This is a genomic window from Enterobacter sp. Ag1 (assembly GCA_000277545.1).
Lineage (GTDB): Bacteria > Pseudomonadota > Gammaproteobacteria > Enterobacterales > Enterobacteriaceae > Cedecea.
In genome coordinates, this window is record AKXM01000040.1 from 1 (window position 1) to 114,250 (window position 114,250).

Below are 114,250 nucleotides of genomic sequence, written 5' to 3' on the forward strand. Positions count from 1 at the left end.
AAGCGCTCAACCAACATTGCTCATTTTCTTCTCTGGAAGAACAGCAACAATGGTTTGACAGATGGCGAAAGGAATTCAACGAGATAAGGCCGCATAAAGCGCTTCAGGGTAAAACGCCGGCCTCGGTCTGGAAACCTTCGGAAAGACAGTTTGCGGGGCCACGAACAGAAATGCCTGTCCCGGATAATGCCAGAATGTTGAGAGTCGCGCAGAGAGGAGATTTATGGTTCAACAGTACCCGAATATTTCTGAGTGAAGCGCTACGAAATGAGTGGGTCTGGATGAAACCGTTGAATGAGCAATGCGACGAAATAGGATTTGGTGAACTGATACTGGCGCATTACGACAGAATCAATCACCGTATCCTGAGGTTAGATTGAGAGAAAGGTGTAACCCATGTGACCGGTCAGTTCTGTAACCCATGTGACCGGTTCATACAGCGTAATGCCCCCTGACACGTTCACTATTTATGGAAGTGGCAGAAATAAATGATGCTACGGTGAACGGAAAAACTGCGAACTAAAATATTCCTTCTCGTTTCAACACCCATACAAAAACACACCTAACGCCACGCGACAACGCTCACAGAACGGCATATGATTGTCGGCTCCCTTACCGCCTTGTGGAGACCGTATGTCGTTACGTATCGAAGTCATCAAAGATAAAGTCCTGTCTGATAACTACTTCATCCTGCGCAATATTACCTATGACCTGTCTCGTAACGGGGCCGAAAGCGTGCGTCATAAGCGCGAAGTTTATGACCGGGGCAACGGGGCGACCATTCTGCTTTATAACCGCGAAAAGAAAAGTGTGGTGCTAACACGCCAGTTCCGCGTCGCGACCTGGGTTAACGGGAATGAAGACGGCATGCTGATAGAAGCCTGTGCCGGGCTGCTGGATGCCGACGAGCCAGAAGTCTGCGCCCGCAAAGAGGCGATGGAAGAAACGGGCTTTCAGGTAGGAGAGGTTGAGAAAGTCTTTGAGTTGTATATGTCTCCCGGCGGCGTGACCGAAATCGTCTATTTCTATCTGGCAGAATACAGTGATTCTCAGCGAGAAGGCGCCGGCGGCGGCGTGGAAGATGAAGATATCGACGTGCTGGAAATCCCGTTTAGCCAGGCAATGGCGATGGTGAAGAATGGGGAAATTCGCGACGGGAAGACAGTGATACTGCTTCAACAGCTACAGTTGCGCAATATTATGGGGTAAAACTCCATAAAATCATGTTATTGCGATTTTTAATATTGATATAAAGCTATCCGACAAATCCGATTGAGCAGGCTGTCTCGTGGGCCGAAGATACGTCGCACCATCGTACGTTTTTCACGCTTCGCTTTTTAGGGCTGCCTTCAATGTTCTATCGGACATCCTCCTTGCTTATGCTTGCATTGCTGGTAGCCAATGCTGCATTTGCCGCGCCAGCGCAAAAGCAGTTTTCCGACTGGCAGGTGACCTGCAATAACCAGAACTTTTGCAGCACCCGTAATACCGGACTGCATCAGGGGTTGGTGATGACGATTACCCGGGGTGCCGGGGCTCGCACTGACGCCAGTTTGCGCATCGACCTGGGGAATATGGAGAGTGCGGACGTTAAAGTCTCGCCTGTAGCACCGAGGCTGCGGTTTGACGACGCGCCGCTTGCTATCCAGCCCAGCGAGTGGAAAGTGTCGCCTCATCATTTGATGACCAATAATCCGGAGGCGATTAACGGTCTGCTAGACGCTGTTATGAACGGCGATAAAATTACCCTTGCCGACGGCAGGGGCATCATTTCACTCAGCGGGCTCAAAGCGGCGCTGCTCTTTATCGACAGCCAGCAAAAGCGTATCGGCAGCGAAACCGCATGGATTAAAAAAGGCGACGGACCTCCGCTCAGCGTGCCTCCGGCTCCACCGCTCAAAGAAGTGGCTGCAGCTACGGCACCAACAACGCCACTTTCACACGATGAACTGAACGACCTGTTGGATTACGGCACATGGCGGATGAATAACAGCCAGTGTTCGCTCGATCCGCAGCGCCGGGAAGTGCGCGTTTTCCCTCTGACTGACGATAAAGCCTTGATGCTTACCAGCTGTGAAGCAGGCGCCTATAACGTGGTTTATCTGGCCTGGGTCATCTCCCGGCAAAAGCCGTTTGTCGCCAGGACGATTCACCTGCGATTACCCTTTATACCGGACGGCGGCAGCGCTGAGCTGGAACTAATGAACGCGGGATTTGATGAGCACGATAAAGTGTTAACCACCCTGGCGAAAGGGCGTGGGCCTGGCGACTGCGGCGTGGCCACGCGCTGGCGCTATGACGGACAGCGCTTCCGGCTTGTGCGTTATGCCGCTGAATCTGCCTGTGATAGCTGGCATAAAGCGGGCGGCTGGCCGACGCTGTGGGTCACCAAATAGGGTGGATTCATGGAATAAGAAGAACCCTCTCCCCATGAGGAGAGGGCTGGCAGTGTAGGCTATTTCTTGCCGAGTGATTTTTTCGCTACGGCTACGATGTTTTCTACCGTAAAGCCAAAGAATGGGAACAGCTTCCCGGCAGGGGCGGATTCGCCGAAGGTTGTCATACCCACAATCCCGCCTTTGAGACCGACGTATTTGTACCAGTAGTCGGCTATACCGGCCTCTACCGCCACTCGAGCCCGTACGGCATAAGGCAGGACGGACTCCTGATACGCCTCATCCTGAGCATCAAACACGTCGGTGGACGGCATAGACACGACGCGAACCTTATGCCCTTCTTTGCTCAATGCTGCCGCGGCCTCGACGGTGATTTCAATCTCAGAGCCCGTGGCAATCAGGATGAGGTCTGGTTTGCCGTCGCTGTCCTTCAGAATATAACCCCCTCGGCCGATCGCTTTCAGTTGCTCGGGCGTACGGTCCATCTGGGCCAGATTCTGGCGAGACAGGATCAGCGCAGTTGGGCCGGTCTGGCGCTCAAGTGCGGATTTCCAGGCCACGGCGGCCTCAACCTGATCGCAAGGCCGCCAGGTGCTGAAGTTGGGCGTCAGGCGCAGGCTGGCTAACTGCTCGACGGCCTGGTGTGTCGGGCCATCTTCCCCAAGGCCGATGGAATCATGGGTATAAACCATGATCTGCCGCGCTTTCATCAGCGCCGCCATACGTGCCGCGTTACGGGCGTACTCCACAAACATCAGGAAAGTGGCGGTGTAAGGGATAAAGCCGCCGTGCAGGGCGATGCCGTTGGCAATGGCGGTCATACCGAATTCGCGTACGCCGTAGTGGATATAATTCCCGGCGGTGTCCTCTTTAATCGATCTCGAGCCTTTCCAGATGGTCAGGTTACTCGGGGCCAGGTCGGCGGAGCCGCCAAGCAGTTCCGGCAGCGACGGACCAAAGGCGTTAAGGGTATTCTGCGAAGCTTTGCGGGTGGCGATTTTGTCCGGGTTCGCCTGCAGTTGTTCAATGTAGCTTTGGGCTGTTTTCTGCCAGTTATCCGGCAGTTTACCTTCGGTACGGCGTTTAAATTCGGCGCTCAGGGTAGGGTGAGCTTTTGCGTAAGCGGCAAACTTCTCTTTCCAGGCGGCCTCCGCTTTTTCGCCTGCCTCTTTGGCGTCCCAGGCGTGATAGACCTCTTTTGGGATCTCAAACGGCGGGTATTTCCAGCCGAGCTGCTTGCGCGCCAGGGCGACTTCTTCTTCACCCAGCGGTGCGCCGTGAGCCTCTTCTTTGCCCGCTTTGTTTGGCGAACCAAAACCGATCACGGTGCGGCAGATAATGAGGGACGGTTTGTCCTTCACGCTCTGGGCTTCTTTGATGGCTTTTTTCAGCGCAGCCGGGTCGTGACCGTCAATCTCATGGATCACGTGCCAGTGATAGGCCTCGAAGCGTTTGGCCGTGTCGTCGGTAAACCAGCCATCGGTTTCCCCGTCGATGGAAATCCCGTTATGGTCATAGAAGCCGATCAGCTTGCCTAAACCCAGCGTTCCGGCAAGGGAAGATACCTCATGGGAAATGCCCTCCATCAGGCAGCCGTCCCCCATGAACACATAGGTGTAGTGGTCAACGATGTCATGGCCCGGCTGGTTAAACTGCGCGGCCAGCGTGCGCTCGGCAATCGCCATCCCCACGGCGTTGGCTAACCCCTGGCCCAGCGGGCCGGTGGTGGTTTCCACGCCGGGGGTATAGCCCACTTCCGGGTGACCGGGCGTTTTGGAGTGAAGCTGGCGGAAGTTTTTCAACTCGTCCAGCGGCAGGTCATAGCCGCTCAGGTGCAGCAGGCTGTAAAGCAGCATCGACGCATGGCCGTTCGACAGCACGAAGCGGTCGCGGTTGGCCCAGTGCGGGTTAGACGGGTTATGGCTGAGGAAATCATTCCACAGCACCTCGGCGATATCGGCCATGCCCATGGGCGCTCCGGGGTGGCCGGAATTGGCTTTCTGGACCGCATCCATACTGAGGGCGCGAATGGCGTTGGCAAGCTCTTTACGTGATGACATGTTTCACTCCAGGTCTTGTTAAAGTTTGGCGGCGAGCAGGTCTTCCAGTTTGCGTTGATCTATGGCGAACAGGCGGATCCCTTCGGCCAGTTTTTCCACGGCCATAGCATCCTGGCTATGTTCCCAACGGAATTCCGCTTCGCTCATGGGGGCCGGACGGCGGAAGCCCTGTGAGAATGGGATCAGTTTACGGATAACTTCTTCTTCACTGTCCTGCAGCTGCTGCAGCAGGTTAGGGGCGATGGTCAGCCGGTCGCAGCCCGCCAGGGCGAGGATTTGTTCCTTACGACGGAAGCTGGCGCCCATGACGATGGTTTCATAGTTATGTTGCTTGAAGTAGTCGTAGATATTGCGCACGGATTTCACGCCCGGATCTTCTTCAACGATATACGGATCCATCGGTTTACGCGCCTGATACCAGTCGTAAATACGGCCCACGAACGGGGAAATCAGGAAAACGCCCGCTTCCGCACAGGCACGCGCCTGAGCAAAAGAGAACAGCAGTGTCAGGTTGCAGTTGATGCCTTCTTTTTGCAGCTCTTCCGCCGCGCGGATGCCTTCCCAGGTTGACGCCAGCTTGATGAGAATGCGGGATTTATCGATCCCCTGTTCGGCGTACAGATCCACCAGGCGACGAGCCTTGCTGATGCTCTTTTCTTTGTCGTAGGAGAGACGGGCATCCACTTCGGTAGACACGCGACCTGGAATGCTTTTCAGAATTTCCGCACCGACATTGACCGCCAGTTTGTCACTGGCTTCGGCCACAATGTGTTCCCTGCTGCCGCCGCGCTGTTTGCCGTAGGCCAGCGCGTCATCAATCAGCGGCTGATATTGCTCAAGCCCCGCGGCTTTTAACAACAATGAAGGGTTGGTGGTGGCGTCTTCAGGCTGGTAGTGGCGAATAGAGTCGATATCACCGCTGTCTGCAACCACGGTGGTGTACTGTTTAATGCTGTCTAACTGATTCATTACTATCTCCTTGAAAAAGCAACGTCTTACCTGAGCGTTCCGTGTCGCTCGCCGTGAAAACTTACGCTTTGCATAACCCAAAAGCATAGCAGATGGGGGCGATGACGGGGCAGCCGCTAACATTGGTTCTATAGTTAGCTAACAATAATCACGCCTAATCTTAATAGTATGGCTACCTTCAAAGTTTGCGAAACGTGCCCGCGTGATACTAGGCGGCTGACGTAACAATAAAGAAGACCCAAAAAGGAACGATGCAATGGATGAACAACTGAAGCAAAGTGCCCTCGATTTCCATGAGTTTCCAATTCCGGGGAAAATCCAGGTTTCTCCGACCAAACCCCTTGCTACCCAGCGTGACCTGGCGCTGGCGTATTCACCGGGCGTAGCGGCACCTTGCCTTGAAATTGAAAAGGACCCGCTCGCCGCCTACAAATACACCGCGCGTGGCAACCTTGTGGGCGTGGTTTCTAACGGTACCGCGGTGCTCGGGCTAGGCAATATCGGCGCGCTTGCAGGCAAGCCAGTTATGGAAGGTAAGGGCGTCCTGTTTAAAAAATTTGCCGGTATAGACGTTTTCGATATCGAAATTGATGAGATGGATCCGGACAAGCTTATCGACGTGGTGGCCGCGCTGGAACCCACTTTCGGCGGCATTAACCTGGAAGATATCAAGGCACCGGAGTGTTTCTACATAGAGCAGAAGCTGCGCGAGCGCATGAACATTCCGGTGTTCCACGACGACCAGCACGGCACCGCGATTATTTGTACCGCCGCGGTGCTGAACGGCCTGCGCGTGGTTGAAAAGAACATTACCGATGTACGGCTGGTGGTTTCCGGCGCGGGGGCTTCGGCAATCGCCTGTATGAACCTGCTGGTCGCGCTGGGAATGCAAAAACACAACATCGTGGTTTGCGACTCGAAGGGCGTTATTTATAAAGGCCGCGAAGAGAACATGGCCGAAACCAAAGCCGCCTATGCCGTTGAAGACAGCGGCAAGCGGACGCTGGACGACGTGATTGAAGGCGCGGACATTTTCCTCGGCTGCTCCGGTCCGAAAGTGCTGACTCAGGAGATGGTGAAGAAGATGGGCAAAGCGCCGCTGATTCTGGCGCTGGCTAACCCTGAGCCTGAAATTCTGCCGCCGCTGGCGAAAGAGGTGCGTCCGGAAGCCATTATCTGTACCGGCCGTTCGGACTACCCGAACCAGGTGAACAACGTGCTGTGCTTCCCGTTCATCTTCCGTGGCGCGCTGGACGTGGGTGCCACGGCAATTAACGAAGAGATGAAGCTGGCTGCGGTACATGCGATAGCCGAGCTGGCTCACGCTGAACAAAGCGACGTGGTGGCCTCCGCCTACGGCGAGCAGGAACTGACGTTCGGCCCGGAATACATCATTCCTAAGCCATTTGACCCGCGCCTGATCGTGAAAATTGCCCCGGCGGTAGCCAAAGCAGCGATGGACTCCGGCGTGGCCACGCGCCCGATTCAGGATTTCAATGCTTACAGCGAGAAGCTGGAAGAGTTTGTCTACAAAACCAACCTGTTTATGAAGCCGATCTTCTCCCAGGCGCGCAAAGAGCCGAAGCGCGTGGTGTTAAGTGAAGGGGAAGAAGCGCGCGTGCTGCATGCCACACAGGAGCTGATCACTTTGGGGCTGGCGAAGCCTATCCTGATTGGTCGTCCAAGCGTTATCGAAATGCGTATCAAAAAGCTGGGCCTGCAAATTCAGCCGGGCAAAGATTTTGAGATCGTGAATAACGAATCCGATCCGCGTTTCAAAGAGTACTGGCACGAGTACTACAACATCATGAAGCGCCGTGGGATCACTCAGGAGCAGGCGCAGCGGGCGGTGATCAGCAACACGACTGTGATCGGGGCGATCATGGTGCATCGTGGTGAAGCAGATGCGCTGATATGCGGGACAATCGGCGAATATCACGAGCACTTTGACGTGGTAGAGAAGCTGTTTGGCTACCGCGAAGGCGTGAAGGCTGCCGGGGCGATGAACGCGCTGCTGCTGCCGAGCGGCAACACCTTTATCGCGGATACCTATGTGAACGATGACCCTACGCCGGAAGAACTGACGGAAATCACGCTGCTGGCGGCGGAAACGGTGCGCCGCTTCGGCATTGAGCCGAAAGTTGCGCTGCTTTCCCACTCCAACTACGGTTCTTCCAACAGCAAAGCCGCCTGCAAAATGCGCAAAACGCTGGATCTGGTGCGTGAGCGTGCGCCTGACCTGGAAATTGACGGGGAGATGCACGGAGACGCCGCGCTGGTTGAAAGTATTCGCCATGAGCGTATGCCGGACAGCCCGCTGAAAGGCTCTGCTAATATCCTGATCATGCCGAACGTTGAGGCGGCGCGTATTAGCTACAACCTGCTGCGCGTGTCGAGTTCTGAAGGGGTGACCGTTGGACCGGTCCTGATGGGCGTGGCGAAGCCGGTTCACGTGTTGACGCCGATTGCTTCGGTGCGCCGCATTGTGAATATGGTGGCGCTGGCGGTTGTGGAGGCGCAAACCGCACCGCTGTGATTGAACTCCCTCTCTCCCCGGAGGGGCGAGGGGGAAAACCGAGTAAAGCGGATAATAGAGTCATCTTTCCCCAAAGGGATATGGGGTACAGCGAGCACTAAAAATCCCCTCTCCCTTTTAGGGAGAGGGTTAGGGTGAGGGTAAAAACGCGAAAGCTACACCCACTCCTTCACTGGCAGGAAATCACGATACAGCGCAGCCTCCGGGCTGCCTTCTTCAGGCTGATAGTCATACTCCCAGCGCACCAGCGGCGGCATCGACATTAAAATCGATTCGGTGCGCCCGCCGGTTTGCAGGCCAAACAGCGTGCCGCGATCCCACACCAGGTTGAACTCAACGTAGCGCCCACGACGATACAGCTGGAAGTCACGCTCGCGCTCGCCGAAGGGATGATCCTTGCGGCGTTCAACAATCGGCAGATAAGCGTCCAGGAATCCCTGTCCGACGGCCTGAATAAAGCGGAAGCCGTAGTCAAAGTCTGGCTTGTTCAGATCGTCGAAGAACAGCCCGCCGATACCGCGCTGCTCGTTGCGGTGTCTGATAAAGAAGTAGTCATCGCACCACTTTTTATAACGCGGGAAAACGTCGTCACCAAACGGCTGACACAGGTCACGCGCCGTGCGGTGCCAGTGCACCGCATCTTCTTCGAAGCCGTAGTAAGGCGTTAAGTCGAAGCCGCCGCCAAACCACCAGACCGGATCGGCGCCAGGTTTTTCGGCAATAAAGAAACGCACGTTGGCGTGGCTGGTCGGCACATAAGGGTTGTTCGGGTGTACCACCAGCGAAACGCCCATGGCCTGAAAGCTTCTGCCCGCCAGTTCCGGGCGGTGGGCCGTGGCAGACGCCGGCATGGCGTCGCCGTGAACGTGAGAAAAGTTCACGCCAGCCTGTTCGAACACCGCGCCGCCGCGCAAAACTCGACTGCGCCCGCCGCCGCCGCCTTCTCGCTGCCAGTTGTCTTCCTGGAAGACGGCGCCATCAAGGGCGGAAAGCTGCTGGCATATCGTATCCTGCAGGGAGAGCAGGAACTGTTTTACGGCGTGGATATCGGGCTCAGTCATAAAAATTAACGCTTCTTACCGTGGACTTTATGGTTATCAAACCAGTTGAAATAGCTCATCACGCCGGAGGCGATGGCGGTGGCAATCTTCTGGCGGAAGGCGGTGGTGCCGAGCAACTTTTCTTCGCCCGGGTTAGTGATGAACGACGTTTCAACCAGCACGGACGGAATGGACGGCGACTTCAGAACGACGAAGGCTGCCTGTTCCGTGTTGCGGCTGTGCAACTTATGCACCGGCTTTATCTGTTTCAGAATATGCGAGCCGAGCGTCAGGCTGTTTTTAATCGTGTCGGTCTGCACCAGGTCAAACAGCACCTGCTGCAGGTAGTGATCTTTGTCTTTCACTTTGCTGCCCGCTACGTCATCCGCGGCGTTCTCTCTGTCTGAAAGATATTTCGCCATGGCGCTACTTGCGCCTCGGTTAGACAGGGCGAATACGGAGGCACCTGCGGCGGTGGGACTGGTGAAGCCATCAGCGTGGATCGACATAAACAGATCTGCGCCGTGCTGGTGGGCGATTTCAACGCGATCGTACAGCGGAATAAATTCGTCCGTGGTGCGAGTCAGCCTGGCATCGATCCCGTTGCTGCGCAGGATGCTGCGCACGTTTTTGGCAATGGCCAGCACCACGTGTTTTTCTTTCGATCCGTTGTGGCCGATGGCGCCGGTATCAATCCCACCGTGGCCCGGGTCGAGCATAACAATGCGTTTTGCCCCGGATTTTTTGGCCACTTTACTGTGGGAATTGGTGGTTTTCAGCGATTTGGCTTCTTCCTTTGCCAGCGCTTGGTTCATACCGGTTAGCGTCAACGCTGCTAAACCTGTGAGCAGGACCTGGCGGCGCGTCGTAAGTTGCGTTAGCGATTTAATTTTGCTCATGCGGATGAATTATTTATCTTATGGAGTCCAGATGGGAAGTTATAACGTATCGGCTTCATGCAAACGACACTCTGGCGTCAGAAATGTATATCCATTCGTTTCATTTCATGACTGGTCGGAGATTATGCCATTTTTTTCGCGCTTTTGCGGCAGTTATTGGCTTAACGGACGGTTAACGCCATAATCAACCTTTTACGGCTTAAGGTGGCTAATACCATGGAAATTCGCGTTTTTCGCCAGGAAGATTTCGAAGAGGTCATTACCCTTTGGGAGCGCTGCGATTTACTGCGCCCATGGAATGACCCGGAAATGGACATTGAACGTAAGCTGCATCACGATGCGGACCTATTTTTAGTCGCTGAGGTGGGCGGCGAGATCGTCGGTTCGTTGATGGGCGGGTATGACGGCCATCGGGGGTCAGCCTATTACCTGGGCGTGCACCCGGAGTTTCGGGGCCGCGGCATTGCTAACGCCTTGCTGAACCGGCTGGAAAAGAAGCTGATTGCCCGCGGTTGCCCGAAGATCCACATCATGGTGCGCGAAGAGAACGATCTGGTTATCGGCCTTTATGAAAAGCTCGATTACGAGCATCAGGACACCATTTTGCTCGGCAAACGGCTGATAGAAGATCAGGAATATTAATTTTCAAATGTGTTCATGCCATGTATTTGCCTGCTGATTATGATTCACAGGGCAACTTAAAAGCACCGCTGCTGTTCTGGGCGGTGTTGTTGTTACAGGCCCGCACCTGGGTTTTGCTGGTGCTGGCGGGGGCTTCTCGTCAGCAGGGCGATGCGCTGCTGGGCCTGTTTTATCCCGATCGCGATAACTTCTGGCTGGGGCTGATCCCCGGTATTCCGGCTGCGCTGGCCTTTTTGTTCAGCGGACGTCGCCACCTTTGGCCCCGGTTCTGGCGGGCATTTCGCTGGATATTGATTGCCGCCCAGGTTGGGCTGCTGGCGTGGCAACTGGCGCTGCTGGCCGGGGATGAAACGCTGACCGGTACCACCGTTGTTCTGCTGATTATCGATCTGTTCGCGCTTTGGTGGCTGCTGACTAACCGCCGGCTGCGGGATTACTTTGCCCTGAAAAACGAGTTAAGCGGCACTTTTTGACGTCCCCGTACTCCAAAGGCCGTTACCATTTTTTGAAAAGGAATGATCAATGAAATCTCTGCGCCTGATGATGCTAAGCCTGCCGCTGGTTCTGAGCGGGTGTTCCACGCTATCCTCCGTTAACTGGTCTGCGGCTTATCCGTGGAACTGGTTTGGCTCTTCCGTTGAGGTGAGCGAGCAGGGCGTGGGGAAACTGACTTCAGCCACCGCGATGGATGAGAAGGCCGTGAGCGAGGGGTTGAATGACAATTATCGTCTGCGCAGCGGCATGAAAACTGAAAACGGCAACATCGTGCGCTACTTTGAGGCGATGAAAGACAAAGACGTTAAGCTGGTGGTGAACGGCGAAAAAGGCACCGTGAGTCGCGTAGATGTGATGGATGCTGACATCAAAACCGCCAGCGGCGTGAAAATCGGCACGCCTTTCAGCGATCTGTATCAGAAAGCGTTTGGGGTCTGCGAAAAAGCGACCGGCGACGATGCGGCAGGCGTTCTCTGCCAGGCGCCGAACAGCCAGCACATCAGCTATCTGTTTACAGGCGAGTGGCACGGGCCGGAAGGATTGATGCCGTCGGATGATACGCTGAAGAAATGGACGCTTAACAAAATTATCTGGCGTCGATAAAATTTGCGCCGGGTTTGCGCCGTCGCAAGTCGGCGTGAATAAATCAGGTTAGAATAGCCCGATAAATGCCTCCGTTCGGAGTCATCATAGTTATGTGCCACCTTTGGTGGCATTTTTTTCAGGAGGAATCATGTCTCGGGTTCAAAGCGGCATTCTGCCGGAACATTGTCGTGCCGCCGTTTGGCTGGAAGCTTCTGTCCAGGGCGACTTCAGCGCGCTGAGCGCAGGGTGCAAAACCTTTATTGAAGCGTTGAATGCTTTCCAGGAACAATTCCCTGACGCGATGCTGGGGGCGACCGTTGGCTTCGGGCACGACCTGTGGCGCGACCTCAGCAAAGGCGAAGGTGCCGCAGAGCTGAAAAACTTTACGCCACTAGGCAAAGGCCTGGCGCCCGCGACCCAGCACGATGTGATGATCCACATTCTTTCTCTGCGCCATGACGTGAACTTCTCCGTGGCTCAGGCCGCGCTGGCCGCGTTTGGCGATGCGCTGAAAATTGAAGAAGAGATTCACGGTTTCCGCTGGGTAGAAGAGCGCGATCTCAGCGGCTTCGTTGACGGGACCGAAAATCCACAGGGCGAAGAAAATCGTCGCCAGGTGGCGGTGATCAACGAAGGCGTGGATGCCGGGGGCAGCTACGTGCTGGTTCAGCGCTGGGAACACAACCTCAGGCAGCTTAACCGCCTGAGCGTGCACGACCAGGAGATGATCTTCGGCCGTACCAAACAGGAAAACGAAGAAATTGACGGCGACGCGCGGCCAGCCACTTCTCACCTGAGCCGGGTCGATCTGAAAGAAGACGGCAAGGGGCTGAAAATTGTGCGTCAGAGCCTGCCTTACGGCACCGCCAGCGGCGTGCACGGTCTCTATTTCATCGCCTATTGCGCGCGTTTGCATAACATTGAACAGCAGCTGTTGAGCATGTTTGGCGACGCTGACGGGAAGCGTGACGGTATGCTGCGCTTCACTAAGCCGGTCACCGGCGGTTACTACTTTGCGCCGTCGCTCGATAAATTACTGAGCCTGTAATCCCCTCCGGCGTAGCGTTTGCTACGCCGCTTTCTTATATCCCTTTCTTCTTGTAAATCGCCAAACGGTATATAAAAGCGTTACAGCTTTATCGCTCGTTATAAATACACTGACTGTCATGACTTTATGGCATTCATCACATTTATAAGGGCGAAGCATGGCAATCAGGTCAGTTAAAAAAGTATGGAACGCGCTCGCTGTCTCTTTGCTGCTGGCAGGCTCTGCCCATGCAACCGAGCTGCTGAATAGCTCTTATGATGTGTCCCGCGAGCTGTTTGCCGCGCTTAACCCGCCGTTTGAAAAGCAGTGGGCGCAGGAGAATAACGGCGACAAGCTGACGATAAAACAATCTCATGCCGGGTCATCAAAACAGGCGCTGGCCATTTTGCAGGGCTTAAAAGCTGACGTTGTAACTTATAACCAGGTGACCGATGTGCAGATCCTGCACGACAAAGGCAACCTGATCCCGGCGGACTGGCAGAGCCGTCTGGGCAACAACAGCTCGCCTTTCTACTCCACCATGGCTTTCCTGGTGCGCAAAGGCAACCCAAAGAACATCCACGACTGGAGCGATCTTGTGCGCCCGGACGTGAAGCTCATTTTCCCGAATCCGAAAACTTCTGGTAACGCTCGTTATACCTATCTGGCAGCCTGGGGTGCGGCAGACAAAGCTGACGGCGGCGATAAAGCCAAAACCGAGCAGTTCATGACGCAATTCCTGAAAAACGTCGAAGTGTTTGATACCGGCGGCCGCGGGGCGACAACCTCCTTTGTCGAGCGTGGGCTGGGCGACGTGCTGATCTCTTTTGAATCAGAAGTGAACAATATCCGCAACCAGTACGCCAAAGACGGTTATGAAGTCGTAGTGCCGAAGGTCAACATTCTGGCCGAGTTCCCGGTTGCCTGGGTGGATAAAAACGTGAAGGCCAACGGCACGGAAAAAGCGGCCAAAGCCTACCTGAACTATCTCTATAGCCCTCAGGCGCAGACCATCATTACCGATTACTACTACCGCGTGAATAACCCGCAGGTAATGGATAAGCTGAAAGATAAATTCCCACAGACCGAGCTGTTCCGCGTGGAAGATGCGTTCGGCGGCTGGCCGGAAGTGATGAAAACGCATTTTGCTACCGGCGGGGAGCTGGACAAGCTGTTAGCGACGGGGCGTAGTTAATGTTTGCCAGCCGTTCAAAACGCGTATTGCCGGGGTTTACGCTTAGCCTCGGCACCAGCCTGCTGTTTGTTTGCCTGATCCTGCTGCTGCCGCTGAGCGCGCTGGTGATGCAGCTGGCGCAAATGTCGTTCTCCCAGTACTGGGACGTGATTACCAACCCGCAGGTGGTGGCCGCCTATAAAGTCACGCTGCTTTCCGCCGCGCTGGCTTCCGTGTTTAACGGCGTGTTCGGCCTGTTAATGGCGTGGATCCTGACGCGTTATCAGTTTCCGGGGCGCAGCCTGCTAGATGCGCTGATGGATTTACCCTTTGCGCTGCCCACCGCGGTGGCGGGTTTAACCCTCGCCGGGCTGTTTTCTGTCAACGGCTGGTACGGCGAGTGGCTGGCGCAGTTTGGCATTAAGGTGACTTACACCTGGCTGGGTATTGCCGTCGCGATGGCGTTTACCAGCATTCCGTTTGTGGTGCGCACCGTTCAGCCCGTGCTGGAAGAATTGGGGCCAGAATACGAAGAGGCTGCTGAAACGCTCGGCGCGACTCGCTGGCAGAGTTTCCGCCGCGTAGTGCTGCCGGAGCTTTCTCCGGCACTGATGGCGGGCGTAGCGCTTTCCTTCACCCGCAGCCTGGGGGAGTTTGGCGCGGTTATCTTTATCGCCGGAAACATCGCCTGGAAGACGGAAGTCACCTCGCTGATGATCTTCGTGCGCCTGCAGGAGTTTGATTACCCGGCGGCCAGCGCCATTGCGTCAGTGATTCTGGCGGCGTCGCTGCTGCTGCTGTTCACCATTAACACGTTGCAGAGTCGCTTTGGTCGACGCGTGGTAGGTCACTGATGACGGACGTCACTGCTTTGAAAAACTATACCCGCTCCCGCATTAACTGGGGAAAATGGGCGCTGATCGCCATCGGTGTGCTCGTCTCTTTCCTGATTCTGGTGGTGCCGGTCGCGTCTATTTTTGTAGAAGCCTTTTCCAAGGGGCTGATGCCCGCGCTGCAAAATATCGCTAACCCGGACATGCTGCACGCCATCTGGCTGACGGTGATGATTGCCCTGATTACCGTGCCGGTAAACCTGGTGTTCGGCACGCTGCTGGCCTGGCTGGTGACGCGTTTTAACTTCCCTGGCCGCCAATTGTTGCTGACGCTGCTGGATATCCCATTTGCCGTTTCCCCGGTGGTTGCGGGCCTGGTTTATCTGCTGTTTTATGGCTCTAACGGCCCGCTGGCGGGGTTCCTCGATGCCCACAACCTGCAAATCATGTTTGCCTGGCCGGGCATGGTGCTGGTGACTATCTTCGTCACCTGCCCGTTTGTGGTGCGTGAGCTGGTGCCGGTGATGCTAAGCCAGGGCAGCCAGGAAGATGAAGCCGCGATTTTACTGGGCGCTTCCGGCTGGCAGATGTTCCGCCGCGTGACGCTGCCCAATATTCGCTGGGCCCTGCTTTATGGCGTGGTGCTGACCAACGCCCGCGCCATCGGTGAATTTGGCGCGGTGTCGGTGGTGTCCGGTTCGATTCGCGGCGAGACGTTCTCGTTGCCGTTACAGATTGAGTTACTGCAGCAGGATTACAACACCGTTGGTTCGTTTACCGCCGCGGCGTTGTTGACCCTGATGGCAGTCCTGACCTTGTTCTTAAAGAGTGCGGTGCAGTGGCGTCTGAATAATCAGGAAAAACGCCTGAAGCAGGAGGAAAATCATGAGCATTGATATTGCCAATATTAAGAAGTCATTTGGACGCACCCAGGTGCTGAACGATATCTCGCTGGATATCCCTTCTGGTCAGATGGTGGCGCTGCTTGGTCCGTCCGGCTCTGGTAAAACTACGCTGCTGCGTATTATTGCCGGGCTGGAGCACCAGAACAGCGGTCGCATCAGCTTCCACGGCACCGACGTCAGCCGGATGCATGCCCGCGATCGCAAAGTCGGCTTTGTGTTTCAGCACTATGCGCTGTTCCGCCATATGTCGGTATTCGACAATATCGCCTTTGGCTTAACGGTGCTGCCGCGTCGCGAACGGCCTTCCGCCTCTGCGATCAAACAGAAAGTGACGAAACTGCTGGAAATGGTGCAGCTTTCCCATCTGGCCGACCGCTACCCGGCGCAGTTGTCCGGCGGGCAGAAGCAGCGTGTTGCCCTGGCGCGTGCGCTGGCGGTGGAGCCGCAAATCCTGCTGCTGGATGAACCGTTTGGCGCTCTGGACGCACAGGTTCGTAAAGAGCTGCGCCGCTGGCTGCGCGAGCTGCACGAAGAGTTAAAGTTCACCAGCGTGTTTGTGACGCACGATCAGGAAGAAGCGATGGAAGTTGCCGACCGCGTGGTGGTGATGAGCCAGGGCAATATCGAGCAGGTCGATACGCCTGAGCAGGTCTGGCGTGAGCCCGCGACCCGCTTCGTGCTGGAGTTCCTCGGCGAGGTTAACCGCCTGAAAGGCGTGATTCGTGGGAGCCAGTTCCACGTCGGCGCGCATCGTTGGCCGCTGGGGTTCACGCCGGCCCATCAGGGGGATGTTGATTTGTTCCTGCGTCCGTGGGAAGTGGACGTCAGCCGCCGCACGAATCTTGATTCACCTCTGCCGGTGCAGGTGCTGGAAGTCAGTCCGCGCGGGCATTACATGCAGCTGGTTGTGCAGCCGCTGGGCTGGTATGACGAACCGCTGACGGTGGTTCTGAAGGAACAGCAAATTCCGCAGCGCGGTGAGCGTCTGTTTGTGGGATTACAAAACGCGCGCCTGTATGAAGGTGCCAACCGTATTCAGGGTGTAGACCTGGCGCAGTCCGCCTGATAATTTACCCCGACAGGACACGCACTAGCGGCCCACCGAGGCCGCTTTTTCATTTATTGCGGGCAGGCAAGTGATCACTTTAGAAAGCACTATTGGCAATACTCCTCTGGTCCGGCTGCAGCGCAGCGGGCTGACGAACGGCAGCGAGATTTGGGTCAAACTCGAAGGAAATAACCCGGCAGGTTCGGTTAAAGATCGCGCGGCGCTGTCGATGATTGTTCAGGCGGAAAAACGAGGGGAAATACAACCCGGCGATACGCTGATTGAGGCAACCAGCGGCAATACCGGCATTGCGCTGGCGATGATCTCTGCGCTCAAAGGCTACCGTATTAAGCTGCTGATGCCGGACAACATGAGCATGGAGCGCAAGGCGGCGATGCAGGCTTACGGCGCCGAGCTGATTCTGGTCAGCAAAGCTCAGGGCATGGAAGGCGCGCGTGAGCTGGCTCAGCAAATGGCCGACCGTGGCGAAGGCAAGATCCTCGATCAGTTTAATAACCCGGATAACCCGCTGGCGCATTACACGACGACCGGGCCGGAGATCTGGCGGCAGACCGAAGGGCGAATCACGCATTTTGTCTCCAGCATGGGCACGACGGGCACGATAACCGGCGTGAGTCGTTTTATGCGCGAGCAAAGCAAGCCAGTGAGAATTGTCGGGCTGCAGCCGGAAGAGGGCAGCAGCATCCCGGGGATCCGCCGTTGGCCAGAAGAGTGGTTGCCGAAAATTTTCAACCCGACACTGGTGGATGAAGTCATCGACATGGCGCAGACCGAAGCCGAGCAGACGATGCGCCGCCTGGCGATGGAAGAGGGGATTTTCTGCGGCGTAAGTTCCGGCGGGGCAGTGGCGGGTGCGTTGCGCGTAGCCAAAGCAAATCCGGGGGCCATAGTGGTCGCTATTATTTGCGACAGAGGCGATCGCTATCTTTCTACCGGCGTGTTCGGGGAAGAGAGCTACGTTCAGGGCGCTGGCATCTGACGCTGTAAGCCAGGAAAAGGTCGCCTGAGGCGATCTTTTCCTGAGAGCAGGCTTACTTCACAACCGGGTTTTTATGCAGGCTCAACGCCTTCATAAAGGTATCATCAAGCTGTAAATGCTGTTTCACCAGCTCAGGCGGCGTGCTGGCCAGCCACTGGTTAAGCGAAATATCCGCGTAATAGTCGCTTTTAAACAGTTCCAGGAAACGCAGGGTTGTGGTGCCGGTATTCTCGATATAATGCCCCATCGCAAAGGGAACGTAGCCGACATCCCCGGCGCGGTAATCAAAGGTTCTGGCCTGGCCCGAAGAGGCGAAAACGCCCATTCTGCCTTCCCCTTCAAGATAGTACTGCCATTCATCGTTATTTGGGTGCCAGTGAAGTTCTCTCAGCCCGCCGGGCTCTATTTCCACCAGGGCTGCCGCAATAGTCTTCGACACCGGGAAATTAGATGAATCCGTTATTCTGACGGTGCCGCCAGGGGCTTTGATCGGATCCTGAGCCAGCATATGGTGGGTGAAATTAATCTCTGATTTAGCTGCGCCATTAATACTGTCTGAGGCAAGGCTGCCGGGTACTGTACCCGCGAAAATATATTCATCAGCAGGTGAAGGCAGTTTAGAAAATGTAGACACGGGCACCTGGAAGTTTTTTGCTAATATCTCCGGAGGGATATGTTTAAACCAGTCGGATAACAGGAACGTACTGTCTTCATCAAATCCGCCGTCGTCGAAGGCCAAAAGAAACTCACAGCCGTCAGGCCCGATACCCTGAATGGAGTGAGGAATGCCCGGCGGGAAATACCATAAATCACCGACGCCGATATCATCCACAAACCAGCCTCCTTTTGCATCGAAGGCCGTTACCCGCGCATTGCCGTAGGTCATGTAGGCCCATTCACCCTCTTTGTGCCAGTGAAGTTCGCGGATGCCTCCGGCATTCAGGCGCATGTCTACCCCGGCGATGGTGGTTGAAATCCCCAGCTCCCGCTTGGTGACTTGTCGGGTCCAGCCGCCGGTGCCTTTTCTGACATGGGCATCGCTGAAGGAGTAGCGCAGGTTCGGCAACGTGCCGCTGTCGGTAGCGGGCGGGTTAACAATGTCAGGGTTTTCAGCTTCCCGGATGGGGTCGTGAGGGCCCGGATCGCGCACGCTTGCCGGATAGGATTTTACTTTGTCATCGTGGGCATGGGCCTGCCCGGCCGCTAATACGACGGTACCGCCTGCGGCAAAGGCCATGAAGCTTCTTCTGGATATATCTTTCATATAATAGCTTCCTTATATTCATGCAGAGTGAGGTTTATTCTCCGGAGGGAACTTTTGTTATAGGTGAACTTATGGAGTTTGACCTTGTGGAATTGTAAGGCAGGCATGAGTCGACAATGTAAACAGAGGATGGTGAAGATATATCCTCATAATGTAATGGATATTTCGTTGATGCAATGTTTAAGTGGTGGTTATTAATTTCCAGGTATCCAGCACTAATCGGTAATAATGTTTTCTTCATCATTCAGGTGATACATCTTCAAGGTGTAACGGCTGAAAGAAAATATTACTTTTATCGTTCATTCGATAAATCTGAAGGATGGTAGCTGTATCTCTGCTATTGCCGGAATAAAGAGGGCGCTCTGAGCATGGTTGTACCGCCCGGGTCTGGCTATAATGGCCGCTTCGCAATTCAGACCTTAGCTGTCTGGCGGGCAAGGGGAAAATATGAGTCAGGATAACGATATACAGTCTGTACTGTTTCACGATGCAGGCCGGGCGCTGCAGGCCGATATTGTGGCAGTGCAATCTCAGGTCGTTTACGGCAGCGTCGGGAACAGTATCGCGGTTCCGGCGATTCAGCAGCATGGCTGGCGGGTGATGGCGGTGCCAACGGTGTTATTCAGCAACACGCCGCATTACGATACGTTTTATGGCGGCGTGATCCCGGCGGACTGGTTTAGCGGCTATCTGCGAGCGCTCGAAGAACGGGATGCGTTGCGCGAACTGAAGGCCGTGACGACGGGTTACATGGGCAGTGCGGAGCAAATCCATCTGCTGGCGGATTGGCTGCGTCAAAGACGCAAAAGCCATCCTGAGCTGTTGATACTTGTCGACCCGGTAATGGGGGACACCGACAGCGGTGTTTACGTCAAGGCGGGTATTCCTGAAGCTTATCGCACGGCGCTGCTGCCTCATGCACAGGGGATCACGCCTAATCTCTTTGAACTGCATATTCTGACCGGAATGCCCTGCGATACGCTGGAGCAGGCGGTGATGGCGGCCAGAAGTCTTCTCTCTGAAACGCTGCGCTGGGTGGTAATAACCAGTGCGCCGGGGAACTGCGCGGATACTATTTCCGTGGTGACGGTGACCGCTGATGAAGCCGATGTGACCAGCCACGCTCGCGTGGTGACCGACCTGAAAGGCACCGGGGATTTGTTCTGCGCCGAGCTGGTAAGCCGAATACTTGCAGGCAAGCAGGTGGCGGTTGCCGCAGGAGAAGCTGCGCATCGGGTGTTTGAAGTGATGACCTGGACTCAGGGGCAGCGCTCAGATGAACTGATTCTTCCTCGCTGAATCGCAGCCAATAAAAAAGGCACCCCAGGGTGCCTTTTTCTCTGCATGAATCTTACTTCTTGATGCGGATAACCGGGGTTTCGCCCACGGTCACGCTACCTGTCAGTTTGATCAGCTCTTTGATTTCGTCCATGTTGGAGATAACAACCGGTGTCAGGGTAGACTTGGCTTTCTCTTCCAGCAGCGGCAGGTCGAACTCAATAACCACGTCGCCTTTCTTCACGCGCTGGCCTTCTTCAGCGATGCGCTTAAAGCCTTCGCCTTTCAGCTCAACGGTGTCGATACCAAAGTGAACAAACAGCTCAATGCCGCTATCGGATTCGATAGAGAAGGCATGGTTGGTTTCAAAGATTTTACCGATGGTGCCGTCAACCGGAGCAACCATTTTGTTGCCGGTTGGTTTGATAGCGATCCCATCACCAACGATTTTTTCAGCAAACACGACGTCCGGCACGTCTTCAATGTTAACGATTTCGCCAGACAGTGGAGCAACGATCTCAATGGTTCCGGTGTCGCTATTGCCTTTGTCACCGAACAGTTTACTAAATAACCCCATTAGCCTTCTCTCCTAAGCAGTAATTTGGGCAGCATCTCGTGAATTAGCAGATTGTTTTTTCTTCAATGAACTTGTTAACCAGCGTCATTAACTCGTCCGTTGTCGGTTGAGCAAGAGCCTGCTCTGCTAACACTTTCGCATCTTCGAAGTTCGTGTTACGAATAATCTTCTTGATACGTGGGATAGAAATGGCGCTCATACTGAATTCGTCCAGGCCCATCCCAAGCAACAGAAGTGTAGCACGTTCGTCGCCCGCAAGCTCACCACACATACCGGTCCATTTACCTTCTGCATGAGAAGCATCAATAACTTGCTTAATCAGAGTCAGTACGGACGGTGACATCGGCTGGTAAAGATGTGAAATCATATCATTACCGCGGTCAACTGCCAGGGTGTACTGAGTTAAATCGTTGGTGCCGATGCTGAAGAAGTCGACTTCTTTGGCCAGATGATGAGCAATCGTCGCAGCCGCAGGGGTTTCGACCATTACGCCGATTTCGATAGATTCATCGAATGCTTTGCCTTCGTCACGCAGTTCCTGCTTGAAGATCTCAATCTCTTTTCTCAGGGCACGCACTTCTTCAACAGAGATGATCATCGGGAACATAATGCGCAGCTTGCCAAAAGCAGAGGCGCGCAGGATAGCGCGAACCTGGTCACGCAGGATCTCTTTGCGATCCATGGCGATACGAATGGCACGCCAGCCCAGGAACGGGTTCTCTTCTTTAGGGAAGTTCATGTACGGCAGCTCTTTGTCGCCGCCGATGTCCATGGTACGGACGATAACCGCCTGAGAGCCACAGGCTTCAGCCACGGCTTTGTACGCGGCAAACTGCTCTTCTTCGGTTGGCAGTGAGTCACGGTCCATGAACAGGAATTCGGTACGATACAGACCCACACCTTCAGCGCCGTTACGCTCAGCACCGTCGATGTCACGCACGGTACCAATGTTGGCACACACTTCGACCTGGTGGCCGTCGAGGGTGATGGCTGGCAGGTCTTTCAGCTTAGCCAGCTCTGCTTTTTCAGAGGCAACCTGCTGTTGAACGGCGCGCAGCTCTTCGATCTGCTCGTTGGTTGGGTTAACGTAAACTTTGTTGTTAACCGCGTCGAGGATCAGATAGTCGTCGTTTTTCACGTCGGAGGTGACGCTACCGGTGCCCACAATCGCTGGCAGCTCAAGGGAGCGCGCCATGATGGAAGTGTGGGAGGTACGGCCGCCGATGTCGGTGATGAAACCCAGCACCTTTTTCAGGTTCAGCTGTGCGGTTTCAGACGGGGTCAGATCTTTGGCAACCAGGATAACTTCATCCTTAATTGCGCTTAAATCGATAATGTTCAGGCCGAGAATGTTCTGCAGAAGACGCTTACCGATGTCACGTACGTCAGCCGCACGTTCTTTCAGGTATTCGTCATCCAGCTCTTCCAGAGCCGTTGCCTGGCCTTCAATCACTTCGTATGCCGCAGCGTCCGCCGTGACCAGCTTGTCTTTGATAAGGGCTATGATTTCCTGCTCGAGCTCTTCGTCTTCCAGCAACATAATGTGGCCTTCGAAGATAGCTTCCTTTTCTTCACCGAAGGTCTCGCCAGCTTTAATTTTGATCGCTTCTAACTGCTCGGATGCTTTGGCGCGCCCGCTGAGGAAACGTTCAACTTCCTGCTCAACTTTGTCGGCAGAAATTTTCTTCCGGTCGATGACAATTTCATCTTCTTTCAGCAAAAGTGCTTTGCCGAAAGCGATACCCGGGGATGCTAAAATGCCTGAAATCATAACCCTACCTTACTTGTGACTGATATTTACGAAGAACCCAGAACTTACTCGAGTTCAGCCATCAGTTTTACTAAATGCTCAACGGCTTTCTGCTCATCTTCACCTTCGGCGGAGAGCGTCACTACGGTACCCTGAGTCAGGCCCAGAGTTTGCAGTTTGAACAGGCTCTTAGCGCTGGCGCTTTTGCCGTTGGAAGTCACAGTGATTTCGGAAGTGAAGCCTTTAGCTTCTTTAACAAACTGAGCAGCAGGGCGGGTATGCAGACCGTTCGGAGCGGTAATAGTTACTTCTTGCTGGAACATTGTATTTCCCCAACTTATAGGTTTAGTGTTGTGGAACTAAAGTCTAGCCTGGCGGCCACACTTTAGCCTGTATCGTTAGCGCCATCGTCAAAGGAACGGGGCACTGGATGCATGGGAATCGTGAAAAAAACGCCAACAGCGTGTTTCACAGATTCTTCATCATTATGCCGTGAAAACCAGATAGGCACCAAATCGTTAAATCGATTCAGCAGGCGCATCTCACAGCTTGATTAATTTCGCGCATCAAAATAATTGCTGGTTAAATACCAGACCTGCGGGGGTAAGCGCAATGCCGATGAGGGTGAAAGTTTGATGCAGGCCACAAAAAAGCACCCTCACGGGTGCTTTTTTAAGCATATATCAAATACTGGCATTACTGTTGCAGTTCTTTCTCAGTGAACAGATCGGCAAACAAAGCAGTACTCAAATAGCGCTCCCCGGAGGACGGAAGGATAACCACAATATTCTTATTGGTAAAGGCTTCGTCTTCCTGAAGTTTCAGCGCGGCGGCCACGGCGGCACCGGAAGAGATACCCGCGAGAATACCTTCCTCATCCATCAGGCGGCGAGCGGTCGCAATGGCGTCGTCGTTGCTGATAGTGACCACTTTGTCGATAAGCTTCAGATCGAGGTTACCAGGGATAAATCCGGCCCCGATACCCTGAATTTTATGCGGACCAGGCTTCAGTTCTTCACCCGCCAGCGCTTGAGTAATTACCGGAGAATCCGTTGGTTCTACCGCCACGCTAATGAGCGAGGTTTTGCCTTTGGTATTTTTGATGTAGCGGCTGACGCCCGTCAGCGTACCGCCGGTACCGACGCCGGCGATAAACACATCCACTTCACCATCGGTATCTTCCCAGATTTCCGGGCCGGTGGTTTTTTCGTGAATTTCCGGGTTTGCCGGGTTGCTGAACTGCTGAAGCAGTAAGTATTTAGCCGGGTCGCTGGCGACGATTTCCTCGGCTTTCTGGATGGCACCTTTCATGCCTTTAGCGCCTTCGGTCAGCACCAGGTTTGCACCCAGCGCTTTTAACAGCTTACGGCGTTCGATGCTCATGGTTTCCGGCATGGTCAGCGTCAGCTTGTAGCCGCGCGCTGCCGCGACATAGGCCAGAGCGATACCGGTGTTGCCACTGGTAGGTTCGACTAACTCCACGCCAGGCTTCAGCACGCCGCGTTTTTCGGCATCCCAAATCATGTTGGCACCAATACGGCATTTGACGCTAAAGCTTGGGTTACGGGACTCCACCTTAGCCAGAATGCGTCCGTTGCCGATACGGTTCAGGCGAACCAGCGGCGTGTGGCCGATTGTCAGGGAGTTGTCTTCATAAATTTTGCTCATGGCTCGTCCTTAACTGTCTGAATTTTGGGATACCGGTCCAGCATACCCGCTCAGGAAATATGCGGAAGTAAGGAAATAGCATATCTATATGTGGAAGGGAAATAAGCCAATGCAACATGGAATAAGCCATAGCATAAGCCGCTTCCCTTCCTGAGAGCATTATTTCCACATGGCGTGTTTTGCCCGATAGCAGTCCACCCACATGGCCGTCGCGCCGCAGACGGCAACCGGCATGATAAACAGGTTCAGAACCGGGATCAGCGTGAACAGGCTCACCAGCGCGCCAAACTGCATGTTGACGATCTTTTGCTCGCGAAGCGCCACTCGCATCTGTTTGAACGGCACTTTATGGTTATCAAAAGGGTAGTCGCAGTATTGAATCGCCAACATCCATGCGCTGAATAAGAACCACAAGACCGGGGCGACGGTTTGGCCAATGCCGGGAATAAAGTAGAGCAGAAGCAGGACTAGCGCGCGCGGCAGATACCAGGCTAGCTTTTGCCACTCACGCTTCATGATGCGTGGCAGATCTTTCATTATATCGAGCACGCCCGTATCCGGCGGCGTTGCGCCCGTAAGGCGAGCTTCAAGCTGCTCTGCCAGCAGGCCGCTAAACGGCGCGGCAATCAAGTTTGCGATTGTCGAAAAGAAGTAACCAAACACCAATAACACCGAGAGCGTTACCAGTGGCCAGAGTACGTAACTCAGCCATTGTAGCCAGTCTGGCACGTGGCTCATCATCGACGGGATCCAGACATCAAGACGCGTGAATAACCACCAAAAAGCGCCACCAAGCAAGATGATATTGACCAACAGCGGCAGCACGACGAAACGCTTGATGCCGGGTTCGCGGACCAGTTTCCAGCCCTGGGAAAAATAATACACGCCACTGCGCGGCGGGGTTCCGGAAGATGAAACCATAATCTGAGCAGACTCCTTATCAGGTCAATGCAGTTAGCTGCTTCGCTATCATAACTGACTGCATTCAGAAAAACTTGCCAGGAATTGGTCGAAAAATCAGCTAAAAGGTGCGCTTACGCTATCTTTATGGTGAGAAAACCGTGCTCGCACTTGCACTTGAGCAGATGGGCAAATACTCTTAGTGAGTAAATGTTTGCCGCGGTGGCAAGGTGTTAGAACAACAGAGAATATAATGATGCAGGATTTGCGTCTGATATTAATCATTGTTGGCGCAATCGCCATAATAGCCTTACTGGTTCACGGTCTGTGGACCAGTCGTAAGGAACGCTCGTCCGTGTTCCGCGATCGCCCTTTGAAACGTATGAAGTCGAAGCGTGACGAATACGAAGAAGAGGATGATGAGGAAGAAGAAGGCGTCGGTGAAGTGCGCGTGCGTCGTACTGCGCCCGTGCCGGAATCTGCCTCTCGTGAAGCGAATGCGCCACGTCAACCTCAGGCACCTCAGCACAACTATGAGCCGCCGTATGCGTCAGCAGAACCTCGTCCTGCCCCGCAATCGCGCCAGCCTGAGCCGGTTACCCCGCACCACTTTGAGCCCGCGCCTCAGCATGTGGAACCAGTGCGTCCTGTCGCACCTCCTGCGCCAGCTCCGGCGGCAGTGCCTGAGCCACAGCCGGTCGCTCCCGTTCAGCCTGCACCACAGTTCACTGTGGAACCAACGCCAGAGCCTGTGGCTGCTGAACCAGTGCCGCAGCCTGCACCAGTGAAAAAAGAGACGGTGATCGTGATGAACGTCGCTGCCCACGCGGGCACGATGTTAAACGGCGAGTTGCTGTTGAACAGCATTCAGCAGGCCGGTTTCAAGTTTGGTGAAATGAATATTTTCCACCGCCATCTTAGCCCTGATGGCAGCGGTCCAGTTCTGTTTAGCCTGGCGAATATGGTTAAACCTGGGTCTTTCGACCCAGAGAACATGGCGGATTTCGCCACGCCAGGCGTGACCATCTTTATGCAGGTGCCGTCCTACGGCAATGCAGCGCAAAACTTTAAGCTGATGCTGCAGTCTGCGCAGCACATCGCCGATGAAGTCGGTGGCGTGGTGCTCGACGATCAGCGTCGCATGATGACTCCGCAAAAGCTGCGCGAGTACCAGGACAGGATCCGCGAGGTTGTTGAAGCCAACGCCTGAATCCCGGCCTGAATCTTCCCCCTAAACCCCCGCCTGTCGGGGGTTTTTTATCATTGATGGTGCGATATGGACTCAATCGAACAACAACTTAACCACCTGCGAACCACGCTTCGCCATCATGAATATCTGTACCATGTGCAGGATAATCCCGAAATTCCCGATGCGGAATACGACAGGCTGATGCGCGAACTCCGTGCGCTTGAAGAAGCGCATCCGGAATTGATTACCCAGGATTCACCGACCCAGCGAGTCGGTGCTGCGCCGCTGAGCGAGTTCACCCAGGTACGCCATGAAGTGCCGATGCTGTCCCTCGATAACGTTTTCGATGAAGCAAGCTACCTGGCGTTCAACAAACGCGTGCTGGACAGGCTCAAAAGCAGCGATGCTCTGACGTTTTGCTGTGAACTAAAACTGGATGGTCTGGCGGTAAGCCTGCTGTATGAAGATGGGGTGCTTGTGCGGGCTGCAACGCGCGGTGACGGCACAACCGGTGAAAATATCACGTCTAACGTCCGAACCATTCGCGCGATACCGCTTAAACTCCACGGAGACAATATTCCTCGTCGCCTTGAGGTGCGTGGAGAAGTTTTCTTGCCGCAGGCAGGATTCGAAAAAATCAACGAAGAAGCTCGCCGTACTGGCGGGAAAGTGTTTGCCAACCCTCGCAATGCGGCGGCAGGCTCGCTGCGCCAGTTAGATCCGCGCATTACCGCTAAACGCCCGCTGACCTTCTTCTGCTACGGTGTTGGGCTGCTCGAAGGCGGTGAGCTGCCAGGCAGCCACATGGCGCGTTTGCAACAGTTTAAGGCCTGGGGATTACCGGTCAGCGACCGCATCCGTCTGTGCAGCACACCGGAAGAAGTGCTGGCGTTTTACCATCAGGTAGAGGCCGATCGTCCAACGCTGGGCTTTGATATTGATGGCGTGGTTATCAAAGTTGACTCGCTTGCGCTGCAGGAAACGCTGGGCTTTGTGGCGAGAGCGCCGCGCTGGGCCGTTGCGTTTAAGTTTCCGGCGCAGGAACAGATGACCACCGTGCGAGACGTGGAGTTCCAGGTAGGGCGTACCGGCGCAATTACGCCCGTTGCTCGTCTGGAGCCGGTGCAGGTTGCTGGGGTACTGGTAAGCAACGCGACGTTGCACAATGCCGATGAAATAGAGCGTCTTGGCCTGCGCATTGGTGACAGAGTTGTGATCCGTCGCGCCGGGGATGTTATCCCGCAGGTTGTTGGCGTGGTGGAGTCTGAACGCCCGGAAGACACTCAGGCAATCGTCTTCCCAACGCAGTGCCCGGTTTGCGGTTCAGACGTTGAGCGTGTGGAAGGCGAAGCCGTTGCCCGCTGTACCGGGGGCCTGATTTGTGGTGCCCAACGCAAAGAGGCGCTGAAACACTTTGTGTCCCGCCGTGCGATGGACGTTGACGGCATGGGCGACAAAATCATCGATCAACTGGTGGAGAAAGAGTACGTTCACACGCCAGCCGATCTGTTCAAGCTGACGGCGGGTAAGCTTACCGGGCTGGATCGCATGGGGCCTAAATCGGCACAAAACGTTGTGGATGCGCTGGAAAAAGCCAAAGAGACAACTTTTGCTCGCTTCCTGTATGCCTTAGGTATTCGTGAAGTCGGAGAAGCCACCGCCGCAGGGCTGGCCGCGCACTTCGGCACGCTGGATGCGCTTATCTCGGCCAGCATTGAGGAGCTGCAAAAAGTGCCGGATGTCGGCATTGTTGTGGCGACGCATACCTTTAACTTCTTTGCCGAAGAGAGCAACCGGGATGTTATCCGTCAGCTCACCGAAGAGGCCGGGGTCCATTGGCCTGCGCCTGTGGTCGTCAAAGCGGAAGAGATCGACAGCCCGTTTGCCGGGAAAACCGTGGTGCTCACCGGCTCGCTGAGCATTCTTTCCCGTGACGAAGCCAAAGACCGGCTGACCGCGCTCGGTGCAAAAGTGGCCGGAAGCGTGTCGAAAAAAACCGATCTGGTCATAGCCGGGGAAGCGGCCGGCTCCAAGCTTGTCAAGGCGCAGGAGCTGGGCATTCAGGTTATTGACGAAGCGGAAATGATTCGTTTGCTGGGTGACTAAATGGACAAAGAACAGCTCATTGAGATAGCCAACACGGCCATGCCCTTTGGTAAATACAAAGGCCGGATGCTGATTGATTTACCGGAAGAGTATTTGCTGTGGTTTTCCCGCAAAGGGGAGTTCCCCGTGGGCCATCTCGGTGAGCTGATGGCCCTGACGCTGCTGATTAAAGTGGAAGGGCTGGACAACCTGGTCCGGCCCCTCAAGCGGCACTAGGTTCTGATGGCTGCGGCCTGTTTTTCACCGGCTGCAGCCGATTTCCTTTGGTAACGCCGGGCCATACCGGCGCAGATCATCAGCTGGACCTGGTGGAAGATCATCAGCGGCAGCACCATCATTCCCACGGCAGCAACCGGAAATAGAATATTAGCCATCGGGATCCCGTTGGCCAGGCTCTTTTTCGATCCGCAGAAAACAATCGTAACTTCATCCGCTTTGCTAAAGCCAAAGCGCCGCGCCACAAAGATATTTACCGCTATCACAATGGCCAGCAGCACGAGGCTGGAAGCTACGATAAACAGCAGCGAACCCGCGCCAACCTTATGCCAGATGCCGTGCGTCACGGCTTCACTAAAGGCGGAATAGACCACCAGAAGAATCGAAGTCTGGTCAGTTTTGCCGATCCATTTCTTGTTTTTTGCCACCCAGGCACCAATCCAGGGCCGCATCAGATGCCCGGCCACGAACGGCACCAGGAGTTGTAGCATAATGCTGCCCACCTGATGCAGGCTGCCGCTTGCACCCTGAACGTGCATCACCAGGCCAACCAGCAATGGCGAAAGAAAAATGCCCAGCAGGCTTGATGCCGAGGCTGAACAAATAGCCGCCGCGACGTTGCCCCCGGCAATAGAGGTAAAAGCGATGGCCGATTGTACCGTGGCGGGCAAAATACAAAGATAAAGGAACCCGCTGTAAAGTTCGGGGCTGACATTGACCGGTTTCCACCAGCTAAACAACACGCCAAGCACCGGGAACAGGACGAATGTGCTGCACATCACCCACAGATGAAGCCGCCAGTGGCCGCCGCCGGAGATCACCGCCTCGCGAGACAGTTTGGCGCCATGCATAAAGAACAATAAGGCGATGGCGGCGGTGGTCAGCCCCTCGAAGAAACCGACAAAACTGCCTTGTGCCGGGAAGAAAGAGGCCAGCAGGACGGTACAAACCAGCGTTAACGTAAAGGGGTCGACAATGCGGAGCAATTTCATAGCCATTCCTCAAAGGTGAAGGGCGCTATTGTGTTTCTGCTAATTTCAGAAATAAAATTGATTTATTAAATACATTGATGAAGAAAATAGATGAACTATTCCCTGCGTCAGCTTCGCGTATTCGTGGCCGTAGCCCATGCCGGCAGTTTCAGTCGGGCAGGGGAGAGTATTGGTCTTAGCCAGTCAGCCGTAAGCCACAGCCTGAAGGAGCTGGAAGCCGAGCTGGGCGTGAAGCTGCTTGACCGTACTACCAGGGAAGTGGTGCTTACGCCTGCGGGAGAGTTGCTGGCTCCTCGCCTTGAGCGGCTGCTGGAAGAGCTGACCACAACGTTGCTGGATGCTCGCGTGGTTGGGCATCAGCTTAGCGGCACGGTTCGCGTGGCCGCCAGCCAGACGCTATCCGCGCACCTGATGCCGCAATCTATCGCTGCCAGTGCGGAGGCTTATCCGAATATTCGATTTATGCTGCATGATGCTTCCCAGCAGTGGGTTTTGCAGAGTATCCGCCAGGGCGAAGTTGATTTTGGCGTAGTTATCGATCCGGTTCAGGCTAGCGATCTGGAGTGTGAAACGGTGTTGTCTGAGCCTTTTCTGCTGCTGTGCCGCAGCGATCATCCGTTTGCTGAGAGGGAGCAGATTGACTGGCAGGCGCTGCAGGGGCAAAAGCTGGTGCTGCAAGATTATGCCTCGGGCAGCCGCCCGTTGATTGATGAGGCTTTTGTCCGGCAGGGGATCGAGGTGAACGTTGTTCAGCAGATTGGGCACCCCGCAACGCTGTACCCGATGGTAGAAGCTGGGATTGGTTTAAGTGTGTTGCCCGCGTTGGCGCTGCCTTTGCCACAAGGGAGACCGCTGGTGGTGAAGCGGTTAACGCCGGTCATAAACCGACAGCTGATGCTGGTCAGGCGAAAGAACCGATCGCTTTCCCGTGCGGCGGAAGCTATCTGGCAGGAGGTGCGGGAACAGGCCAGGCTGTTAACCCTGGCCCGGATTGGCGACCCGCTATTTATGGACGACTAGATATAAATATCAATCTGGTGATCGTCGGAAGGTTTGTTCACGCCGGTGGCCTTGATCTGCTGCTGTTCCTGCTTCTGCTGGGCTTCCTCAGCCTGCTTGCGCTGAAGCTGCGCCAACTGGGCCTGCAGCATTTTAATCTCGGTCTGAAGTAACTCGACCTGTTTCTTTTTCTCTTCAGCTGGACGATCCGGCGTGCTGGAGACTTCTCTCAGTTTCTCCGTCAACTGGGTAATTTTTTTGCTGATTTGGGCAATCTGCGAGGCTGTGCTGTTATCAGTGCCGCCGGAGGCAGAAGAGGACCCGGTAGCTGTGCCGGTGGTCAGCTGAGAGCCCTGAAGAGCATTACTGGATATTGTAGTCATCATAACTCCTTTGATGGAATGGTAAGGGAGTTATCGGCCTGGCGGCGAGGAAGTTGATAATTTTTTGACGATGGGATTCTCAGATACTGCAGATAGCAAAAAGGCGCCTTTAGGGCGCCTTTCTACATTGGTGGGTCGTGCAGGATGGTATTGCCCTTCGGGCTCGTCGCAAGCGACGCGCAAAATCAAAAGCGATTTTGTCGAACCTGCTGCAGGCTCGAACCCTGCCCGAATCGCAGATAGCAAAAAGGCGCCTTTAGGGCGCCTTTCCACATTGGTGGGTCGTGCAGGATTCGAACCTGCGACCAATTGATTAAAAGTCAACTGCTCTACCAACTGAGCTAACGACCCGATGGTGGGTGATGACGGGCTCGAACCGCCGACCCCCTCCGTGTAAAGGAGGTGCTCTACCAACTGAGCTAATCACCCAAACTTCGGTACTGCTAATTTCATAAGAGGAGATGGTGGGTGATGACGGGCTCGAACCGCCGACCCCCTCCGTGTAAAGGAGATGCTCTACCAACTGAGCTAATCACCCATCTCTAAATCTCTTACTTCACATTCCGGGTCACTCTAAAGAGTGGTGGGTGATGACGGGCTCGAACCGCCGACCCCCTCCGTGTAAAGGAGATGCTCTACCAACTGAGCTAATCACCCCCGGTTTGTGGAGTCGCATTATAGGGACAGTTGAAAATGAGTCAACGCATTTTCTAAAGTTTTTATTCGTTCGTCTTAAAATTAAACGATGCGATCAAGAAACAGGCATTGGCGTTTGATTTATCATCAAATTCTCTGCTTTACCGCTATCTACAGGCATCAACATTGAGGAATTAGCGCACAGTGATAGAATGTTGCCTGTTAATTTTCCCTGGCAATTGCCGCTTTGCCGGCAAATATGTGTAACTAAGGCCGTTTAATGAAAATCAAAACTCGCTTTGCGCCAAGCCCAACAGGCTATCTGCACGTTGGCGGTGCCCGTACTGCTCTCTACTCCTGGCTGTTTGCTCGTCATAACAAAGGCGAGTTCGTGCTGCGTATAGAAGACACCGACCTCGAGCGTTCAACCCCGGAAGCCATCGAAGCGATTATGGACGGGATGAACTGGCTGAGCCTGCAGTGGGATGAGGGCCCGTACTATCAGACCAAGCGTTTTGATCGTTACAACCAGGCCATCGACGAAATGCTTGCTGCGGGCACGGCGTATAAGTGCTATTGCTCTAAAGAGCGCCTTGAGGCATTGCGTGAAGAGCAAATGGCCAATAACGAGAAACCTCGTTATGACGGTCGCTGCCGCCATAGCCATGAGCATCATGCTGATGACGAACCGTGCGTTGTGCGTTTCGCCAACCCGCAGGAAGGTTCCGTCATCTTTGATGATCAGATCCGTGGCCCGATCGAATTCAGTAACCAGGAACTGGACGACCTGATCATTCGCCGTACCGATGGTTCCCCAACTTACAACTTCTGCGTAGTGGTGGACGACTGGGATATGGAGATCACCCACGTGATCCGTGGTGAAGACCATATCAACAACACGCCGCGCCAGATCAACATCCTGAAGGCGCTGAACGCGCCGGTTCCGCTTTATGCCCACGTTTCTATGATCAACGGCGACGACGGTAAAAAACTGTCTAAGCGTCACGGGGCGGTGAGTGTGATGCAGTACCGTGACGACGGCTATCTGCCGGAAGCGCTGCTCAATTATCTGGTGCGTCTGGGCTGGTCCCACGGTGACCAGGAAATCTTCTCTCGCGAAGAGATGATTGAGATGTTCAGCCTGAACGCGGTAAGCAAGTCTGCCAGCGCCTTCAATACTGAAAAGCTGCAGTGGCTGAACCACCATTACATCAATACGCTGGAGCCAGAGTACGTGGCAACGCACCTGCAATGGCACATCGAGCAGGAAAATATTGATACCCGTAACGGCCCGCAGCTGTCTGAGCTGGTGAAACTGCTGGGCGAACGCTGTAAAACCCTGAAAGAGATGGCGCAGACCTGCCGCTACTTCTACGAAGATTTCAGCGAGTTTGATGCCGATGCGGCGAAGAAACACCTGCGTCCGGTAGCGCGTCAGCCGCTGGAAGTGGTGCGAGACAAGCTGGCAGCGCTGAGCGACTGGACTGCAGAAAACGTTCATCACGCTATACAGGCAACTGCTGATGAACTGGAAGTTGGGATGGGGAAAGTGGGGATGCCGCTGCGTGTCGCCGTGACCGGGGCTGGTCAGTCTCCTGGACTTGATGTCACCGTGCATGCCATTGGCAAACAGCGCTCCGTGGCGCGCATTAATAAAGCGCTCGATTTCATCAGCGAGCGTGAAGCTCAGCAGTAAACATCGCAAATGTAGATGCAAAAAGCCGGTGCTCAGTCACCGGCTTTTTTATTTACTTATTCTTTTGAATTCCGAGTCGCTTGAGCAAACCTTCGCTGCCTTCACTCTCAAGGATCTCGGTCATTTTATGCTGTTCTTCTTCGGATAAGGTACGCAGGGTGTTTAGCATCAGCTGTTCCAGCGGCGTTCGAAGGACGCTATAAGATGCCACTCTCTCACTCATTTTGCTGGTGTTGGAGAGAAACGTTTTCACCGGCTCGGAGATATAAACAAATCTTGCTTTACCACCCGGTACGCCTCGTTTTTTACTGGTTTCCCAGTTATGTTTTAGTACCCATTTATTAATTGTCTGGCGGGTGTAACCCGTCATCTCCGCCAGTTCATCGGCGGTCATTTTTTCCTTGAACATCAGTAATCCTTTATTTTTCCTGACGCCAACAAGACAATAGCCGGGCAATTATTCGTTATCGCTGATCCCCAACCGCGCAAGTAAACCGGCAATCCCGTCCCGCAGCAGCATGGCAGACATCTTTTTCTGTTCGCTGTCGGACATTTGCTGCACTGAGTTGAGCAGTAGATTTTCCAGGGAGGCGTCCGTTGTGCTGTAGCGGGCTGTATTTTCCGTCACTCGTCGGGTGCTATTGATAAATTCCCTGACCTGCTCATCTATATGGATAAGCCTCGCTTTTCCTCCCTGAACGCCGGGTTTAGGTGAGGTCTCCCAATTTTCTTTACGCACCCACTTATTGATGGTCTGGCGGCTGTAGCCGGTGATCACGGCCAGTTCTTCTGGTGTCATTCTTTCCTTGAGCACAGTGATTCCTTTTCATTGCGACCGAAACGGCTTTATTAGTGGTTCATTTTATTGAACTGACTAACGCGAAACTGTGACAGAATTAACTACAACGGGATGATATGCAACCGAGAATTGCCGAAGGCGATGGCTTTTTAGGCGATTGATCGCGGAAGAACAAATTGCCGTTGACACGCTATGTGGGGTTTCATATTATGCCGCCCGTCAACACGACAAGGTCTTTACGGTTTGGGGCTATAGCTCAGCTGGGAGAGCGCTTGCATGGCATGCAAGAGGTCAGCGGTTCGATCCCGCTTAGCTCCACCAAATCTTCACCAGCAGATTTGGTACCGTAAAATCAGCACCTGTCAGTGGGGCTATAGCTCAGCTGGGAGAGCGCTTGCATGGCATGCAAGAGGTCAGCGGTTCGATCCCGCTTAGCTCCACCAAAATTTGAACCCTCGCTTCGGCGGGGGTTTTTGCTTTTCAGACTCCAACACACCTGCTTTTGGCTACCCTCGGTAAAAAAACCTCAACTTATGTCCGCTTGTTCTATTATTTCTGCTGTAGGGTAAGTTCTGCTTTTGTGCAGGCCTGAAACTTGATTCGCTCAATAAATAAACGTAACCTTGCCAGCGAAAAACCCTTTTTAAGCAATCACATAAAATTAACACCAGGGCCTATGATTATTTACAAGATGATAAAAAAAATAGCGGTTGCCCTGGCGCTGTGTTTACTTCTCATTCCCTTTTCTCGTTATATTTCACCGACAACCGTTGTTGATGGACATAAAACCTACCTCGCCTATCTGCCGCTCAGCTTTATAATGGCAATGATTATTATTTATGGCCGGTCTGCGATTATTCCGCTCACGCTAGGGTCGCTGGTTGTTTACAGCTGGCTGCTTGATTTAGCCGTTGTGCCGCTGGTTGCTTTTATTTTCTGTCTGCTATTCCCCTTATTGATTGCCAGTTTAATTACCCGCCACTACGTGGGCCGTCGCTGGCGTTTTGGGCTGCCCAATAAAGGCATGGGGCAGCGTATTTTTTGGCTTGGTTTTGTCGCCCCGTTTACCATCAAACTGCTGATGTACCTCACAGGCAATGTGATTGAGTACCCACCAGAACTGGCGCCATTCTTTGGTGGCGGTTCCGTTATCTACATGATTGTTGATGTGCTGAATCTTGTCGTGGCCTCGCTCATCTTTACAACGCTTTTCTATTACCCGCTGCGTATGCTGTTGAACCCGCATTTTGCGGTCGGTTTCTGGCGGCGCTGTGTCTGGCACTACAGGCAGGATAAAAACCGTTTCTATACGCCGATTTGGCTGGTTGTCTGGATGGTGTATTTGCTGCTGATGTGTTCGCCGTGGCATAGTGAACTGATTGCCGGCTATCTGGTTCCGCTGGTCTTTGTGCTGCTTACCCTGGGGATCCGTCGCCTTGGTGCGAGGCCTGTTTCTCTGTTGTGGGGGATTTCGGCATGGGTATTATTGACTTACAACACGGGTTTTTTGCAGGGCGTAAATACGCAATATGCTCTTTCCTTTATTCTGTCAGTCTTTATCTCCTTTACCGTATGTCTGTTGTATATGGCCACTTCATACCATAAAAATGAATGGATGAAGCGTGTTTATCATCTCCAGGCGCAGACAGATCCATTAACGCAATTACCTAATTTACGCGCGCTTGAAGAACATATTCAGACCTTTCAAACCGGTGCACTTTGCTGCCTGAGAATGGCGAACTTTGAGTTTCTTAGCCGACATTACGGCATGATGATGCGTGTTTACTGCAAGAAAACCATTGCCAGAGAATTACAACCCTGGCTGCTGGAAGGGGAAAAAATATTTCAGCTGCCGGGCAGTGAGCTGCTTCTGTTTTTACGGGAAGGCGAAACAGAAGCCCGGCTTACCTATTTTGTTGAACACCTGAATAATAAGAAAATCCCCTGGCACAATGTTACCCTTGAAATTGAATATGGGGCTTCCTGGGGCATTGTGGATTCACCGAAAGAGCTGCAGCGCATGCTCGGGCAATTAAGCTATCTGGCTGAAAAAGCCAGCGACACGCAGCGCGTACTTGGCCTTGATGCCAGGCTGCAGGCGGTCTCCGGGCAAACAACCGAGCGGGTGCTGCTGCTGCAAAAGATTAAGCAGGCAATAGACGAAGAAGCCTTTCAGCTCTACGCGCAGCCCATTGTCGACTGCGAAGGGAAGGGCTATCACGAAATCCTCAGCCGTCTGGTGATTGATGGGCAGCACATCACCCCGGATAAATTTATTCCGATTGTTGCCGAATTTAACCTCAGCACCCGTTTTGACATGATGGTGATGAAGATGCTGCTGACCTGGCTTGCAAAGCACCCAGGCAACGTGCAGCAGACGCGCTTTTCGGTCAATCTGATGCCGCTCACGCTAATGCAAAAAGAGATTGCCCAGCAGATTATTGCCCAGTTTGACGTTTACAAGGTGCCGACCAGCGCGGTCGTCATTGAAGTGACGGAAGAGCAGGCATTTTCAAACTCAGAAACCTCTAACCAAAATATTGCCCTGCTGCGTGAGAAAGGTTTTAAGATTGCTATTGATGACTTTGGAACAGGCTACGCTAACTATGAGCGCCTGAAGAAGCTGCAGGCGGATATCATTAAGATAGATGGTTGCTTTGTCCGCGATATCACCGGCGATGTGATGGATAAGCTTATCGTGAAGTCCATTTGCGAACTGGCGGCGGCCAGAGAGCTCAGCGTCGTCGCAGAGTATGTCGAAACGGAAGAGCAGCGCGACATCCTGCTGCAGCTTGGCGTCCAATACCTGCAGGGGTATCTGGTGGGGAGACCCAAGCCTTTGCAGCAGCTTAAGCACTGACGCTCTCCTTTGCACCCTAAAAAGGAATCACCGTGAGCACGTCGCTGATTAGCCATATTCGTCTGCCGATGGTAAAAACACTGCGCATCACCCATGTGTGCTTTCTGTCGCTCTTTTTGCTGATCACCTTTCTTTTCTGGCAGCAGGGGGAGCTGTTCAACCACGGCTATCGCACCAGCCAGCTTAGCCATCTCGAAAGCGTGATCGCCAGGCTTGAAAGCAAATCTGAATATCAGATGGACAACCTGCGCTATCTCCGCCGCATGTTCATTGAAACGCTGAATGAGCCGCAGTTCACGCCGATCTCGCAGCTGGCTTCCCGGGCCAGCAATAAAGAGACGCTGTCGCCGCTGCATATCCAGAGCCTGCCGATCCCCGATAGCGTGCAACCTTTTAAAAACAAGCCGAAAGAAGAAAGGGAAAAACTCACGCAGCGGGAATATCAGGCCCTGCGCGACATTCAGGATCTCTTTCCGCTGGCAGGCGGGAGCAACCGTCTCTCTTCGAACATTTATTACATGTCGCGCTCCGGGGCATTTATTGCGTCGCTCTCCCCCGATGTGAACAAACTGCTTATCGAAAGTGCTAACCCGCTGGCGATGCAGGGATCGTTTGTGCTTGGCTCTCCGCTGTTGAACCCGCGCCGCGATCCTTTCTGGACCCGGCAAAATATTGCAGATACCGGCAAAACGCTGATTAATGGCTCTCTTCCGGTGGACTTTGACGACCGGTGGATTGGGCTGTTTGGTATCGCGGTCACCACCGAAACGCTTCGGCTGTTTCTCTCCAGCGCTTTGCCAGAGGACACGCAAAGCGCCTATCTGCTTTTTGATGAGCAGATGAACCCGCTGACTCGCCCCGTTGGCTCGCAGAATGGCTATCGCCTCAGCGAGAAGCAGCGACAGGCAATTCTTGAAAAGTTGATCGATGAATCCCGGGGCACCTTACGTTTTGGCTATGCTTATGCCACTTTCGGCCATGTCACGGGGACGGGGGCAATCCTTGTCAGCGTCCAGACCATCCGGCAGGGGCTACACGAGGACTTTGGGCGTTTTAGCGTGCTGCTGGTAGTGATGTGGCTGACGGTGATCCTTATTCTGTTTGGTTCACACCGCATGATTTGCCGGCTGATTCGCAACATGGGCCATTTGCAGCAGGAAATGCACCGGCATGCGCTGCACGATGATCTGACCGGCGTTCTAAATCGCCGTGGCTTCTTTGAAACAACCGGGCGTATCAGCCCGCAGTACGTGGATTACTCCCTGATTCAGCTGGATCTCGATCATTTCAAAAAAGTGAATGACCGCTTCGGGCATCAGGTTGGCGATCGGGTGCTTATTCACGCCACGCGCTGCATCCAGCAGGCGATCCGCAGCCAGGACATTGTCGGGCGTATCGGCGGCGAAGAGTTTTGTGTCTACCTGCCTAATACCGATCTGCATGCGGCGATTGCCGTGGCGCAGCGGGTGCGCAAAATGCTGGTGAACACGCCGCTCAGGCTGGAGGACGAGTCTGAACTGCTGGTGACGGCCTCGCTGGGCGTGGCTTCCCATGAAGAAGCCCCAGACGGTGACCTGGAACACATCCAGAGTCAGGCGGATATTCGCCTGTATAGGGCGAAACAGCAGGGGAGAAACAGAGTGTGTTGGGGCGGCGAGGCTGAATCGCAGGCATAAAAAAGCCGGTGACCAGCACCGGCTTTTTAATACGCAAAAATTAGATAACCAGCGCGGCGATAGATGCCGACAGGATACTCACCAGCGTAGAGCCGTAAACCAGCTTCAGGCCGAAGCGGGAAACCACGTTGCCTTGCTCTTCGTTCAGGCCTTTAATGGCCCCGGCGATAATACCGATAGAAGAGAAGTTAGCGAAGGACACCAGGAACACGGACAGGATGCCTTCCGCGCGTGGTGACAGGCTGCCGGCAATCTTCTGCAGATCCATCATCGCAACGAATTCGTTAGACACCAGTTTAGTCGCCATGATACTGCCGACCTGCAGCGCTTCTGCGGACGGCACGCCCATCACCCAGGCAACCGGGTAGAAGATATAGCCCAGAATGCCCTGGAAGGAGATACCCAGCACGGCAGCGAACAGCGCGTTCAGGCCAGAAATCAGGGCGATAAAGCCGATCAGCATGGCGGCAACGATAATCGCCACTTTGAAACCTGCCAGAATGTACTCGCCGAGCATTTCGAAGAAGCTTTGACCTTCATGCAGGTTAGTCATCTGCAGATTTTCTTCTTTCTCATCCACGCGGTACGGGTTGATCAGCGACAACACGATAAAGGTACTGAACATGTTCAGCACCAGCGCGGCAACCACGTATTTTGGCTGCAGCATCGTCATGTACGCACCTACGATTGACATGGACACGGTAGACATAGCGGTCGCCGCCATGGTGTACATGCGGTTGCGCGACATCTTGCCGAGAATATCCTTATAGGCGATGAAGTTTTCTGACTGTCCCAGAATCAGCGAGCTTACGGCGTTAAAGGATTCCAGCTTACCCATACCGTTGACTTTAGAAAGCACGGTACCGATAGCGCGGATAACAATCGGCAGAATGCGAATATGCTGCAGAATACCGATCAGCGCAGAAATGAACACGATAGGGCACAGCACCTTCAGGAAGAAGAAAGCCAGGCCTTCATCGTTCATTTTGCCGAAGACAAAGTTTGTCCCTTCGTTAGCGAAACCGAGCAGTTTCTCGAACATTTCGGAGAAACCTTTTACGAAGCCCAGGCCGACGTCGGAGGTCAGGAAGAACCAGGCCAGTAACACTTCGATCACCAACAGCTGAATGACAAAGCGAATACGAATTTGCTTGCGGTTAGGGCTAACCAGCAAAGCCAGCAGCGCGACCACAGCAAGCGCTAAAACAAAGTGCAAAACGCGGGACATATTTGCTCCAAATATGAGGCAGGTTTAATTTCGTTGCACATTCTATGTAACAAGCAATAAGAAAACGAGATCAATTCCACACTATAGTGATGAGCTGTGACGGAACGCAAAAATAGTGATCCACCATACATTTCTGCTATGTTAAGTAAAGAAGCTAAAAGTTACGTTAAGATGGCTCATCGACAGTTTACACGTTGGCCAAATGTTAATCCGTTAACCGGCATCCAGATTCACTATCTCACGCCTCCTGCACATCGTTTTCAGCTATCAGAGAAATCAATTTCCCCGCACTAAATGAACTTGATAACCATTCTCATTTTGATAGCATAAAACATAGCAAAGGCTATATCTCAGAGGCAGAAGATGACAAGCAGTCGCATTGACAGCAATACCGGACGTACCGCGCGTAAGCTGCGGCTGGCGTTGATGGGGCCAGCGTTTATCGCCGCTATCGGCTACATCGACCCCGGTAACTTCGCGACCAATATCCAGGCCGGGGCGAGTTATGGCTATCAACTGCTGTGGGTGGTGGTGTGGGCAAACCTGATGGCGGCGCTGATTCAGGTACTCTCCGCCAAGCTGGGGATCGCCACCGGCAAGAACCTCGCCGAGCAAATCCGCGATCATTACCCGCGCCCGCTGGTGTGGATTTACTGGGTTCAGGCGGAAATTATTGCCATGGCGACGGACCTCGCGGAGTTTATCGGGGCGGCCATTGGCTTCAAGCTGATTCTGGGCGTCTCTTTGCTCCAGGGAGCGGTGCTGACAGGGATAGCCACTTTCCTGATTTTGATGCTGCAAAGCCGCGGGCAAAAGCCGCTGGAAAAAGTTATCGGCGGGCTGCTGCTGTTTGTGGCGGCGGCCTACATCGTTGAGCTTATTTTTTCCCAGCCGAAGGTAGCTGAGCTGGGCAAAGGGATGCTGATCCCAAGTCTGCCGACGTCCGAGGCGGTCTACCTTGCTGCTGGCGTTCTGGGCGCGACAATCATGCCGCACGTGATTTACCTGCATTCTTCTCTGACTCAGCACCTGCATGCGGGCAACCGGGCAGAGCGCTATTCCGCCACTAAATGGGACGTGGCGATAGCGATGACGATTGCCGGCTTCGTCAACCTGGCGATGATGGCCACCGCCGCAGCGGCGTTTCACTTCACCGGGCATACCGGCGTTGCCGAGCTGGAAGATGCCTATAAAACGCTGGAACCGCTGTTGAGCCATGCTGCAGCCACGATTTTCGGGCTTAGCCTGGTGGCGGCCGGTTTGTCATCCACGGTGGTGGGCACGCTTGCCGGGCAGGTGGTGATGCAGGGGTTTGTCCGTTTTTATATTCCGCTGTGGGTTCGCCGGGCGATTACCATGGCGCCGTCCTTCGTGGTCATCATGATGGGGCTCGACCCAACGCGTATTCTGGTCATGAGCCAGGTGCTGTTGAGCTTCGGGATTGCGCTGGCGCTGGTGCCGCTGCTGGTGTTTACCAGCGACAAAAAGCTGATGGGTGATTTGGTTAACGTGCGCTGGGTTAAGCTGGTTGGCTGGGCGATAGTCGCGGTGGTGGTGGCGCTCAACCTGTGGTTAATTTTTAGTACGCTGTTTGGCAACTAATCTTGCCAAAGAAAGTGAGAAGGGCTGGATTATCCAGCCCTTTTTTATTTAATGACGGTGTCCGTGACCTCTGCCGCGATGGTCGTCGCGGTCGTTCCAGCCTTCGCGATAGCCGCGTTCATAGCTATTTCGTCCGCGGTCCCAGCCTCGATCCCAGCCACGGTGGCGATGCCAGCCGCGATCGCGCCATTCATAATTGCGGTGCCAATAATCACGGTCGCGCCATCTGCCGCCGTCCCAGTAATTACCGCGATAATCTTGATCGCCAATCTGTAATTTCACCGACGGCAGCAGGGTGATTTCACCCGCGTTTGCGACCATCGGCGCCGCGGCCAGTAAGGCAAGGGCAAGCATTAGTGACCTGAACATACTTTCTCTCCCTGGTTCTCAGAGCCGTGTTGCGGCTTGTTAACACAATCTTACAAACCGACAACCGGGCTGATGAATTACACAATTCCTAAATCATCGGCCATAGCACTTATTGCACAAGTCACTGGCGTGAACCCGGAGGGAAAGTTAAACGTTTACACTAAGATCGCCTCGATTTCTGCTCGTTCCTGTTCGCTGAAATGGCGCTGGCTTAGCATGCCCACGGCGTCCTCTATCTGGCTGGTTTTACTCGCGCCAATAAGCACCGAAGTCACTTTTTCATCGCGGAGTACCCAGGCCAGCGCCATCTGCGACAGCTTTTGCCCGCGTTTCTCCGCCAGCGCGTTGAGCTGCCGTACTTTTGCCAGCTTCTCTGCCGTAATCTGATCGGGGTTCAGGAAACGGCTGCCGCTGGCAGCGCGTGAATCTGCAGGGATGCCGCTCAGATAGCGGTCGGTTAGCTGGCCCCCGGCAAGCGGGGAAAAAGCGATGCTGCCTACGCCTTTTTCCTGCAGCAGATCCAGCAGGCCACCTTCGACCCAGCGCTCAAACAGGGAATAACGCGGCTGGTGGATCAGGCAAGGCGTACCGAGATCGTTCAGGATATCAATAGCTTTCTCCGCCCGATCGGCCGGGTAGTTTGAGATCCCGACATACAGCGCTTTGCCCTGGCGCACCACATGGTCGAGGGCGCGCATGGTCTCCTCCAGCGGCGTGTCAGGATCCGGGCGGTGATGATAAAAGATATCGACATACTCCAGCCCCGTGCGCTTCAGACTCTGGTCGAGACTTGAAATCAGATATTTGCGTGAACCCCAGTCGCCGTAAGGCCCGTCCCACATGGTGTAACCCGCTTTGGTGGAGATAATCAGCTCGTCGCGCCAGGCCTGAAAATCTTCCCGCAAAATGCGCCCAAAGTTGGCTTCAGCTGACCCAGGCGGTGGCCCGTAATTATTGGCAAGGTCAAAATGGGTAATGCCCAGATCGAAAGCCTTTCTCAGCAGTTGACGGCTGGTTTCCAGCAGCGTTTCATCGCCAAAATTGTGCCAAAGGCCAAGGGAAATAGCGGGCAGTTTCAGGCCGCTGCGGCCGCAGCGACGGTACTCCATAGACGAATAGCGTTCAGGGTGGGGCTGCCAGGTCATTATTGTCATCCTTACAGGTAACAGAGAAATCAGTGTATACGCTTTCACAACCCAGAATACGCCGTATTTCACTGTAAATTCCACGTGCCACCCCTTAAATCGGATATATTCTCGACACCGATCCCGGTTACTTAATACTCACAGCAAGCCCTCATAGAAGGAAAATCCTATGCGCTACTGTGTGGCAGACTATCTTGTTGACCGGCTTAACGAAGGCGGGATCGAGCACCTCTTCGGCGTCCCCGGTGACTACAACCTTGTTTTCCTGGATCACGTGATTGCGCATCCGAGGCTTGCCTGGGTGGGCTGCGCTAACGAGCTGAATGCGGCTTACGCCGCCGACGGGTATGCCCGCTGCAAAGGCGCGGCGGCGCTGCTGACCACGTTTGGCGTGGGCGAACTGAGCGCGCTGAATGGCGTAGCGGGCAGCTATGCCGAATATCTTCCTGTCATTCATATTGTTGGCGCGCCCAATAGCCGCGCCCAGCAGCGCGGTGAACTGCTTCATCACACATTAGGCGACGGGGATTTCCGCCATTTCCTGCGTATTGCCGAAGAAGTTTCCGTGGCACAGGCTTCGCTCACCCCCGCCAATGCCTGCAGCGAAATTGATCGCGTAATTCTTGAAGCGCTCAAGCAGCAGCGCCCCGGTTACCTGTTGCTGCCGAGCGATGTGGCGGAGGCGCCAGCAACGCGGCCTTTAAAACGACTAATGGCTCCTGAAACGGTGGCTGAACCGGCAACGCTGGAAGCGTTTCGTCATTGTGCGCAGGCAAAAATTGCCGAAAGCCGAAGCGTAGCGCTGCTGGCCGATTTTCTGGCCCTGCGTTATGGGCAGCAAAAAACGCTCCAGCAGTGGATGGCGAGCACGCCCATCCCTCACGCTTCACTGCTGATGGGGAAAGGGTTGTTCGATGAAAGCCAGCCTGGTTTTCTGGGCACCTACAGCGGGGCAGCCAGCCCGCCGCAGGTGAAGCAGGGGATTGAGAGCGCGGAGCTGGTTATCTGCGTGGGTGTGAAGTTTACCGATACCATCACCGCCGGTTTCAGCCAGAAGCTAAGTCAGCAGCAGACAATTGAGGTTCAGCCGGAGGCGGTGCGGGTAGGCGAGCGCTGGTTTAGCGGGATCTCGATGGCGCAGGCCATCGCCATTTTGCAGCCGCTGTGTGCTCAACAGGCTGCGTCCTGGCCGGAGGCCACGCAAAGGCCACCGCAGCTTCCCGTTTGCGACAGCGACCGGCTGGACCAGCACGCTTTCTGGCAAACCCTGCAGGACGCCTTACAGCCCGGCGATATCATTCTGGCCGACCAGGGCACGGCGGCCTTTGGTGCCGCGGCCTTAACGCTGCCCGCAGGTGTGACCTTTATCGTCCAGCCGCTGTGGGGATCGATTGGTTTTACGCTGCCTGCGGCATTTGGCGTGCAAACCGCATGGCCGAGCAGGCGTGTGCTTCTGCTGATAGGCGACGGCTCCGCCCAGCTGACTATTCAGGAACTGGGCAGCATGCAGCGTGACGGCCAGAAGCCGGTGGTCATGGTGCTGAATAACGATGGCTACACGGTTGAGCGCGCGATCCATGGCCCGGAACAGCGCTACAACGACATTGCCGCGTGGGACTGGACCCGCCTGCCGCAGGCAATGAACGTGGATAGCCAGGCCGAATGCTGGCGTGTCACGGAAACATCACAGCTTGCTGCCGTGCTGGAAAAGCTGGCCAGCCCGGAGAGGCTGGCGCTGGTGGAGGTGGTGCTGCCTAAGCAGGACATTCCCGAGCTGCTCAGAGCGGTCACCACCTCGCTGGGTAAACGCAACTCGGAAATGGAACATTAATTAGCGGTTTGGCCGCCCGGCCATCATCAACGGTTTACCCGCCAGCAGGAGCCAGGCGGGCAACATCACGATGCACAGCAAGGGCAGGAGTTTGACGTCCGGTACCACGGCCATCGCCATAAACAGGCTCAGCCAACCGTCGCGCGTGACCACCAGCACCATGCCAAGGACGGCGCAGGAGAGGGTAATCGCGGCAGGGACCGCCTCAACGTGCTGGTGCAGCATCATGCCTAACGCCACGCCCACAAACACCGCCGGGAAAATACGACCACCCCGGAAACCGCTGGCGGCAGCGATAATCAGCGCGGCCAGCTTCACCACGGCAAACAGCAGCAGCGACGACACGGAGAAATCGGCGATAGCCAGCTGCCGCATCTCATCCAGGCCTTTAAACATTGTCACCTCACCGCCGATTACCCCCAGCAGGCCTAGCAAAAAACCGCCTGCACCGAGTATAAGCACCGGATGTTTGAGCTGGTGCATCAGGCGGTGCAGCCTTGGCAGACACCAGACGCCCACCATGCCCATCGCAATGGCGATAGCCGCGACAACCGCCCCGCTGAACAGGTCTTCAATGTGCATTTCGGGGTAGCTGGCAACCGGCAGTGCAAAGTGCGGCTGAAAGAAAATGCTGGTGGTCAGCGCCCCGGCGGATGCGGCCATCAATGGCGCGAACAGTCTGTCCCACAGCGGGACTTCATTATTTCCGCCCAGGGTTTGCGAAAAGATCAGCGCCGCGGCCACCGGCGTGCCGAATAAAGCGCCGACGGTGCCCGCCGCGGCGAGAATAGTCCAGTCAAGCGGGCTGACCTTCGGCAAAACGCGGGCGCCAAGCGCCACCGCGAGCGCAATATTCACCGCCATAATCGGGTGCTCCGGCCCCAGGCTCACGCCACCGGCAAGGCCAATCACCAGCGCCATCACCAGGCCAGGAATAGCCATCGTTGGCACGGGCGCCCCGATAAGCGGTTCGGTCGCGGGATCGGGCCCGCCGTGGCCAGGCAAATAGCGGATAACCAGCCCAACCGCGACGCCGGTCAGGGTCAAAATAAGCAGTATCCAAAATGGGGACTGGGGATCGTACCCGCGCGCCGCTGGCAGCGTGGCCCACAGATATTCCTGCAGCGCAGCGGCAACCTTCATAACGACAATTAATACCAGGCTGGATAAGACGCCGATAATCAGAGCCGGAATGGAAAGTACCAGCATGGTTCTGGCTCGCGGATGGAGCATAGTCAATCCTTACAATAGGAAGTCGCACGGCGCAAAAACGGAAAGTCTTAAGCCGCATTGCAAATAGAGCTGAAACGGTAAAGCCAGAATGTGACCTGGTTCAACAATCGCGCCGCACCTGGATGATGGTCATTGTTGTTTCGGCTGGCTAATTTTACAGTGTTGCCAGAACTTATTCTGACTTTAGCGGAGCTGTTTGAGAATGACAAAATATGCTTTGGTGGGAGATGTCGGCGGCACCAATGCACGTCTGGCGCTATGCGATTTGAACACGGGTGATATTTCACAGGCAAAGACTTACTCCGGCCTTGATTTTCCAAGCCTGGAAGCGGTGATTCAGCACTACCTCAAAGAACATAACATCAGCGTGCAGTCAGGCTGTGTGGCGATTGCCTGCCCGATAAACGGGGACTGGGTGGAAATGACCAACCACACCTGGGCATTTTCCACCGCCGAAATGAAGCAAAACCTGGGCTTCGATCATCTGGAAATTATCAACGACTTTACCGGCGTTTCCATGGCCATCCCGGCGCTGAAAAAAGAGCATCTGATTCAGTTCGGCGGTGGCGAGCCTGTGGCAGGCAAACCGGTGGTGGTGTACGGTGCGGGCACCGGGCTGGGCGTTTCTCACCTGGTGCATGTCGACAAACGCTGGATCAGCCTGCCGGGCGAAGGCGGCCACTCAGATTTCGCGGCGAACAGCGAAGAAGAGGGCATTATCCTGGAGCAGCTGCGCAATGAACTTGGGCACGTCTCCAACGAGCGCATTCTCTCCGGGCCAGGTCTGCTGAATCTCTACCGCGCCATCGTTAAGGCCGATGGCCGTGAGCCGGAAAACTACCAGCCGAAGGACATCACCGAAAAAGCCGTGGACGATACCTGCACCGACTGCCGCCGCGCGCTGTCGCTGTTCTGCGTGATCCTGGGGCGTTTCGGCGGCAACCTGGCCCTGAACATGAGTACGTTTGGCGGCGTGTATATCGCCGGCGGTATCGTGCCGCGCTTCCTGGAGTTCTTTAAGGCTTCGGGCTTCCGCGGCGGGTTTGAAGACAAAGGCCGCTTCAAAGCGTTCGTGAAGGATATTCCCGTTTATCTCATCGTGCACGATCAGCCTGGGCTGCTGGGCGCCGGGGCACACCTGCGTCAGACGCTGGGTCACGTCCTGTAATACCGCGCGGGCGCACTGCGATTGCGCCCGCCAGTTTCCCTTCTCTACAGGCGCATTAGCTGCCGGAACTCTTTCACCTTACTGCGGCTCACCGGCACCTGAAAATCGAGATCTCGCAGGCGAAGAATATAGGTATTGTTAAACCACGGCTCTATTTCACGGATTTTGCTCAGGTTCACCACATAAGAGCGGTGGCAGCGGAAGAAATGGCTCTCCGGCAGGCGGCTGCAGAATTCGGTGAGGTTCATCGGCATGACGTAAGACTCACGGCGCGTATAGACGAAGGTCATCTTCTCGTGAGCTTCCGCGTAGTAAATATCGTTGATGTCGGTGACGATAATTCGCTCGTCTTTGATCAGGTTAATCGTCGTGGCGTCGCGGTTTTCATGGCTGGCGGCAGGCTGAGAGGTTTGCTGCTGATAAGCCACCTCTAGTTTTTGCAGCATGCCAATAATGCGTGACTCCTGATACGGCTTCAGAATGTAGTCAAACGCTTCCAGCTCAAAAGCTTCCACCGCATGCTCTTTCCAGGCAGTAATAAACACGATGAACGGCCTGTGGGCAAATTTGCTGATGTTCTGCGCCAGCAGCACGCCGTCCAGCGACGGAATATTGATGTCGAGGAAAATGGCGTCCACTTCATGATGCTGCAAATACTTCAGCACATCCATACCATCGTCGAAAGAGGCGACAATCTCCATGTCGCTGTGGTTTTTGATAAGCCAGCTCAGCTCCTGCTGCGCCAGAAACTCATCCTCTACGATAATGACCTTCATGCTTCTCTCCCTTCCAGTGGGCGCGGCGCGGCGGTGGGGACATAGCGCGGCACGTAAAAGGCGATTTCGGTCCCCGGCTCCAGGCGGCGGATGATCAGCCCTTCGCCGTAGAGCAACTGCACTCGGTGATGCACGTTCAGCAGGCCAATTTTATTCCCCGGCATTTCGTTATTCTCCACGCGCTCGACCACTTTAGGATCGATCCCGTGGCCGGTATCGCGCACGGCAATGCGCACCCGGTTGCCGCTCTCTTCAATGCTTATCGTCACCACACCCTTACCTTTACAGGGCTGAATGCCGTGCACAATGGCATTTTCCACCAGAGGCTGGATAAGCAGGCTGGGAATGCGGCAGTTGACCTCTTCATCAATGTTATAAATCACCGTCAGCTTGTCGCCAAAGCGCGCCTGCTCAATGGCAATGTAATCCTTGATTTGATACAGCTCCTTGCGGATATCAATTTGCTCGTCGTCGTTCAGCTCGATGTTATAGCGCAGGTAGCGTGACAGGTTGACGATAAGCTGGCGGGCAGTGTCCGGGTTCATACGGATTGAGGAGGATATCGCATTCAGCGCATTGAACAGGAAATGCGGGTTTATCTTGCTTTGCAGCGCCCGGAGTTCGGCTTTGTTGGCCATTTCGCGCAGCTGCTCCGCGCGGGAAACCTCAAGCTGGGTAGAAATAATCTGCGACAGGCCAACCGCCATTTCCTGTAGCGTGGAGGTGATCTGGTGGGCATGGCGGTAATAGATTTTCAGGGTGCCGGTCACCACGCCTTTTTCCCACAGCGGGATGATGATTAAGGAGTGAATTTCCGGCGTTCGCCAGGCTTCGTCATCGTTGCGAATGATGATGCGCCCCTCTTTCAGTGCCTGACGGGTGCGCGGGCTGAAAGCCTGGTCGTTCTCGTGATAGTTATTTTCCCCCAGCCCGACGTAGGCCAGCACTTTTTCGGTATCGGTAATGGCCACCGCATCCGCATCGATATCGTGGCGAATAATCTGGCAAACTTGGCGTAGCGACTCGCTGTTAACCTTGCGGAACAGCGGCAGCGTTTTGTTGGCGATATCCAGCGCCAGCTTGGCCTGGCGGGCGGCGCTGGCCTCTTTCTCGCCCTCGACGCTTTGCACCAGCAGGATAATAAAGCCGATTGACACCGAGCCGAGGATCATCGGCACGCCGATTTTGGACACGATATCAAGGCCCAGCGCGGTGCTTGGCGCCCAGAGCACCACCAGAATCATGGTCATCGTTTCACAGAGCATGCCGCCGATGATACCGACCCGCCAGTGCTTCTCTTTCGGCACTTTGCGGTTGATCCAGCCGGACATTATCCCGGCCAGGATGCTGGTGATAAAGCAGGGGATAGCGGTGATGCCGCCGATATCAATCAGGTAGCGGTGTGTCCCGGCGATAAGCCCGGTAATAATCCCCACCCAGGGGCCAAACAGGATCCCGCCGGACATCACCGCGATAATACGCACGTTGACCAGCGAGCCTTCAACCGGCACGCCTGACCAGGTACTGAACAACGCAAACATTGAGAAAATAGCGGTGACCGCCAGCAGCTCTTTAGGCGTATGGGCGCTTTTGTGCAGCAATTCGCGGAACAGACGAATTCGAATCAGGAAGAAAAGGCAAATAAGCATCAGCGCCGCGCGATCGAACACCGCCAGCAGCATAGTAAAAATTTCGTGCACGGGTCACTCGCGTGGCTCAGAGGGGAAGCGCCAATGATAAGGAAATTTGGCGGGGGTTTCCAGTTGAGGACACCCCTCACCCCGACCCTCTCCCCAAGGGGGCGAGGGAGAAAATACCAGGTCACAACAGCATGCAGTCTACTCCCTCCCCGCAAAGGGGCAGGGAGAAAATAGGTGACGAGGAACATGGTTTATTGCCTCTCCCTTCCAGGGAGAGGGCCTGGGTGAGGATCATTACTTCCCGCCAAGCTGTTCCCGCCCAGCAGGCGTCAAATCCTGCGTGGTCGCACGACCAGCAAAATCCACCTCAAAATCATCGGCGGCGAAATCCGGCGGCGTTTTACCCTCAACAAATGCGTCCCACTGGCGCGGCAGATACCCGGCATTCTTCTCGCACCACGGCGCGGCGGCGATGTACATCACGTTGCTATCGAACTCACCGAGGTGCTCGTTCTCGACGGCATGAATCACATCGCAGTGCCAGAAAACGGTATCGCCCGGCTCCATATCGGGAATTGAGGAAATCCCAGTCAGTAAAAGGGGATGCCACTCTTTGTTAATGGATAATGCTCTGCCTGGCTTAGCTTCGCACAACGATTCCTCTGGTACATCGTCCTGCAGCGCCCGCAGCAAGATCCAGGCCATGGCATTAGCCACCGGCAGCAAATTTAGCGTGCCGCCGTGTTTGCGCTGGGGCGTGAGCGCCGTCCAGCCCTGGAAAGTACGGAACATCGAACAGACCGCAGGGGACGGGAACTCCCTTACTTCCGTTCTGCCTTCGGCGGCAAACGGGTCGTAATCTTTCCAGTTACCGGAAAATACGTGGCGGTAAACGTGGCGGAAGTTTTCGTCCAGCCAGCGCTCAACCGATCCGCCGTCAACGTGCGGAGAAAGCCCCAGCGAGCTTGAGCGGGGCGGGCGACGGCGAGTGCGATCCGCGTAAGAAACGACGCGATTTGGATCGAAGTGTTGCCTGCCGTGGCTTTCCGTTTGCCACAGATTATTGAGGAACACCTGCAACGCTTTCATACGCTCATGCTGGCGGGCTTCGGTTTGTGGTTTAGACCAGTAAATGCCGTAAATCTGCGGCTTACTGTCGGCAAGCGTGCCGAAATAGTTGTCTTCCGCCGCATTTTTCAGGCGTTCGACAAAATGATTTCGTGCCAGATAATTGCCGATCTCTTCATTCCAGCCACGAGCTTGTTCCTGCGGGAAAACGCCCCGGATCGTGCAGCAGCCGCGCTGGCGAATCAGCGCTTTTTGTTGCTCGCTCACGTGGCCCTGAAGAATGTCGTCGGCGTCGAGCTGCGGAACAGGGTTCTCGCCGCGCGCCATTTCTTCGCGGATCGTTTCGATCTGCTGGCGAATATTGGCTTCAAGTTCGGTAAACGCCGATTGATAGTGGGGCAGATCGCGGCGCAGCTTTTGTTTTATCTCGCGGATAGCTTTTGGCAGATCGTTAATGTCCAGGTGCATAGGTGACGCCCTCTTTCAGAGAATAAGTTACTGAGTTGTTGCTACCTGGTTAATGTATGCCTGAATTATTAAATGAAATAGTGATGTGTTTCATTCGAAACTTCCCGTTTTGTGTCGCGGAAAAAATATTTTCATTTCCCCCTCGACAGGCGATTTTTATTCAGGCTATTTTCAAAACAGGCCACATCACGTGGCAGCGTCGCTCGGACGGTCCGGGCGCTCACGTTACTCTGAGGAATTTATGGCTGACTCCAGTCCAAAACGTCGTTTTTCGCGTATCGATCGCTTACCCCCTTACGTTTTTAACATCACTGCCGAGCTGAAAATGGCTGCGCGACGCCGCGGCGAAGACATTATTGATTTCAGCATGGGCAACCCGGACGGGGCGACGCCGCCGCATATCGTCGAGAAACTTTGCACCGTGGCCCAGCGTGAAGACACGCACGGGTATTCCACTTCGCGAGGCATTCCTCGTCTGCGCCGCGCCATTTCTCGCTGGTACAAAGATCGCTACGATGTGGATATCGACCCGGAAAGCGAAGCCATTGTGACCATTGGCTCGAAGGAAGGGCTGGCGCACCTGATGCTGGCGACGCTGGATCACGGGGATACCGTGCTGGTGCCGAACCCAAGCTACCCGATTCACATTTATGGGGCGGTGATCGCCGGGGCGCAGGTTCGCTCCGTGCCGCTGGTGGAAGGCGTGGACTTCTTTGCCGAGCTGGAGAGGGCGATTCGCGAAAGTTATCCGAAACCGAAGATGATGATCCTCGGCTTTCCGTCTAACCCAACCGCCCAGTGCGTGGAGCTGGCGTTTTTCGAGAAGGTTGTTGCCCTGGCGAAGCAGTACGACGTGCTGGTGATTCATGATCTGGCCTACGCCGATATTGTCTATGACGGCTGGAAAGCGCCTTCCATTATGGAAGTGCCCGGCGCGCGCGACGTGGCCGTTGAGTTCTTCACGCTGTCAAAAAGCTACAATATGGCGGGCTGGCGGATCGGCTTTATGGTCGGTAACCAGGAACTGGTCAGCGCGCTGGCGCGTATCAAGAGCTACCACGATTACGGCACCTTTACGCCGCTGCAGGTGGCGGCGATTGCTGCCCTTGAAGGCGATCAGCAGTGCGTGCGTGATATCGCAGAGCAATACAAACGCCGTCGGGACGTACTGGTAAAAGGGTTACATGAAGCGGGCTGGATGGTGGAATGCCCGAAAGCGTCCATGTACGTCTGGGCAAAAATTCCTGAACATTACGCGGCGATGGGTTCGCTGGAGTTCGCCAAAAAGCTGCTGCAGGAAGCGAAAGTTTGCGTTTCACCGGGGATTGGCTTCGGCGACTACGGTGACACTCACGTTCGCTTCGCGCTGATTGAAAACCGGGATCGTATCCGTCAGGCCGTGCGCGGTATTAAGGCGATGTTCAGGGCTGACGGGCTGCTGCCACCGCTGCCGAAAAACGCGGCGGAAAACGCCGAATAATGAAACGAAAACAGGAGCCCTTTGGCTCCTGTTCTTTTTGCGCTGCTGTTTGTGAAGGCTTATTCAACCATCAGGAAGAAGGTGCCGGCCCACAACACAACAATCACAGAAATACCCATCAGAAAATATTTCACTTCACATCGCTCCGCGCTGACGCGCATCTCAACAGGTACATAATAAGCTGAAGCCGCAAACTGCTTTTAGGGTGCCGCTTCATCTGGTATTCGGAGGTAAAACCTTACCCGGACGGCGCTAATGTACTCCCAAATTAAAAATGAAAACAAGTGTCTCAAAATTGTGACAGTTGTCTGTTTTTTGAACTTTAATTAGGTGTGGGTGATCCCTTATTTACTTCATTAAAAACATTAAGATATATCGCATTTTCAGTGATATTTTTTGTCTGAAAATAAGTATTTTTGCTTACGCTAAATTTTATTAATTTTTTTCGCTGAACAGGGGGGAAAGATGATCGTTTCAAAAGAAAATGCGGAACACTATTTGTGGGGAACAGACTGTGATGGATGGCATCTGTTAAAAGATCCTGCTTTGAGCGTGATTCATGAACGTATGCCGCCGGGGCGGACGGAACAAAGGCACTACCATTCCGTGGCGCAGCAATTCTTTTTTGTGTTAACCGGGGCATTGACGATGGAGCTGGAAGGAGAGCGCTACGTTGTACCCGCGGGGAAGGGGATCCCGATTCCGCCGCAGGCAAAACATCAGGCTCGCAATGATTCCGATAACGAGGTTGAATTTCTTGTTATCTCGCAGCCAACGACCCGAGGCGACAGGGTGAATTTGCCAGTAACGGATTAATCGCGCTTTTCAGAGTTTGGATGCAATTCAGGCGGCGGTTAAGCAGGTATCTTTACACTCTCAGCAAATCGCCAGGGCGAACTTATTCCCCTTAATGAAAACGACCATGACAACGACCGAAACTGCTTCATCGGGTTCGCCGCAAACAACCTCCGTCCGCCTGCTGTTTGCGGCGCTTATGCTAGTCATGCTGCTGGCCGCGCTGGATCAAACCATCGTTTCTACGGCTTTGCCGACTATCGTGGGTGAACTGGGCGGCCTGGACAGGCTTTCCTGGGTTGTCACTGCGTATCTACTGGCTTCCACGATAGTCGTGCCGCTCTACGGCAAGTTTGGCGACCTGCTCGGGCGCAAAGTTGTATTGCAAACGGCGATTGTGGTCTTTCTTCTTGGCTCCGCGCTGTGCGGCCTCGCGCAAAATATGACGCAGCTTATTTTAATGCGCGCGCTGCAGGGACTGGGCGGCGGCGGGCTGCTGGTAGTCACCATGGCGGCGGTGGGCGACGTGATCCCGCCCGCCGAACGCGGTAAATACCAGGGGCTTTTTGGCGGTGTTTTCGGCCTGGCGACGGTCATTGGCCCGCTGATTGGCGGTTTTCTGGTTGAACATTTTTCCTGGCGTTGGATTTTCTATATCAACCTGCCGCTGGGGATTTTTGCCCTGCTGGTTATCGGCGCGGTGCTGAAATCCCAGACGGCGCGAATTAGGCATCAAATTGATTTTCTTGGCGCGGGCTACCTGACAATTTCTCTGACCTGCCTGATTTTATTCACCAGCGAAGGCGGCACGGTCATGGCGTGGACTGATCCGCAGCTGTGGTGCATCTTTGCGTTCTTTGTCGTGGCGCTCATTGGCTTTATTTATGAAGAGCGACTGGCGATTGAGCCGATGATCCCGCTGCACCTGTTCCGCAACCGTACTTTTTTATTGAGCTGCCTGATTGGGTTTATTATAGGCATGTCGCTGTTTGGCTCGATGACCTTTTTGCCCCTTTATCTGCAGGTGGTAAAGTTCTCAACGCCGTCCCAGGCGGGGATGCAAATGCTGCCGCTGATGGGTGGACTTATCCTGACCTCAATCATCAGCGGGCGCATTATCAGTAAAATAGGCCGCTACCGCATTTTTCCCATTATCGGAACGCTGTTAAGTTTTATCGCGATGGCGCTGCTCGGTACGCTAAAGCTGGAGACGCCGCTGACCACGCTTTATCTGTACGTTGGTCTTTTAGGGCTGGGACTCGGCATGGTGATGCAGGTATTGGTGCTGGCCGTGCAGAACAGCGTGGAAATAAAACTTATCGGGGTAGCGACCTCAAGCGCGACGCTGTTTCGCTCCATCGGTGGTTCAATTGGCGTGGCTGCGTTTGGCGCGGTTTTTACCTCCGTGCTGCGCAGTAATCTTGAGACGCTGATCCCGGAGGGGACTCAATTGCCGCGCCAGCTTGGTGCGCAGGCGGTACACGAACTGCCCGTGGCGATCCGTAACGATTATCTGCAGGCTTTTGGCTCAGCGATTCATTCCGTGTTTATAATTTCGGCGGGCGTTGTGGTGCTGGGCTTTGTCCTCGCGCTGCTGATGAAAAATGAGCCGCTGCGTAAAGGCTGACTATGAAAAAAAACATCGATTTAAACAGTGATTTAGGTGAAAGCTTCGGGCAGTGGACAATGGGGGATGATGCCGCGATCCTGCAAATTGTCAGCAGTGCCAACGTGGCCTGTGGTTTTCACGCCGGATCGCCTGCGGGCATGCTCGAAACACTTCGCGCCGCAAAAGCTCAGGGCGTTGCCGTGGGCGCGCACGTGGCGTATCCGGATCTCGTCGGGTTTGGCCGGCGCAATATGGATATTGCCAGCGACGAACTGACGGCGGACGTCATTTACCAGATTGGCGCGCTACAGGGGCTGGCACAGGCAGTGGGAACGCGCGTCCGGTATGTGAAACCGCATGGGGCGCTGTATAACACCATCGCGCATGACAAGCGCCAGGCCGAAGCGGTGCTGGATGCCATTCTGGCGTTTGACGCCTCCTTGCCGCTGGTGGTGCTGGCGGGCTCGCCCCTGCTGGCATGGGCGCAGCAAAAAGGGGTGGCGACCGTCAGCGAAGCCTTTGCCGACCGGGCCTATCATGCTGATGGTTCTCTGGTGTCAAGACGTGAACCTGGTGCCGTGTTACACGATGCCGGGCAGGTTGCCGCACGTATGCTGCAGCTGATTACTGAGGGTGGCGTGGAGTCAATCGAAGGCGTATTTACCCCCATCCAGGCCGACTCCATTTGTGTGCACGGCGATAGCGCGGGGGCGCTTGCTATGGCGCAGGCAATCCGCAATCTGTTTATTTCTCAGGAAATAGAGGTGCAGGCTTTTGCCAGATAAACGCGTTTTGCGCTGCAGGCGGAGTGCGGGGTGACCGGCTCTCCGCGAACATTGTGGCTGGCGCTTTTTCCATCTCTGAAATTGCTTTCATTCGCTCTTCTTCTGTCTTTTATTATTAACAATACAATAACATTATATCTAACAAAATTGTGACAAGGCACAATATACATATAACTTAATATGTTTTATAAAATGTAGCTATTGCCTGCAACTATGCCCCCTAAAGAGAAAGACATATGGAACAGACATCTGCTACAAAAAATACCGATTCCCTGCCGGAGAAGGGCCAGCAGTTCAACCGCTCCATCGGCCTGGTGTCTAACTTTGCGCTCGGTTTTACCTACCTCTCGCCGTTGACCGCCGTGTATTCCCTGTTTGCGCTGGCGATAACCCTCGCCGGGCCGCCAGCCATCTGGTGGATCCTGATTGCCGCCTGCGGGCAGCTGCTGGTTGCCCTGGTGTTTGGCGAGGTGGCTTCGCAGTATCCCATCACCGGCGGGCTATATCCGTGGGCCAGAAGGCTGTGGGGGAAGAAATACGCCTGGATTGCCGCGTGGATTTACCTCTGGGCGCTGGTGGTGACCATTACGTCTATCGTGGAATACACCTCCACCTTCGTCGCCTCGCTTTTTCATTACGGCGATACGCCAATTGCGATGCTGCTCACTTCCGTGGTGCTGCTCACCATCATGATGGGCGTCAACATGTCCGGGACGAAAAACCTGGCGAGGGTCGCCCGCTTCGGCTTCTGGTGCGAAATTATCAGCGTGATTGCGCTCGGCATTTACCTGCTGATTTTCCACCGCAATCAGCCTTTCTCCGTGGTGTTTGACGCCATGGGCGCGCTGGCAAAAGACGGCAGCTACGGCACGGCCTTTATGTCGGCGTCGCTGATGGGGCTGTTTATGTTCTTCGGCTTCGAAGCCTGCGGCAACGTGGCGGAAGAGGTGAAAAACCCGGGGCGTAAGATCCCGGTGGCGATGATCCTCAGTATCGTTTTCGGCGCGATCTCTGCGGTGATCTCCATTCTGGGTTACCTGCTGTCATCCCCGGATCTGATGAACATTGTGAACGGCAAAATAGCCGATCCGATCCCGGCGATTCTGAACGATGCGCTGGGCGAGAAGGGCGCCACGCTGTTTATCGTGATTGCCATTGTGGCGATGCTCTCCTGCATCCTGTCGCTTCAGGCCGCGCTGAGCCGCCTGATCTTCTCGTTCTCCCGCGACAAAATGCTGCCGGGCAGCGAGTGGATGGCGAAGATCTCGAAGCATAGCGTGCCGGACAACGCGATGTTGGTGAGCTGCCTGCTGCCGATGGTGATTTGCGTCTGGGTCTACTTCCAGCCGGATAACCTTGCTCGCATCACCGCGTTTGCCGTGATAGGGATATACGTCTCCTTCCAGATGGTGATTCTGGCCGCGCTGCGCCAGCGCTTTAAGGGCTGGAAGCCTGCGGGAGAATGGACGCTGGGGGCATGGGGCACGCTGGTGAATGTGCTGGCGCTGGCCTACGGTATCGGCGGGATCTGGCTGTTGGCCCAGCCTGCGGACAGCGCAACCTTTATTGACCGCTGGACGGTGCTGATTGGCCTGGCGTTGGTCATCGGCTCGGGGCTGGTTTACATGACGATTGCCAGACCGTTCGGCCATTCTGATGCGCCTGAAAATGACGCCATTGAATACGCCAAACGGCTAAATCTTTCCCGCGAGTATTAATCCAAAGGGCCTTATGGCCCTTTTTTGTATGCATTTATCCACAGTATTAAAGGGTCTTATGACCCTTTTTTAATAAGCTCATATAACGTGCAGTATTCTGTGTTATAGACTTCAGCCGCCTCAGCGATATTCAGTAATTCACCCACGCGGTATTTAGGATAAGTAGAGAAAATAATCCGCTTATCTAAATTAGTCAGCATAACTCTGTGGTTATTGAACAGCGGAAGTAATTCTTCCTCGACTTCACTGACCAGCACATCAATTGCCGCCACGCCAATAAAACGCTGGTGCAAATAAACCGGCATCGCAGAGGTTAAGGTATAAGACGTATTACAAACGTAATCGACATAAGGGCCGTGAATATACGCCTGGCCGTTTTCCTGAGCATCTTTAAACCACTCAAAGGTCCTGAAATCCAGCCGCTGCTGGGTGGCCTGATCCAGGTCGAGATTCACCTTTTTCACGCCGTCGGCCTTTTTGTACCACCACTCCAGCAGCCAGTACTCTTTCTCTTCCGTGCTGCCTGCAATGTGGCTGGCAAAGCCAGAGCCTGAGCAATAAGGCGTTTCGTTCAGCGTCTCTTTGATGTGTTCCTGGATGGCTCGCTTTACCGCGGGATCCAGCAGCAATTTATGATCGCCGCCGTGAAACGCTGCCAGCGTGGACTCAACCTGCCCGGCAAGCGCAATGGTTGCCTGGATGGTGGTGGTAAGGATGTCGTCAATCTTACGGGTAAAAGGGATGAGGCTTGCAGGTACATTCATGGCGATGCCCGTGTTGTTGTGTCAGTTTTATTTATATTTTAATTTGCTTTCAATGAGATAGAAGGTGAAGGTGTCGATGAGTTGCGTGGCTAATCGCACCGCCTCCTGCTCGTGATGGGTTTCTAGCGCGGCGATCAATTCGGTATAAACATCAATCACTTCCCGATGAATGGCTTCATCACGGTAAAGAATGGCCACCAGTGAAGCCCATTCGGCCTGCAGCAGCAGTTCCTGGTTGGCAAGCCTTGCGGACTGAGAACTGGCGGAAAGTGCCAGCAGGCAGCGCATATCTGCCTGAGTTTTTAGCTCCGGCGTGCTGGCCGATTTCAGCGCCTCAACAAACTCCTGTAGCCGGGTGATATCCGCGCTGGTCATGCGTCTGGAGGCCAGTTTGGCGCTGTGGCTAATTATGGCGCAATGCATTTCGCCGAGGTCAGAAATATAGTCTGAGCTGATGGTCTTAAAAGGGTGGAGCGGCGTCTGAAATTCGCCGCTATTTTCGCAAACAAAGCTGCCGCCATTTCGCCCACGAACGGTGTGGATTAAATTATTCGCCCGCAGAGTATTTAAGGCTTCGCGTATTGTTATGTGGGAAACGCCCATCATTTTGGCAAGGTCGGCTTCATTAGGAAGCTGCTCATTTGCCTCAAGCAAACCAGTAATAATTGCATTTGAAAGCCGCTGCACAATTTGATCGGATCGACTTGCCTGTCCTATAGGTGCGAATATTACTGCGTGAGTAATCATAGTGCTCTCTGATTAAAATTCCCTGAATCAACGGTTATTGATAGCACAGCCCGGGCCTTTAAGAAAGGCATCGACAGGCTACCAGAAACGGCGGTTTTCACCGCTTGCCCGGCATTGCAATGTAAAAATATTGTTAAATTGTGGGGTCGATCATGTTGCTATCAAGCGCAGATTGAAAAGTCGCCACTCAAAAGATATTACATAATATTGTTTATGTTTAATCTGAGGAAAAGGCGATGCAAACCCTGAAGCATTTTATCAACGGGCACTATGTGGCGGGCCAGCCAGCCACATTGTTTGACCTGGTCAGCCCGGTCAACAGCGAGGTTTATGCGCAATCCCCTGACGGCGGCGCGGAAGAAGTTAACCAGGCTTACGCGGCGGCAAAAGCGGCGTTCGCGGTATGGAAACATTCCCTGCCGTCCGAGCGGCAGCGTGCCTTGCTGAAGCTTGCCGATGAAATTGAACGTAATGCCGCGCGGATTGTGGAGGTGCAAAGTCAGGAAACGGGGCAGCTTAAACACTTTATCGAGCGCGATGAAATCGCGGCGTCCTGCGACGCTATCCGCTTCTTTGCCGGGGCGGCCCGTTGCCTTGAGGGGAAAGCTTCCGGGGAATATGCCGCCGGGTTTACCTCAACCATTCGCCGCGAACCGCTGGGGATTGTCGGGCAGGTGACGCCGTGGAACTACCCATTCATGATGGCCGTTTGGAAAATCGCTCCGGCGCTTGCGGCGGGCAACACCGTGGTGCTGAAACCGAGCGATACGACGCCTATCAGCACGCTGATTCTGGCCGAAATTGCGGCACCTTTGTTCCCACAAGGCGCATTCAACGTGGTGCTGGGCAAAGCGGGGACGGGCTCGCTGGTGGTATCCAACCCGGAAGCCTCGTTGGTGTCGATTACCGGTTCCGTTCGCGCCGGGCTGCAGGTTGCCGCCTCTGCTGCCGCCAACCTGACCAAAGCGCATCTCGAATTGGGTGGCAAGGCGCCGGTGGTGGTGTTTGCCGATGCGGACATGAACAAAGCGGTCGAGGTGATTACCGCCGCCGGTTTCTCTAATGCCGGGCAGGATTGCACCGCTGCCACGCGTATCATCGTTGAAGCCTCCGCCTACGACGCTTTCCTTGAAAAGCTGATTCAGAAAACCAAATCAATCACCTTCGGCGAGCCGGACGATCGCGAGGCTTTGTATGGCGCCCTCAACAGCCGCAACCAGCTGGAGCAGGTGACGGGCTTTATTGAACGGCTGCCTGCCCATGCAAAAATTGAAACCGGCGGCAAAAAGGGCGCGGGCCCCGGCTACTACTTTGAGCCGACGATCATTTCCGGGCTGAAGCAGCGCGATGAGGCCATCCAGCATGAAGTTTTTGGCCCGGTGATGACTATCCAGTCTTTCAGCAGCGAAGAAGAGGCGCTCAGCAGAGCCAACGACGTGGAATACGGCCTGGCGGCAAGCGTCTGGACCAGCAGCCACAGCCGGGCGCAGCGCTTTAGCACCCGTCTCGATTTCGGCACCGTGTGGATCAACAACCATATCCCGCTGTGCGCGGAAATGCCCCATGGCGGATTTAAAAAGTCCGGCTACGGCAAAGACCTTTCGTCTTACTCCCTCGACGAATACACCCGCCTCAAACACATTATGTGCGATATCACTGAATAAGGATCCCTGCGATGAAAAGAGTTAATGCTGTTGCGCTGTCGCTGTTTTTCTTTTCAACCCTGGCGCTGGCCGAAAGCGCTCCGCTTTCCGTCGTGAAAAATTATATGGCCGCGTGGAATGCCCACCAGGCCGGGCAGGCGGCCCAGTATCTTGCCAGCGATATGGTTTATTACGACGCCGCCGTCGGCACACCGGTTGAAGGGAAAGAAAAAGCCGAGAAAGAGGTGATTGGCGCGTTTATTAAAGCGGTGCCGGACCTGCACTGGCAGATGACCAGCGAGCCGGTTTATAACCACGACACCATCGCTTTCCGCTGGACGTTCACCGGCACCAACAGCGGCGAGTGGGGCGGCAGCCCGGCAACCAACAACCCGATCAAGTTTGAAGGCGTGAGCTTTATCAAAGTCAGCCACGGCAAAATTACCTGGCAGGGCGATTACTACGACTCGAAGAAACTCGACGAAGAGCTCAAACCTCGGCAATAGCACGCCGCTTACTGGTCGTTACCCGCGGGCGGCGCACCGGCAACCCGTTACCAGAAAAGACACTATAGTTAACAGGCTTATCGCGTAGCGAAGCGGCAGGGAGTTTGTTATCATTTGGTTAACAATATGTCTATACCCTAAATAATTCGAGTTGCAGGAAGGCACCAAGGCCGTGAATCCTCAGGCGCATAGATAACTATGTGACTGATGCAGGTAACGCACATGCAACTTGAAGTATGACGGGTATAAAGGACTGATAAAAAAGGTTATCTATGTCTATTACCCGACGTGACTTTCTTAACGGGATGGCAATTGCAATTGTCTCTGGTTTAACGCCTCTGGAACTGGTGAGGGCAAACGGCAAAGCATCCGGCAGCGCCGTGATAAATGCAGATTACTACCCGCCGGGGCTAACTGGTCTGCGCGGCAACCACCCTGGCTCGTTCGAAATGGCGCACGCCCTTGGGCGCGAGCACGAAAAATTCGACTTCGGTAAGCTGCCGGTAGAAGAAGAGTACGACCTGGTGGTGGTTGGAGGCGGGATCAGCGGCCTGGCGGCAGCCTGCTTCTGGCGCGAAAAAATGGGGAAGGAGGCCAAAATCCTGATCCTCGACAACCATGACGACTTCGGCGGGCACGCCAAGCGCAACCAGTTCAACGTCGGCGGCAAAACGCTGCTGGGCTACGGCGGCAGCGAATCATTCCAGTCGCCGAACAGCAACTTCAGCCCGGTGGTTCACGGCCTGATGGATTCCCTGGGCGTCAGCATCACGCGAATGAAAAGCAGCTTTGACGCTACTTTCTACCCGGACCAGAACCTGAGCCGCGGCGTGTTCTTCGACAAAAAGAACTTCGGTGAAACCAAAATCGTCAGCGGCGACCCAGGTCGCGCGGTGTCGGACGATATTCCGCCGGACAGGCTCAATGGCCGCAGCATCGAAGCCTTTATCAATGACTTCCCGCTGAGCGAGGCAGACCGCAAGGCGCTGCTGGATCTGCACGTCAACCCTGCCGATTACCTGCCGGGCATGACGGTCGAGCAGAAAAGTGAATGGCTGGATGTCCACAGCTATCATGAGTTCCTCGAGCAGAAAGTCGGCTTAAGCAAAATGGCGCTGATGTACTTCCAGCAGCGTACCAACGACTTTTTTGCCATCGGGATTGAAGGCGTGAGCTGCAGCGACGCGCGCGCCTGTGCGCTGCCGGGCATGGAGGCAATGGGGTTGCCGCCGCTGGATGGCGAAGCGCTGGCCGACCTTGAAGAGCCGTACACCTACCACTTCCCGGACGGCAACGCCGGGCTGACGCGCCTGATGGTGCGAAAACTGATTCCTGACGCGCTGCCGGGCAGTACGATGGAAGATTCCGTCACCGCAAGGCTGCACTACGAGCTGCTGGACAGGCCGGAAAACGGTACCCGCATTCGGCTCAACAGCAGCGTGATTAACGCCGCCAATGCCGATAACGGCGTGGTGGTGAGCTATATCAACAATCAGAGCGGCAAGCTGCACCGCGTGAAGAGCCGCAACGCCATTATGGCGGGCTACAATATGATGATCCCGTACATCGTGCCGGAGGCACCGGAGCAGCAGAAAGAAGATCTGCGCCTCAACGTCAAAGCGCCGCTGGTCTACACCAACGTGGTGGTCAACAACTGGCGTGCTTTCAAAAACACCGGCGTGCATGAATTCTATTCCCCGGCAGCACCGTACAGCCGCGTGAAGCTTGATTACCCGGTCAGCATGGGCGACTACCATCACCCGCAAACGCCGGACGACCCGATGTGTATCCACATGGTGTATGTGCCGACTTATCCGGGCAGCAACATGTCTCCGCGCGAGCAGTTTCGCCGGGGCCGTGCATTCCTGCTCGGTTCTTCCTTTGAAGCCCATGAGCAGATGATCCGCTCTCAGCTGCAGGAGATGCTGGGCCACACTGGCTTTGACCACGAACGCGATATTGCGGCCATCACGGTCAACCGCTGGGCGCACGGCTATGCCTACTATGCTAACGCCCTGAGCGATGACATGGAGAAAATGCCGGAAATTATCAACCGTGCCCGCCAGCCGATAGGCCGCATCACGATTGCTAACTCTGACTCAGACTGGAGCGCTTACGCCCACGCGGCTATCGACCAGGCATGGCGTGCGGTCAACGAACTTGTGGCGATGGGGTAACCAGGAAATGAAACGTATTTTAGCGGCTATCTCGATCCTCTTTTCTGCCAGCGGCTACGCTGCCGTATCGCAAGGTGAGTATGTGGCGCGCGCGTCAGACTGCGTCGCCTGCCACACCGTAGACGGCGGCCAGCCGATGGCCGGAGGCAAAAAGTTTTCTACGCCGGTGGGGGATATCTACTCCACCAACATCACGCCGGACAAAACCCACGGCATTGGCGATTACAGCTACGAAGATTTCGAGAAGGCGGTTCGCCAGGGGATAGCCAAAGATGGTCACGCCCTTTACCCGGCGATGCCTTATCCTTCCTACGCCAAAATGACCGATGAAGACGTGAAGGCGCTGTACGACTACTTTATGAAGGACGTTGCCCCGGCGGCGACCGCCAATAAAGAGAATGATATTCCGCTGCTGCTGTCGGCCCGCTGGCCGCTGCGCGTGTGGAACGGCCTGTTCGTGGATGACGTGAAATCCGGCGGTGTGGTGGTTGAGGCCCGCGGGGATAACGCGGAGAAAATTAAACGTGGGGCTTATCTGGTGCAGGGGCCGGGCCACTGCGGCGCCTGCCATACTCCACGCGGCATGGCGATGCAGGAGAAAGGCTACGATGATTCCAGCCCGGAATTCCTGAGCGGGGCGATGATCGACGGCTGGTATGCGCCTTCCCTGCGCGGCATGAATATGTCCACCCAGGAAGTGAAAGACTTGCTGAGCAAAGGCCGCAGCCAGCATCACGCTATTGCCGGGCCAATGGGGGAAGTGGTCACCCAAAGTACCCAGTACCTGACGGATGCCGACCTGGAAGCTATCGCGCTGTATATCGCCAACTTCAAGCCGCAAAAACCAGCCGCCACGCCGGTGAATGCTGCCGTGGTTTCTCAGCCGTCCGACGGTAAAACCCTCTACATGCGCTACTGCTCAACCTGCCACAGCCCGGACGGGAAGGGGACTGACTTTAACGTGCCGTCGTTGGTGGGCAACTCGGCGGTGATGGCGAAAGATCCGTCCTCGCTTATCAGCGTGATCGCCGACGGGGCGCACACGCCGCAAACCCAGGGCACTATTCCGTTCATGATGCCCGGCTATAAAGGCGTGCTGTCGGACAAAGAGATGACCGATGTGGTGAACTACGTGCGTGGTTCCTGGGGTAACGGTGCGCCTGCGGCAACCGAAGCTGAGGTGAAGAAGATAACCGGCGAGGGCAAATAGTTCAGCCAGATAAGTTTAAACAGGGGCCTTGATGGCCCCTCTTTATCGGGGTTAGATTCGCCTGGCCTCGTGAAATTCGCTATCATCCGGCTCCACTCTCCAGCCGGGCAGCCCAATGTCTACGATTATTGATACGTTTATTGCCCCGCCTTGTTTTGATGAGATAGAAATTCTTTATCAGGACGAGCATCTGGCGTTGATCGATAAACCTTCCGGCTTGCTCAGCCTTTCAGGGAAAAATCCGCAGAATCTTGACTCGGTGCATCATCGGCTGGTGCAGATATTCCCCGGCTGCACGCTGGTGCATCGCCTGGATTTCGGCACCTCCGGGCTGATGGTGATTGCGCTGAATAAGGCGATCAATGCGTTGCTCTGCCAGCAGTTCAGCCAGCGTTCTGTTGCCAAGGTGTATACCGCGCTGCTTTGCGGGCATCTTGAAAAAGAGGAAGGAATGATCGACGCGGCGATTGCCAAAGATCCGGCGCTGTTTCCACTGATGTCGATTTGCGCCGTCAGCGGCAAACCTGCTCGCTCGCGTTACACGGTGATTGAGCGGATTTATCGGGAACTTGAAAATGGTGCTCGGCTGCCGTTAACGAGGGTACAGCTTGCGCCTGAAACCGGGCGGACCCACCAGCTGCGCATCCATGCGCAATATCTTGGCCACCCGATTCTGGGCTGCGATCTGTATGGCGGGCTGGCGTTGTCAGGCACTGAACGAGTGCCGCGGCTGATGCTGCATGCCAGCGAACTGCATTTTGTTCACCCGGTCAGCGGCGAACCGGTGGCTGCCAGATGCGACAGCCCATTCTGACGAGAAAATGTGTTGCGGCAGACATTACTCGTTGCCCCACTGATTCAGAAACTCAGCGATTTCGTCAATGCGCTGTTCGGCAAGGCCAGCCTCAACGGCCATCTCACCCTGCGCTTCCTCGCTGATTTCCTCGTTATTCATTAAGCGGGTAATCAGCAGCTGGAAATAGTGCGCCACGGCATCACGCTCATCCTCGGCAACGGGCTTTGCCGCTTCCGTCGAGTATTCGTCCGCGATGTCGTAATATTTCAGGTCGATTTCGTTGTTCATGGTTATCTCTGGGTTTGTTAGCCTGGCCGCGATAATAGCATTGTTCAGCGGGCAAAAGGGATCAGTGAGTTTCTTCCACACGGAGGGCTTCCTGCACCGCTGGCCGCGCGTTTATCGCCGTCATATAACGGGTAATAGCGGGCCACTGGTTAAGGTCGATTGATAACATTTTGCCCCAGCTCAGGACGGTATAAAGATAGGCATCAGCCACGCTAAAAGTGGAGCCGGTCAGGTACACAGTTTTCGAGAGCGCATCCTGAACAAAATCGAGCCGCTTGAAAAATTTTTCGCGGAAGATGGCTTTAACCTCTTCCGGCAGCGAGGCGTTGAACAGCGGGGCAGACGCGGTATGAAGTTCGCTGGTGATGAAATTCAGCCACTCCTGCAATCTAACCCGTGCCCAGCTTCCTGCCAGAGGCGCTAGCCCTTTTTCCGGGCGAAGATCGGCCAGGTACTGCACGATAGCCGTGCCTTCCGTCAGGATCTCCCCGTTGTCCAGCTCCAGCGCGGCAACATAGCCTTTGGGCGTGACGGTGAAAAAGTCTCGCCCGTCGGCGGTGATCTTAGTTTTGTTATCCACTTTGATGAGTTCGAATTCCAGCTCTAATTCACGCAGGACAATGTGGGGCGAGAGCGAACAAGCTTTTGGGGCGTAATACAGTTTCATGGCATCTCCAACAAATTAAAAACAGCTGTACAGCGCGCGACCCGGCGCCTGGATGCACTATGATTTAGCCCGCCACCTCTGTAAAATTAATCATTCATTAAATAACTATTAGTTGAGCTACTGATAACGATGATGAACCTTTTGCACTGGCGGTTGCTGGTCGCGGTGGCCGATGCCCGCAACATTTCCCGTGCGGCGGAGGAGGTGGGCATGACTCAGTCAGGTGCCAGCCAGGCCATCGCGCAGCTTGAAGCTTCCCTGGGGTTCCCGGTTTTTACCCGCGAGCGCAGGAACATTGGCGTTACCGCGCTGGGGGAGCAGGTTATCGCTCATGCCAGAAGTATGCAGCTGTATCTCGAGGCGATCCGCTCGCTGACCGAGTCGTGTCGGGACTTAAGCGGGAGCCGTATTCGCCTCGGCAGCTTCCCGTCGGTGACATCGACGCTGCTGCCCGGCCTGCTGCGTGACTTCAGGCGTTTGCATCCCGGCATTGAGGTCGTGGTACTCGAAGGTATTGATGAAGAAGTCGAGCAGTGGATTGCTGCAGATACCGTCGAACTGGGTGTGGTGATGAACCCCGGTCCCGGCCGGGCTGACGTTATTCTCGGGCAGGATGCCTGGATGGCGGTGTTGCCTGCCAGCCACGCCATGGCGCGTGGGGCAAGATCCCGGGGAATAACCCTTGAAGCGTTGGCGGAGCAGCCCTTCGTGCTGGCGACTGGAGGCTGTGTGGTAAACGGCGGCAGTTTAATGGCAGAGGCCGGTTTGCGCTTGTCTGACATACGCGTCACGGTCCGGGACTGGGTCAGCGCCTGTATGCTGGTGCGTGAAGACATGGGTGTGGCGATAGTGCCTGCGTCCACGCTGCCTGAAGATATGCGCGGCCTGTGCGTGGTGCCGCTGACGCCGGGGCTTCATCGCGAGTTTGGCCTGGTGTGTTCTTCGGCAGGAAAAACGTCCCCGGCGGTTCAGGCCCTGGTAACCCGACTGCGTAAAGCGGGATGAGCTAAACGCCGAACAGCTTTCACTGCCCGGTGTTTATCTCCTTCGCCAGCGTTTGCAGCCTCGATTTCAGCCAGTTGGTCGCGCTCCGCTTCCCGCTTCGTTTGTGTGAATAAATTTTTATTTCAAACGGACGTATTTCGAACGGTAATGAAAAAATCTTTATATTCGTGGCTGGCATCAGTTTTTCAGCGGCAAAGCGCGGCAGCGCCATTAGCAGATTGCTTTCTGCCACAATAAACGGCGCGCTAAGCATAGATGGCGTCTTGATGGCTATTTGCCGCGTGTAACCCATTTGCTCAAGCTGCCTGTCCAACACACCTTGCTTCTCATTCCACGGCGTGACAACGATGTGCCTTGCGGCGAGATAATCCTCAAATGTCAGCCGTGTCCGGCTTGGGTGACTGATGACGACATACTCATCTGTAAACCAGCTAATTTCTTCCAGCTCCGGATGCCGGATATCTTCTGAGGTACTGAACCCCAGCGCCAAATCCACTTCGCCCGCCAGAAGCTCCGTCAGTGCCGGTGTATGAGGCAAGTAAAGTAACTCGAAGCTCAGGCCGGGCGCTTCATGCTGCAGTTTGTGCATCAGGGCAGGGAAAATGCAAAAAGCGGTAAAATCCGTAATCGCTATCTGCAGGCGCTCTGTCGTCCGGGATGCGTCAAACTCCGGCTGCTGAGTCAGCTCTTGATCCAGGTATTTCAACGTCGAAGCAATAGAAGGGGCGAGCTGCGTGGCATACACGCTGGGACACATCCGGTGCCCTTCCCGGTAAAACAGCGGGTCATTGAGCGAGGCTCTCAGTCTCGACAGCGCGTGGCTAAGCGCCGAGGTGCTCATCGCCAGTTCATCGGCCGCCAGGCGGACGGAACGATGGCGATAAATCGCGTCAAAAACAGGCAAAAGGTTTAAATCGATACGCCTTAAGGTTGGATGCATAATATTCATCATCTGGTGATTTCATTACACTTAATTCGCCTGACAATAACCTTTATGCTTGGGGCCAGCAACGTTAACGCCATCCAGAAATAACAGGAAAACCAATGAGTATGACGATTCGTCAGGCCCGCCCGGAAGACGCTCAGGCTATTTACGACATGATCTATGAGCTGGCCGTGTATGAAAAAGCCCCTCAGGAAGTGATCACCACGCCAGAGGAGATCCGGGCGACGCTGTTTGACGCAGGCAGTAAAACTGAAGCGTTGATCTGCGAGACAGAAGGCAAAATTATCGGTTACGCCGTTTTCTTCACCAGCTACTCGACCTGGCTTGGGAGGAATGGTATCTACATGGAGGATTTATACATCTCTCCTGAGTATCGCGGCAGGGGAGCGGGAAGGTCGTTACTGAAATATATCGCGCAGTGCGCGGTGCAGCGGCAGTGTGGCCGCCTGGAATGGTCTGTCCTGGACTGGAACCAGCCCGCGATTGATTTTTATCTGAGCATCGGGGCGTTGCCGCAATCGGAATGGGTTCGCTACCGCCTGGATGGTGAGGCATTATTGAAATTTGCCGATTAAAAACAGGACGATATAACAATCCCGCAGCGGCGGGATTTATACAGCTAACAGCGCTTATTTGCAAAAATGCGATGAGTTATTTTATGGTAATTTATTAATATTAATGGCATTAATCGATATAATGCAGTGCTGAACGTTTAGACATAAATATGCACACTTTATTTCAGCCGTGGCATCTGGTGTTCAAAATCTGCCCACGTTAGAGTGATGGTCTGGTTTTTAGCCTGGGTGACAAAATGAAAGTATTAAGTATCGTGGGGGCGACATTGTTAGCGACCTCATTCCATGCCTCGGCATTCGTTTCTAATTCCTCGGTTCGCCCTGAACAGACGGCGAATGTGAACAATAACGCCGCCAATGGGCATGCCATTCCTTCCGAAGCCAACTACGACATCACCAAAATCATCCCGATTGCGGGCTGCAACTGCGCTTTTTGCACCGCTTTACGCAGCGCGAATCTGTAATCCGATCTTACTGTTTCAGGCCCTGTTTATCGTCATGATAGCGGGCCTGAAGTTGCCTGTTTGCTCGCGTCAAGCTGCTAGTCATACCACGGTTGCCTATCGCTGGTGGCAATTTCCATGCTGACAATCAGCTCTTCCGGGACAATGCGCGTCAACGACAGCTCCGGCAGATCGTTAATGGCGAAGAAGCCGATATCGGTGGATTCGTGGCTGAGGGCAAGGTTGCCGCCGGTTTCTTCACACAGAAAAATGAGCTTGTAGACGTGCCAGGGCAGCGGGGGATGGCCGTGCAGATTACGGTCCCACACGCCCAACAGTTTGGTCACCTTCACTTCCAGCCCGGTTTCTTCCCTTACTTCCCGGCAGACGGCAGCGGACGGGGTATCGCCCACATCGGCCCAGCCGCCGGGTAAGCTCCATTTCCCATCCTCCGCTTCTTTGACCATCAGCACCTTACCGTCGCGAATAATAAAAGCGCGAACGTCGGTTTTCGGTGTGGCGTACCCGGACTCAGAGACAGGATTCAAGGTTTCTGAATTAATGTTAAAACGGGAGCGGAGCAGGTTTTCGGCGATGTCACGGAGGGCTTCATAGCGTTCCTTGTCAAACACATCTTTGGCGTATGTCAGCCCGTTCTGGGCAATAGCATTGAGTTTCTGAGCGACTGTGTGGATATCGGTCTCTTTGATGGCGTCCGGCATTGTTTTCACCTGTGTTGTGCAGAAAGAAAAACTCAGTCAGTGCACAACCGTAGCAGTAAAATCAATGGATTAAAATGTGAGTAGAGCAGGTTTCGCGAGGCAGTTTCCGGCTAACCCCCTCATTTCTGGCATTATCTTGTTGAGGATCTTTGCGCTATTCTGGGTCTACTTTCGGATAATGATGAATAACGACTTGCCATGAAATGGACTGCTTCGCTAATTTTGGGACTTACGCTCACCTCACCAGCTCTCGCCATAAACTTGCCCGAACCAGCGCCTGTTAAAAGCATCGAAGTAGTGCCCGGTACGACCGTACGCTTAGGGCCTGGGATCAATGCGGCTTATCGCGTGACGACTATGGCAGGGCTGAGCAGCGAAGTCTGGATATACACCGACTGCCGGACCGATGATAAAACGCTGCTGTTTATTAATGCGCAGGCGAATAAAAGTTTGCGCGTCTACGCGGTCAGCTCCATCAACCGCTATACGCCGGGGACGGCATTCGAGCCGGATGCGGACAGTCCGTTTATGACCACGCCAGGGCTGGATCTCTGTAAGCAGAATGTGCCGGAAGCGAAGTGGGCCGATGTCCCTTCCGCGAGTCAGAACGGTGAAAAGCGGTTTGTTGATGTCTCTAACAGCCAGCGTGAAGGGGCAATACTGAAAGCCCGGCTGGCGACAGACTTCGACAAAATCTATCACGAAGAAAAATACGGTGCGCCTTACTCGGTAAAAATCGAGGATGTGGTCTTCAACTGCGTAAAAGCGGAGGGCATCGCAACCCGTACTTTCTCGCTGGATAACCAGGGAATGGCAACGGACACCTCAGCTGGGGAAAATAAAGTCCTCTCGCCGGAAACTGCAAGCGTTGCAAAAACGCTTTGTGGCGTCAGCAATCTGTCGAGCTACAAAGGCACGGGCGCGCTTGTCCGTCGTGACAAAGAGGCGGCCGATACCACGCCCGCTAAGCCGGATTTAGACAATAACACCCCGGCGGCATTGCAGCGGTTTGCCCTTCCGGAGCAGGTGACAAATGCTATTGATAAAATCTTTACCGATCCGCAGCAAAAACCGGCTTTTCGCTCGATAAGTTTTACTCAGGTAAGCCAGGAAGGAGACGGCCTTACGCTTAGGGCAAAAGTCGATGCTCAGCCGGACGGCACGACGCTCACCGTGACGAAGATTAGCCTCGGCAATGCCGATTTCTATTCCCAGTATCAGCGCTTGTTTAACATGGTGGATGTGAAAAAGTGGGAAACCATGTCCGAAGCACCGTGGGTTAGCAAAAATCTGGAGAGCAATTTCACGCTCCCGGTGAAACCGGGCAAAACTTATTCCTCACGCAGCCAGGTTTACAACCAGGATAAGCCTGATACAGAGCAAACGCTAAGCCAGACCTGCGTGGCCGGTAAAGAATGGCAAAATGCTGCCGATATTCATCCTAATTTCCCTGGCCGCTACCTGGAGTTAATCTGTAAACAGGATCTCGGCGACGGCAAAGAAGCCAGCGGTGACTATGCCTATTTTGAAGACCTGCGCATGTTTATTCGCTTTGGTTATCAGGAGAGGGGTGAGGCGAAGCGGTTTATCTATAGCGATGTGAACGTGGTGCGGTAGTTTAGCGTCATTTCCAGCATTTCATATCTGACAGCAGCATTCTCTTCTCACGGATGCTGCAACTCAGCCTGGTCTGCTGATGTGACTCTGGCCGCAGATTAAGTGGTTTATTCATATTCATGATTAGACGTAAAAAGAATAAGGTCACTGTATAGGCACAATCGTTTATACAGCAATGATAGGTTTATAACTTTTTTAAATTACTACTTCGCGCACAGTAGCTTTTCGGAAATTAAATAATAACCCTGTCACCCAGGGGGCAATACTACTAAAAAAGGAATTACCAATGAAGGCAAGAATGTTATTTATCTTATCAGTTTTGGCAGTGTCATTTAATGTCGATGCATTGACTCAATTCAAACCGGCTGTTTTAAATGCTGCTCTTTTGTTTGATCATAATCCAACTACCGGTCACGTAAAGCATAGTGTTCAGTCGATTAGAGATGAGCAAGGAAAACTTCTGGTGATGACGGAGGTTAAGTACGATCGCAGCGGGTGTTTCACTAATATCAATATGGTTGATATGGTCAATGGTCGAATTTTCCATGTAGTCAATAAAGATGGAGTACTAAGCTCTTTTGAAGGTCAGAGTATTACTGGAAAGGTTAATAAGAGCTGCGAAATAACTGAGCTTGAGAATGATCAGGGAAAATATACTCTCACTTATAATGTGCACGGTTTGCTTGAAAAAATGGTGGACAAAAATACGGGCAAAGTTGCAACGCTATATGAGTATCGCAATAGCCAATTCCCTGAGCGTATAAGAGATTACAATGAACCAAGAGACGATCGCTTTTTTTATCCATCAGGAAGCGCGCAATTCATGGACTCGGAGCTAGTATCAAAAAGTCAGTACTTCACCGTCAGGGTGAAGCAAAGCTGTACTTATACCGATGATGGTAATGCAGACAAATGCTCGATGATATCCTCTGTTAAGGATGATTATCACGGTGCAACACAGTTGTGGATGACTAGTCACGAAACAGAATACTTCTGATTCTAATAAAAATGGGTGAACCGATGCCAGAACTCAGGCGACTCAGTAATATCTGGTCGCCTGAACTCAACACATCCTTACCACATCAAATCATCAGGCACCACGAAGTCCGCATACGGATCGTCTTCGTCTTTGTCTTCCGGAGCCAGGTCGCTGCTCAGCACGATAAAGCTGGTGTCGCGCTGTTTAATTTTATCGGCAACGCCTGCGGGAATAATGGCGTATTCGCCTTCAGGATTTTTATCTGAAATCAGGCGGGCGATGGCCAGGCGGCCTTTAATCAACTGAGTCTGGGTTACTTTATCGACGTAGACTTTTTTAATTAAGTTATTGTCCGTGAAGTTATAGCCGATATCACCCTTCGAAATAACAATGCGGTTCATTTCGATCAGCTGCTTGATCTGCGCTTTATATTCTTTGGCTAAAGTGGCCTGCTTTTGCTGTTCGCTGAGTTCTTTATCGCGCTCAACCTGAGCCTGTTTGTTGGCTTCCACGGCTTCCCGAGCTTCACGAGCCTGCACGCGTGATTTCTTCGCGGTGCGCTGCACTTTAGCCACTTTTTTGCTGCTGACCAGGCCTGCTTTGAGCATCTGCTCTTGTAACGTAAGTTTTGTCATGTTCTTTTCGACGGCTGAGGGATCGTTGCAGGGATTATATCCTTAATGCTTCCGGTGATTCCATGCTGTGGATATGCAAAGCTCACCGCATTGATAGCAGAAGGTATTTTTAATGACGAGTCTGAAAGAAAGGCAGAGCAGAAAGGTGAAATCTAATGGCGTTCCCTGCAGGAATCGAACCTGCAACTAGCCCTTAGGAGGGGCTCGTTATATCCATTTAACTAAGGGAACGCGGCGGGCGTAGTATACCCGCTTTTCGAGGCAGGTTAAGGGGTTGGCGGTCCGTTTGCCTGGAAGATGAACAATTTACCCGTCACATTTTCCGCTCTTCGCTGAGTTTCGGCTCATTTCCTCCTGCTTCCGCTTCGCCTCGGCCTTCTTCTTATTGCTCATATCGTTGCGGATCTGCGCGTGGCTGATCAGCGCGAAAATGAACGTTCCGCCGCAGATATTCCCGGCTAAGGTGGGCAGGGCAAACGGCCAGAAGAACTCGCTCCAGTGCAGCGTACCGTTGAACACCAGATAAAGAATTTCGACCGAGCCGACCACGATATGGGTTAAATCACCCAGCGCAACCAGCCAGGTCATCAGCACGATAACAAAGATTTTTGCCGAGCCCGCGGCAGGGAACATCCACACCATGGTGGCGATAATCCAGCCGGAGATAATGGCATTGGCGAACATCTCACCGGGCGGGTTTGCCATCACCTTCATGCCGATATCGTCGAAGGCTTTGCGAGTGGCTTCGTCGAATATCGGCATAAATTCAAAGGCCAGCGCCGCCATCGCGGTGCCGACGATATTCCCGAACAGCACAATGCCCCACAGCCGCATCAGCAGCCCCAAATTGCTGGTGGTCGGGTGCTGCATCACCGGCAGCACGGCGGTGACGGTGTTTTCAGTAAACAGCTGCTGGCGCGCCATAATGACGATGATAAAGCCGAAGGTGTAGCCAAGATTTTCCAGCAGAAAATTGCCGGGCACGCCGACCAGGTTGACGTGAAAAATGCCTTTCGCCAGCAGCGAAGCCCCCATCGATAAACCCGCCGCCACGGCTGACCAGAACAACGCCATGCCGTCGCGCTCCAGCTCTTTTTGCCCGTCCTGGCGAATGTGCTCGTGAATCGCCATCGCGCCGGAGGGCAGGCGATCCTCGTCCACTTCTATTCTCTTGCCGCTCGATTTCTCATCGCTGTCCACTGCCAGCTCATCGGTCTTAGCTATTTCATCGGGCTCGATCTTGTCCATCAGGGCGGTTCCTGGTCGGAAAATGTTCACTTAAGCGTAGCGGTTTTTATCCCACGTTTTTGACGAATGGGAATAATCGCCCCAGATTTGATCTGAATAAGCCAATTAACCCTAATGGAGTAGCCGAAGGCGTCGGGGGTAACCTGAAGAAAACAGGGCGATATGATATGCTTAGCGTCACCCGAGACAAGGAGCGCCTCCTGATGCTAGAAGCCCGACAACTGACCTGCCAGCGTGACGATCGCACGCTGTTCAACGCGCTGTCGTTTAGCGTTGAGCCGGGAGAAATGGTGCAGGTGGCGGGCAAAAACGGCGCGGGGAAAACCACGCTGTTACGTATTCTGGCCGGACTGGCGCAGGCCGATGAGGGCGAAGTCTTCTGGCAAAATCAGCCACTTCGCCGCCAGCGCGATAATTTCCACGGTGACCTGTTGTGGATTGGCCATCAGCCGGGGATCAAATCCGTTCTCACCCCTTTTGAAAATCTCACCTTTTTTCATGCCGATGTTGCTGAAGAACAGCTGTGGGATGCGCTCGAGCAAACCGGGCTGCTCGGCTTCGAAGATTTATCCGTCAACCAGCTTTCCGCCGGGCAGCAGCGCCGCGCCGCGCTAGCTCGTCTGTGGCTTTCCACGGCAAAGCTTTGGCTTCTGGATGAACCGTTTACCGCCCTGGACGCCGCCGGCATTGAGCGCTTGACCCTGCGCCTGCAGCAGCACGCCGAAGCTGGCGGGATAGTTATTCTCACCAGCCATCAGCCGCTAAGTTGCGCTATACGGCAGATTCATTTGCAGGAAGCTGTTTATGATTAGGCGCATTTTCTGGCGCGAACTGCAGGTCGTGTTTCGTCGCGGGGCTGAAATCGCCAACCCGCTGTGGTTCTTCCTGATTGTGATAACCCTGTTTCCGCTCGGCATTGGCCCGGAGCCGCAGCTCCTGGTGCGCATTGCGCCGGGGGTTATCTGGGTGGCGGCTTTGCTGGCCTCTTTAATGGCGATGGACAGGCTGTTCCGGGATGACTTTCAGGACGGCTCGCTGGAACAGCTGATGCTGCTGCCGGTGCCTTTGCCGCTGGTGGTGCTGGCGAAAGTGACCGCTCACTGGGTTGTGACCGGGCTGCCGTTGTTATTGCTTTCACCGCTGGCGGCCCTGCTGCTCGGGCTGGATTTTTATGGCTGGCAGGTGATGGCCACCACGTTGTTGCTGGGAACGCCGACGCTGAGCTTTCTCGGCGCGCCCGGCGTGGGGTTAACGGTTGGTCTGAAGCGGGGCGGGGTGCTGCTCAGCCTGCTGGTGTTGCCGCTGACTATCCCGCTTTTAATTTTTGCCACCGCCGCGATGGATGCCGCCTCGATGCATCTGCCGGTGGAGGGCTATATGGCAATTCTTGGCGCGCTGCTGGCCGGCAGCGCCACGCTAAGCCCGTTCGCTACGGCGGCGGCGCTGCGGGTAAGCGTTGCATAACTTTATTTTTTGTTTTGTGAGCAAAACCTATGTGGAAAACATTACATCAGTTGGCTAAACCCGAGCGGCTTTACCACTTTTGTGGCCGCCTGCTGCCCTGGCTGGCTATCCTCAGCGCGGTGCTGCTGGTGGTCGGTTGCGTCTGGGGCTTTGGTATTGCCCCGGCGGACTACCAACAGGGGCAAAGCTACCGGATCATGTACCTTCACGTCCCGGCGGCGATGTGGTCGATGGGCATTTACGCCAGCATGGCGATTGCCGCCTTTATTGGCCTGGTGTGGCAGATAAAAACCGCCGATCTGGCGGTGATGGCGATGGCCCCCATCGGGGCGGCATTTACTTTTATCGCCCTGGTCACCGGCTCCGCCTGGGGGAAGCCAATGTGGGGCACATGGTGGATTTGGGACGCGAGGCTGACCTCCGAACTGGTGCTGCTGTTCCTCTACGTGGGGGCCATCGCGCTGTACAGCGCGTTTGACGATCGTCGTCTTGCAGGCCGTGCCGCCGGGATTCTGGTGCTGGTCGGCGTGGTGAACCTGCCGATTATTCACTTCTCGGTGGAGTGGTGGAACACGCTGCATCAGGGCTCGACCAATATGCAGCAGTCCATCGACCCTTCCATGCGTACGCCGCTGCGCTGGACTATCTTCGGCTTCCTCGCGCTGTTTATCACGCTCACCCTGATGCGCCTTCGTAACCTGCTGCTGTTACAGGAAAGCCGCCGTCCGTGGGTGTTAGCGCTTGCTAACGGCAAAGGAGCAAAATCATGACGTGGGCGTTCACACACTGGGGCGAGTTTTTCGCCATGGGCGGCTACGCCTTTTACGTCTGGCTGGCGGTGGCTTTTACGCTTCTGCCGCTGCTTGGGCTGATTTTTCATACCCGCTACCAGCACCGCGCCATTCTGCGGGCGGTGGCGCGCCAGCAGGCCAGAGAGCAGCGTATTCGTGTCGCTCGTCAGCGCCAGGAGGAAGTTTAAGTGAATCCGCGTCGTAAAAACCGGCTTTATCTGGCCGTGGCGGTGCTGGCCGGTCTTGGGCTGACAATAACGCTCGTGCTGTACGCCCTACGCAGCAATATCGACCTGTTTTATACCCCCGGCGAAATTATCTACGGCAAAGGCGAAAGTCATTTAATGCCGGAAACCGGGCAGCGCCTGAGGATCGGCGGCATGGTGATGCCGGGCAGCGTGAAGCGCGACAGCCAAAGCCTGAAGGTCAGCTTCAAGCTGTATGACGCGCGCGGTGTGGTGGACGTGACCTACGAGGGCATTCTGCCGGATCTGTTCCGCGAGGGGCAGGGCGTGGTTGCCCAGGGCGTGATGGAAGGTGCCACGCTTATTCACGCCAAAGAAGTGCTGGCGAAACACGATGAAAACTACACGCCGCCGGAGGTGAAAGCGGCGATGGAGCAAAATCACCAGCAGGCTCCGGAAGTGTATAAGGATAACGCCTCATGATGCCGGAAATCGGTGGGTTCCTGCTAAGCCTGGCGCTTGGTTGGTCTTTGCTATTAAGCGTTTATCCACTCTGGGGCGTGGCGCGCGGTGACAAGCGGCTGATGGCCTCCGCGCGGCCGTTTAGCTGGGCGCTGTTTATCACCCTTTGCGCATCATTCCTGATACTGGTTAACGCCTTCGTGGTGAACGACTTCAGCGTACTTTACGTCGCCAACAACTCGAATACCGAGCTGCCGGTCTGGTATCGCGTGGCGGCCACCTGGGGGGCGCACGAAGGGTCATTGATGCTGTGGGTGCTGATGATGAGCGGCTGGACGTTTGCCGTTGCTCTCACCGGGCGCAGCATGCCAAAAGAAGATCACGCCCGCGTGTTGGCTGTCATGGGGATGATTAACTTCGGCTTCCTGCTGTTTATTATTTTCACCTCCAATCCGTTTATCCGCACGCTGCCGGACTACCCGCTGGAAGGGCGAGATTTAAACCCGCTGCTACAGGACATCGGCCTGATTCTGCACCCGCCGCTGCTGTATATGGGGTATGTAGGTTTTTCTGTGGCGTTTGCTTTCTCGATTGCGGCGCTGCTGGGCGGCAGGCTGGACAGCGCCTGGGCGCGCTGGACTCGCCCGTGGACGCTGGCGGCCTGGGCTTTCCTGACCGTGGGGATTGTGCTGGGTTCGGCGTGGGCTTATTACGAACTGGGCTGGGGCGGCTGGTGGTTCTGGGACCCGGTAGAAAACGCCTCGTTTATGCCGTGGCTGGCGGGCACGGCGCTTATCCACTCGCTTTCCGTTACCGAAAAACGCGGCAGCTTTAAAGCCTGGACGGTGCTGCTGGCGATAAGCGCCTTCTCGCTTTGCCTGCTGGGGACGTTCCTGGTTCGCTCCGGCGTGCTGGTGTCGGTGCATTCCTTTGCGTCCGATCCGGCGCGCGGCATGTTTATTCTGGCTTTCCTGGTGGTCGTTATCGGCGGTTCGCTGCTGCTGTATGCGGTCAAAGGCAGCAAAGTCCGCTCCCGCGTGAGCAACGATCTCTGGTCGCGCGAGTCTTTCCTGCTCGGCAACAACGTCCTGCTAATTGCCGCCATGCTGGTGGTTCTGCTGGGCACGCTGCTGCCGCTGGTGCATAAACAGCTTGGCCTCGGCAGCATTTCCATCGGGGAGCCGTTCTTCAATACGATGTTTACTGCGTTGATGGCCCCGTTTGCGCTGATGCTCGGCATTGGGCCGCTGGTTCGCTGGCGGCGCGACGAGCCGGGCAAGCTGCGCAAACATCTGCTGGCGGCGGTGGTTATCACGCTGATTCTGTCGCTGCTTTTACCGTGGCTGATGCAGGATAGCGTAGAGGCAATGACGGTGGTCGGCCTGCTGATGGCCGTCTGGGTCTTTGTGCTGGCGCTGATGGAGGTTTATCAACGCGCCACGCATCGCCACGGCTTCTGGGATGGGTTACGCAAAATTCCTGCCAGCCACTGGGGGATGGTTTCCGCGCATTTGGGCCTGGCGGTGACGGTGGTTGGCATCGCCTTTAGCCAGAGCTACAGCGTCGAGCGCGATGTGCGCATGAAGTCCGGCGACAGCATTGATATTCATCAGTACCACTTTGTGTTCCGGGAAGTGCGGGACATCACCGGCCCTAACTACCGCGGTGGTGTGGGCGTGATTGACGTCACCCGCCACGGCAAGCCGGAAGCCACGCTGCACGCCGAAAAGCGTTTCTATAACAGCAATCGGGCGATGATGACCGAGGCGGCCATCGACGGCGGTTTCACCCGTGACCTTTATGCCGCGCTGGGCGAAGAGCTGGACGATGGCAGCTGGGCGGTGCGCCTGTATTACAAACCTTTCGTGCGCTGGATTTGGGCGGGCGGGCTGCTGATGGCCCTCGGCGGGCTTTGCTGCCTGTGTGACCCGCGTTATCGCAGCCGTAAAGTTAAGCCGGAGGCCGCAGCATGAAGCGCCGCTATCTTTTTATTCCGCTGGCGCTGTTTCTGCTGCTGGCCTCGCTGCTGCTCTGGCAACTGGCGCGCAATGCCCAGGGCGAAGCGCCCACGGATCTGGAGTCGGCATTGATTGGTAAACCGGTGCCGGTGTTCCGCCTGGAATCCCTCGATGAGCCGGGTAAAGAGTGGGGGCGGGAAGTGCTGGCGGACGGCAAGCCGCTGCTGCTGAATGTCTGGGCGACCTGGTGCCCAACCTGCCGCGCCGAGCACAAGTTTCTTAACGGGCTTGCCGCGCAGGGCGTCCGCGTCGTCGGCATGAACTATAAAGACGATCGCCATAAAGCGATTACCTGGCTGCGCGATCTCGGGAACCCGTACAGGCTAAGCCTGTTTGACGGCAACGGCATGCTGGGGCTGGATCTCGGCGTGTACGGCGCGCCGGAAACCTTCCTGATCGACGGCAAGGGGATCATCCGCTACCGCCACGCGGGCGATCTGAACGATCGCGTCTGGCAGCAGGAGCTGAAGCCGCTTTGGGAGAAATACAGCCAGGAGACGGGCTCATGATGCGCGCAATGTTCTTTTTGCTCGGGATGCTGTTTAGCCTAAATGCGGCGGCGGCCATTGATACCTTCACCTTTAAAGATGAAGCGCAGGAGCAGCAGTTCCGCCAGCTAACCGAGGCGCTGCGCTGCCCGAAATGCCAGAACAACAGTATTGCGGATTCCAACGCAATGATTGCCTCAGACATGAAGCTTAAAGTCTACGAGCTGATGCAGCAGGGCAAAAGCAAGCAACAGATTGTGGACTATATGGTGGAGCGTTACGGCCATTTTGTGACCTATGAGCCGCCGCTGACGCCGGCCACGGTGATCCTCTGGGTGTTGCCGGGGCTGTTTATTGTCGGTGGTGCGGCGGTGATTGTCTTGCGCAGCCGCAGGCGGCAAAAGATTTTGCTCACGGAAGAAAATCCGGCGCTGAACGGCGGGATAACCTCAGGGAAAATCTCGCTGTGGGTCTTTTTGCCGGGGGGCGTGCTGCTGCTGGCGGTCAGCGCTGGCAGTTATCTGAAAACGTCCGGGCTGGCGCAGGTGCAGGCCTGGCGGCAGGCGACGGCCGAGACGCCAGCGTTGTTAAAACGTGTTCTTGACCCGCAGGCCGCGCCGCTGACTATGGAAGAGATGGCGCGTCTTGGGTTAGGATTACGCACGCGATTGCAGCAACAGCCTGATAATCTTGAAGGCTGGATGATGCTTGGGCGCATTGGCATGGTGCTGAATAACGCCACAACGGCGACACAGGCTTTTGCTCACGCCTATAAACTTGCGCCCACAAACGGCGAAGCAAAGCTGGGCTATGCTGAAGTATTGACCCGCTCTGCCGACGCTCAGGATAACCAGCTTGGTGGGCTTCTGCTCCGCGAAATGTTAAAAGATGATCACACGAATATTCGCGTGCTCAGCCTGCTGGCGTTCAATGCTTTTGAGCGCCAGAACTACCGTGAGGCGATTGGGGCGTGGGACATGATGCTGAAAATTTTACCGGCAAACGACCAGCGCCGCGCCGTCATTGAGCGCAGCATCGATCAGGCGAGGGCCCAGCTTGAACCGGGCACCACTGAAAGCGCAGACAAACAATAATAGGGAGACGCTAATGAATTTCCGCCTGACCGGACTTGCTCTGGCAACAACGGTATTAGTGGGATGTGCCAGTTCTGGTAGCCAGCAGCCTCAGGGGCGTTCGGACCCGCTCGAAGGGTTCAACCGTTCAATGTTCAACTTCAACTACAACGTGCTGGACCCGTATGTATTACGTCCGGTGGCCGTAGCGTGGCGTGACTATGTGCCGGTGCCCGCGCGCAACGGCCTGAGCAACTTCACCAGCAACCTCGAAGAGCCCGCCACGATGGTGAACTACTTCGTGCAGGGCGACCCGTATCAGGGGATGGTGCACTTTACGCGCTTCTTCCTGAACACCCTGCTGGGGATGGGGGGCTTCATCGACGTGGCCGGGATGGCTAACCCTAAACTTCAGCGCGTCGAGCCTCACCGCTTCGGCAGCACGCTGGGCCATTACGACGTAGGCTACGGTCCTTATGTGATGTTACCGGGCTATGGCAGCTTCACGCTGCGCGAAGACGGCGGTGATTTTGTCGATACGCTGTATCCGGTGCTTTCCTGGCTGACCTGGCCGATGTCCATCGGTAAATGGGCGGTCGAAGGTGTCGAAACGCGCGCCCAGTTGCTGGATTCCGACGGCCTGCTGCGCCAGTCAGCCGATCCTTATATCACCGTGCGTGAAGCCTACTTCCAGCGCCATGACTTCCTGGCTAACGGCGGCCAGCTTAAGCCAGAGGCGAACCCGAACGCGGCGGCTATTCAGGATGACCTGAAAGATATCGACTCCCAGTAAGTGCTACCTGGATGTGAAAAAGCGAACATTGATGTTCGCTTTTTTATTGTCATAACACTGACATAAAATGACACATCTTTACTCGCCAGCATTTTGTGTTGGTATGTTATAAAATAACAATCCAAAAATACTGCGCAACTCTTGCGCACCTCACGCTTAAAACATCATGCCACCTACCCGGTTACCCGAAGCTGAACTGCTGCCTCAGGCGCTGCCCGCTCGCTATTCGCTGGCCGGCGCGCAGGCCCGACTCGCCGCGCGTGCGGTGTTCGCCTTAACCTTCTTGCTGTTTATGATGCTCCTGCTGGCGCTGACGGTCAGTATCCTGGAGCCAGCTTCCCGCTGGGTCGCTTTACTCTGCAGCAATGCCGCAGCGCTTTTGTTATTGGTTGTTTCGCTGCACGCGACGCAGCGTATTTGCCAGTGGCGAAGCTTTAAGTTTTCCCCACCGATTGAGCCTTCGGTTCAGGAGGAAGAAGCGCCCAAGAATCCTCTTTTAAGCTGGCTTACGGGCCTGGTGCCGTTAAATTTTGCCCGGGCTGAAGCTTTGTTTAAGGCAGAAGGCATCTGGTCCGGGGCGCTTGCCGCGCTGGCGTTCTATATTGCGTTTTCTGGCTGGAGTAGCCGCTACGTTCCCCTGCTGGACAATAATAACCGCTGGATAGCTGTAGCGTGCCTGGCAGGATCCGTCTTTGTGCTGCTGGTGGCCGAACGGCATCTCAGTGCGGTATCGAAAGAAGCTTCCCCGGAAGCCGGGTCGATAGCGCCGCTGCTGCGCCTGGTGATGGCGGTACAGGTACTGAGTTTACCGGGACTTGTCTGGCCACAGCTCAACAGTGCACTGGCGATAAACTTGCCCGCTGCGCTGGTACTGTTGGTTGCCGTCGAGTTTATGCTGCGCGGGCTGTTTTCTCTGTTCGCACCCCCCGGAGACGGCACGACAGAGCCCAGGCTTATCCCCAAAAGCCAACTGGCCGCCCAGCTAACCTGGCCGCCGCGCCCGCTCGGGTTTTTACAGCAGGAGCTGCACCAGCGGTTTGGCATCGATCTTCGCCAGGTCTGGGCCTTCAGCGTCCTGAAGCGCGCGTTTATCCCGATGGTGACCCTGATGGTGATCTGCGGCTGGTTGTTGACCGGGCTGCAGCAAATCTCAGCCACCGAACGCGGCGTGTATGAGCGCTTTGGCCGCTCTGTGGCGGTGCTGGAGCCGGGGCTGCATCTGGGGCTGCCCTGGCCGTTTGGTCGGGTGCAGTTGACCGAAAATGGGCAGGTGCATGAGCTGGCTGCCGGGGAAGATCCAGCCAGCCAACCTCCTGTAAAACGCGCCGATGCTGAAGGCCCCGCGCCCGCCAGCGCCGACAGGCTTTGGGATGCCACCCACAACTTCGACAAAGCACAAATTATCGCCAGCCAGAGCGGGGATCGGCAAAGCCTACAGATCGTTAACAGCGACGTGCGCTTTATGTGGCGTATTGGCTTGACTGATAACGCCGCGCTGGCGGCAACCTACCGGGCAGTGAACCTGTCTGATCTGGTGCGCAGCACGGCAAATGAGGTGTTGGTACATCAGTTCTCGTCTTTAACGCTGGATGATGTCCTGAGCGAGCGGCGTGACGACCTGGCCGGGCAGATTAACCAGGCCGTGCAGCAGCAACTGGATAACCTGCACAGCGGCGTGGAAATCCTTTCTACCGTCGTGGAGGCGATTCATCCGCCTGCCGGGGCGGCCGACGCTTTTCATGGTGTACAGGCCGCGCAGATTGCCGCGCAGTCGCTGATTCTGAGAGAGCAGGGAAGTGCGGCAGAAAAAGCCGCGATTGCCGCGACCAATGCTGCAGTGCGCGAAAACACGGCGCAGGTTAATGCTACCGAAGCGCTAAGCGAAGCTCAGGCAACGGCCACCCGCTTTGCCGCGCAGAAGAATGCTTACCAGCAGGCAGGGCAGGTCTTTATCGACGAGCTTTGGTTTAAACAGCTTCAGCAGGCCCTCAGCGGCCGCCCATTATTGGTCATTGACCAGCGAATTGGTGCCGGTTCGCCGCCCACGCTCGATCTGCGTGATTTCCCTACTTCTACCGATGCGGCGCGGCGTGACGCGCCCGCTAAACCCGCACAGGAGCTTTCCCGGTGAGCCATTCCCACTCTCATGGACATCATGATCACCACCACGGCCACGGCTGCAGTCATGGCTACTCTTCCGCCCCGGAAGGGGGTAAAAAAGGCGCCTGGAAGCGTATTACCGCCGCCGTTTTTTTGGTCGTTATTCTGCTTGCGGCTGCGAGCCTGGTGCAGGTGAGATCCGGTGAATCACTGGTGATCACCCGTTTCGGCAAACCCGTCCGCGTGCTGCTGGAGCCGGGGCTTGCCTGGCGGCTGCCTGCCCCTTTTGAAACGGCAACGGTGGTGGATCTGCGCCTGCGGACGACGTCCAGCGGGCTGCAGGATGTCGGCACGCGCGATGGCCTGCGGATCATCGTTCAGTCCTACGCGGTATGGGAAGTGGACAGCACGCCTGAACACGTGCAGCGGTTTATGCGGGCGGTGCAAAACCAGCCGGATGAAGCGGCCCGGCAAATTCGCACCTACTTAGGCTCAGCGCTGGAAACCACCGCCAGCGGCTTCACGCTTTCTCAACTGGTGAACACCGACGGCAAGCAGGTTCAGCTGGCGGAGTTTGAATCGCATCTTCAACAGCAAATCAGCCAGCCGCTGCTGCAAAGTTACGGCATCAGGCTGGTGCAGATGGGCACCGAACGCCTGACGTTGCCGGCCGTGACGCTCAACGCCACGGTTGACCGTATGCGAGCAGAGCGTGAAACCATTGCGATTGAGCGCACGGCGGAAGGTAAGCGCGCTGCGGCAGAGATTCGTTCCGCCGCCGATCGCGATGCTCGCATCACCGAAGCTCAGGCCTCAGTGAAAGCGGCGGATATCGAAGCCCAGGCCCAGGTACAAACGGCGTCCATCTACGGTAAAGCTTATGCCAGCGCCCCGCAGCTTTATAGCCTGCTGCGCCAGATTGACGCGCTTAGCGGCATGGTGAATGCGCAAACCCGACTGGTGCTGCGTACCGATGCCAAACCGTTCAGCCTGCTAGTTGACGGGCCGCAAATGGATAAAGCGGCGGATAAAAAACCATGACTGAACGGCAAAAACTTGAGCCCGGTGGGCCGTGGACGCAGTCGATTCGGCTGGCGTTTATCGCGATCTTTGTGCTGACGCTGTTTGCCGCCGGGGCGTGGTTGCTGTCGAATGTCCGGCAAATTCCGCCGGGCAGCAGGGCCGTGGTGCTGCGCTTCGGCGCTGAGCAGCGCGTGGCCGAGCCTGGCTTGCTGCTTGCCTGGCCCGCGCCGGTAAATGAAGTAGTGATGGTGCCAGGACCGGATCGGGTGATTGAACACCGGGTGACCGCGCTGCTGCGCTCGTCCGAAGCGCAAAGCCTGGATATCAACGGTGGCCCCGGCAATGATGCTGTTTCGGGCTCTGGTTTCTTGCTCACCGGTGATGCGGGCGTTGTGCAACTGGATATTAGCGTATTTTATCGGGTCAGAACGCCAACTGCTTACGTCTTACAGGACAAGCATGTCCTGCCGCTGCTGGACCGGCTGGTCGAGCGCGCGGCGGTCGCGGTTTGTGCTTCCCGCGATCTGGATACCATTCTGGTTGCCCGGCCCGAAATGCCCGGCAACGATATGAACGTGGCGCAGCAGCGCGAACAGCTGCGGAGCGACGTGCAGCGGAATATCGAACAGAATTTGCTGCGGCTTCAGCAGTCGGGGAGCGATGCGGGGATTACTCTTGAGCGGGTGACCGTGCAGTCTGCTTTACCGCTGACGACCGTGGCGGCATTCAATGCGGTCTTAACCGCCAGCCAGCAGGCCTCGAAAGCGATCGCGACGGCGCAAAGCGATGCCTCATTAACGCGGCAAAAGGCGGTTCAACAGGCCGACCAGATGCTGCAAACTGCCCAGGCAAAAGCGCAGGAGAGCGTGGCGAAGGCGCAGTCGGACACGGCGACAATTGCCCGTCTGGCCAGCAACCATGACGATCCTGATTTGCTGGGACGTATTTATCGCCAGCGAATAGCCGGGATCCTGTCCCAGGCCGGGTCGGTAATCACCGTGTCGCCGCAGGATGATGCGCATTTGATCCTACAGGGTGTAGCGCAACAAGAGGCGACGAAACCATGACTTCTTCTGTACAAGCCGGTGGGGCACTGACCCGCCAGGAGCAGCGGCATATTACCCGCCAGTTGATGCTGGCGCTGGTGGCCAGCGGGGCGCTGATTCTGGGGCTGCTTTGGCGGTGGCTGGCACCTCAGCAGGTTGCCGTCGGCGATTTACTTTTGGGCGCTGCCTCGGTTGTTGTGGCTGTTCCGGTGCTGCGCCACGCGCTGCATAGCCTGCGCTACCCCAGCCTGCACGGATTGACCGACCAGCTTATCGCGCTGGCATTGCTGGGTGCCTGGGCGACCGGGGATCTTCTGACCGCCGCGCTGCTGCCGCTGATCATGATCGTCGGGCATATTCTCGAAGAGCGCAGCGTGATTGGGTCGCAGGAAGCTATTGCCGCGCTGAGCAAACTCACGCGCAGCCGGGCGCGGCGCTTAAGCGCGGACGGTGAATTACAGGATATTGACAACCACGATCTCGAACCCGGCGATGTGGTCGAGGTTCGTGCCGGGGACCATATTCCTGCCGACGGCCTGGTGCTGGAAGGCAAAGCCAGCCTGGACACGGCACCGATTACCGGGGAGTCCGTACCGCAGGAAGTTGTGCCGGGTGCGGAAGTTTTTGGCGGGGCGATAAATCTGGATGGTCTGCTGCGCATCCGGGTTACGCGTACCGGAGAGACCTCGACGCTGGGGCGCGTGATCGCCCTGATGCAAAGCGCGGAACAGGCAAGCCCGCCGATAACGCGTTTGCTCGAGCGCCACGCGGCGCGTTATTTGCTTTTGGTGCTGATGATTGCCGCCAGCACCTGGTTCCTGACGCAGGATGCCCAGGCGATGCTGGCCGTCTTGGTGGCAGCCTGTCCCTGCGCGCTGGTGCTTTCCGCCCCGGCATCATCTATTGCCGGGCTGACGGTGGCCGCCCGCCACGGCATTTTAATTCGCGGCGCGGCCTTTCTTGAGGAGCTGGCGGAGATCAACGCCGTGGTGGTCGACAAGACCGGTACGCTAACCCACGGCAGGCTACACCTGCAGGCCGTGGCGCCTTATGGCGATACCGATCCCACTTTGCTGCAAACCCTGGCGGCCAGCCTGGGCGCGACCAGCAATCACCCGGTCAGCCGCGCGGTAAGCGAGATTGTTTCGCGGGAAGCCTGGCTGCCTCTCGAAAATGTGCGTGAGCATCAGGGGCTAGGCGTTTCCGCCTCTACACCGCAGGGAGAAGCGGTGCTTGGCAGGCGTGAGCTGTTAGCCTCCACTTTGACCGTCTTACCTGCAGCCCCTGAGCACGATGGCCCGATTGTCGGGCTGGCGCTGGATGGCCGTTTTCTTGGCTGGCTGCTGCTGGCCGATAGTCTGCGAAGTGAGGCGGCAACGGCGATGGCCGAGCTGCGCGATCTTGGGCTAAACCGACAGCTTTTACTGACCGGCGATCGCCAGTCGGTTGCGGACAAAATTGCGCACCAGGTGGGGATCGCTGACGTAGTGGCCGGGGCGCTGCCCGCGGATAAGCTGACGCAGGTGAAACGGCAAATCGACAGCGGCTACCGGCCTATGGTTATCGGCGATGGCATCAACGATTCGCTGGCACTAAAGGCTGGCGTGGTGGGCGTGGCAATGGGGGCCGGTGGGTCCGACATCGCGATGTCTTCGGCGGATATTGTCTTGATTGGCAGCGATCTTCGCCGGCTGGGCACCTGCGTGCGCCTGAGCCGCCGCTGCCGTCGGACTTTGCAGGTCAACGTGTTTATCGGCCTGGGCTGGACGCTGGCCATTGTCGCGATGGCGGCTTTTGGCTGGCTTGGCGCTTCTGGCGCAGTTATTGCTGCGCTGTTGCATAATCTCAGCACGCTGCTGGTGCTCGGCAATGCGGGAAGATTACTGCGGTTTGAAGAGAAGCTAAACGAGCAGGCATAAAAAAAGCGCCTTCTGATGAAGGCGCTTTACTTTTCGGGGCAGTAACTTAGAACGCGTAGTTGAAGTTAGCGCCGTACAGCCAGGCTTTACCTTCTGATTTGAAGGTGTATGGGCCTTCTTCGATATTGACTTTCTGACCGTGCATGTAGGAAACGCCTACGTCCACAGACGCGTCTTTGTTAAACGCATAGGTGGTACCGGCGCTCAGCCACAGGCGATCCTGGTCCGGAATGGAGATAGAACGCTTGTTAGCCGGCACCGGGCTGTCATCGAACGCGATACCGGTACGGAACGTCCAGTTGTCGTCCATGTAGTAGGTGGTACCCAGCGCGATGCGGTAAGCATCTTTGAAGCCTTCATCTTTATAGAACAGCGTCTGGCCGTTGCTGCCGGTTGCCTTCAGCTCCTGGAACTGGCTCCAGCTGGTGTAGGTCAGACTATAGTGAACGGCCCATTTAGGCGCCACTTTGTTATAGCCGGACAGTTCCCACATTTCTGGCAGGTGTAGACTCAGAGAGCCAGGAACGGTTGCACCGTTGGTTCCGGAAGGCAGACCAAAGTTAGACAGCAGCGGGTTAAACGCCGCAGGTAAACTGCTCTTATAGTCACCGTCAAAGTCGACTTTGACTTCTGAACGGTAGGTAAAGCCGTAGCGGTTGTTTTTATCAATTTCATAAAGAATACCGGCGTTCCAGCCGAAGCCCCATTTATCACCCTTCAGGTGGGCAATCTGAGTATCGGCGGGCAGTGTCCCGATAGCCTGGCGTTGAGCTGGAGTCAGTGGAGACGCAGGGTTGCCAGCAATCAACTGCGGCAGGTCGCCTGCGTAACGCTCAATCTTCGCTTTAGCATAAACCGCGTCGAAACCGAGGCCGAAGCTCCAGTTGCTGTTCAGGCGGTAGGCGCCGCTCAGGTTCAGGTTCAGGGTCGTCAGGTCGGTGGTACCGCCCATCGAGCCTGCTGCGTAGCTGTCATTATATTCGGTGGCCAGGCCGTAGTTGGAGGTGACGGACGCACCCCAGCCAAACTGGTCGTTGATCGGCGCCACAAAGTGCAGGTTAGGGACCCATGCGGTTGGCGCGATGTTTTTCGCATCCAGGCTTTTGCCTGACGGCGAACGGCCGGAAATATCAACGTCCGGGTCAACGAAGATAGCACCAGCGGAGAAAGAAGGGCGATCGAACATCATGATGGTAGCGGGGTTGCGGCTTGCTGAACCCGCATTATCCGCAACTGCACCTTCCCCCGAATACGCTCGGCCAAGGCCAGAGGAAGAGAACTCGTTTAATTGAAAGCCGGCGGCGTACGCCTGGGAGGAGACTATTGCCACTGCAACCGCGAGGGCTGACTTTGTAAACAGGTTTTTCTGGCTCATGACCAAAACCTCATTGATTTATTTTTATGCAAACAATGTTACATACCGTAACAGGAGCGCGAATAGTAGGGACTGATCGGGTACAGAGAAATCAGACCAGTGGCGAGAGTATAGGTCTGACCAGCGAGGATGTTGCAAGTTTGTTTCTAAAGTTTTTCATGTTTGATCTTGAAAACGGGATCTGAGTGGCAAAATTGGGGGGAACTTCTCATCAAAGCGGGGATGTTATTTGTTTTAGATCATTTTTAAGTGTGATTTCCGTCACTTGTCGGTTTTGTGAGGATTATCAACTGGAGCAGATGCAACGGCGGGCGTAAAATAGCCACAATTATTTTAACCATTCTCCTTTTTTAAGCCGCATTACAGAGGAAAGCGTGATGAGTAAAAATACCGCCGATGAAACCCCGGTTTGCTGCTGCATTGATGTCGGTTCCATTATCGACAACACAGATTGCATCGCCTCCTACAGCCGTGTATTTACTAGCAAAACAGAAGCCGATGAAGTGCTGGCTGCGTTAACGGCTAAAGCCCGTGACGTTGAGTCTGAACCTTGCCAGATTACACCGCGCTACACCGAAGTCGCCGACGGCGTGCAGCTGGATATCGATTTCCAGTTTAGCTGCCAGGCTGAAACGATGATCTTCCAGCTCGGCCTGCGTTAAGTTCCCGCTCTCTAATTCCCCCGTGTAAAGCGGGGGCGTTCATTTCGTTATGTAATAATTCGTGTCGCTTCTCCCATTTTTCTCGCCCGCTGGTTGGCTGGATGTGAATTTTTAGTTAAGACTGTGATCAGGTCAGACCACTTTTTGTCTGTATTCACTTTTTTTAGCAGGGGAGCGTTATGAGTCAGGCACTGCCGTTGATTACCCGCCAGGGCGATCGTATTGCCATTGTCAGTGGTTTACGCACGCCGTTTGCCCGTCAGGCCACGGCTTTTCATGGTATTCCCGCCGTCGATCTCGGCAATATGGTGGTGAGCGAGCTAATGGCCCGCAGCGAAGTACCGCCCGAGGCGATTGAGCAACTGGTCTTTGGCCAGGTGGTACAAATGCCGGAAGCGCCAAACATTGCCCGTGAAATCGTGCTGGCGACCGGCATGAGCGTCCATACCGATGCCTACAGCGTCAGCCGTGCCTGCGCCACAAGTTTCCAGGCCGTTGCAAACGTAGCCGAAAGTTTGATGGCTGGTACCATTCGCGCCGGGATTGCAGGTGGCGCAGATTCCTCTTCAGTGCTGCCTATTGGCGTCAGCAAAAAGCTGGGCCGCACGCTGGTGGACGTGAACAAAGCGCGCACGCTCGGGCAGCGGCTGAAACTGTTTTCCAAATTACGTCCTCGCGATCTTTTGCCAGTTCCTCCCGCCGTGGCTGAATATTCTACCGGTCTGCGTATGGGGGATACCGCTGAGCAGATGGCGAAAACTCACGGCATCACTCGCGAACAGCAGGACGCGCTGGCACATCGTTCCCACGAGCGTGCCGCCCAGGCCTGGCAGGAAGGAAAGCTGGCCGATGAAGTGATGACGGCGTTTATTCCTCCCTATCGTCAGCCGTTCGCTGAAGATAACAACGTGCGTAAAGGCTCCAGCCTCGCCGATTATGCAAAACTCCGTCCGGCGTTTGACCGCAAGCACGGCACCGTGACCGCGGCTAACAGTACGCCGCTGACGGACGGCGCTGCGGCCGTGATCCTGATGACCGAATCCCGGGCAAAAGAGCTTGGCCTCAAGCCGCTCGGTTTCCTGCGCAGCTACGCGTTCACCGCCATTGATGTCTGGCAGGATATGCTGCTTGGCCCGGCGTGGGCGACGCCGCTGGCGCTTGAGCGCGCGGGCATTACGCTGAATGATTTGACCCTGTTTGATATGCACGAAGCCTTTGCCGCGCAGACATTAGCCAACCTGAAAATGCTTTCCAGTGAAAACTTTGCCCGCAATGTGCTGGGCCGGGCTCACGCCACGGGCGAAGTCGATGACGCGAAATTTAACGTGCTGGGAGGGTCGATCGCCTACGGGCATCCGTTTGCGGCGACGGGCGCAAGGATGATTACCCAGACGCTGCATGAACTGCGTCGCCGCGGGGGAGGCTTTGGCCTCGTTACCGCGTGTGCGGCCGGTGGGCTTGGTGCGGCAATGGTTCTGGAGGTGGAGTGATGGCACAGCAAGGCGCATTCGATTTATACATCCGACTGGATAACGTTGCCGTAGTGACCATCGACGTTCCGGGCGAAAAAATGAATACCCTGAAGGCCGAATTTGGGGCGCAGGTACACAGCATTATTAAAAAGCTGCGCGACAACCCGAGCGTGCAGGGGCTGGTATTTATCTCCGGCAAACCGGACAACTTTATCGCCGGGGCCGACATCAACATGATAGGCGGCTGCAAAACGGCTGCAGAATCGCAAGAGCTGGCGAGGCAGGGGCAGCAGATCATGGCAGAAATCGCCGCGCTGCCGATCCCGGTGGTGGCCGCGATTCACGGCGCCTGCCTGGGTGGTGGCCTGGAGATGGCGCTTGCCTGTCACGTTCGCATTTGCACCGATTCACCTAAAACGCTGCTTGGCCTGCCGGAAGTGCAACTGGGCCTGCTGCCGGGTTCGGGCGGCACTCAGCGTTTACCTCGCCTGATAGGCGTCAGCAATGCGCTGGACATGATTTTGACCGGCAAGCAGCTGCGCCCGCGTCAGGCCCTGAAGCTGGGGCTGGTGGATGACGTGGTGCCCGAATCTATTTTGCTTGAGGCCGCTGTTGAGCTGGCGCTTAAAGGGCGGAAACCTTCGCGTGAACTGCCGGTAAAAGAACGCGTACTCGCCGGGCCGCTGGGGCGCTCGCTCTTGTTCAGCATGGTCAGCAAGAAGACCGAAGAGAAGACGCAGGGCAATTACCCGGCAACGGGCCGCATTATCCAGGTTATCCGCACCGGGCTGGAGCAAGGGAGCAAAAGCGGCTATGAGGCCGAAGCCAAAGCGTTTGGTGAGCTGGCCATGTCTCCCGAATCTGCCGCTTTGCGCGGCCTGTTCTTTGCCAGTACGGAGTTGAAAAAAGAGTATGGCGGTGAAGCAAAACCCGGCAAACTAAATTCTGTCGGCGTGCTGGGGGGGGGATTAATGGGCGGCGGGATCGCCTATGTGACGGCCACCAAAGGCAAGCTTCCGGTGCGCATTAAGGACATTAACAACGAAGGCATTAACCACGCGCTGAAATACAGCTGGGATCTGCTGGAGAAGAAAGTCCGTCGCCGCCATATGAAGCCTGCTGAGCGCCAGCGCGAACTGGCACGTATCTCCGGTGGAACCGATTACCACGGCTTTAGCCAGAGAGATATTGTGGTGGAAGCCGTGTTTGAAGATCTGGCGCTGAAGCAAAAAATGGTGGCTGAGGTTGAACAGTATGCCGCACCGCACACCGTTTTTGCCTCGAATACTTCTTCGCTGCCGATTGCCGATATTGCCGCTCAGGCAGCGCGCCCGCAGCAGGTTATTGGCCTGCATTTCTTCAGCCCTGTAGACAAAATGCCGCTGGTCGAAGTGATTCCTCATGCAGGGACTAGCGCGGAAACCATTTCCACGACCGTGCAGCTGGCGAAAAAACAGGGCAAAACACCGATTGTGGTAGGCGACAGCGCCGGGTTTTACGTCAATCGCATTCTTGCGCCTTATGTTAATGAAGCGCTGCGCTGCCTCACGGAAGGTGAGCCGATCGAGCGCATTGACGATGCGCTGGTGAAGTTCGGTTTCCCGGTGGGGCCGGTACAATTGCTGGATGAGGTTGGGATAGACGTCGGCACGAAGATTATCCCGATTCTGCAGCAGGCTTTCGGCGATCGCTTTGCCGCGCCTGATACCGTGGATGCAATCTTGAAGGACGATCGCAAAGGAAGAAAAAATGGTCGCGGTTTCTATCTTTATCCTGCAAAAGGGCGTAAAAGCAAGAAACAGCCTGACACAGCGATTTACACGCTATTAGGCGTGACGCCGAACGGGCGTCAGACCCCGGAACACATCGCCGAGCGCTGCGTCATGATGATGCTCAACGAGGCCGCTCGCTGCCTCGATGAGGGTGTGGTCAGAAGCGCACGTGATGGCGATATTGGCGGCGTTTTCGGCATTGGTTTTCCGCCGTTTTTAGGCGGGCCGTTCAGGTATATGGACAGCCTGGGGGCCGCCGATGTGGTGGCAAAATTACAGCGTTTAGCGAGCCAGTACGGGGAGCGGTTCAGCCCCTGTGAAAGGCTGATTATTATGGCTGAACAACACCTTAGTTTCTGGCCCGCGTTGACGTCGCAGCCGGTGACCGAGCTTGACGAAGCGCTGAGCTAAAACCGGTAAATGTACGCTGCAAGGTCATTTTGTAAACAGATATTGACTATACTTGCAGCATTGAGGTAAAAGACAGCGTTTCATTCGATGTACGGATAAGGCACAATGCCCGGCTGCCGTGAACCCCACTTTTTCAGCGTGCGGGTTCAGGCGTTCCTGGTTAACAAAAGCGGTGCAATATGCAAGTTTTTATCATGCGTCACGGCGACGCAGCACTCGACGCTGCCAGCGACTCGGTTCGTCCCTTAACCCAATGTGGGTGTGATGAATCCCGTCTGATGGCGACCTGGTTAACGGGTCAAGTGGCAAGTATCGAACGTGTTCTGGTGAGCCCTTACCTGCGAGCTGAACAGACCCTGGACGTGGTGCGGGAAGCGCTGAACCTCCCGGAAAAAGAAGACATCCTGCCAGAGCTGCGGCCCTGCGGTGATGTAGGCCTGGTGGGGGATTACCTGCTGGCGCTGGCAAGTCAAGGTGTTGAATCTGCGCTGGTGGTTTCCCACCTGCCGCTCGTGGGTTATCTGGTTTCCGAGCTTTGCCCGGAAGAGGCTCCGCCGATGTTTACGACTTCGGCCATTGCCAACGTCACGCTGGACCCGGATTCCGGTAAAGGTGTGTTTAACTGGCAGATGAGCCCCTGCAACTTCAAGGTGGCTAAGGCTATCTGATTGCTGTGAGCATGAAAAAAAGAGTCGCGAATGCGGCTCTTTTTGCTTTTAAGGTGCTCAGGATTTTCCCCCTCACCCTAACCCTCTCCCCAAAGGGGCGAGGGGACTGCTCCCGATCGTTTTCCCCCTCTCCCTCTGGGAGAGGGCCGGGGTGAGGGGAATCCCTTGCGCTGAGCTTATGGCAGCTCCGGCGGCTGCCACTCTTCAATTTCTATTAACACCAGCAGCGCGGCATCGCCGCCGTACTCTTTCGGCGCCTGATGAAACGCCACAATATGCGGATGCTGCGCCAGCCAGAGCGGCGTTTGCTGCTTTAGGACGTGTTTACCGTGGCCGTGCATCACGCAGGCACAAAAAACGTGCTCGCGGCGGCAGGCGGCAATCAGCGCGCCCAGCTCCTGTTTGGCCTGAAGCTGGGTCAGACCGTGCAAATCAAGAAATAGCTCCGGAGAATAATCCCCGCGACGCAGTTTCTTCAGTTCAAAATGACTCACGCCTTCGCGCACGTAGCGCATTGGCCCTTCGGTCGCCAGGCGTGGCTGAAACTCATCGGAAAAATAGTGGCTGGCATCGGCCTGCTCCTGCAGCAGACGCTTCACGGGCACTTCCGTTATTTTCTTGCGCACCGGGCGGTGGACAATCGTGTCCTGAGCCAGTTTTTTCGTGCCGCCCATCAGGCCGCGAAACAGCGCCTCATCTTCGGAACTGAGCGGTGATTTTTTTTTCATGTTTCTCTCATCTCGCATTCGCTTTGCGGCCAGTTTACCTGCTTTACCCGGCAGCAATAAAGAAAACGCAAATTTCGCGGCCTCCCGGCGTCGATGGATGCTGATTTGTCGCCTCCTTCATGGCAAACTAACCGATTATTATTGAACTAGCGTGAGTCGCCTGCGGAGGGCACGTGGATAAAATTTTCGTCGATGAGGCAGTAAACGAGCTGCATACCATTCAGGACATGCTGCGCTGGTCGGTCAGCCGCTTTAGCGCCGCCAACATCTGGTATGGGCACGGCACCGACAATCCATGGGATGAAGCCGTTCAGCTGGTTCTGCCAAGTCTGTACCTGCCGCTGGATATTCCTGAAGACATGCGCACCGCGCGTCTGACCCCAAGCGAGCGTCACCGCATCGTCGAACGCGTGATTCGCCGCGTCAACGAACGTATTCCGGTTGCCTACCTGACCAATAAAGCCTGGTTCTGCGGCCACGAGTTCTACGTGGACGAACGTGTACTGGTGCCGCGCTCGCCGATTGGAGAGCTGATTAACAACCGCTTTGCCGGGATGATCGACCACGAGCCGCAGCACATTCTGGATATGTGCACCGGCAGCGGCTGCATCGGGATTGCCTGCGCCTATGAATTCCCGAATGCGGAAGTGGATATTGTTGATATTTCCCCTGACGCTATCGCCGTGGCCGAGCAGAACATTGCCGAGCACGGCCTGGACCACAACGTCACGCCGATTCGCTCTGACCTGTTCCGCGACCTGCCTAAAGTGCAGTACGACGTGATTGTGACGAACCCGCCGTATGTTGATGAAGAAGACATGGCGGATCTGCCGGGCGAATACCACTTCGAACCTGAGCTGGGCCTGGCGGCCGGCAGCGATGGTCTAAAGCTGGCTCGTCGTATTCTTGGCTGCGCGCCGGATTACCTGGCCGACGGCGGGATCCTGATTTGTGAAGTGGGGAACAGCATGGTACACCTGATGGAGCAGTACCCGGAGGTGCCGTTCACCTGGCTTGAGTTCGACAACGGCGGCGACGGCGTATTTATGCTGACTAAAGCGCAGCTGATTGACGCTCGCGAGTATTTCAGTATCTACAAAGATTAATTGCCGAACGTAGACGAGCCTTCGGGCTCGTTTTACTTCCCGCGCACAACACAATAACTAGAACGGTGATTAAGGAGCCGTGATGGCTGGTAACAGTATTGGACAGGTTTTTCGCGTAACGACATTTGGTGAATCTCACGGCATCGCGCTGGGCTGCATTGTTGACGGCGTCCCGCCGGGCATCCCGCTGACGGAGGCCGACCTGCAGCACGATCTCGATCGCCGCCGTCCGGGCACCTCGCGCTACACCACTCAACGCCGTGAGCCTGACCAGGTCAAAATTCTCTCCGGCGTGTTTGAAGGCGTGACGACCGGCACGAGCATTGGCCTGCTGATTGAAAATACCGATCAGCGTTCCCAGGATTACAGCGCCATCAAAGACGTGTTCCGTCCGGGACACGCGGATTACACCTACGAACAAAAATACGGCCTGCGCGACTACCGCGGCGGCGGCCGTTCTTCTGCCCGTGAAACCGCCATGCGCGTTGCAGCGGGCGCCATTGCCAAGAAATACCTTGAGCAGAAATTCGGCATTAAAATTCGCGGCTGCCTGACGCAGATGGGCGATATTCCGCTGGAAATCAAAGACTGGGATCAGGTTGAGCAGAACCCGTTCTTCTGCCCGGATCCGGATAAAATCGACGCGCTGGACGAGCTGATGCGAGGCCTGAAAAAAGAGGGCGACTCCATCGGCGCGAAAGTGACCGTTGTGGCTGACAACGTGCCGCCGGGCCTCGGTGAGCCGGTCTTTGACCGCCTGGACGCAGACATTGCCCACGCGCTGATGAGTATCAACGCGGTGAAAGGCGTGGAAATTGGCGAAGGCTTCGGCGTGGTGAACCTGCGCGGCAGCCAGAACCGGGATGAAATCACCCAGCAAGGTTTCCAGAGCAACCACGCGGGCGGCATTCTGGGCGGCATCAGCAGCGGCCAGCAGATTGTGGCTAATATGGCCCTGAAACCAACTTCCAGCATTACCGTGCCGGGCAAAACTATTAATCGCGAAGGCGAAGAAGTGGAGATGATCACCCGCGGGCGTCACGATCCTTGCGTGGGGATCCGCGCTGTGCCGATCGCAGAAGCAATGCTGGCTATCGTGCTGATGGATCACCTGCTGCGCCAGCGCGCTCAGAACGCTGACGTTTCTTCCCCGCTGCCTCGCTGGTAAGACGATGAACAAACTCCTGATCGGGATGCTGGCGCTGGCCGCCAGCGCCCAGGCTCTAGCGGCGACGCCGTGGCAAAAAATCGACCACCCGATTGCCGGTAGCGCGCAGTCTATTGGCGCGTTTTCCAACGGCTGCATCGTCGGGGCTCACGCGTTGCCGCTTGAGGACGCCCGCTACCAGGTGATGCGCCCGGATCAGCGTCGCTACTTTGGTCATCCCGATCTGGTGATGTTTATTCAGCGCCTGAGTAATCAGGTCAATCAGCTCGGCCTGGGGACAGTGTTGATTGGTGACATGGGCATGGCGGCAGGCGGGCGTTTTAGCTCCGGCCACGCCAGCCATCAGACCGGGCTTGATGTCGACATTTTCCTGCAACTGCCAAAAACTCGCTGGACGTCGGCGCAATTGCTGCGCCCTCAGGCTTTGGATTTGGTTGCTGCCGACGGCAAGCGCGTGGTGCCTTCGCTGTGGAAACCGGAAATCGACAGCCTGATTAAGCTCGCGGCTAAAGATAACGAGGTGACGCGCATCTTCGTGAACCCGGCTATTAAGCAGCGGCTTTGCGAAGATGCGGGCGCTGACCGTGACTGGCTGCGTAAGGTGCGCCCGTGGTTTGCCCACCGCGCCCACATGCACGTTCGCCTGCGCTGCCCGGCTAACAGCCTTGAGTGTGAGGATCAGCCTCTGCCTCCTCCGGGAGACGGCTGCGGGGCCGAGCTGCAAAGCTGGTTCGCGCCGCCTGCACCGGGCAGCACGCCGCCGAAAAAGACAACGCCACCGCCGCTACCCGCCTCCTGTCAGGCATTACTGGATGAGCACGCTCTGTAAATGGAATGGTTTATGGTTTCCCCGCTGCTGCTGCTGGCGCTGTTTTTTGTCGCCATGCTGGCCGGGTTTATTGATGCCCTTGCAGGCGGCGGCGGGTTACTGACGGTCCCTGCTTTGCTGGCGGTAGGCATGTCTCCGGCTCAGGCCCTGGCAACCAACAAGCTACAGGCCTGCGGCGGCTCGGTTTCAGCCTCTCTCTATTTCATTCGCCGCAAGGTGGTCAGCCTTGCCGATCAGAAGCTCAATATTCTGATGACCTTTATCGGCTCTACCTGCGGCGCATTGCTGGTGCAGCACGTGAAGTCCGATATTTTGCGCCAGATCCTGCCGCTGCTGATTATCGGCATCGGGCTCTATTTCCTGCTGATGCCAAAGCTCGGGGAAGAAGACCGGCAGCGCCGCCTGCACGGTTTGCCGTTCGCGTTAATTGCCGGGGGCTGCGTCGGTTTTTATGATGGCTTCTTTGGCCCCGGCGCCGGGTCGTTTTACGCGCTGGCCTTTGTGACGCTTTGCGGCTTCAACCTCGCCAAATCCACCGCCCACGCGAAAGTCCTGAACGCCACCTCCAATCTTGGCGGGCTGCTGCTGTTTATCATCGGCGGCAAGGTGATTTGGGGCACCGGCTTTGTGATGATGGCCGGGCAATTTTTAGGGGCGAGGGCGGGTTCGCGCCTCGTCTTAAGTAAAGGGCAGCAGCTGATTCGCCCAATGATTGTCGTTGTTTCGGCGGTAATGAGCGCCAAGCTGCTGTATGACAGCCACGGACCGGAAATTCTCCATTGGTTAGGGATAGCCTGAAATGAATGATGTCACTATGAGCAAACAACACCATTACCAGGAACTGATTGACGTGTTCGATAGCTGCTTCCTGGCAGAGTTTAATACCCGCTTGATCAAGGGCGATGACGAGCCTATTTATCTGCCTGCGGATGACGAATTGCCGTATAACCGCATCGTCTTCGCGCACGGCTATTACGCCAGCGGAATGCATGAGATTTCCCACTGGTGCGTGGCGGGCGCAGAGCGCCGCAAGCTGGTGGACTTCGGTTACTGGTATTGCCCGGACGGGCGAGACGCCGAAACCCAGGGCAAGTTCGAAGATGTGGAAGTGAAGCCGCAGGCGCTGGAGTGGATGCTCAGCACCGCCGCGGGCTTCCCGTTTAACGTCAGCTGCGACAACCTGAGCGGCGATTTTGAGCCTGACCGCATTGCGTTTCAGCGCCGGGTTCATGCCCAGGTTATGACTTATCTGAAAGACGGGATCCCCGAGCGCCCGGCTCGTTTGATTGACGCGCTAAGGGCGTATTATGGCACCCCTGCGCTCGAAGCCGGGCAGTTTGCCTGGCCAGAAGACCTAAACTAAAAATCACCTGTATGAAGAGGATGTATGATGATCGCGGAATTTGAGTCACGTATTTTGGCGTTGATTGATGAGATGGTGGAGCACGCCAGTGACGACGACCTGTTTGCCAGCGGTTATCTGCGTGGGCACCTGACTCTGGCGGTAGCCGAACTGGAAAACGGCGACGACCATACGCCAGACGCGCTGCATGTGGTGGTGAGCGATAGCCTGCAAAAGGCGATTCAGGCCGGTGAGCTTTCGCCGCGCGACCAGGCGCTGGTGTTGGGCATGTGGGAAACGCTTTTCGAGAAGGCGAAGTTTTAACCCTCACCCTAACCCTCTCCCTAAAAGGGAGAGGGGATAAAAGCGTTACAGAGAAGCTGATGAAGGGAAGATCACTTCACCGCTTTTCCTTTCAATAGCTTCCTTACCCAAAGCCGATTCGGGTTTAGCGCCGCGAGCGTGACTGCATCCAGCGGAATAGGCTCTTCACTCATCTGCGCTGCCAGAATCTCAGAAGCCAGCGGCGCGCTACACAGCCCGCGTGAGCCCAATGCACCCAGCATATAAAGATTGTCGTAAACCGGTGCAGGCTCTGCGTTTGCACGATCCTCGGCCAGCCCGATATATTGCTCAAGCGTGGCGTCATAATCTGGCACACTGCCCACCATTGGAAGGTGGTCGCGTGAAGCGCAGCGCACGCCGCAGCGGGCTTCGTTGGCTGAAACGTCCACTTCTTTTGCCCATTCGGCATTCGGCAGGCAGTCGAGCAGGCGCTGGCGATTATGCTGCTGATCTTCTGCATTCCAGGTCATTTCATCCCGGCCACGGTGATAGCTGGCGCCAATACAATGCTGCTGGTTGTGCGGGTTGACCGGCGTCAGATAGCCGTCGTAGCACAGCACCTGGCGGAGCTGGCTTAATCCCGGCGTGGTAGGAATATGGCTGACCTGGCCGCCGACTGAATAAACAGGCAGGTTCTGAGTTTGAGAAAACCGACTTATTTGATGTCCGTTGGCCAGCACGACGGCGGCATGCTGGGCGGTCTCCTGCTGAGCAAAATCTATCTTCCAGCCGCCATTCGCGGCCGTTAAGTCGGTCACCCGGTATCCATAATGAATCTTCAATCCTTGCTGTTCGGCTAGTGCAAGAGCGCCGGCGGTAAGCTGCGCCGGGTAGAGCCAGCCGCCCAGCGGATAGCTGATGCCACCGCACTGCGTTTCAACGCCACAGGCTTCCGCCACCGTTTCAGCATCCACCGCCTTCGCCAGTAAGTCTGGCAGGTTCAGACCGAGCATCTGTTCGATTTTATGGGCGCTTTTTTCATCCCAGGCGAGCTGGGTTACGCCGCACCAGGCATGATCAAAAGTTACCGGAAGGGCATCGTACAGTCGGCGCGCGAAGGTGAATGCCGCCGGGAAAAAGGTGGTTAGCGCCGCATCATGCGCGGTTAGCAGCGGGTAAAGTGCGCCCTGACGGTTGCCGGATGCGCCCTGGGCTGGGGCTTCATCCTCGCAATACAGGGTGACCTTCCAGCCTCGACGCAGCAGCGCCAGGGCGAGCAGGGCGCTGGCAATGCCTCCGCCAATAATCGCGGTTTCACGTTCACTTGTGCCAGGGCGAGCGTACCAGGGTGCGCGGGCAGGAGTATCCACGGGCTGTTGTAGAGATCCAACTAGCATTTCGCGTTTGCGGCCAAACCCTTTGCTGCGTGTCACGGTGAAGCCCGCTTCAATTAAGCCACGGCGTACAAAGCCTGCGGAAGTAAAGGTCGCCAGCGTGCCCCCAGGGCGAGCCATGCGAACCATGGCCTGGAAGAGCTGCTGCGTCCACATATCCGGGTTTTTGGAGGGCGCGAAGCCATCCAGGAACCAGGCATCGACCTGCTGATTAAGGGTGTCATCTAACTGAGATATCAGCTCGTTAATATCGCCAAACCACAGGTCAAGCGTGATGCGGCCATTGTCCAGCAGCAGGCGGTGGCAGCCGGGAATCGGCAGCGGCCATTGTTGCTGAAGCTCGGTGGCGAAGCGACTGAGCTCCGGCCAGTGCTGATGGGCCAGCGCCAGATCGGCGGCGGTCAGGGGAAATTTTTCAAAACTGATAAAATGCAGCCGTTTTAAGCAGGCATCTTCACGTTTCACACAAAATTCATCGAACGCCTGCCATAAAGTCAAAAAGTTAAGGCCGGTACCAAACCCACTTTCTGCGACCACAAAAAGCGGTCTTTCGTGGGTTGCAAAGCGTTCAGGGAGATGGTTTCCGCCGAGGAAGACGTATCGCGTCTCTTCCAGTCCGTTATCGTTAGAGAAGTAAACGTCGTCAAAATCTCGGGATACAGGTGTACCTTCTTCGTTAAAACCGAGGTTGGCGGATTGTATAGGGGAATGTTTCACGTAAGTTGCTCGTCTGACAGGCAGTGGCACGATCATAACGGCGTGAGCGGAGCGGCGCAAATTTCCGCACAATTTGGCTGATCGGACTTGTTCGGCTTACAACTGTACGCTATTGTGCGACACGAAATCCTACATAGTGCAGTGAACGAGGTATTTGAATGAAACGTGCAGTGATTACTGGCCTGGGCATTGTTTCCAGCATTGGTAATAACCAGCAGGAAGTCCTGGCATCTCTGCGAGAAGGACGCTCAGGGATCACTTTCTCGGAAGAGTTTAAAGACGCGGGAATGCGTAGCCACATCTGGGGTAACGTCAAGCTGGATACCACTGGTTTGATTGACCGTAAAGTGGTTCGTTTCATGAACGATGCCTCTATCTATGCCTATCTCTCCATGCGTGAAGCGATTGCCGATGCGGGCCTGAGCGAAGAGGTTTACCAGAACAACCCACGCGTTGGTCTGATTGCCGGTTCCGGCGGCTCTTCTAAAGCGCAGGTCTTTGGTGCTGACGCCATGCGTAGCCCGCGTGGCCTGAAAGCCGTGGGTCCTTACGTGGTGACCAAAGCCATGGGCTCTGCGGTTTCCGCTTGCCTGGCAACGCCGTTCAAAATTCATGGGGTGAACTACTCCATCAGCTCCGCCTGTGCAACTTCCGCCCACTGTATCGGTAACGCGGTAGAGCAGATTCAGCTCGGTAAACAAGACATCGTCTTTGCCGGCGGCGGCGAAGAACTGGGCTGGGAAATGGCGTGTGAGTTTGATGCGATGGGCGCGCTGTCCACCAAGTACAACGAAACGCCAGAAAAAGCTTCCCGTACCTATGACGCGCACCGCGACGGCTTCGTCATTGCAGGCGGCGGCGGTATGGTTGTGGTTGAAGAACTGGAGCACGCGCTGGCTCGTGGCGCACACATCTACGCTGAAATCGTTGGCTACGGCGCTACGTCTGACGGCGCAGACATGGTTGCCCCATCCGGTGAAGGCGCGGTGCGCTGCATGAAGATGGCGATGCACGGCGTTGATACCCCAATCGACTACCTGAACTCCCACGGTACTTCTACTCCGGTAGGCGACGTGAAAGAGCTGGGTGCGATTCGTGAAGTGTTCGCCGATCGCAGCCCGGCGATCTCTGCGACCAAAGCCATGACCGGCCACTCTCTGGGCGCCGCGGGCGTACAGGAAGCCATCTATTCTCTGCTGATGCTTGAACACGGCTTCATCGCGCCAAGCATTAACGTGGAAGAGCTGGACGAACAGGCTGCTGGCCTGAACATCGTCACTAAAGCGACGGATGCAGCGCTGACCACCGTGATGTCCAACAGCTTCGGCTTCGGCGGCACTAACGCCACGCTGGTGATGCGTAAGCTGAACGCTTAATCGCCATAATCATTCGGAATGGGGCACCTGCGGGGGCCCCATTTTTTTGCCCATTGTTCAGCATTGACAGTCGGTTAACCGAAAGGCACTATGCATTCCCCTCCATTATCATTATTGATAATGCGTAAGCGTTTAACGTTAACCAACGCACCCTGTCATCTGAACACTCAGAGGAAAGGGCGCGGGGTAACTTGCGCCTTGCTCTGAATTTATGGAGTAAGCAGTATGTCTGCAGTACCTGATTCCACTCTTAAAACGTCGAAATCGGCAAATACATCGCTTTTCAGAATTACCTTTGCGGTCTTTCTTACCTATATGACGGTGGGCCTGCCGCTGCCCGTTATCCCGCTTTTTGTTCACCAGCAGTTGGGCTACGGCAACATGATGGTTGGCGTGGCGGTGGGCATTCAGTTTCTCGCCACCGTATTGACCCGGGGTTACGCGGGGCGACTCGCCGACCAGATGGGCGCTAAACGCTCCGTCCTGCAAGGGATGTTTGCCTGCGGACTGGCGGGCGCTGCCTACCTGCTCGCTGCGCTATTGCCGGTAGAGCCAGCGGTGAAGTTTGCCTTGCTGATCGTTGGGCGGCTGATTCTTGGTTTTGGCGAAAGCCAACTGCTGACCGGCAACCTGACCTGGGGGTTGGGGCTGGTTGGCCCGGGGCGTTCGGGTAAGGTGATGTCCTGGAATGGGATGGCGATTTATGGCGCGCTGGCTGCCGGTGCACCGCTGGGGCTGATGCTTAACAGCCAGTGGGGTTTTGTGGCGCTGGGCGTGACAACCATTGCTTTGCCGCTGATTGGGCTGCTGTTTAACGGCACCGTGAAACCTGTTCCGGCCCATAAAGGCGAGCGGCCTTCGTTATTGACCGTGATCGGACTTATCTGGCAGCCGGGGCTGGGTCTCGCTCTGCAGGGCGTCGGCTTTGCGGTTATCGGCACCTTTGTTTCGCTCTATTTTGCCGCAAACGGCTGGGCCCATGCAGGCTTCACGTTGACGGCTTTTGGCGGCGCTTTTGTACTGGTGCGCGTGCTGTTTGGCTGGATGCCCGATCGCTACGGCGGCGTGCGCGTGGCGCTGTTTTCCCTTGCGGTTGAAACCGTGGGTTTGCTGCTGCTCTGGCACGCGCCTGGAGCCTGGACCGCGCTGCTGGGTGCGGCGCTGACCGGCTGCGGTTGTTCGCTTATATTCCCCGCGCTTGGCGTTGAAGTGGTTAAGCGTGTTCCGCCTCAGGTGCGCGGCACGGCGCTGGGCGGCTATGCTGCTTTCCAGGATATTTCATACGGTGTGACCGGGCCGCTGACCGGAATTCTGGCAACGTCTATGGGCTATTCGTCGGTGTTTATGGCCGGGGCCGTTTCTGCGGTGCTGGGGATTGCCGTGACGCTGGTGGCGTTCAGGAAGTAGGTTTGCTTGTTGCCCGTTTTTTCCCTCTCCTTTTGGGAGAGGGTTGGGGTGAGGAACTAGATCACCAGCCAGAGCAAAATCACCACCACGACCAGCGCGATCAACGCCAGACCAGGCCTCGCGCTCAGCGTCTTTATCGGCTCGATAATTGCGCTAAACATCGGGTTGTAGATCGGCTGAATATCACGCACTTCAATCGTAGTTGGCTGTCGCTCGGCGCGTTTTAAAAACACCTGATTGAGAATGTCCTGTACCTGCGCGGTCGTCAGTATCGTTTGCGGCGTGGCCTGGAAGCGCTGCTGGCTGTAATCCACCATCTCTTTCCACTCCTGCGGCTCAAGCGGCTGCTTTAGGGCCGCCTGCACGCTGTGCAAAGTAGGCGCAGACTGCTGGCTCAGCGTTTGCCTTGCCTGGAGCCAGGTTGTCAACAAAGCAAAGTGCTTAGCCGGAATGAGTTCACCGGTTTTCACGCCGGACAGCTCCAGCATTGACTGCCAGATTTGTTTCCCGGACTCGCCCGTTGCCGCGGCGAGTTTGGTGACAAGCTGGTTCAGGCTGTTGTGCTCGGCGGGGAGCAGCGGGCGGTCGGTGGCCGGGCGCTGCTGCGGCTGAGGGATGGCGAGCTGGTTGTTTTGCAGCAGCGTCAGCACGGTTTTGAGCTGGTCCGGCGTGAGCTGGCTCAGCGCCGTCTGGCCAAACTGCTGGCGGATAAAGTCGCTCACCGCCTGGCGGTTATTGCCCTGGGGCAGCAAATCGCTCAGTTGCTGAATGATCTGACGCGTTGCTAGCGTGGTTTGCGCACTGGTCAGGCGCTGATTCAGGTTTTGCTCAGCGGCGGGGAAATGCCGAGACAGCAGCGGCGTCTCGCTTTTGAGTCCCAGATCGTGCTTAAGGCCCGCCCACACTTCAGCGCTCTGCTGTTGGCTAAGCGCAATGATCCGGGTGATCAGGCGCTCCAGCACGGTACGTTGCTGGGTGGAAAGCGGCTGTTCGCCGGCGGCAGACGGTGCGGAGGGAGGTTCCCCCGGAGGACGCGGCGTGGCGCCCTGAATGGGTTGCATTATTAAATGATCCTTAAGTGCGACAAAACATTCGCAAGTAGTTCGTTATGCCCGGACGTCAGATTATGGCACACTATCCGGCCTTATCTCGACGATTAACAGACAGGTACTCAGGTGAAAATCCTCGTTGATGAAAATATGCCCTATGCCCGCGAACTTTTCAGCCGCCTGGGCGAGGTGACTGCCGTGCCGGGACGTCCGATTCCGGTGGATGCGTTAACGGATGCTGACGCGTTAATGGTTCGTTCGGTCACCAAAGTGAATGCCGAACTGCTGGACGGTAAAGGGATCAAATTTGTCGGGACGGCCACGGCCGGAACCGATCACGTTGATGAAGCGTATTTGCAAAGTGCCGGGGTGGCTTTCTCTGCCGCTCCTGGATGCAACGCGATTGCCGTGGTTGAGTATGTGTTCTCCTCCTTATTGATGCTGGCCGAACGTGATGGTTTTGAGCTGAAAAACCGGACAGTCGGCATCGTCGGCGTGGGTAACGTTGGTTCCCGTCTTCAGGCGCGCCTGGAAGCCTGGGGCGTGCGCACCTTACTGTGCGACCCGCCGCGAGCCGATCGCGGTGATGAAGGCGATTTCGTTTCGCTGGAAACGCTGGTGCAGGAAGCCGACGTCATCACCTTCCATACGCCACTGTTTAAATCCGGCGAGTATAAAACGCTGCATCTGGCGGACGAGGCGCTGATTAGCCGCCTGAAGCCTGGCGCTATTCTGATTAATGCCTGTCGTGGCCCGGTAGTGGACAACAACGCATTGCTGAAATGCTTAAAAGCAGGGCAGAATCTCAGCGTTGTGCTGGACGTCTGGGAGCCGGAGCCGGATCTCAACGTCGAGTTGCTCGACAAGGTCGATATTGGCACGGCGCACATTGCGGGCTATACGCTTGAAGGTAAGGCTCGCGGTACTACTCAGGTCTTTGAAGCCTTTAGCGATTTTATCGGCCAGTCTCAGACAGTGGCGCTGGATTCACTTCTGCCTGCGCCGGAGTTTGGCCGCATCACGCTGGCAGGCCCGCTCGATCAGCCCACGCTCAAAAGACTGGTGCATCTGGTGTATGATGTTCGCCGCGACGACGCGCCGCTGCGAAAGGTAGCCGGTCAGCCTGGTGAATTCGACAAGCTGCGTAAGAACTACCTGGAGCGCCGCGAGTGGTCATCGCTGTATGTGCAGTGTGACGATGCCGACGCGGCAGGCATGCTGCAAAAACTTGGCTTTAGCGCGGCACATCACCCGCTTCGCTGAGCAATATCTTCTGGCTCCCTGGGGCGACGTCCTGGGGAGCATCTGTTCTATTTTCTGGAGTAAACCAACATGTCCGAAGGCTGGAATATTGCCATTTTAGGCGCCACCGGTGCCGTAGGCTCAGCTTTGCTTGAACTGCTTGCTGAACGTCAGTTCCCGGTTGGTGAATTGTATGTCCTGGCGCGCGGCGAGAGCGCTGGTGAAAATCTGCGTTATGAAGGCAAAACTATCCTGGTGCAGGACGCGGCAGAGTTCGACTGGACGCAGGCTCAGCTGGCGTTCTTCGTGGCGGGCGTTGAAGCCTCCGCTCGCTATGTGGAAGAAGCGACCAACGCGGGCTGTCTGGTGATTGACTCAAGCGGTCTTTTCTCGCTGGAGCCGGACGTGCCGCTGGTTGTGCCGGATGTGAACCCGTTCGTGCTGAGCGATTACCGTAACCGTAATCTGGTGGCCGTGGCGGACAGCCTGACCAGCCAACTGCTGAGCGCTTTGAAACCGTTGATTGAGCAGGGTGGCCTGTCACGTATTCAGGTGACCAGCCTGCTGTCTGCTTCTGCGCGCGGCAAAGTGGCCGTAGACGCGCTGGCCGGGCAAAGCGCCCGTCTGCTGAACGGCATTCCTATTGATGAAGAAGACCTGTTTGGCCGCCAGCTGGCGTTCAACATGCTGCCGCTGGTGCCGGACGCCGAAGGCAGCGTGCGGGAAGAGCGTCGCCTGGTGAATGAAGTGCGTAAAGTGCTGCAGGACGATGGCTTAATGATCTCCGCCAGCCTTGTGCAGTCGCCGGTGTTCTATGGCCATGCCCAAATCGTCAACTTTGAAGCGCTGCGCCCGCTGGCGGCAGAAGAAGCCCGCGATGCGTTTGCTCAGGCAGAAGATATTGAGCTGTCTGAAGAGGGAGAATTCCCGACTCAGGTGGCGGATGCGTCCGGTAGCGGCCATCTTTCTATTGGCTGCGTACACAACGATTACGGTATGCCGGAGCAAATCCAGTTCTGGTCAGTCGCCGATAACGTTCGCTTTGGCGGCGCGCTGATGGCGATAAAAACCGCTGAGAAACTGGTGCAGGAGTATATGTACTGATGTCCGAAGTGCTAAGCGAAATTCCGCTTCATAAAATCGCGCTCGGCATTGAGTACGACGGCAGTAAATATTACGGCTGGCAGCGCCAAAACGAAGTGCGCAGCGTGCAGGAAAAGCTGGAAAAAGCGCTGTCTCAGGTGGCCAATGAGCCGATTAACGTGTTTTGCGCAGGGCGCACCGATGCGGGCGTTCACGCCACGGGCCAGGTAGTGCATTTTGAAACCAGCGCGGTGCGCAAAGATGCGGCCTGGACGATGGGCGTCAATACGAATTTGCCTGGTGACATCGCCGTGCGCTGGGTAAAAGATGTGCCGTCTGAGTTCCACGCCCGCTTTAGCGCCACGGCTCGCCGCTATCGCTACGTGATTTATAATCACCGCCTGCGTCCGGCCATTCTGCAGCAGGGCGTAACCCATTTTCATCTGCCTCTGGATGCGGATAAAATGCACCGCGCCGCGCAGAGCCTGCTGGGGGAAAATGACTTTACCTCGTTCCGTGCGGTGCAGTGCCAGTCCCGCACCCCGTGGCGCAATATGATGCACATTACGGTAAACCGCTACGGCGCTTACATCGTGGTGGACATTAAGGCCAACGCTTTTGTGCACCACATGGTGCGCAACATCGTCGGTAGCCTGATGGAAGTCGGCTGCGGTAACCAGGCTGAAACCTGGATGGCCGATCTGCTGGCAATGAAGGACCGCACTAAGGCCGCTGCCACCGCGAAGGCGGAAGGGCTGTACCTGGTGTCGGTGGATTACCCCGACCACTTTGCGCTGCCGCGTCTGCCGATGGGGCCGCTTTTTTTAGCCGATTGATTGCTGCTTAAGAAAGGATACTTTGATGGATTTCATCCGTTTTATCATCGACTTCATTTTGCATATCGACGTGCATCTGGCCGAGCTAGTGGCACAATACGGTGTCTGGGTTTACGCTATTCTGTTCCTGATTTTGTTCTGCGAAACCGGGCTGGTAGTTACTCCGTTTTTACCGGGTGATTCACTGCTGTTTGTGGCGGGCGCGCTGGCGTCGCTGGAAACCAACGACCTGAACGTGCATTACATGGTCATTTTGATGGTGATTGCCGCCATCATCGGCGATGCGGTGAACTACACTATCGGGCGGCTGTTTGGTGAGAAGTTGTTCAGTAATCCGAATTCAAAAATCTTCCGCCGCAGTTATCTCGATAAAACTCACGCTTTTTACGAGCGTCACGGCGGAAAAACGATTATCCTCGCGCGCTTCGTGCCGATTGTGCGAACCTTCGCACCGTTTGTCGCCGGGATGGGGCACATGTCCTATCGCCATTTTGCGTTCTATAACGTGGTCGGCGCACTGCTGTGGGTCTTGCTGTTCACCTACGCGGGCTACCTGTTCGGTAACCTGCCGGTGGTACAGGAAAACCTGAAGCTGCTGATTGTGGCAATTATCGTGGTGTCGATTTTGCCTGGCGTGGTGGAAGTTATCCGCCACAAACGCGCGGCGTCGCGGCAGTCAAAATAATACGTGGCAGCGGTTCGACCACTTTTTTATCCAAAGTAGCGGGCCGTTGTGTTTTAATGAGCACCATTTATGGTCTGGGGCAGGGAAAACTGCCGCAGAAAAGCTGGTATCGACCAGGTTCAAGCAGAAAGGTCATCAATGAGCTGGATTGAACGAATTCTCAATAAGAGCAATATTACTCCCACCCGCAAGGCGAGCATCCCTGAAGGGGTGTGGACCAAGTGCGACAGCTGCGGCCAGGTCCTGTACCGCGCCGAGCTGGAACGCAATCTTGGTGTCTGCCCTAAGTGCGATCACCACATGCGTATGTCGGCCCGCGATCGCCTGCATAGCCTGTTAGATGAAGGCACAATGGTGGAATTGGGGAGCGAGCTTGAGCCAAAAGATTTGCTGAAGTTCCGTGACTCCAAGAAGTACAAAGATCGTCTGGTTAGCGCGCAGAAAGAGACCGGCGAGAAAGACGCGCTGGTTGTCATGAAAGGCACCCTGCACGGTATGCCTGTTGTGGCTGCGGCCTTCGAGTTCGCCTTTATGGGCGGCTCAATGGGCTCCGTAGTTGGCGCGCGTTTTGTTCGTGCCGTTGAGCAGGCGCTGGAAGACAACTGCCCGATGGTGTGCTTCTCCGCTTCCGGCGGGGCGCGTATGCAGGAAGCGCTGATGTCGCTGATGCAGATGGCGAAAACCAGCGCTGCGCTGGCAAAAATGCAGGAACGCGGTCTGCCGTACATCTCCGTGCTGACTGACCCAACCATGGGCGGCGTTTCCGCAAGCTTCGCGATGCTGGGTGACCTGAACATTGCCGAGCCGAAAGCGCTGATTGGCTTTGCCGGTCCACGCGTTATCGAGCAGACCGTTCGTGAAAAACTGCCGCCGGGCTTCCAGCGCAGTGAGTTCCTGATCGAAAAAGGCGCTATCGACATGATCGTTCGTCGTCCGGAAATGCGCCTGAAACTGGCGAGCATCCTGGCGAAGTTCATGAATCTGCCAGCGCCAAACCCGGAAGCCCCGCGTGAGCCCATCGTGGTTCCGCCAGCACCGGAACAGGGTCAAGAGGCCTGATTCGCAACTAAGGGCAGGCCAGCAGGTTCTGCCCTTTTCTTTATGTGCATGTTAAGTGGGCATCATGGACAAAGACCTTATTCCTCAAGCCACGTCGCCCCTGGCCACGTGGCTTTGCTATCTTGAAAACCTTCATTCCACCACTATCGATATGGGCCTTGAGCGCATCAGCAACGTTGCGCGCAAGCTCGATGTGCTGAAACCTGCGCCAACGGTTTTTACCGTGGCCGGCACGAACGGGAAAGGCACCACCTGCCGTACGCTTGAAACCGCGCTGATGGCCGACGGCTATCGAGTAGGGGTTTATAGCTCTCCGCATCTGGTGCGTTACACCGAGCGCGTGCGTATTCAGGGTGAAGAGTTGCCTGAAGCCCTGCATACCGCCTCGTTTGCCGAAATTGAGGCCGCTCGCGGAGATATTTCCTTAACCTATTTTGAATACGGAACGCTCTCGGCCTTGCTATTGTTTAAGCAGCAGGCGGTAGACGTGGTGATTCTTGAGGTTGGCCTTGGCGGGCGTCTGGATGCCACCAATATTGTGGATTCCGATGTGGCTGTGGTCACCAGCATTGCGCTCGATCACACCGACTGGCTTGGCCCGGACCGTGAGAGCATTGGCCGTGAAAAAGCCGGCGTCTTCCGCAGAGATAACCCTGCGGTTGTGGGCGAGCCAGATATGCCGCAGACGATTGCCGATGTGGCGCAGGAGAAGGGCGCGCAATTACTGCGCCGCGGCGTTGACTGGGATTATGAAGTTAACGGCACAGGCTGGACGTTCCGGGACGCTAACGGCGAGCTTAAAGATCTGCCGCTGCCGCTGGTTCCACAGCCCAATGCCGCCACGGCGCTGGCCGCTTTACGTGCCAGCAAACTGAACGTGAGTGAAAACGCGATACGCTATGGCATCGAACATGCCACGCTGCCGGGGCGTTTCCAGATTGTGTCTCAGGCACCGTGCGTGATTCTTGATGTTGCCCATAACCCTCACGCGGCGGCTTATCTTGCGGGTCGCCTGGCGGCGCTACCAAAACAGGGTCGTGTGCTGGCGGTGATTGGCATGCTACACGATAAAGACATAGCCGGAACGCTTGCCTGTTTGTCGCCTCAGGTCGATAGCTGGTATTGTGCTCCGCTGGAAGGGCCACGAGGCGCAAGCGCAGAGCAGCTTATGGCCCATCTTGGTCACGGCAAAGCATTTGCAACCGTGGCGGACGCATGGCATGCCGCCATGGCGGAAGCAACGGCCGAAGATACCGTGCTGGTGTGTGGTTCGTTCCACACGGTGGCCCATGTAATGGAAGTACTGGACGCGGGGAGAGCAGGTGGCGAGTAAGTTTCAAAACCGATTAGTCGGAACCATTATTCTGGTCGCACTGGGCGTGATTGTGCTGCCGGGTCTGCTGGACGGGCAGAAAAAACATTATCAGGATGAGTTCGCGGCCATTCCTTTGGTGCCAAAACCTGGAGACAGCGACGAGCCCGATATGCTGCCTGCGGCTACTCAGGCTTTGCCAGCGCAGCCGCCGGAAGGCGCGGCGGAAGAGGTAAGGGCGGGCGCTTCCGTACCGCCGGGGCTGAACAGTGGGGCTATCCCGAATGAAGGCTCAGCGGGCGTTGACGAAGTGCCTCTCGCGCGCGAACAGCCTAAGCCGCAGCCCGTGCAGGAAAAACCAAAGCCTAAGCCGGTGGAAAAACCGCAGCCTAAACCTGCCGCTGATGATAACACTGGTCAGCAGCTTGCGATGGCCTCCGAACAGCCGTCGAAGGCGGAAAAAACTGCCGACAAAGCCCCGACCGGGCAAGCCTATGTGGTGCAGCTTGGCGCATTGAAAAATGCGGACAAAGTGAATGAAATTGTTGGTAAACTGCGCGGGGCCGGGTTCAAGGTTTACACCTCGCCGACCACGCCTGTGCAGGGGAAAATTACCCGTATTCTGGTCGGGCCGGATGCCTCGAAGGATAAGTTGAAGTCTTCGTTGGGCGAGCTGAATTCCCTTTCTGGTCTGAACGGCGTGGTGATGAATTACTCGCCAAGGTAGTCGCCAGTGAGCCTCACCCCGGCCCTCTCCCTGGAAGGGAGAGGGGGAAAAATATTGCACCATACTGTTCCCTCGCCCCTTTGGGGAGAGGGTTAGGGTGAGGGGAAAAACGACGGCATAGCCTCGCTTCCCCCCGACGGAGTGAAGGCAAAACAGGCACTTTTTTAATGGCGTTGATGCTTTTTTCAACGCCATTATTTATTTACGCGGGGGAAGGAAATCCCTACGCAAACGTTTTCTTTTTCTGTTAGAATTCGCCCCGAACTGGACGTCAGGGCAATTTATCACGAGATTTTTTCATGATCTGGATAGATTACGCCATCATTGCGGTTATCGGTTTTTCTTGTCTGGTAAGCGTAATACGTGGGTTTGTGAAGGAAGCGTTATCGCTTGTGACCTGGGGATGTGCTTTCTTTGTCGCCAGTCATTACTACACTTATCTGTCAGTCTGGTTCACTGGCTTTGAAGACGAACTGGTACGTAATGGGATAGCTATCGCGGTGCTGTTTATCGCGACGCTGATTGTTGGTGCGATAGTCAATTATGTGATTAGCGCGCTGGTGCAAAAAACCGGCCTGTCGGGTACAGACAGGGTGTTGGGGATCTGTTTTGGCGCCTTGCGTGGCGTACTGATCGTCTCCGCCATTCTGTTCTTCCTGGATACCTTTACCGGTTTTTCGAAAAGCGATGACTGGCAAAAGTCGCAGCTTATCCCGCAATTCAGTTTCATCATCAGATGGTTCTTTGACTATCTGCAAAGCTCGTCAAGTTTCTTGCCCCGCTAATCGTAGTGGGGATGTGGCTTAATGAGGAAAAGACAACATGTGCGGTATTGTCGGTATCGCCGGTTTCATGCCGGTAAACCAGTCGATTTATGATGCGTTAACGGTGCTTCAGCACCGTGGCCAGGATGCCGCAGGCATCGTCACCATCGACGCGTTAAATTGCTTCCGTCTGCGTAAAGCGAATGGCCTGGTGAGCGATGTGTTTGAAGCCCGTCACATGCAGCGTCTGCAGGGGAATATGGGTATTGGCCACGTGCGTTACCCCACAGCCGGCAGTTCCAGCGCTTCTGAAGCTCAGCCTTTCTACGTCAACTCGCCTTACGGGATTACGCTGGCGCATAACGGTAATCTGACCAATGCCCACGAGCTGCGCAAAAAGCTGTTCGAAGAAAAGCGCCGCCACATTAACACCACTTCTGATTCTGAAATCCTGCTCAATATCTTTGCCAGTGAGCTGGATAACTTCCGCCATTATCCGCTGGAAGCAGACAACATTTTTGCTGCTATCGCCGCCACTAACCGCCAGATTCGCGGCGCTTACGCCTGCGTGGCGATGATTATCGGCCACGGCATGGTTGCCTTCCGCGACCCGAACGGCATCCGCCCGCTAGTGATCGGCAAACGCGATCTGGGCGATGGCCGCACCGAATACATGGTGGCCTCCGAGAGCGTGGCGCTGGACACTCTGGGCTTTGAATTCCTGCGTGATATCGCGCCGGGCGAAGCCGTTTACATTACCGAGAAAGGCCAGCTGTTCACCCGCCAGTGCGCCGACAACCCGGTCAGCAATCCTTGCCTGTTCGAGTACGTGTACTTTGCTCGCCCGGACTCCTTCATCGACAAGATCTCCGTCTACAGTGCGCGCGTTGAGATGGGGAAAAAACTTGGCGAAAAAATTGCCCGTGAATGGGAAGATC

107 protein-coding genes and 7 tRNA genes (1 of these 114 cut by a window edge) are annotated in these 114,250 nt (G+C 55.5%); 75 read left to right on the forward strand and 39 right to left on the reverse strand.

Annotated elements, in window-relative coordinates; translation table 11 throughout:
* The 3 genes from A936_RS15795 to A936_RS15805 form a co-directional block, all read left to right on the forward strand.
* The coding region (locus tag A936_RS15795; protein WP_008459552.1) for an integrase core domain-containing protein at positions 1–380 on the forward strand (380 nt) is incomplete at its 5' end.
* 253 nt (positions 381–633) lie between these two features.
* Positions 634–1,209, forward strand: a complete 576-nt coding sequence (nudK, locus tag A936_RS15800; protein WP_008459554.1) for a GDP-mannose pyrophosphatase NudK — start codon at positions 634–636, stop codon at positions 1,207–1,209.
* Positions 1,210–1,352: 143 nt separating this feature from the next.
* Positions 1,353–2,396, forward strand: coding sequence for a DUF1176 domain-containing protein (locus A936_RS15805; RefSeq protein ID WP_008459555.1), 1,044 nt, complete (start codon positions 1,353–1,355; stop codon positions 2,394–2,396).
* Between the two features lie 59 nt (positions 2,397–2,455).
* Here the strand turns inward: A936_RS15805 and tkt are convergent, their stop codons facing one another.
* Together tkt and tal are read right to left on the reverse strand one after the other, a co-directional pair.
* Positions 2,456–4,456, reverse strand: coding sequence for a transketolase (gene tkt / locus A936_RS15810; RefSeq protein ID WP_008459556.1), 2,001 nt, complete (start codon positions 4,454–4,456; stop codon positions 2,456–2,458).
* Positions 4,457–4,474: 18 nt separating this feature from the next.
* Complete coding sequence (gene tal / locus A936_RS15815) at positions 4,475–5,425, reverse strand: transaldolase (RefSeq protein ID WP_008459557.1); 951 nt, start codon at positions 5,423–5,425, stop codon at positions 4,475–4,477.
* A 256-nt stretch (positions 5,426–5,681) separates the two neighbouring features.
* Here tal and maeB point away from each other — a divergent pair, with 256 nt between their 5' ends.
* Positions 5,682–7,961 carry an NADP-dependent oxaloacetate-decarboxylating malate dehydrogenase gene (maeB, locus tag A936_RS15820; RefSeq protein WP_008459558.1) on the forward strand — a complete coding sequence of 760 codons (2,280 nt, stop codon included), beginning with the start codon at positions 5,682–5,684 and terminating at the stop codon, positions 7,959–7,961.
* Between the two features lie 155 nt (positions 7,962–8,116).
* Here maeB and hemF read toward each other — a convergent pair whose 3' ends face one another.
* Together hemF and amiA are read right to left on the reverse strand one after the other, a co-directional pair.
* On the reverse strand, positions 8,117–9,022 hold the full coding sequence (gene hemF, locus A936_RS15825; RefSeq protein ID WP_008459561.1) for an oxygen-dependent coproporphyrinogen oxidase: 906 nt from the start codon (positions 9,020–9,022) through the stop codon (positions 8,117–8,119).
* 5 nt (positions 9,023–9,027) lie between these two features.
* Positions 9,028–9,900, reverse strand: coding sequence for an N-acetylmuramoyl-L-alanine amidase AmiA (amiA, locus tag A936_RS15830; RefSeq protein WP_008459562.1), 873 nt, complete (start codon positions 9,898–9,900; stop codon positions 9,028–9,030).
* 216 nt (positions 9,901–10,116) lie between these two features.
* On the opposite strand from amiA, the gene A936_RS15835 reads away from it, so the two are divergent.
* The 9 genes from A936_RS15835 (at position 10,117) to cysM (ending at position 17,609) form a co-directional block, all read left to right on the forward strand.
* On the forward strand, positions 10,117–10,542 hold the full coding sequence (locus A936_RS15835; RefSeq protein WP_008459564.1) for a GNAT family acetyltransferase: 426 nt from the start codon (positions 10,117–10,119) through the stop codon (positions 10,540–10,542).
* Between the two features lie 20 nt (positions 10,543–10,562).
* Positions 10,563–11,015: a DUF2919 domain-containing protein gene (locus tag A936_RS15840; protein WP_008459566.1), complete on the forward strand. Its 453-nt coding sequence runs from the start codon at positions 10,563–10,565 to the stop codon at positions 11,013–11,015.
* Between the two features lie 49 nt (positions 11,016–11,064).
* Positions 11,065–11,640: an RpoE-regulated lipoprotein gene (locus tag A936_RS15845; protein ID WP_008459567.1), complete on the forward strand. Its 576-nt coding sequence runs from the start codon at positions 11,065–11,067 to the stop codon at positions 11,638–11,640.
* 130 nt (positions 11,641–11,770) lie between these two features.
* On the forward strand, positions 11,771–12,670 hold the full coding sequence (locus A936_RS15850; protein WP_008459569.1) for a Dyp-type peroxidase: 900 nt from the start codon (positions 11,771–11,773) through the stop codon (positions 12,668–12,670).
* Positions 12,671–12,827: 157 nt separating this feature from the next.
* The gene (locus A936_RS15855) at positions 12,828–13,844 is read left to right on the forward strand and encodes a sulfate ABC transporter substrate-binding protein (RefSeq protein ID WP_008459570.1); all 1,017 of its coding nucleotides are present in this window, start codon (positions 12,828–12,830) and stop codon (positions 13,842–13,844) included.
* The gene (gene cysT, locus A936_RS15860) at positions 13,844–14,677 is read left to right on the forward strand and encodes a sulfate/thiosulfate ABC transporter permease CysT (protein ID WP_008459572.1); all 834 of its coding nucleotides are present in this window, start codon (positions 13,844–13,846) and stop codon (positions 14,675–14,677) included. The genes A936_RS15855 and cysT overlap by 1 nt, the downstream gene beginning before the upstream one ends.
* The gene (cysW, locus tag A936_RS15865; RefSeq protein ID WP_008459574.1) at positions 14,677–15,552 is read left to right on the forward strand and encodes a sulfate/thiosulfate ABC transporter permease CysW; all 876 of its coding nucleotides are present in this window, start codon (positions 14,677–14,679) and stop codon (positions 15,550–15,552) included. Before cysT ends, cysW begins: the two co-directional genes overlap by 1 nt.
* On the forward strand, positions 15,542–16,627 hold the full coding sequence (gene cysA / locus A936_RS15870; RefSeq protein WP_008459576.1) for a sulfate/thiosulfate ABC transporter ATP-binding protein CysA: 1,086 nt from the start codon (positions 15,542–15,544) through the stop codon (positions 16,625–16,627). The genes cysW and cysA overlap by 11 nt, the downstream gene beginning before the upstream one ends.
* 70 nt (positions 16,628–16,697) lie before the next feature.
* Positions 16,698–17,609 (forward strand): cysteine synthase CysM, encoded by a 912-nt coding sequence (gene cysM / locus A936_RS15875; protein WP_008459577.1) that lies wholly within the window; start codon positions 16,698–16,700, stop codon positions 17,607–17,609.
* Between the two features lie 52 nt (positions 17,610–17,661).
* Here the strand turns inward: cysM and A936_RS15880 are convergent, their stop codons facing one another.
* Positions 17,662–18,873 carry an oxalate decarboxylase family bicupin gene (locus A936_RS15880; protein WP_034809565.1) on the reverse strand — a complete coding sequence of 404 codons (1,212 nt, stop codon included), beginning with the start codon at positions 18,871–18,873 and terminating at the stop codon, positions 17,662–17,664.
* A gap of 447 nt (positions 18,874–19,320) precedes the next feature.
* On the opposite strand from A936_RS15880, the gene pdxK reads away from it, so the two are divergent.
* On the forward strand, positions 19,321–20,172 hold the full coding sequence (gene pdxK, locus A936_RS15885) for a pyridoxine/pyridoxal/pyridoxamine kinase (RefSeq protein WP_008459579.1): 852 nt from the start codon (positions 19,321–19,323) through the stop codon (positions 20,170–20,172).
* Between the two features lie 52 nt (positions 20,173–20,224).
* Here pdxK and crr read toward each other — a convergent pair whose 3' ends face one another.
* The 5 genes from crr to cysZ all read right to left on the reverse strand — a co-directional run bounded on the left by crr (position 20,225) and on the right by cysZ (position 25,067).
* Positions 20,225–20,728 (reverse strand): PTS glucose transporter subunit IIA, encoded by a 504-nt coding sequence (gene crr / locus A936_RS15890; protein WP_008459580.1) that lies wholly within the window; start codon positions 20,726–20,728, stop codon positions 20,225–20,227.
* A gap of 43 nt (positions 20,729–20,771) precedes the next feature.
* Positions 20,772–22,499, reverse strand: coding sequence for a phosphoenolpyruvate-protein phosphotransferase PtsI (ptsI, locus tag A936_RS15895; protein ID WP_008459581.1), 1,728 nt, complete (start codon positions 22,497–22,499; stop codon positions 20,772–20,774).
* 44 nt (positions 22,500–22,543) lie between these two features.
* Positions 22,544–22,801, reverse strand: a complete 258-nt coding sequence (gene ptsH, locus A936_RS15900; protein ID WP_002913505.1) for a phosphocarrier protein Hpr — start codon at positions 22,799–22,801, stop codon at positions 22,544–22,546.
* Between the two features lie 373 nt (positions 22,802–23,174).
* Positions 23,175–24,146: a cysteine synthase A gene (cysK, locus tag A936_RS15905; RefSeq protein ID WP_008459590.1), complete on the reverse strand. Its 972-nt coding sequence runs from the start codon at positions 24,144–24,146 to the stop codon at positions 23,175–23,177.
* A gap of 159 nt (positions 24,147–24,305) precedes the next feature.
* Complete coding sequence (gene cysZ, locus A936_RS15910) at positions 24,306–25,067, reverse strand: sulfate transporter CysZ (protein ID WP_008459591.1); 762 nt, start codon at positions 25,065–25,067, stop codon at positions 24,306–24,308.
* A 232-nt stretch (positions 25,068–25,299) separates the two neighbouring features.
* On the opposite strand from cysZ, the gene zipA reads away from it, so the two are divergent.
* The 3 genes from zipA to A936_RS15925 all read left to right on the forward strand — a co-directional run bounded on the left by zipA (position 25,300) and on the right by A936_RS15925 (position 28,557).
* Complete coding sequence (zipA, locus tag A936_RS15915; protein ID WP_034809569.1) at positions 25,300–26,256, forward strand: cell division protein ZipA; 957 nt, start codon at positions 25,300–25,302, stop codon at positions 26,254–26,256.
* 66 nt (positions 26,257–26,322) lie between these two features.
* The gene (gene ligA / locus A936_RS15920) at positions 26,323–28,341 is read left to right on the forward strand and encodes an NAD-dependent DNA ligase LigA (protein ID WP_008459593.1); all 2,019 of its coding nucleotides are present in this window, start codon (positions 26,323–26,325) and stop codon (positions 28,339–28,341) included.
* The gene (locus A936_RS15925; RefSeq protein ID WP_008459596.1) at positions 28,342–28,557 is read left to right on the forward strand and encodes a DUF3820 family protein; all 216 of its coding nucleotides are present in this window, start codon (positions 28,342–28,344) and stop codon (positions 28,555–28,557) included.
* On the opposite strand, the gene A936_RS15930 is transcribed toward A936_RS15925, so the two are convergent.
* Positions 28,554–29,549, reverse strand: a complete 996-nt coding sequence (locus A936_RS15930) for a bile acid:sodium symporter family protein (RefSeq protein WP_008459598.1) — start codon at positions 29,547–29,549, stop codon at positions 28,554–28,556. The genes A936_RS15925 and A936_RS15930 overlap by 4 nt on opposite strands.
* A 90-nt stretch (positions 29,550–29,639) precedes the next feature.
* On the opposite strand from A936_RS15930, the gene A936_RS15935 reads away from it, so the two are divergent.
* The gene (locus A936_RS15935; protein ID WP_008459600.1) at positions 29,640–30,569 is read left to right on the forward strand and encodes a LysR family transcriptional regulator; all 930 of its coding nucleotides are present in this window, start codon (positions 29,640–29,642) and stop codon (positions 30,567–30,569) included.
* On the opposite strand, the gene A936_RS15940 is transcribed toward A936_RS15935, so the two are convergent.
* From A936_RS15940 to A936_RS15960, 5 genes are all read right to left on the reverse strand, one after another.
* Positions 30,566–30,931 (reverse strand): FlxA-like family protein, encoded by a 366-nt coding sequence (locus tag A936_RS15940; RefSeq protein ID WP_008459602.1) that lies wholly within the window; start codon positions 30,929–30,931, stop codon positions 30,566–30,568. The genes A936_RS15935 and A936_RS15940 overlap by 4 nt on opposite strands.
* A 275-nt stretch (positions 30,932–31,206) precedes the next feature.
* Positions 31,207–31,282 (reverse strand) — tRNA-Lys (locus A936_RS15945).
* 2 nt (positions 31,283–31,284) lie between these two features.
* Positions 31,285–31,360: transfer RNA gene (locus A936_RS15950), tRNA-Val, on the reverse strand.
* A 33-nt stretch (positions 31,361–31,393) separates the two neighbouring features.
* Positions 31,394–31,469: transfer RNA gene (locus A936_RS15955), tRNA-Val, on the reverse strand.
* 43 nt (positions 31,470–31,512) lie between these two features.
* Positions 31,513–31,588, reverse strand: a tRNA-Val gene (locus tag A936_RS15960).
* A 259-nt stretch (positions 31,589–31,847) separates the two neighbouring features.
* On the opposite strand from A936_RS15960, the gene gltX reads away from it, so the two are divergent.
* Positions 31,848–33,263, forward strand: coding sequence for a glutamate--tRNA ligase (gene gltX, locus A936_RS15965; RefSeq protein WP_008459604.1), 1,416 nt, complete (start codon positions 31,848–31,850; stop codon positions 33,261–33,263).
* A 52-nt stretch (positions 33,264–33,315) separates the two neighbouring features.
* Here gltX and A936_RS15970 read toward each other — a convergent pair whose 3' ends face one another.
* The gene (locus A936_RS15970; protein WP_008459606.1) at positions 33,316–33,672 is read right to left on the reverse strand and encodes a YfeC-like transcriptional regulator; all 357 of its coding nucleotides are present in this window, start codon (positions 33,670–33,672) and stop codon (positions 33,316–33,318) included.
* A gap of 48 nt (positions 33,673–33,720) precedes the next feature.
* Complete coding sequence (locus A936_RS15975) at positions 33,721–34,077, reverse strand: YfeC-like transcriptional regulator (protein ID WP_008459608.1); 357 nt, start codon at positions 34,075–34,077, stop codon at positions 33,721–33,723.
* A 230-nt stretch (positions 34,078–34,307) separates the two neighbouring features.
* On the opposite strand from A936_RS15975, the gene A936_RS15980 reads away from it, so the two are divergent.
* The 4 genes from A936_RS15980 (at position 34,308) to A936_RS15995 (ending at position 38,598) form a co-directional block, all read left to right on the forward strand.
* Positions 34,308–34,383: transfer RNA gene (locus A936_RS15980), tRNA-Ala, on the forward strand.
* 46 nt (positions 34,384–34,429) lie between these two features.
* Positions 34,430–34,505, forward strand: a tRNA-Ala gene (locus A936_RS15985).
* A gap of 248 nt (positions 34,506–34,753) precedes the next feature.
* Positions 34,754–36,922 (forward strand): EAL domain-containing protein, encoded by a 2,169-nt coding sequence (locus tag A936_RS15990; protein WP_336984952.1) that lies wholly within the window; start codon positions 34,754–34,756, stop codon positions 36,920–36,922.
* A 32-nt stretch (positions 36,923–36,954) separates the two neighbouring features.
* Complete coding sequence (locus tag A936_RS15995) at positions 36,955–38,598, forward strand: diguanylate cyclase (RefSeq protein ID WP_008459612.1); 1,644 nt, start codon at positions 36,955–36,957, stop codon at positions 38,596–38,598.
* Positions 38,599–38,638: 40 nt separating this feature from the next.
* Here A936_RS15995 and A936_RS16000 read toward each other — a convergent pair whose 3' ends face one another.
* A complete protein-coding gene (locus tag A936_RS16000) occupies positions 38,639–39,826 on the reverse strand; it encodes a NupC/NupG family nucleoside CNT transporter (RefSeq protein WP_008459614.1) in 1,188 nt (395 codons plus the stop codon).
* A gap of 345 nt (positions 39,827–40,171) precedes the next feature.
* Between A936_RS16000 and A936_RS16005 the strand changes: the two genes are divergently transcribed.
* Positions 40,172–41,428 carry an Nramp family divalent metal transporter gene (locus tag A936_RS16005; RefSeq protein WP_286130863.1) on the forward strand — a complete coding sequence of 419 codons (1,257 nt, stop codon included), beginning with the start codon at positions 40,172–40,174 and terminating at the stop codon, positions 41,426–41,428.
* Positions 41,429–41,476: 48 nt separating this feature from the next.
* Here A936_RS16005 and A936_RS16010 read toward each other — a convergent pair whose 3' ends face one another.
* The gene (locus A936_RS16010; protein WP_008459618.1) at positions 41,477–41,797 is read right to left on the reverse strand and encodes a DUF2502 domain-containing protein; all 321 of its coding nucleotides are present in this window, start codon (positions 41,795–41,797) and stop codon (positions 41,477–41,479) included.
* Positions 41,798–41,952: 155 nt separating this feature from the next.
* Positions 41,953–42,942, reverse strand: a complete 990-nt coding sequence (gene mgrA / locus A936_RS16015; protein WP_008459620.1) for an L-glyceraldehyde 3-phosphate reductase — start codon at positions 42,940–42,942, stop codon at positions 41,953–41,955.
* A 169-nt stretch (positions 42,943–43,111) separates the two neighbouring features.
* Between mgrA and A936_RS16020 the strand changes: the two genes are divergently transcribed.
* Complete coding sequence (locus A936_RS16020) at positions 43,112–44,773, forward strand: alpha-keto acid decarboxylase family protein (RefSeq protein ID WP_008459622.1); 1,662 nt, start codon at positions 43,112–43,114, stop codon at positions 44,771–44,773.
* Here A936_RS16020 and A936_RS16025 read toward each other — a convergent pair whose 3' ends face one another.
* Positions 44,774–46,006 carry an ion channel protein gene (locus tag A936_RS16025; RefSeq protein WP_008459623.1) on the reverse strand — a complete coding sequence of 411 codons (1,233 nt, stop codon included), beginning with the start codon at positions 46,004–46,006 and terminating at the stop codon, positions 44,774–44,776. It abuts the gene before it with no gap.
* A 202-nt stretch (positions 46,007–46,208) separates the two neighbouring features.
* On the opposite strand from A936_RS16025, the gene glk reads away from it, so the two are divergent.
* Positions 46,209–47,174 (forward strand): glucokinase, encoded by a 966-nt coding sequence (gene glk / locus A936_RS16030; RefSeq protein WP_008459625.1) that lies wholly within the window; start codon positions 46,209–46,211, stop codon positions 47,172–47,174.
* A gap of 44 nt (positions 47,175–47,218) precedes the next feature.
* On the opposite strand, the gene A936_RS16035 is transcribed toward glk, so the two are convergent.
* The 3 genes from A936_RS16035 to A936_RS16045 form a co-directional block, all read right to left on the reverse strand.
* Positions 47,219–47,950 carry a LytR/AlgR family response regulator transcription factor gene (locus tag A936_RS16035; protein WP_008459626.1) on the reverse strand — a complete coding sequence of 244 codons (732 nt, stop codon included), beginning with the start codon at positions 47,948–47,950 and terminating at the stop codon, positions 47,219–47,221.
* Positions 47,947–49,650, reverse strand: coding sequence for a sensor histidine kinase (locus A936_RS16040; protein ID WP_034809573.1), 1,704 nt, complete (start codon positions 49,648–49,650; stop codon positions 47,947–47,949). Before A936_RS16040 ends, A936_RS16035 begins: the two co-directional genes overlap by 4 nt.
* Positions 49,651–49,884: 234 nt before the next feature.
* Positions 49,885–51,126, reverse strand: coding sequence for a DUF1479 domain-containing protein (locus A936_RS16045; protein WP_008459629.1), 1,242 nt, complete (start codon positions 51,124–51,126; stop codon positions 49,885–49,887).
* A gap of 241 nt (positions 51,127–51,367) precedes the next feature.
* Here A936_RS16045 and alaC point away from each other — a divergent pair, with 241 nt between their 5' ends.
* The gene (gene alaC / locus A936_RS16050; RefSeq protein WP_008459632.1) at positions 51,368–52,606 is read left to right on the forward strand and encodes an alanine transaminase; all 1,239 of its coding nucleotides are present in this window, start codon (positions 51,368–51,370) and stop codon (positions 52,604–52,606) included.
* Positions 52,607–52,665: 59 nt separating this feature from the next.
* Here alaC and ypdK read toward each other — a convergent pair whose 3' ends face one another.
* Positions 52,666–52,767, reverse strand: coding sequence for a membrane protein YpdK (ypdK, locus tag A936_RS23980; protein WP_034809579.1), 102 nt, complete (start codon positions 52,765–52,767; stop codon positions 52,666–52,668).
* Positions 52,768–53,071: 304 nt separating this feature from the next.
* Between ypdK and A936_RS16060 the strand changes: the two genes are divergently transcribed.
* The 4 genes from A936_RS16060 (at position 53,072) to A936_RS16075 (ending at position 57,513) form a co-directional block, all read left to right on the forward strand.
* Positions 53,072–53,422: a cupin domain-containing protein gene (locus A936_RS16060; protein ID WP_008459634.1), complete on the forward strand. Its 351-nt coding sequence runs from the start codon at positions 53,072–53,074 to the stop codon at positions 53,420–53,422.
* A 106-nt stretch (positions 53,423–53,528) separates the two neighbouring features.
* Complete coding sequence (locus A936_RS16065; protein ID WP_008459635.1) at positions 53,529–55,028, forward strand: MDR family MFS transporter; 1,500 nt, start codon at positions 53,529–53,531, stop codon at positions 55,026–55,028.
* A 2-nt stretch (positions 55,029–55,030) separates the two neighbouring features.
* Positions 55,031–55,795, forward strand: a complete 765-nt coding sequence (locus A936_RS16070; protein ID WP_008459636.1) for a LamB/YcsF family protein — start codon at positions 55,031–55,033, stop codon at positions 55,793–55,795.
* Between the two features lie 236 nt (positions 55,796–56,031).
* Positions 56,032–57,513 (forward strand): APC family permease, encoded by a 1,482-nt coding sequence (locus tag A936_RS16075; RefSeq protein WP_008459637.1) that lies wholly within the window; start codon positions 56,032–56,034, stop codon positions 57,511–57,513.
* Between the two features lie 56 nt (positions 57,514–57,569).
* On the opposite strand, the gene A936_RS16080 is transcribed toward A936_RS16075, so the two are convergent.
* Positions 57,570–58,277 (reverse strand): cache domain-containing protein, encoded by a 708-nt coding sequence (locus A936_RS16080; RefSeq protein ID WP_008459638.1) that lies wholly within the window; start codon positions 58,275–58,277, stop codon positions 57,570–57,572.
* A 27-nt stretch (positions 58,278–58,304) separates the two neighbouring features.
* Positions 58,305–59,024 carry a FadR/GntR family transcriptional regulator gene (locus A936_RS16085; protein ID WP_034809582.1) on the reverse strand — a complete coding sequence of 240 codons (720 nt, stop codon included), beginning with the start codon at positions 59,022–59,024 and terminating at the stop codon, positions 58,305–58,307.
* Positions 59,025–59,260: 236 nt separating this feature from the next.
* On the opposite strand from A936_RS16085, the gene A936_RS16090 reads away from it, so the two are divergent.
* From A936_RS16090 to A936_RS16110, 5 genes are all read left to right on the forward strand, one after another.
* On the forward strand, positions 59,261–60,688 hold the full coding sequence (locus A936_RS16090; protein WP_008459640.1) for a gamma-aminobutyraldehyde dehydrogenase: 1,428 nt from the start codon (positions 59,261–59,263) through the stop codon (positions 60,686–60,688).
* A gap of 11 nt (positions 60,689–60,699) precedes the next feature.
* The gene (locus A936_RS16095; protein ID WP_008459641.1) at positions 60,700–61,173 is read left to right on the forward strand and encodes an ester cyclase; all 474 of its coding nucleotides are present in this window, start codon (positions 60,700–60,702) and stop codon (positions 61,171–61,173) included.
* A gap of 272 nt (positions 61,174–61,445) precedes the next feature.
* On the forward strand, positions 61,446–63,350 hold the full coding sequence (locus A936_RS16100; RefSeq protein WP_008459642.1) for an NAD(P)-binding protein: 1,905 nt from the start codon (positions 61,446–61,448) through the stop codon (positions 63,348–63,350).
* Between the two features lie 7 nt (positions 63,351–63,357).
* Entirely contained in the window at positions 63,358–64,560 is a 1,203-nt protein-coding gene (locus tag A936_RS16105; RefSeq protein ID WP_008459643.1) for a cytochrome c, read from the forward strand.
* A gap of 115 nt (positions 64,561–64,675) precedes the next feature.
* Positions 64,676–65,374, forward strand: coding sequence for an RluA family pseudouridine synthase (locus tag A936_RS16110; RefSeq protein WP_008459644.1), 699 nt, complete (start codon positions 64,676–64,678; stop codon positions 65,372–65,374).
* 24 nt (positions 65,375–65,398) lie between these two features.
* Here the strand turns inward: A936_RS16110 and A936_RS16115 are convergent, their stop codons facing one another.
* On the reverse strand, positions 65,399–65,644 hold the full coding sequence (locus A936_RS16115; protein WP_008459646.1) for a DUF2543 family protein: 246 nt from the start codon (positions 65,642–65,644) through the stop codon (positions 65,399–65,401).
* 61 nt (positions 65,645–65,705) lie between these two features.
* On the reverse strand, positions 65,706–66,311 hold the full coding sequence (gene gstA, locus A936_RS16120; RefSeq protein WP_008459648.1) for a glutathione transferase GstA: 606 nt from the start codon (positions 66,309–66,311) through the stop codon (positions 65,706–65,708).
* Between the two features lie 129 nt (positions 66,312–66,440).
* On the opposite strand from gstA, the gene A936_RS16125 reads away from it, so the two are divergent.
* Positions 66,441–67,316, forward strand: a complete 876-nt coding sequence (locus A936_RS16125) for a LysR family transcriptional regulator (protein WP_008459649.1) — start codon at positions 66,441–66,443, stop codon at positions 67,314–67,316.
* A 19-nt stretch (positions 67,317–67,335) separates the two neighbouring features.
* Here the strand turns inward: A936_RS16125 and A936_RS16130 are convergent, their stop codons facing one another.
* A complete protein-coding gene (locus A936_RS16130; RefSeq protein WP_008459651.1) occupies positions 67,336–68,268 on the reverse strand; it encodes a LysR family transcriptional regulator in 933 nt (310 codons plus the stop codon).
* A gap of 92 nt (positions 68,269–68,360) precedes the next feature.
* Between A936_RS16130 and A936_RS16135 the strand changes: the two genes are divergently transcribed.
* Together A936_RS16135 and A936_RS16140 are read left to right on the forward strand one after the other, a co-directional pair.
* A complete protein-coding gene (locus A936_RS16135) occupies positions 68,361–68,837 on the forward strand; it encodes a GNAT family N-acetyltransferase (protein WP_008459652.1) in 477 nt (158 codons plus the stop codon).
* A gap of 236 nt (positions 68,838–69,073) precedes the next feature.
* Complete coding sequence (locus tag A936_RS16140; RefSeq protein ID WP_008459653.1) at positions 69,074–69,301, forward strand: hypothetical protein; 228 nt, start codon at positions 69,074–69,076, stop codon at positions 69,299–69,301.
* Positions 69,302–69,378: 77 nt separating this feature from the next.
* On the opposite strand, the gene A936_RS16145 is transcribed toward A936_RS16140, so the two are convergent.
* Positions 69,379–70,002, reverse strand: coding sequence for an NUDIX hydrolase (locus tag A936_RS16145; protein ID WP_008459654.1), 624 nt, complete (start codon positions 70,000–70,002; stop codon positions 69,379–69,381).
* Between the two features lie 348 nt (positions 70,003–70,350).
* Between A936_RS16145 and A936_RS16150 the strand changes: the two genes are divergently transcribed.
* Positions 70,351–71,619: a hypothetical protein gene (locus A936_RS16150; protein WP_157141427.1), complete on the forward strand. Its 1,269-nt coding sequence runs from the start codon at positions 70,351–70,353 to the stop codon at positions 71,617–71,619.
* A 286-nt stretch (positions 71,620–71,905) separates the two neighbouring features.
* A complete protein-coding gene (locus A936_RS16155; protein ID WP_008459656.1) occupies positions 71,906–72,616 on the forward strand; it encodes a YnfC family lipoprotein in 711 nt (236 codons plus the stop codon).
* A 77-nt stretch (positions 72,617–72,693) separates the two neighbouring features.
* Here the strand turns inward: A936_RS16155 and A936_RS16160 are convergent, their stop codons facing one another.
* From A936_RS16160 to A936_RS16170, 3 genes are all read right to left on the reverse strand, one after another.
* Positions 72,694–73,233, reverse strand: coding sequence for a DUF2058 domain-containing protein (locus A936_RS16160; protein ID WP_008459657.1), 540 nt, complete (start codon positions 73,231–73,233; stop codon positions 72,694–72,696).
* 156 nt (positions 73,234–73,389) lie between these two features.
* Positions 73,390–73,464, reverse strand: a tRNA-Arg gene (locus A936_RS16165).
* Positions 73,465–73,539: 75 nt separating this feature from the next.
* Positions 73,540–74,481, reverse strand: a complete 942-nt coding sequence (locus A936_RS16170; protein ID WP_008459658.1) for a formate/nitrite transporter family protein — start codon at positions 74,479–74,481, stop codon at positions 73,540–73,542.
* A 203-nt stretch (positions 74,482–74,684) separates the two neighbouring features.
* On the opposite strand from A936_RS16170, the gene ccmA reads away from it, so the two are divergent.
* The 13 genes from ccmA to A936_RS16235 all read left to right on the forward strand — a co-directional run bounded on the left by ccmA (position 74,685) and on the right by A936_RS16235 (position 87,843).
* Positions 74,685–75,293 (forward strand): cytochrome c biogenesis heme-transporting ATPase CcmA, encoded by a 609-nt coding sequence (gene ccmA, locus A936_RS16175; protein WP_008459660.1) that lies wholly within the window; start codon positions 74,685–74,687, stop codon positions 75,291–75,293.
* The gene (gene ccmB, locus A936_RS16180; RefSeq protein WP_008459662.1) at positions 75,286–75,945 is read left to right on the forward strand and encodes a heme exporter protein CcmB; all 660 of its coding nucleotides are present in this window, start codon (positions 75,286–75,288) and stop codon (positions 75,943–75,945) included. Before ccmA ends, ccmB begins: the two co-directional genes overlap by 8 nt.
* Before the next feature lie 29 nt (positions 75,946–75,974).
* A complete protein-coding gene (locus A936_RS16185; RefSeq protein ID WP_008459663.1) occupies positions 75,975–76,715 on the forward strand; it encodes a heme ABC transporter permease in 741 nt (246 codons plus the stop codon).
* Positions 76,712–76,924, forward strand: coding sequence for a heme exporter protein CcmD (ccmD, locus tag A936_RS16190; RefSeq protein ID WP_008459664.1), 213 nt, complete (start codon positions 76,712–76,714; stop codon positions 76,922–76,924). The genes A936_RS16185 and ccmD overlap by 4 nt, the downstream gene beginning before the upstream one ends.
* Positions 76,925–77,404 carry a cytochrome c maturation protein CcmE gene (gene ccmE, locus A936_RS16195; RefSeq protein WP_008459665.1) on the forward strand — a complete coding sequence of 160 codons (480 nt, stop codon included), beginning with the start codon at positions 76,925–76,927 and terminating at the stop codon, positions 77,402–77,404.
* Positions 77,401–79,356, forward strand: a complete 1,956-nt coding sequence (locus tag A936_RS16200) for a heme lyase CcmF/NrfE family subunit (RefSeq protein ID WP_008459666.1) — start codon at positions 77,401–77,403, stop codon at positions 79,354–79,356. Before ccmE ends, A936_RS16200 begins: the two co-directional genes overlap by 4 nt.
* Positions 79,353–79,910: a DsbE family thiol:disulfide interchange protein gene (locus A936_RS16205; RefSeq protein WP_008459667.1), complete on the forward strand. Its 558-nt coding sequence runs from the start codon at positions 79,353–79,355 to the stop codon at positions 79,908–79,910. The genes A936_RS16200 and A936_RS16205 overlap by 4 nt, the downstream gene beginning before the upstream one ends.
* Positions 79,911–79,918: 8 nt before the next feature.
* The gene (locus tag A936_RS16210) at positions 79,919–80,983 is read left to right on the forward strand and encodes a cytochrome c-type biogenesis protein CcmH (RefSeq protein ID WP_192810978.1); all 1,065 of its coding nucleotides are present in this window, start codon (positions 79,919–79,921) and stop codon (positions 80,981–80,983) included.
* A gap of 13 nt (positions 80,984–80,996) precedes the next feature.
* A complete protein-coding gene (gene mlaA / locus A936_RS16215) occupies positions 80,997–81,755 on the forward strand; it encodes a phospholipid-binding lipoprotein MlaA (protein ID WP_008459669.1) in 759 nt (252 codons plus the stop codon).
* A gap of 166 nt (positions 81,756–81,921) precedes the next feature.
* Positions 81,922–83,886 (forward strand): protease modulator HflK, encoded by a 1,965-nt coding sequence (gene hflK, locus A936_RS16220; protein ID WP_008459670.1) that lies wholly within the window; start codon positions 81,922–81,924, stop codon positions 83,884–83,886.
* Positions 83,883–84,896: a protease modulator HflC gene (gene hflC, locus A936_RS16225; protein ID WP_008459672.1), complete on the forward strand. Its 1,014-nt coding sequence runs from the start codon at positions 83,883–83,885 to the stop codon at positions 84,894–84,896. The genes hflK (A936_RS16220) and hflC overlap by 4 nt, the downstream gene beginning before the upstream one ends.
* On the forward strand, positions 84,893–85,945 hold the full coding sequence (gene hflK / locus A936_RS16230) for a protease modulator HflK (protein WP_008459674.1): 1,053 nt from the start codon (positions 84,893–84,895) through the stop codon (positions 85,943–85,945). The genes hflC and hflK (A936_RS16230) overlap by 4 nt, the downstream gene beginning before the upstream one ends.
* Positions 85,942–87,843, forward strand: coding sequence for a heavy metal translocating P-type ATPase (locus A936_RS16235; protein WP_008459676.1), 1,902 nt, complete (start codon positions 85,942–85,944; stop codon positions 87,841–87,843). Before hflK (A936_RS16230) ends, A936_RS16235 begins: the two co-directional genes overlap by 4 nt.
* A 46-nt stretch (positions 87,844–87,889) precedes the next feature.
* Here A936_RS16235 and fadL read toward each other — a convergent pair whose 3' ends face one another.
* Positions 87,890–89,218 carry a long-chain fatty acid transporter FadL gene (gene fadL, locus A936_RS16240; protein WP_008459677.1) on the reverse strand — a complete coding sequence of 443 codons (1,329 nt, stop codon included), beginning with the start codon at positions 89,216–89,218 and terminating at the stop codon, positions 87,890–87,892.
* A gap of 377 nt (positions 89,219–89,595) precedes the next feature.
* Here fadL and A936_RS16245 point away from each other — a divergent pair, with 377 nt between their 5' ends.
* The 4 genes from A936_RS16245 (at position 89,596) to sixA (ending at position 94,203) form a co-directional block, all read left to right on the forward strand.
* On the forward strand, positions 89,596–89,880 hold the full coding sequence (locus A936_RS16245; RefSeq protein ID WP_008459678.1) for a YfcZ/YiiS family protein: 285 nt from the start codon (positions 89,596–89,598) through the stop codon (positions 89,878–89,880).
* Between the two features lie 179 nt (positions 89,881–90,059).
* Entirely contained in the window at positions 90,060–91,370 is a 1,311-nt protein-coding gene (gene fadI, locus A936_RS16250) for an acetyl-CoA C-acyltransferase FadI (protein WP_008459679.1), read from the forward strand.
* Positions 91,370–93,535, forward strand: coding sequence for a fatty acid oxidation complex subunit alpha FadJ (gene fadJ / locus A936_RS16255; protein WP_008459680.1), 2,166 nt, complete (start codon positions 91,370–91,372; stop codon positions 93,533–93,535). The genes fadI and fadJ overlap by 1 nt, the downstream gene beginning before the upstream one ends.
* Positions 93,536–93,714: 179 nt before the next feature.
* Positions 93,715–94,203, forward strand: a complete 489-nt coding sequence (gene sixA, locus A936_RS16260) for a phosphohistidine phosphatase SixA (protein WP_008459681.1) — start codon at positions 93,715–93,717, stop codon at positions 94,201–94,203.
* 176 nt (positions 94,204–94,379) lie between these two features.
* Here sixA and smrB read toward each other — a convergent pair whose 3' ends face one another.
* Complete coding sequence (gene smrB, locus A936_RS16265) at positions 94,380–94,931, reverse strand: endonuclease SmrB (protein ID WP_008459682.1); 552 nt, start codon at positions 94,929–94,931, stop codon at positions 94,380–94,382.
* Between the two features lie 173 nt (positions 94,932–95,104).
* Here smrB and prmB point away from each other — a divergent pair, with 173 nt between their 5' ends.
* From prmB to A936_RS16295, 6 genes are all read left to right on the forward strand, one after another.
* A complete protein-coding gene (gene prmB / locus A936_RS16270) occupies positions 95,105–96,037 on the forward strand; it encodes a 50S ribosomal protein L3 N(5)-glutamine methyltransferase (protein WP_008459683.1) in 933 nt (310 codons plus the stop codon).
* 82 nt (positions 96,038–96,119) lie between these two features.
* Positions 96,120–97,205, forward strand: coding sequence for a chorismate synthase (gene aroC, locus A936_RS16275; RefSeq protein WP_008459684.1), 1,086 nt, complete (start codon positions 96,120–96,122; stop codon positions 97,203–97,205).
* Between the two features lie 4 nt (positions 97,206–97,209).
* The gene (gene mepA / locus A936_RS16280) at positions 97,210–98,034 is read left to right on the forward strand and encodes a penicillin-insensitive murein endopeptidase (protein WP_008459685.1); all 825 of its coding nucleotides are present in this window, start codon (positions 97,210–97,212) and stop codon (positions 98,032–98,034) included.
* Positions 98,035–98,832, forward strand: coding sequence for a sulfite exporter TauE/SafE family protein (locus A936_RS16285; RefSeq protein ID WP_008459687.1), 798 nt, complete (start codon positions 98,035–98,037; stop codon positions 98,830–98,832).
* 16 nt (positions 98,833–98,848) lie between these two features.
* A complete protein-coding gene (locus A936_RS16290) occupies positions 98,849–99,397 on the forward strand; it encodes an elongation factor P hydroxylase (protein WP_008459689.1) in 549 nt (182 codons plus the stop codon).
* Positions 99,398–99,424: 27 nt separating this feature from the next.
* Positions 99,425–99,700: a YfcL family protein gene (locus A936_RS16295; RefSeq protein ID WP_008459691.1), complete on the forward strand. Its 276-nt coding sequence runs from the start codon at positions 99,425–99,427 to the stop codon at positions 99,698–99,700.
* Positions 99,701–99,771: 71 nt separating this feature from the next.
* Here the strand turns inward: A936_RS16295 and mnmC are convergent, their stop codons facing one another.
* Positions 99,772–101,772, reverse strand: a complete 2,001-nt coding sequence (gene mnmC / locus A936_RS16300) for a bifunctional tRNA (5-methylaminomethyl-2-thiouridine)(34)-methyltransferase MnmC2/FAD-dependent 5-carboxymethylaminomethyl-2-thiouridine(34) oxidoreductase MnmC1 (RefSeq protein WP_008459694.1) — start codon at positions 101,770–101,772, stop codon at positions 99,772–99,774.
* A 158-nt stretch (positions 101,773–101,930) separates the two neighbouring features.
* Here mnmC and fabB point away from each other — a divergent pair, with 158 nt between their 5' ends.
* A complete protein-coding gene (gene fabB, locus A936_RS16305; protein WP_008459695.1) occupies positions 101,931–103,148 on the forward strand; it encodes a beta-ketoacyl-ACP synthase I in 1,218 nt (405 codons plus the stop codon).
* 225 nt (positions 103,149–103,373) lie between these two features.
* Complete coding sequence (locus tag A936_RS16310) at positions 103,374–104,555, forward strand: MFS transporter (protein ID WP_008459697.1); 1,182 nt, start codon at positions 103,374–103,376, stop codon at positions 104,553–104,555.
* Between the two features lie 56 nt (positions 104,556–104,611).
* Here A936_RS16310 and flk read toward each other — a convergent pair whose 3' ends face one another.
* The gene (flk, locus tag A936_RS16315) at positions 104,612–105,616 is read right to left on the reverse strand and encodes a flagella biosynthesis regulator Flk (RefSeq protein WP_008459698.1); all 1,005 of its coding nucleotides are present in this window, start codon (positions 105,614–105,616) and stop codon (positions 104,612–104,614) included.
* A 114-nt stretch (positions 105,617–105,730) separates the two neighbouring features.
* Between flk and pdxB the strand changes: the two genes are divergently transcribed.
* From pdxB to purF, 9 genes are all read left to right on the forward strand, one after another.
* Positions 105,731–106,867 carry a 4-phosphoerythronate dehydrogenase PdxB gene (gene pdxB / locus A936_RS16320; protein WP_008459705.1) on the forward strand — a complete coding sequence of 379 codons (1,137 nt, stop codon included), beginning with the start codon at positions 105,731–105,733 and terminating at the stop codon, positions 106,865–106,867.
* Positions 106,868–106,936: 69 nt separating this feature from the next.
* The gene (locus A936_RS16325) at positions 106,937–107,950 is read left to right on the forward strand and encodes an aspartate-semialdehyde dehydrogenase (protein WP_008459707.1); all 1,014 of its coding nucleotides are present in this window, start codon (positions 106,937–106,939) and stop codon (positions 107,948–107,950) included.
* Positions 107,950–108,765 carry a tRNA pseudouridine(38-40) synthase TruA gene (gene truA / locus A936_RS16330; RefSeq protein ID WP_008459710.1) on the forward strand — a complete coding sequence of 272 codons (816 nt, stop codon included), beginning with the start codon at positions 107,950–107,952 and terminating at the stop codon, positions 108,763–108,765. Before A936_RS16325 ends, truA begins: the two co-directional genes overlap by 1 nt.
* Before the next feature lie 25 nt (positions 108,766–108,790).
* The gene (locus A936_RS16335) at positions 108,791–109,450 is read left to right on the forward strand and encodes a DedA family protein (RefSeq protein ID WP_008459711.1); all 660 of its coding nucleotides are present in this window, start codon (positions 108,791–108,793) and stop codon (positions 109,448–109,450) included.
* Between the two features lie 138 nt (positions 109,451–109,588).
* Positions 109,589–110,509, forward strand: a complete 921-nt coding sequence (accD, locus tag A936_RS16340) for an acetyl-CoA carboxylase, carboxyltransferase subunit beta (RefSeq protein ID WP_008459714.1) — start codon at positions 109,589–109,591, stop codon at positions 110,507–110,509.
* Positions 110,510–110,573: 64 nt separating this feature from the next.
* The gene (gene folC / locus A936_RS16345; protein ID WP_008459717.1) at positions 110,574–111,842 is read left to right on the forward strand and encodes a bifunctional tetrahydrofolate synthase/dihydrofolate synthase; all 1,269 of its coding nucleotides are present in this window, start codon (positions 110,574–110,576) and stop codon (positions 111,840–111,842) included.
* Positions 111,832–112,548, forward strand: coding sequence for a cell division protein DedD (gene dedD, locus A936_RS16350; RefSeq protein ID WP_008459719.1), 717 nt, complete (start codon positions 111,832–111,834; stop codon positions 112,546–112,548). Before folC ends, dedD begins: the two co-directional genes overlap by 11 nt.
* A gap of 299 nt (positions 112,549–112,847) precedes the next feature.
* Positions 112,848–113,333, forward strand: a complete 486-nt coding sequence (cvpA, locus tag A936_RS16355; RefSeq protein WP_008459721.1) for a colicin V production protein — start codon at positions 112,848–112,850, stop codon at positions 113,331–113,333.
* Between the two features lie 37 nt (positions 113,334–113,370).
* Positions 113,371–114,250 carry the 5' portion of an amidophosphoribosyltransferase gene (purF, locus tag A936_RS16360; protein WP_008459723.1) on the forward strand. The gene runs 638 nt beyond the window's last position, so 880 of the gene's 1,518 nt are visible here — the first part of the coding sequence; it begins with the start codon at positions 113,371–113,373; the stop codon falls past the right edge of the window.

Excerpts from the sequence above, each read along its gene's own strand:
- A936_RS16295 (WP_008459691.1), top strand. The coding sequence starts at position 99,425 with ATGATCGCGGAATTTGAGTCACGTATTTTGGCGTTGATTGATGAGATG.
- A936_RS16210 (WP_192810978.1), top strand. The coding sequence starts at position 79,919 with ATGTTCTTTTTGCTCGGGATGCTGTTTAGCCTAAATGCGGCGGCGGCC.
- A936_RS16135 (WP_008459652.1), top strand. The coding sequence starts at position 68,361 with ATGAGTATGACGATTCGTCAGGCCCGCCCGGAAGACGCTCAGGCTATT.
- A936_RS16100 (WP_008459642.1), top strand. The coding sequence starts at position 61,446 with ATGTCTATTACCCGACGTGACTTTCTTAACGGGATGGCAATTGCAATT.
- mlaA (WP_008459669.1), top strand. The coding sequence starts at position 80,997 with ATGAATTTCCGCCTGACCGGACTTGCTCTGGCAACAACGGTATTAGTG.
- gstA (WP_008459648.1), bottom strand. The coding sequence starts at position 66,311 with ATGAAACTGTATTACGCCCCAAAAGCTTGTTCGCTCTCGCCCCACATT.
- A936_RS15925 (WP_008459596.1), top strand. The coding sequence starts at position 28,342 with ATGGACAAAGAACAGCTCATTGAGATAGCCAACACGGCCATGCCCTTT.
- ccmB (WP_008459662.1), top strand. The coding sequence starts at position 75,286 with ATGATTAGGCGCATTTTCTGGCGCGAACTGCAGGTCGTGTTTCGTCGC.
- A936_RS15845 (WP_008459567.1), top strand. The coding sequence starts at position 11,065 with ATGAAATCTCTGCGCCTGATGATGCTAAGCCTGCCGCTGGTTCTGAGC.
- A936_RS15835 (WP_008459564.1), top strand. The coding sequence starts at position 10,117 with ATGGAAATTCGCGTTTTTCGCCAGGAAGATTTCGAAGAGGTCATTACC.
- fadI (WP_008459679.1), top strand. The coding sequence starts at position 90,060 with ATGAGTCAGGCACTGCCGTTGATTACCCGCCAGGGCGATCGTATTGCC.
- flk (WP_008459698.1), bottom strand. The coding sequence starts at position 105,616 with ATGCAACCCATTCAGGGCGCCACGCCGCGTCCTCCGGGGGAACCTCCC.
- A936_RS15805 (WP_008459555.1), top strand. The coding sequence starts at position 1,353 with ATGTTCTATCGGACATCCTCCTTGCTTATGCTTGCATTGCTGGTAGCC.
- A936_RS16130 (WP_008459651.1), bottom strand. The coding sequence starts at position 68,268 with ATGATGAATATTATGCATCCAACCTTAAGGCGTATCGATTTAAACCTT.
- A936_RS16235 (WP_008459676.1), top strand. The coding sequence starts at position 85,942 with ATGACTTCTTCTGTACAAGCCGGTGGGGCACTGACCCGCCAGGAGCAG.
- A936_RS16080 (WP_008459638.1), bottom strand. The coding sequence starts at position 58,277 with ATGAATGTACCTGCAAGCCTCATCCCTTTTACCCGTAAGATTGACGAC.
- A936_RS16205 (WP_008459667.1), top strand. The coding sequence starts at position 79,353 with ATGAAGCGCCGCTATCTTTTTATTCCGCTGGCGCTGTTTCTGCTGCTG.
- accD (WP_008459714.1), top strand. The coding sequence starts at position 109,589 with ATGAGCTGGATTGAACGAATTCTCAATAAGAGCAATATTACTCCCACC.
- fabB (WP_008459695.1), top strand. The coding sequence starts at position 101,931 with ATGAAACGTGCAGTGATTACTGGCCTGGGCATTGTTTCCAGCATTGGT.
- mepA (WP_008459685.1), top strand. The coding sequence starts at position 97,210 with ATGAACAAACTCCTGATCGGGATGCTGGCGCTGGCCGCCAGCGCCCAG.
- A936_RS16085 (WP_034809582.1), bottom strand. The coding sequence starts at position 59,024 with ATGATTACTCACGCAGTAATATTCGCACCTATAGGACAGGCAAGTCGA.
- ypdK (WP_034809579.1), bottom strand. The coding sequence starts at position 52,767 with ATGCGCGTCAGCGCGGAGCGATGTGAAGTGAAATATTTTCTGATGGGT.
- cysW (WP_008459574.1), top strand. The coding sequence starts at position 14,677 with ATGACGGACGTCACTGCTTTGAAAAACTATACCCGCTCCCGCATTAAC.
- tal (WP_008459557.1), bottom strand. The coding sequence starts at position 5,425 with ATGAATCAGTTAGACAGCATTAAACAGTACACCACCGTGGTTGCAGAC.
- hemF (WP_008459561.1), bottom strand. The coding sequence starts at position 9,022 with ATGACTGAGCCCGATATCCACGCCGTAAAACAGTTCCTGCTCTCCCTG.
- A936_RS16160 (WP_008459657.1), bottom strand. The coding sequence starts at position 73,233 with ATGACAAAACTTACGTTACAAGAGCAGATGCTCAAAGCAGGCCTGGTC.
- A936_RS16000 (WP_008459614.1), bottom strand. The coding sequence starts at position 39,826 with ATGTCCCGCGTTTTGCACTTTGTTTTAGCGCTTGCTGTGGTCGCGCTG.
- A936_RS16060 (WP_008459634.1), top strand. The coding sequence starts at position 53,072 with ATGATCGTTTCAAAAGAAAATGCGGAACACTATTTGTGGGGAACAGAC.
- ptsH (WP_002913505.1), bottom strand. The coding sequence starts at position 22,801 with ATGTTCCAGCAAGAAGTAACTATTACCGCTCCGAACGGTCTGCATACC.
- A936_RS16145 (WP_008459654.1), bottom strand. The coding sequence starts at position 70,002 with ATGCCGGACGCCATCAAAGAGACCGATATCCACACAGTCGCTCAGAAA.
- cvpA (WP_008459721.1), top strand. The coding sequence starts at position 112,848 with ATGATCTGGATAGATTACGCCATCATTGCGGTTATCGGTTTTTCTTGT.
- hflK (WP_008459674.1), top strand. The coding sequence starts at position 84,893 with ATGACTGAACGGCAAAAACTTGAGCCCGGTGGGCCGTGGACGCAGTCG.
- ptsI (WP_008459581.1), bottom strand. The coding sequence starts at position 22,499 with ATGATTTCAGGCATTTTAGCATCCCCGGGTATCGCTTTCGGCAAAGCA.
- smrB (WP_008459682.1), bottom strand. The coding sequence starts at position 94,931 with ATGAAAAAAAAATCACCGCTCAGTTCCGAAGATGAGGCGCTGTTTCGC.
- A936_RS15935 (WP_008459600.1), top strand. The coding sequence starts at position 29,640 with ATGAACTATTCCCTGCGTCAGCTTCGCGTATTCGTGGCCGTAGCCCAT.
- fadJ (WP_008459680.1), top strand. The coding sequence starts at position 91,370 with ATGGCACAGCAAGGCGCATTCGATTTATACATCCGACTGGATAACGTT.
- A936_RS16285 (WP_008459687.1), top strand. The coding sequence starts at position 98,035 with ATGGAATGGTTTATGGTTTCCCCGCTGCTGCTGCTGGCGCTGTTTTTT.
- A936_RS16070 (WP_008459636.1), top strand. The coding sequence starts at position 55,031 with ATGAAAAAAAACATCGATTTAAACAGTGATTTAGGTGAAAGCTTCGGG.
- pdxK (WP_008459579.1), top strand. The coding sequence starts at position 19,321 with ATGAGTCAGGATAACGATATACAGTCTGTACTGTTTCACGATGCAGGC.
- A936_RS16035 (WP_008459626.1), bottom strand. The coding sequence starts at position 47,950 with ATGAAGGTCATTATCGTAGAGGATGAGTTTCTGGCGCAGCAGGAGCTG.
- cysZ (WP_008459591.1), bottom strand. The coding sequence starts at position 25,067 with ATGGTTTCATCTTCCGGAACCCCGCCGCGCAGTGGCGTGTATTATTTT.
- A936_RS16200 (WP_008459666.1), top strand. The coding sequence starts at position 77,401 with ATGATGCCGGAAATCGGTGGGTTCCTGCTAAGCCTGGCGCTTGGTTGG.
- A936_RS15855 (WP_008459570.1), top strand. The coding sequence starts at position 12,828 with ATGGCAATCAGGTCAGTTAAAAAAGTATGGAACGCGCTCGCTGTCTCT.
- ccmD (WP_008459664.1), top strand. The coding sequence starts at position 76,712 with ATGACGTGGGCGTTCACACACTGGGGCGAGTTTTTCGCCATGGGCGGC.
- A936_RS16170 (WP_008459658.1), bottom strand. The coding sequence starts at position 74,481 with ATGGACAAGATCGAGCCCGATGAAATAGCTAAGACCGATGAGCTGGCA.
- A936_RS16105 (WP_008459643.1), top strand. The coding sequence starts at position 63,358 with ATGAAACGTATTTTAGCGGCTATCTCGATCCTCTTTTCTGCCAGCGGC.
- ccmA (WP_008459660.1), top strand. The coding sequence starts at position 74,685 with ATGCTAGAAGCCCGACAACTGACCTGCCAGCGTGACGATCGCACGCTG.
- A936_RS16185 (WP_008459663.1), top strand. The coding sequence starts at position 75,975 with ATGTGGAAAACATTACATCAGTTGGCTAAACCCGAGCGGCTTTACCAC.
- A936_RS16095 (WP_008459641.1), top strand. The coding sequence starts at position 60,700 with ATGAAAAGAGTTAATGCTGTTGCGCTGTCGCTGTTTTTCTTTTCAACC.
- A936_RS16325 (WP_008459707.1), top strand. The coding sequence starts at position 106,937 with ATGTCCGAAGGCTGGAATATTGCCATTTTAGGCGCCACCGGTGCCGTA.
- glk (WP_008459625.1), top strand. The coding sequence starts at position 46,209 with ATGACAAAATATGCTTTGGTGGGAGATGTCGGCGGCACCAATGCACGT.
- zipA (WP_034809569.1), top strand. The coding sequence starts at position 25,300 with ATGATGCAGGATTTGCGTCTGATATTAATCATTGTTGGCGCAATCGCC.
- hflK (WP_008459670.1), top strand. The coding sequence starts at position 81,922 with ATGCCACCTACCCGGTTACCCGAAGCTGAACTGCTGCCTCAGGCGCTG.
- A936_RS16310 (WP_008459697.1), top strand. The coding sequence starts at position 103,374 with ATGTCTGCAGTACCTGATTCCACTCTTAAAACGTCGAAATCGGCAAAT.
- cysT (WP_008459572.1), top strand. The coding sequence starts at position 13,844 with ATGTTTGCCAGCCGTTCAAAACGCGTATTGCCGGGGTTTACGCTTAGC.
- aroC (WP_008459684.1), top strand. The coding sequence starts at position 96,120 with ATGGCTGGTAACAGTATTGGACAGGTTTTTCGCGTAACGACATTTGGT.
- A936_RS16045 (WP_008459629.1), bottom strand. The coding sequence starts at position 51,126 with ATGCACCTGGACATTAACGATCTGCCAAAAGCTATCCGCGAGATAAAA.
- A936_RS16155 (WP_008459656.1), top strand. The coding sequence starts at position 71,906 with ATGAAGGCAAGAATGTTATTTATCTTATCAGTTTTGGCAGTGTCATTT.
- A936_RS15930 (WP_008459598.1), bottom strand. The coding sequence starts at position 29,549 with ATGAAATTGCTCCGCATTGTCGACCCCTTTACGTTAACGCTGGTTTGT.
- A936_RS16290 (WP_008459689.1), top strand. The coding sequence starts at position 98,849 with ATGAGCAAACAACACCATTACCAGGAACTGATTGACGTGTTCGATAGC.
- A936_RS16075 (WP_008459637.1), top strand. The coding sequence starts at position 56,032 with ATGGAACAGACATCTGCTACAAAAAATACCGATTCCCTGCCGGAGAAG.
- A936_RS16115 (WP_008459646.1), bottom strand. The coding sequence starts at position 65,644 with ATGAACAACGAAATCGACCTGAAATATTACGACATCGCGGACGAATAC.
- A936_RS16010 (WP_008459618.1), bottom strand. The coding sequence starts at position 41,797 with ATGTTCAGGTCACTAATGCTTGCCCTTGCCTTACTGGCCGCGGCGCCG.
- mgrA (WP_008459620.1), bottom strand. The coding sequence starts at position 42,942 with ATGACCTGGCAGCCCCACCCTGAACGCTATTCGTCTATGGAGTACCGT.
- fadL (WP_008459677.1), bottom strand. The coding sequence starts at position 89,218 with ATGAGCCAGAAAAACCTGTTTACAAAGTCAGCCCTCGCGGTTGCAGTG.
- tkt (WP_008459556.1), bottom strand. The coding sequence starts at position 4,456 with ATGTCATCACGTAAAGAGCTTGCCAACGCCATTCGCGCCCTCAGTATG.
- nudK (WP_008459554.1), top strand. The coding sequence starts at position 634 with ATGTCGTTACGTATCGAAGTCATCAAAGATAAAGTCCTGTCTGATAAC.
- folC (WP_008459717.1), top strand. The coding sequence starts at position 110,574 with ATGGACAAAGACCTTATTCCTCAAGCCACGTCGCCCCTGGCCACGTGG.
- alaC (WP_008459632.1), top strand. The coding sequence starts at position 51,368 with ATGGCTGACTCCAGTCCAAAACGTCGTTTTTCGCGTATCGATCGCTTA.
- A936_RS16020 (WP_008459622.1), top strand. The coding sequence starts at position 43,112 with ATGCGCTACTGTGTGGCAGACTATCTTGTTGACCGGCTTAACGAAGGC.
- A936_RS15940 (WP_008459602.1), bottom strand. The coding sequence starts at position 30,931 with ATGACTACAATATCCAGTAATGCTCTTCAGGGCTCTCAGCTGACCACC.
- A936_RS16125 (WP_008459649.1), top strand. The coding sequence starts at position 66,441 with ATGATGAACCTTTTGCACTGGCGGTTGCTGGTCGCGGTGGCCGATGCC.
- cysA (WP_008459576.1), top strand. The coding sequence starts at position 15,542 with ATGAGCATTGATATTGCCAATATTAAGAAGTCATTTGGACGCACCCAG.
- cysK (WP_008459590.1), bottom strand. The coding sequence starts at position 24,146 with ATGAGCAAAATTTATGAAGACAACTCCCTGACAATCGGCCACACGCCG.
- A936_RS16065 (WP_008459635.1), top strand. The coding sequence starts at position 53,529 with ATGACAACGACCGAAACTGCTTCATCGGGTTCGCCGCAAACAACCTCC.
- ligA (WP_008459593.1), top strand. The coding sequence starts at position 26,323 with ATGGACTCAATCGAACAACAACTTAACCACCTGCGAACCACGCTTCGC.
- A936_RS15990 (WP_336984952.1), top strand. The coding sequence starts at position 34,754 with ATGATAAAAAAAATAGCGGTTGCCCTGGCGCTGTGTTTACTTCTCATT.
- A936_RS16245 (WP_008459678.1), top strand. The coding sequence starts at position 89,596 with ATGAGTAAAAATACCGCCGATGAAACCCCGGTTTGCTGCTGCATTGAT.
- maeB (WP_008459558.1), top strand. The coding sequence starts at position 5,682 with ATGGATGAACAACTGAAGCAAAGTGCCCTCGATTTCCATGAGTTTCCA.
- A936_RS16090 (WP_008459640.1), top strand. The coding sequence starts at position 59,261 with ATGCAAACCCTGAAGCATTTTATCAACGGGCACTATGTGGCGGGCCAG.
- crr (WP_008459580.1), bottom strand. The coding sequence starts at position 20,728 with ATGGGGTTATTTAGTAAACTGTTCGGTGACAAAGGCAATAGCGACACC.
- A936_RS15850 (WP_008459569.1), top strand. The coding sequence starts at position 11,771 with ATGTCTCGGGTTCAAAGCGGCATTCTGCCGGAACATTGTCGTGCCGCC.
- truA (WP_008459710.1), top strand. The coding sequence starts at position 107,950 with ATGTCCGAAGTGCTAAGCGAAATTCCGCTTCATAAAATCGCGCTCGGC.
- sixA (WP_008459681.1), top strand. The coding sequence starts at position 93,715 with ATGCAAGTTTTTATCATGCGTCACGGCGACGCAGCACTCGACGCTGCC.
- A936_RS16110 (WP_008459644.1), top strand. The coding sequence starts at position 64,676 with ATGTCTACGATTATTGATACGTTTATTGCCCCGCCTTGTTTTGATGAG.
- amiA (WP_008459562.1), bottom strand. The coding sequence starts at position 9,900 with ATGAGCAAAATTAAATCGCTAACGCAACTTACGACGCGCCGCCAGGTC.
- A936_RS15840 (WP_008459566.1), top strand. The coding sequence starts at position 10,563 with ATGTATTTGCCTGCTGATTATGATTCACAGGGCAACTTAAAAGCACCG.
- gltX (WP_008459604.1), top strand. The coding sequence starts at position 31,848 with ATGAAAATCAAAACTCGCTTTGCGCCAAGCCCAACAGGCTATCTGCAC.
- A936_RS15880 (WP_034809565.1), bottom strand. The coding sequence starts at position 18,873 with ATGAAAGATATATCCAGAAGAAGCTTCATGGCCTTTGCCGCAGGCGGT.
- A936_RS16335 (WP_008459711.1), top strand. The coding sequence starts at position 108,791 with ATGGATTTCATCCGTTTTATCATCGACTTCATTTTGCATATCGACGTG.
- A936_RS16025 (WP_008459623.1), bottom strand. The coding sequence starts at position 46,006 with ATGCTCCATCCGCGAGCCAGAACCATGCTGGTACTTTCCATTCCGGCT.
- A936_RS15970 (WP_008459606.1), bottom strand. The coding sequence starts at position 33,672 with ATGTTCAAGGAAAAAATGACCGCCGATGAACTGGCGGAGATGACGGGT.
- A936_RS16140 (WP_008459653.1), top strand. The coding sequence starts at position 69,074 with ATGAAAGTATTAAGTATCGTGGGGGCGACATTGTTAGCGACCTCATTC.